Source organism: Streptomyces sp. CB01881, assembly GCF_002953255.1.
In the GTDB taxonomy this organism is placed as follows: domain Bacteria; phylum Actinomycetota; class Actinomycetes; order Streptomycetales; family Streptomycetaceae; genus Kitasatospora.
On record NZ_CP026498.1, the window covers coordinates 5,134,798 to 5,235,940 of the forward strand.

Genomic DNA, 101,143 nt, shown 5'->3' on the forward strand with positions numbered 1-101,143 from the left:
ACACGACTCTCGGACGATGAGTGGACTCGAACCCGTACCGGCCGCCCGAGCGGGCGGGGAAGGAAATCGCGCGTCAGGCACGCGGTGTCGATTCCGACCGACTCGGGCTTGAGGACTGGGTTTGCAGGACGGCAGCAGCGCCGCAGACCAACACAGCATTCTGACATGTTGGGGTATTCCGGAGCTGCTTCCGCTCTGGAGACATCGCTGCTACTCGTCAAGTGTTACGCATGGCCTTCGTGTCGCGGGTCACACCGCTCGGCGCCCGCGACCCGGGGCCGGCTTCCATCATCGCGCACTCGCGCCGAAGTTGGTTGGCATGGGCAGGACATATCGGCGTGGCGTGCGTCCGGAGGGCCGGGCAGGCGGGTGTGCGACCCGGCACGGAAGGGCCCTCCGACCGCGCCGTGGGGTGCAGCCGGAGGGCCATGGGTTCGCCGGGGTCGCTCGGTCGCCAGGTGGGGCGGCTCAGTGCTCCCGGGGGGCCGGGACGGACGGCTCGATCTCCGGGTGGACGGTGAGCAGCGCCCGCATCGCGACCTCGCCGGCCGTGCCGTCGCCGGTGCCGAGCGCGTCGACCAGCCGGGCGTGCAGGCTGACCGAGGCCTCGGAGGGCCGCTCGCAGGAGGTGGCCGGACCGCCGGACACCTGGAGCGCACCGGAGACGATCCCGGAGAGGTGCTCCAGCATCCGGTTGCCGGCCATCTGCAGGACGAGGGCGTGCAGCTCGGCGTCGGCCCGCGAGAAGGTGGACAGGTCGGCCTGGGCGGAGGCGTGGCCCATGATCTCGATCAGCTCGACCAGCCGCTGCTGGACGTCCTCCCGGCCGTGGCCGGCCGCGAGCCGGGCCGCCAGCGGCTCGATCGCCCAGCGGAGCTCGAACAGCTCCCGGCGCTGCTCGTCGCGCTGCGGGCCGAAGGCGCGCCACTCGATGATGTCCGGGTCGAGCAGGTTCCAGTCGCCGACCGGGCGAACCCGGGTGCCGACGTTCGGCCGGGCACTGACCAGGCCCTTGGCCTCCAGCACGCGCAGCGACTCGCGGACCACGGTGCGGGAGACCTCGAACCGCTGGCCGATCTCCTCGGGGACGAGCGGGCGGTCGGCACCGAGGTCACCCGAGACGATCATCTGACCGAGCTGCTGCACCAGCTGGCCGTGCAGACCGCGGCCGCGGCTGCTGGTGGTCTTGCGACCGACCCGGGCCAGGTCCGACTCGGCGCCCTCCCAGCGGGGCGCCGGCGGGATCGGCCGGTCGGCGTACGAGAAGCGGTCCAGGTCGCCGGAGCCGGGGATGGCGCCGTCGGCGGAACGGGCGGGGGTCATGGTGGGGTGCGCAAGGGTACTCACAGGTCCTTTGTCGGCGATCGGCGGGCCCAGCTTGAGGATTCTCGTGAAAAGCACACGAAAGGGTGATCGACCGTGACTGGATAATTGACTTCTTATCAGGAAGAACCGCTCATTACGGTCACAGCTGGTCGATCTTGGCAGACCGTCAGCAACGGCCCCGCCCCGGCGGGGCGGCCGGGGCGGGACGTTCCGGGGGGCTCAGAGCGCGCGGCGACGCGCCTGGACCAGGAGGGCGGCGAGCAGAAGCACCGCCGCGGGCGCCGCCACCGCCGCCAGCAGCGCGGGATCGGTCAGTGCCGACCCGCCCGCCGCAACCCGGCGGTCCCCGCCGTACACCCATCCGTACGCCCACTCGATGCCGGACTGGAACGGCAGCAGCTCCGCCGCACGGGTCGGCCAGGCCGTCCCCGTCTGCCGCAGCAGCAGCGCCACCGCGGACTCCAGCAGCGGCGGCAGCGCGCAGAGCAGCAGGACACCGGCGGCGGCGCTGCGGGTCAGCGAGGCCGTCAGCACGCCCGTCCAGCCCGCCACGACCACCAGTCCGACGAAGGCCAGCAGGGCGGCCGGCACCCCGTGACCGGCCACGAGCGCCGCCGGGGCCAGCGCGCCCGGGAGATCGGCGAACCCGGTCAGGCCCGCCGAGGAGAACGCCGCGGACACCCGGTCCGAGAGCGCCGCCGGGTCCGACCAGGCGGCCACCGCCACCCCCGTCGGCAGGGCGAGGTGCACGGCCACCACGTCGACCAGCAGCGTGGCCAGCGCCAGCAGCCCCGCCACCGGGGCGATCACCGCCAGCTTGGCCAGCAGCAGCCGCACCCGGCGCAGGTACGACACCTGCGAGGCGGGCAGCCCCGGGTGGCGCACCTCGTGCCCGTACGAGAGCGCGCCCAGCACACCGGCGCCGAGTGCCGCGAACGGCAGCGGGATCAGCGGGACGGTCGCCGTGAGCAGCCGGACGCCGGCCGGGCCGGCCAGCGCACTCGCCGGCGCCTGCGCGGCCAGCACGGCGGCCACGACGGCGTCGCAGACCAGCACCGTGGCGAGGAGCAACCAGGTGGAACGGAGGCCGCGCAGCCGGCGCAGCTCGTAGGCCAGGGCACGCACGGTTCACTCGCTCCGGTGGTCGGGGATGGGCGTGGGGGTGGGGGTGGGGGTGGGGGTGGAGGTGGGTTCGGACGTGGGGGTGGGGGTGTGTTCGGACGTGGGTTCGGGCGTGGGGTCGGGCGTGCGCGTGGGGGCGGAGGTGCGGGCGGGGGCGGTTGCCGGGTCCAGGCGGCCGAGGCGGATGGTGTCGGCGGTCAGCAGGTCCCCTGCGGCAGCGGACTCCTCGCACCGGTCGCGGGGATCGGTGCCGGCCTGGCCGCTGCCGCCCGACCGGACCAGCCCGCTGAGGCCGTCTCGGAAGAGACGGTCCACCCCGACGGTCGGGGACGGCTCCAGAAGGTCGGCCAGGTCGCCCAGGTCGTCCTGGCCTGGCGTTTCGGGCCCGGTGAGCGGGGTGGTCCGGGTCGTCCGGGTCGTCCGGTCCACCACCGACAGCGCGGTCGCGGCGGAGGCGCTGTCGGGGCTGCCGGCGGGGGTGGCCGAGCCGGGGGTGGCCGGGCCGGGGGTGGCCGGGCCGGGGGTGGCGGGCAGTGCGAGGGCGGGGAGCGCGAGGCCGGCCGGTGTCTCGGCGCTGGGCTGGGGCACCTGGGCCTGCCCGGCCCGCCGCTCCGGTTCCGGCACCGGCCCGGACTCCGGGTCCACGGTCGCCGGCCGCATCGCCCGGGTGGCCGCCGCCTGACCCGCCGCCTGACCCGCCATCTGCTCGTCGGCCGACCGGCGGGCCTTCACCGGCCGCCTCCTGGCCGGACGGTCGGGCACGGAATCGGCCGGAGGCCGGCCGTCCGCTCCCTGGACGTGGAGGTGACCGGAGCGGCCCGAGGCCACGGGCAGCGTGGCGCGGGGAGCGGGCTGCTCCACCACCCGGTCGGCGAGTTCGTGCAGCAGGATGCCGTGCTGGTAGGCGAGTTCACCGATCTCGGTACGGCCGATCCCCGACACCGCGAGGCCCGCCCCGCCGTCCCGTCTCACCTGCGCGCCCTGGCCGGCCAGGAGATCGGCGAGACGGGCCATCTGCGGCCCGCGCACCGCCACCTCGGGGCTGAGCCGGGTCCGGCGGAACTCCGTCACCGGCTGGTCGGCCACCATCCGGCCCTGGTCGAGTGTGATCACCCGGTCCGCGAGCTGGGCGGCCTCCTGCGGGGTGCGGGTGGTCACCAGGACCGTCCCGCCCGCCACGCCGAACGAGCGCAGGAAGGAGTGGAACCACTCCACGTTGCGCGGCGACAGGCCCTCGGTGGGAGCGTCGAGGAGAAGGGTCCCCGGGTCTCCGAGCAAGGCGGTGGCGAGCGCCAGCCGACGGTGCATGCCGGGCGAGAAGGTGCGCAGCCGCTGCCCGGCGACGGGGGCGAGCCGGGTCTGCTCCAGCAGCTCGTCGGCCCGCCGGGCGGGGGCTCCGACGGCCGCCGCCAGCATCCGCAGGTGGCTGTGCGCCTTTCGGCCTGGGTGCCCCGCGACGGCCCCCTCGGCTCCGCCCGGACCGGGCAGCAGCACGCCGACCTCGCGCTCGGGGCGCCGCAGTCGGCGGTAGGTGCGGCCGCCGAAGAGCGTGACACCCCGGCCGCGTTCGAGTTCGAGCATCAGCCGCAGCGCGGTGGACTTGCCGGCGTCCTCGGGGCCGAGCAACGCCGTCACCACTCCCGGGCGGGCGTCGAAGGTCAGATCGAGCACCGCTGGCGGCCCGCCTCTGCGGTAGACCTTGGTCAGTCCGGTGATCTGGATCATCGCTGGCTGCTCCCATGCCCTCGGCCGACCTGCGTCCCTGCGCGACGCGGGGCCGTGCCCGCGCGACCCCGCGCAGCACATTAGGGGGCCACCATGGCGATTCCGGGCATTACGGGAGCGGCGCGGGCCCGAGGGCCGCACACCTCACCCGATCAGGGGACAATCCGATCCTGCGACGGGCCGTCGGCCGACGGGGGAAAGACCCCCTGAACCGTCTCGCCGCCCCGCTCAGGAGTCCGGGCGCAGCATCGGCGGGTTGAGCACGGTTGCCCCGCCGGCGGTGAACAGCTGGGCCGGGCGGCCACCCTGACGTGTCGTCGTGCCGCCGGAGGGCAGCAGGAAGCCGGGGGTGCCGGTGACCTTGCGATGGAAGTTCCGGGGGTCCAGCACCACGCCCCACACGGCCTCGTAGACGCGGCGCAGCTCGCCGACAGTGAACTCCGGCGAGCAGAAGGCGGTGGCCAGCGAGGAGTACTCGATCTTGGAACGGGCGCGCTCGACGCCGTCGGCAAGGATCAGCCCGTGGTCGAAGGCGAGCGGGACCTCGTCCGCAGGGCTCTTTCCGAGCAGTTCGGTGACGGGGGCCCAGCGGGCGCTGCTGGCGTCGCCGCCGGCGCGCGGGGTCGGCAGGTCCGGGGCCAGGACCAGGTACGCGACGCTGACCACCCGCATCCGGGGGTCACGCTGCGGGTGACCGTAGGTCGCGAGCTGCTCCAGGTGGGCGCCGGCCGTGCCGGGGGTCGCCGCGTCGTGACCGGGGGCGGAGTAGGCACGCAGGCCGGTCTCCTCGGCCAGCTCCCGGGAGGCCGCCTCGGCCAGGCCCTCGTCCGGGCGGACGAAGCCACCGGGCAGCGCCCAGTAGCCCTGGAAGGGGGGCTCGCCCCGTCGGACCAGCAAGGCACACAGCGCGTGGTCCCGCACCGTCAGCACCACCAGGTCAACCGTGACAGCGAACGGGGGGAAGGCCGACGGGTCATAACGCGACATGGCGACGATCATAGTCGTCTCTCTGACGATAAGCACAGGCCCGTGCACGGACCGTGCCGTGACCGCGCGCCGGGTGGACCGGGGCGGGACCAGGCGGGACCGCGGGACCTGCCCCGGGCCGGGGCGGGTCCGGACCTGGCGGGCCCAGCAGCCGGCCGAGGCGGGTCCGGTGGCCGGCCGAGGTGCCTCGGGGGCGGGTCCCGGCCGGGACCCGCCCCCGCCCGCACGGGCCAGGCCGCGGGCCAGGCCGAGACCGGCCTGGCAGCCGCCCGCCACGGGTGCCGCCCGCATGGTGGCGGTGGCGTCAGCGGGCGACCAGTTGCAGCTCCGCGGACGCCTCCTCGACCATCGCCACGCCGATCCGGCTCACCCGGACCGAGAACGGCTCACCCGCGACGCGCAGGCCGGTCAGCTGCAGCTCGCCGAGCGGCGCCGTGCTGGCCGGGCGGACCAGCACCCGCCCGCCCGGGACGTCCGGACGGACCCCGGCGAGTGCGAACACCGCGTGCACCGCGCCGGCCGCCGAGACCGCCGCGGGGCGGCAGGCCGCCGGGTGCGGCACCGGCGGGCAACCGGGCGTTCGCTGCTCCCCCGCGTACATCTCCGGCAGCCGCCCCTCGAAGTGGGCGGCTGCACCGAGCAGGCCCTCCAGCAGCGCCCCGGCCTCGTTCTCGTGGCCGGCCTCGGCCAGCCCGGCGATCGCGAGGGCGGTGTCGTGAACGCGCACCGCTCCGCTGCGGTGGCCGAGCGGGTTGAACCGGGACGACTTGGCGCTGAGGGTGCGCAGGCCCCAGCCGCTGTCCAGCTCGGGCGCGGCCAGGCGCTGGGCGAGCAGCCTGGTCTGCTCGCGCTCCAGCAGGCTCTCGTGCCGCCCGCCCTCGGCGGAGAGCCCCGGGTCGAGCAGGTGGACGAGGGAGGAGGCGACCGCGGGCAGTGGCTGGCCGCCCGGCCCGAGGCTGGCCGCCGGGCGCCCGCCGGAGAGGTCGTCGATCCAGAACCGGTCGCGGAAGCGTCCTCGCAGTGCGGCCGCCCAGCTGTGCCACTCCTCGGCGCCGGGACGGCCGAAGGCCTCCAGGAGGTCGGCGCCGTGCAGGGCGGCCCGGTGCGCCTGGGCCTGGACCTCGGCCCGGGCCGCCACGGGGTGGGCGGCGCGGTCCTCGACCGGGCGGCTCAGGTCGGTGACGAAGCCGTCGACCAGGCCGTCACGGAGGGCGCCGAGCGCGCGCTCGGCGGCCGGGAGCAGCTCGGCGACCTCCTGCCGGGGCATGCCCCAGCGCCAGGCCTCGGCAAGCACGGTGATGAAGAGAAGCGTCGCCTCGGTGGCGGTGCAGACGGGCGGCAGCTCGGGCCCGCCGTGCCGCAGGGCGCCGGGAAGCAGGCCTTCGGGGCGGCGGCCGGGCTGCCCCGGACCGCCATGGCCGCCCGACCCCTGCGCCGCTCCTGCCTGGCCGGTGGCGGGGCCGAGCTGCTGACGGCGGGCCAGCGCCCGGAGGGTGCCGGCGGCCAGCCGGGTGCCGAGCGGGAGGATCATCCGGGCCGTCCACAGCGCGTCGGCCGGGGCGAGCCCGAACCTCCAGGGCGCTCCGGAGGCCGGGTAGAGGTCGGTCGGGCGGTCCGGGTCCGCGAACAGCAGGCCCCCAAGGGCGTCCAGGGATCGCGGTACCAGCAGCTCGACCCGGGGGTCGTCGCTCCGGATCTCCGGTTCCGCCCAGGGCAGCGGGACCCCGGTGCCGCGCCCGCCCGGTGGCCGGGGGCCTGGGGTGGTGCTCTCCAGCTCGGTGCGCAGCTCGACCGACCAACGGGCGCCGGGCTGCACTTCGAGGTCCCAGCGCAGTACGCCGGCGCCGGCCAGGACGGCGTGCGGCGACGGCTTGGCGCTGACGACGGCGCTGTGGGTGGGGCCCGCCCAGCGCAGCCCGGCGGACTGCACCTGGCCCGGCAGGTCCGGCGACCGGTGTCCGGCGGCGATCTCGCCGACCGGGCCGAGGTCCGTGCCGAGCGCGATCTCCAGCGGCAGCCGGGCGGGCCGGCTGCCCGTGTTGCGGACGGTGACGGTCTCGACGCCGTCGGCGTGCCGCAGCCGCTCGACGGTGAGCGCCGGGTCGGGGTCGGGGTCGCCGGGGATCCGGACCGCGCCGAGGAAACGGGCCTGCGCCGCCGTGGTCAGCGTCCCCTGGAGGGGCAGCGGCTCCATGCCGCCGATCCGCAGCTCCATCCGGGCCAGCACCCGGACGCCGGAGCGGTAGAAACCGTGGAGACCGTGGCCGCGCAACTGCCCGTCCGGCCCGGAGGCTGCCATCGCGGGCGCGTTGACGCAGAGCACCGAGTGGTGGACGGCGGCGGGCTGCGGACGCGGTGGCGCCGAGGCCCGGGCCTGGCCGGCGGGCGCGCCCGCAGGGACCTGGTCGGTACGGCCGGCGGGTCTCGGCGCGCCGGCCACGCTCTCGGCCGGCACGGCCTGTGACGGCCTCGCCTGTGGTGGCCTCATGGCGGTCACCGGACTCTCCTCCCCTCGGCGGTCCGGTGGCCGGTCAGGCCGGTGGGCCGCGAGCATGCTCGATCGCGTGCTGTGGTGCCTGGCCGACGGGGTTTCCCGTCGGCGCGTGCCGTGCCTGGCCGTACCCGGCGCCGGGTCGTGCCATGCGGCGCGCGGCACCGCTCCGGTACCGGCCCCGCCTCGCCCCGGGCACCCCGTGGTGCCCGCGCGTCGTCTTGTCCGGCGGCCGGCGGTGCCGGTGACGCCCTGTCCCGCCCGGCGCCCCGGACCGGCTGGTGCCCCGGACCGGCCGGTCCGGGCGACGGGGCACGCCGCTTCCTCCGTATGCCGGCCCGCCCGGGCGGCCGTCGGCGCTTTGACGGACCCGGCTCCGGGCCCGCCGCGGCTCGGTCCGTCTCCGGACCCGGAGGCCTTCCGAGCGAAGTGCTCCCGGGGTGAACGCCACCGACCGGTCTCAGGTAACGCCCGGCGCGCCGGTTCGGCGCTCCCGACCGTGGTTCCGGGTGGTCGTCCCGGTGCTGCCACGGCGTCGTTCGGGCGTCGTTCCGGTCGGACACGACCGCCGGGGTCGCAGTGCACGGCCCGCGGACGGCGCAGCAGGCGGGTGGCCGAGGACGGCAACCACCGAACCGGTGCCCGAACGCCGTCAGGATACGGTGCGGGGGTCGCGGCGCCCGCACCGGCAACACCGTGGACGGCGACACGACCGCTGTGACCTGCACATACCGAGGAGTTGTATGTCCACCGCCAGCCGGCTGCCCGGGATCGTCACGACCGACCACGTCTTCCAGCTGCCCCTCGACCACGCTGCCCCGCAGGGCGAGCAGATCGAGGTGTACGCCCGCGAGGTGGTGGCCCCGGGCCGCGAGAGGGACGACCTGCCCTGGCTGCTGTTCCTCCAGGGCGGGCCCGGCGGCAAGGCCGGACGCCCGCTCGGCCGCGACGGCTGGCTCGAGCGCGCCCTCGACGACTACCGGGTGCTCCTGCTCGACCAGCGCGGCACCGGGCGGTCCACGCCCGCGAACCGGCAGACCCTCGCCCGGCGCGGCGGCGCCCGGCAGCAGGCGGACTACCTGGCGCACTTCCGCGCCGACTCGATCGTGCGGGACGCCGAGCTGATCCGCCGCCGGCTGCTCGGCGACGACCGGCGCTGGAGCGTGCTCGGGCAGAGCTTCGGCGGCTTCTGCACCCTCACCTACCTCTCGATCGCACCCGAAGGCCTGCACGAGGCGTTCGTCACCGGTGGCCTGGCCGGCCTGCACAGCTCGGCCGACGACGTCTACCGGGCCGCGTACCCCCGGGTCGTCGGCAAGAACGAGGGGCACTACGCCCGCTTCCCGCAGGACGTCGAGGCGGTGCGGCGGATCGCCGCGCACCTGGCCGCCTCGCCCGCGACGCTGCCCGGTGGCGGGCTCCTCACCGTCCAGGCGTTCCAGGCCCTCGGGATGATGCTGGGCGGCGGCAGCGGCTCCGGCAGCCTGCACTACCTCCTGGAGGAGGCATGGGTGGAGGGGACGGCCGGGCCCGAGCTGTCCGACACGTTCCTGGCCGGCGTGCAGGCCAAGCTCTCCTTCGCCGAGGGGCCGCTGTACGCCGTGCTGCACGAGTCGATCTACGGGCAGCGGTCGGTCGACCCGGCCGGGACCGCGTGGTCGGCCGAGCGCGTCCGCAAGGAGTTCCCGGAGTTCGACGCCCTGGCTTCGCTGGAGTCCGGGGCGCCGGTGCTGTTCACCGGGGAGATGATCTACCCCTGGATGTTCGACACCGACCCGGCGCTGCGGCCGCTGAAGGAGACCGCCGAGTTGCTCGCCGCCCGCACCGACTGGGCCGACCTGTACGACCCGGCGCGGCTGGCCGCCAACGAGGTGCCGGTGGTCGCGGCGGTCTACCACGACGACATGTACGTCGACACCGCCGACTCGCTGGCGACCGCCCTCGCCGTGCGCGGCCTGCGGACGTGGATCACCAACGAATGGGAGCACGACGGCCTGCGGGTGAGCGGCGGCAAGGTGCTCGACCGCCTGCTCGCGATGGCCCACGGCGAGGCGTAGCCGGCCGGGACGTGACCGGCCCGGTCGTGGCCTGCCGGCACGCCGCGGATCTCCGTGCACCAGCGCGGAGCGGACGGCGGCGCGGAGTCGGCCGGTGGCCTTCTCCGGGCCTCCGCCGGCCGGGCGGGACCGTTGCCCCGCCCGGTCGACAGGCAGGCGCGGCAGGAGGAACCCGCCGCCGACGGTGTCACTCCGCATGCCGCGATCCGATCGCCGGGCCCCGGACGCCCCGGCACCGGCCGCGTCGGCCGATCGGACCGGCCGGTGCGGCGGGCGCCCAGGGCGACGCGCGGCCCAGCCGCAGCTTGCGCGCGGCGCGCGGCTGCGCGGACGGCCGGCACCCGGCAGGGCGGTCCGCCCGCTGTCGCAGCTGTGCGACCGGGCCGTCGGGCGGGCCCTCCGCCTGGTCCACCAACCCGTGCGACGGCACGGTGTCCGAGGCCGCGGAGGCAGCGGACCCGGACGGACCTCGGCGGGCCCGCCGGCGTCGGGACTTCGAGGGGGCGGGATCGCGCGGTTCGTCGGGGCCCCGGCCCGGACCTCGGTCCGAGCCCTCGTCCGGGCCCTGGTCCTGGCCCCGATCCGGCTCGCCCGGCGGGCCGCCCCGGGGCTCGTGCTCCGCACCGCGAGCCGCCCCGGGCACCCGGCGGGCTGCCGCCTCCTCCGCCGCCCCGGTACGGCGACGCCGCTCGGCATCCGCCCTCGCCAGCAGCGAGTCCGGGGAGAGACCGCCGTTCAGCGACTCGTAGAGCAGCTGGGCCAGCAGGTAGGAGGGGTTGAGGCGCAGCGCGTGGGCGAGCACGACCCGGGCCGTCGCGCTGTCCCCCGCGACCCAGGACACCCAGGCCAGCAGGGTGAGCGGGGGCGGGGCGTAGCCCGTGTAGGGCGGCACGCAGCGCCGGGCAAGGAAGCGCCAGAGCCGCTGGGCGGGGGCGAGCTCGGCGGGCCGGGCGTACTCGGCGGCGCGGTCCCGGGTGCGCCGGTCCTGGAGCGCGACGAGCAGCTGTGCCGTCCGGTGTTCGTCGAGCTCGCGGGCGCCGGCCATGAACTCGGCGACGGCCCGGTCGAGCAGCTCGGTGCCCTGTTCCAGGGAGAGCACCGGCCCGAGCCCGGCTCCCCTGCCGTCCGTGGCCCGGGCGAGCGCCAGGCGCTGCGCGTCAGCACCGGGCGGGCCGATCGGCGCCAGCCCGGCGACGATCGCCTTGCGGCTGCCGCGCGGCGCGAGACCGGCGAAGGTGGCCGCCACCGCCGCCGCTCCGGGGCCGGGCGCGTGCCGGATCGGATGACCCGCCGGATCGCAGCACCCCTCGCGGCGGCAGAGGAAGGACCACCAGCGCCCGGCGGAGACGCAGAGCGACTCCTTCACCGGTACTCCCCTGCTCTCGAAGGCCGCCCGCAGCTCCGCGGCGAGCGGTCCGAGCCCGTCGAGCACGGGCGGGCCGTGCTCGCCGACGGGGTCCTGGCAGAGGTAGAGGAGCACCTGGGCCGGGCGGCGGTCCCGCTGCTCGGACAAGCCGACGAGCAGGGCGGCCGTCTCGTCGGCGGCGGCCGCCCACTGCGCCGGCGACTCCGGGATGTCCAGCCGGATCACCCCGCCCTGGTGGAGCTCCGGCCCCTGGAGACCGACGGCGACGATGCTGTCGTCGGGGAAGAAGCCGAGCAGGTAGGGCAGCAGCTCGGCCATGTCGGCCGGGCCCCGCATGGTGACCGGCCGGGATCCCGAGGAATGGCCGAAGGGAAGCGTGATGCGTTCGTTGTTCATGGCCGGAAGATTGCCGCAATTCGCGAACGCCTCCGGATTCTTCTTTTTTCCTGTGGATAAACCCCGCCTGTGGATAAAACGTCCCCCGTTCGGGGCGGCCAGGACCACTCTCCCGAGGGATATTTGACGGCCGTTCAGCGGAAGAGCGGATGAAATGCACCCGGACTCCACCCGCCCGTGCCCGGCCGCCGTTCGCCCTTTGTCGGCACCTCGGGGTTACATGGACGGCATGCAGCAGCCGCAGACCCACACCAGCGCCACCGACGACACCACCACGGCCGGCACCGGCACGGCGGGCACCGCCCCCGGCAGCGCCACGGCCGCCGACCGTGCCGAGGTCCGGGCGCGGGCCGAGGCCGTCCTGCGCGAGCTCGCCGGGCCCGCCGCCACGCTCCGCGACGACCAGTGGACGGCCATCGAGGCCCTGGTCGTCGACCACCGGCGGGCCCTCGTGGTGCAGCGCACCGGCTGGGGCAAGTCCGCGGTCTACTTCATCGCCACCGCCCTGCTGCGCGCCCGCGGCGCCGGGCCGACGGTGATCGTCTCCCCCCTGCTCGCCCTGATGCGCAACCAGGTGGAGTCGGCGGCCAGGGCCGGCATCCACGCCCGCACCATCAACTCGGCCAACACCGACGAGTGGGACGCGATCCAGGCCGAGGTCGCGGCCGGGGCCGTGGACATCCTGCTGGTCAGCCCCGAGCGGCTGAACAACCCCGACTTCCGCGACCAGGTGCTGCCCAAGCTCGCCGCCTCCACCGGCCTCCTGGTGGTCGACGAGGCCCACTGCATCTCCGACTGGGGCCACGACTTCCGCCCCGACTACCGGCGGCTTCGCACCATGCTCGCCGACCTCTCGCCGGGCGTCCCGGTGCTGGCCACCACCGCCACGGCCAACGCCCGGGTCACCGCCGACGTCGCCGAGCAGCTGGGCACCGGCACCACCGACGCGCACGCCCTGGTGCTGCGCGGGCCGCTCGACCGTGAGAGCCTCACCCTCGGCGTGCTCGCCCTGCCCGATCCGGCGCACCGCCTGGCCTGGCTGGCCGACCACCTCGACCGGCTGCCCGGCTCCGGCATCGTCTACACCCTGACGGTCGCCGCCGCCGACGAGGTCACGGCCTTCCTGCGCGAGCGGGGCTTCGCGGTGGCCTCGTACTCGGGCCGCACCGAGGACGCCGAGCGCCGGACCGCCGAGGCGGACCTGCTGGCCAACCGGGTCAAGGCCCTGGTCGCCACCTCCGCGCTCGGCATGGGCTTCGACAAGCCCGACCTCGGCTTCGTGGTCCACCTGGGCTCGCCGAGCTCGCCCATCGCCTACTACCAGCAGGTGGGCCGGGCCGGCCGCGGCGTCGACCGGGCCGAGGTGCTGCTGCTGCCCGGGCGCGAGGACGAGGCGATCTGGCGCTACTTCGCCTCGCTGGCCTTCCCGCCGGAGGAGCAGGTGCGCCGCACCATCAACGCGCTCACCGAGGCCGGGCGGCCGCTCTCCACCGCCGCCCTCGAGCCCCGGGTGGACCTTCGCCGCGCCCGGCTGGAGACCATGCTCAAGGTCCTCGACGTGGACGGCGCGGTGCGGCGGGTCAAGGGCGGCTGGACTGCCACCGGGCAGAGCTGGCAGTACGACACCGCCCGGTACGCCAAGGTCGCGGCCTCCCGCGAGGCCGAGCAGCGGGCCATGCGCGAGTACGCGTCGGGCACCGGATGCCGGATGGAGTTCCTGCGGCGGCAGCTCGACGACGAGCAGGCCGTGCCGTGCGGCCGCTGCGACAACTGCGCCGGGCCGCTGCACACTCCCGAGGTGTCCGCCGAGGCGATGGACGCGGCCCGGGCCGCGCTCGGCCGGCCCGGGGTGAGCTTCGAGCCACGCCGGCTCTGGCCCACCGGCATGGACGCGCTGGGCGTGCCGCTCAAGGGCCGCATCCCGGCGGGCGAGCAGGCCGAGTCCGGCCGGGCCCTCGGCCGGCTGTCCGACATCGGCTGGGGCAACCGGCTGCGCACCCTGCTCGCCGACCAGGCACCCGACGTTCCCGTCCCCGGCGAGGCGGTGGACGCCCTGGTCGCGGTGCTGGCCGACTGGGCACGCGGCCCTGGCGGCTGGGCCGGGCCCGCGACCACCGAGGGCGCCCGGCTGGAGCGGCCGGTCGGTGTGGTGACCATGGCCTCGTCCGGCAGGCCACAACTGGTCGGCAGCCTCAGCGCCCGGATCGCCGAGATCGGTCGGCTGCCGCTGCTCGGGCGGATCGAGTACGCGACCGGACAGCCCCCGCACGGTGCGCGCAGCAACAGCGCCCAGCGGCTGCACTCGCTGGCTGGCGCTCTCGTCCTGCCGCCGGAGGTGGCGGCCGCGGTGGCCGGGGCGGGCGGGCCGGTGCTGTTGGTGGACGACCTGGTCGACTCCGGGTGGACGGTCACCGTCGCCGCCCGGCTGCTGCGCAAGGCCGGGGCGAGCGCGGTCCTGCCCCTCGTACTGGCCGTGCAGGGCTGAGGCACCGGGCCGCAGAGGCGGAGGGCCGACACAACGGGAGGACCGGCTCGGAGCGGGAGGGCCGGTGGAGGACGGCGGGTCGGTTCAGAGCGGAGGACCTGGAAGGCCCGACAGCAGCCATCACTCGAATGGAGTAACGGAGGTGATCGCCGGAACAACCGCGACCGCATGCCGCACCGATCGGGGAAGGAGGGGCGGATGTTGCTCAGGATGCTCCACGGAGGCCTTCGGGCGCCCCGGATCACGATCTGGCGCCGCCTGACTGACGCCCGCACGGCGGTGGAATATATCTGGCAGAACGTTGGCTTTCGGGCGCCGTTCATCATTTCATCGTTGCCGCTCCGCCCCATCTGCCCTGAGAATCGGACCGTACCCGGAAGCCGGTCCGATGGACCAGGCCTTCGGCGTACGCAGGTACCCGCGCGCCCGTGGGTCGGGAAGGAGGATCGTGATCAACGGTATCGGCCGAGGTCAGTATCCCCTCGCCCGGAGTTCGTCGCCCAGACGGGTGCTCGATCTGGAGGCGTGGACGGCCGCGGGGGTCCCGTTGCTGCGCGATCCGCGCGAGTTCGTCCTGGAGCTGCACCAGCGCCACCTGCCCCAGCCGGGCACGGTCGTGGTCGGCGTGGTGGACGCGTCGCACCGGCTGACCGCCTCCGCCTCGTTCGCACCCTGGCCCCACGACACCGACGGCTGGCAGCACCGCAACGCGATCCTTTCGCACCTGCGCCAGGTCACCCCGCACGACCTGCGACAGGCCGCCCCGACCCGGACGGCCGTGCTGCTGCGCTGCCGCGAGGGTGCGGCCGGCTGGACGGAGCAGGACGGCGCCTGGATGTGGGCCCTGCAGGATGCGGCCGTGCTGCACGGGCTGCGCTGCGGTTCGTACATCGCGCTGACCCCGGCGGGCTGGCAGGTCCTCGGCGACGAGCGCGGCGGACGCAACCCGAACGCGGGCTCCTGGGCGGACGGGCCGGTCCACACCGTGACGGAGCTGCCGCCCCGGTCGGCCCGGCTCCCCCCGGCGGAGCGGAGCCAGCGTGGCGACCGGTCGCAGCGCCCCCGGGCGTCCGAGCTCCCGTGGACTCCGGCCCGCGTCACGGCCATCGAGCCGGCCCGGCGCACCGGTACCCGCTGACGCGACCCGCACCGGCGACATGGCACGGAGCACCACCGAACGCGGGACACGGTGCGCCGGGAGCAGGACTCGGACCTCCGGGGATCACCTACTCCCACGCACCACCCCGCGCAACGGCCGACCCTTCACGGCCACCGCGCCGCACACCCCGCGCTCCAGCACCCCGGGCGCCTGTACGCGAACCCTGCACAGGCACCCTGCACGGCCACCCGGCGCGGGCCGCACAACGCGAACCGGGCCCGGCGCCTCGGCGGCATCGGGCCCGGACGGTCCAGGGGTGTCAGGCGGGCAGGCGCCCGCTGGTCGGGCCGGCTGCGGCTGCGGCTGCGGCTGCGGGACCGGCGTCGCCGCAGACCACCAGGAGCGCGGCCGTGTGGCCGAGCGCCTTGGTGTAGGCCTCGGCGGCGCGGCCGGCCGTACCGCCGTTGACGACCAGCACGACCACCTCGCGGCGGGCCGGACGGGTCAGCGCGGCGTCGGCGTAGAACACGTCCCCGCCCTCGGCGAGTTGCGCCCAGTAGCGCTCCTCACCGAAGGAGAGCTCGTGCTGCTGCCAGGGGTGCGCCTCGCCGACCGTCAGCACCAGGATGTCGCCCGGCTTGCGCCCGGCGTCCAGCAGTTGGTCGACCGCCTCGTCCGCGCGGTCCAGGGCCTGTGCCGTGGTGGCGGCGACCAGCTGGACCGCGGGCTGCGGTGCGGCGGGCGCCGGGCGGCGCGGGCCGGGCTTGGGGATCCGGGCCGTACGCGGCGGCCCCGGACGGTCGGCGCGCGCCGGCGCCGGCCGCGGAGGTGCGGAACGCGGGCCCGGCACCGGAACCGGTGCGACGACCGACGGTGCGGTAGTGGCGGCCGACGGTGCGGCAGCGGCGGCCGACGGTGCGGTAGTGGTCGAGCTGCCAACGGCAGGTGTGGGAAGGGCTTGTGCGTCCGACTCACGGGGGAAGGGAACGCCGGGGCCCGGGAGGCTCTTGTGAATCTCCGGCTCCTCGGGGAAGACAGGCATACCCGGATATCTATCAAATGCCGGTCGGGCGCGCACGGGCACCCCACCTATTGGGCACCACGAACCGCCCGCCCCCACCCCGGCAATTCCCGACGGAACGTCAGAAACCGAGCATCAACTGTTCGTCGGCCGATCCGCCCGAACCCGCTCCGCCCGCACCCACGCCGACCCTGTTCCGCTTCAGATGACGCCACTGGGGCAGGCCGTCCATGTACGCCCAGGAGAGCCGGTGCTGTTCGGTCGGACCGAACTCCTCCAGCGCGGCACGGTGGACCGGCGACGGGTAGCCGGCGTTGTCGGCGAAGCCGTACTCCGGGTGCGCCTCGCCGAGTTCGGCCATCATGCCGTCGCGGTGCACCTTGGCGAGCACCGAGGCGGCCGAGACGCAGATGCAGGACTGGTCTCCCTTGATCACCGTGCGCACCCGCCAGGGGCCGCCCAGGTAGTCGTGCTTGCCGTCGAGTATCACCGCGTCCGGCTCCACCGGCAGTGCCTCCAGCGCGCGGACGGCGGCCAGCCGGAGGGCGGCGGTCATCCCGAGCTCGTCGCACTCCAGAGCCGTGGCATGACCGAGCGCGTACGCGGCCACCCAGTCGGCGAGCACCGGGGCGAGCGCCTCACGGCGCAGCTCGGTGAGCAGCTTGGAGTCGGTCAGACCCTCCGGCGGCTTGCGCAGGCCGGTGACGGCGGCACCCACGGTGACCGGGCCGGCCCAGGCGCCGCGCCCGACCTCGTCGAGACCGACGACGATCTTGGCGCCGGCCCGGCGGAGCGAGCGCTCGACGGAGTGCGTCGGCGGAACGATGGGCATCGCGGTGTCCTTCGAGTGGGGCAACCTCCAGCCTAAGCCCCGCCCGGTGCCGCCCCGACCATCCCGTCCCAGCCGTCCCGCCCCGTGCTCCAGGCCCCCGCAGCCCAGGACCCGACGGCGACGCCGCCGCCCAGAGCCTCACACCCCGGCCCCCGCTCCGGGGCACGCGGGATCCCGGGGCACCCAGGCCCCCGGCCCTCAAGCCTCGCGGGCACGCAAGGCCGCCAGGACCCCCTGGGCCCTCAGCCCCCTCGGCCCCCTCGGCCCGTCAGCCCCTCAGACCTCAGACCTCAGGCCCCGGCCCCCGGCTCCCCGCCCCCAGAACCCTCACGCGCGGATCAGCGGCATCATCACCTCGTCAACCAGCTCGGCCGCGAAGTCCGCCCCGATCTCACGCCCGCAGACCTTCACCCGGTACATCAGCATCGCCGGGGCCACGTCGGCCACGAGCGAGGTGGCCGCGCCGGGCCGGACGTCGCCGCGCCCGGCGCCCCGGCGGAGGATGTCCAGAATGGTGCCCTTGGTCGGTTCGATCACCCTCCGCGTGATGAAGTCCTTGAACAGCTCGGCCTGCTCGTGGTCCAGCTCGGACATCAGCGCGTGCATCGCGGCGCCCGCCCGGGAGCCCATCGCCGCGGTGAAACCCTCGATGAGCAGCAGGAGTTCACTACGGGCGGACCCGAGGTCCGGGGTGTCCGAAGGGCGTGGCAGAGTGGAGTCCAGGGCGTCGATGACCAGTTCGACCTTGGATGCCCAACGCCGGTACAGCGCGGCCTTCCCGGTCCGCGCGGCACCGGCGACGCCTTCCATCGTCAGCCGCGCGAATCCGCCGGAGGTGAGCTGATCGAGCGTGGCCTCGAAGATGGCCTGCTCAAGTTCCTTCCCCCGGCGGCGCGCCGGCCGGGAGAGGACCTCGGCGGCCGCCTTGACCGGACAGAGCGCCGCGAGCGCAACCGCCGGGGCGACAGGTGTCGGTTCGGGGGCGACCGGGCGTTCTCCCGAACGCCCCGCAGTCCGCTCCACGGCCCGGCCGGCCGCCGCGCTCACCGCCTGGCGTCGCACCAACTGATCCATCGTCACCAACCTTAGGGAACGCTTGCGTTCACAATCTCGCCCAGGATATCGTCCACATTAGTGAACGATCCCGTTCCTTCATAGCCAGCGGGACGCCGTAGGGCTGTGCCGGACCCAGGGTCCACAGCATACGAAGCAATAGCCAGCAGGGGGCATCAACTTGGCTATCTCCGACACACTCAGCAAGAGCACACCATCGCAAGGTGACCAGGGCCGGCACAAGGGCATCACCCTGGCCGTCATCGCGGCCACGCAGCTCATGGTGGTGCTCGACGCCACGATCGTGAACATCGCGTTGCCGCAGATCCGGGACGCGCTGCACTTCTCCACCACCAACCTGTCGTGGGTGATCAACGCCTACACCCTGACCTTCGGCGGCCTGCTGCTGCTCGGCGGTCGCGCGGGCGACATCCTCGGCCGCCGCCGGGTGTTCATCGCCGGCACACTGCTGTTCGGCCTGGCCTCGCTGCTGGGCGGCTTCGCGCAGGACGGCGGGATGCTGCTCGCCGCCCGCGCCCTGCAGGGCATCGGCGGCGCGATCTGTTCGCCGACGGCCTTCGCCCTGATCGCGACCAACTTCGAGGAGGGGCCGGAACGCAACAGGGCGTTCGGCGTCTTCTCCGCGGTGGCCGGGTCGGGTGCCGCGATCGGCCTGCTGGCCGGCGGCCTGCTCACGGAATACCTGGACTGGCGCTGGGTCTTCTTCGTCAACGTGCCGATCGCGGTCCTGATCGCGTTCGCCGCCCCGCGCTACATCGCCGAGTCGGAGCGCCAGGAGGGCCGCTTCGACCTTCCCGGGGCGCTCACCTCGACGCTGGGCCTGATCGGCCTGGTCTACGGGTTCATCCGGGCCGCCTCGGACGGCTGGACGGACTCCGTGACGCTGGGCTCGTTCGCGGCGGGCGCGCTGCTGCTGTTCGCGTTCATCGTGATCGAGCGCAGGACCGCCCAGCCGATCACCCCGCTGCACCTGTTCCTCGACCGGAACCGCACCGGCGGCCTGGTGATGATGCTCTGCCTGGCCGCGGCCATGTTCGGCATCTTCTTCTACATCACGCTGTTCGTGCAGGGTCCGCTCGGCTACAGTCCGCTGCGGGCCGGCGTCGCCTTCCTGCCGATCAGCGCCTCGATCATCGTGGCGGCGCAGGTCGCCTCGGCGCTCCAGGCGAAGTACGGCCCCAAGCCCTTCATGGTCACCGGCGCCGTCCTGGTCACCGGCGGCCTCAGCTGGCTCACCCGGATGAACGCCGACAGCGGCTACGTCGACAGCATTCTCGGCCCCACGGTGATGTTCGGCTTCGGCATGGGTCTGATCTTCGTCCCGGTCATGCTGCTCGCCGTCGCGGGCGTCTCCACCCGTGACACCGGCGCCGCCTCCGGACTGCTCAACTCGATGCAGCAGATCGGCGGTTCGCTGGGCCTGTCGATCCTGACCACCGTGTTCGCCCGGTCCTTCGACGACAAGAAGGCCGAGCTGATGGCCGCGGCCCCGAAGAACGTCGTGCCGACCAAGGAACAGCTGGCGGAGGCCGGTAACCAGATGCTGGCGTACGGCATCTCGCACGCCTTCATCGTGGGTGCGGCGCTCGCGGGTGTCGCCCTGCTGTCGGCCGTGTTCGTGATCAAGGCCAAGGCTTCCGACCTGCCGTCGGACGCCGCAGGTGTCGCGCTGCACTGAGGCCGGGCACCGCACCGAGGTCAGTCCGTGCACCGAGGCCCCGAGGCCGTGCACCGAGGCCGGGCGCCACGCCGGGGCCAGGCCGGGCGCCAGGCCGGGCAGCGAGTCGGACGCCGTACCGAGGTCGGGCCGTGGAGGCCTCACCGCGAGGGCCGGCCGGGAGCAGCATCGCTCCCGGCCGGCCCGGTCGTTTCCGCGGCGACGGCGAAGTGCCGGCGCCCGACATCAGTACTCGCCGAAGAACCCGCCGGATCAGTACTCGCCGCTGAACCCGCGGAATCAGTACTCGCCGAAGAACCCGCGCTGCAGGCCCACCGCCTTGCAGGCGTCCGAGGCGGCGTTCCCCGGACCGACCGGCGGGTGGTCCAGCAGGATCCCGCGGGAGCGCGACTCGGCGAGGCTGGTGGCGTACCAGGGCGAGGCCTCGTCGGGAAGGTCGAACCACTGCTTCTCCAGGGCGCAGGTCCGGTGCTTCGCGGGCAGCCGGTCGAGGGCCGGGACGGCGTCGAGCGAGAGGTCGCGGACGTTGCGCAGGTCGATCTGCCCGGTGCGCTCGAAGCGGGCCACGTTCTGCTCGGCGACGATGGCGTCCGGCCCCATCAACCCGTAGACGGCGGCGGTCAGCGCGCCGCTGAGCACCACGGCGCGCGGCAGCCAGGCGGCGGAGCGGACCAGCCCGGCCGTGATCAGCAGCACGAACACGACGCCCAGCCAGACCTCGACCACCAGCACCCAGAGCCGCAGCCTGGTCAGCCCGGAGGCGTCGACGTAGAACCACATCCGGCCGAGCGCCGAGGCGACCACGACCAGGGTGAGCAGGCTGAGCGCGCCGAGCAGGATCCGGGCCAGCCGGCGGTCCGACTCCGAGCTGCGCGGCGCCCAGCGCTTGGCGACGGCGACCACGACCAGGGTCAGCACGGTGACGGCCATCAGCTGCCAGAAGCCCTGCCGGGCGTACTCGGAGCGGCTCATCCCGGTGTTCTCCATGATCGAGTCCCGGCCGCCGAGCACCACCACGGCCTGGACCAGCGCGAAGGCGCCGAACATCAGGTTGAGCGCGGCCAGCGGCAGCACCCACTCCAGCCGGCCGCGCTCGCGGCCCGGACGGATCACCGTGCGGTCCCAGCGGCGCGGGCCGGCCGCGATGTGGGCGAAGCCGAGCGCGGTGACCAGACCGAGGACGAAGAGCAGGAAGCGCAGCGGGAGTTCACCGAGGTCGAGGCTGGGGCTGAGGTTCCCCAGGACATCCGCCATGGCCGCGTCGGCGCTGGCGAACAGCCAGCCGAAGACGGTCAGCAGCACGACGGCCACCACGACGGCGCGCAGCACCGGAACCACCTTGCCGCGGCCGGGCAGGGCGAGGCCGCGCAGGCCGTCCCGGGCCCAGCGAAGGCCGGGCACGAGCTGCCAGAGGATGCCGGGCAGAGCCAGCAGCACGCCCGCCCAGCGGCGGCCGCCGTGCAGGGCGAGCGAGGCCAGGGCCAGCGCGCAGACCGTGGAGAGCACCGTCGGCCAGCCCGCGTCGAAGAGTGCGGGCACCACGAGCAGGGCCAGGGCGAGCACGCTCCACGCCACCGTCCAGGGGCGTATTCGCCGACCGGCCGACCAGGCGGAGAGGCCTGCGCCGGCGGCGGCGACCGTGCCGCAGACCAGCAGGTTGACGCCGAGGCCGCTGCCCATCAGCCAGGCTGTCAGCAGGCCGGTCAGCACCGCGGCGAGCAGTGCCCGCGGCGGGGCCGGGGCCTTGGCGCCCGGGTCGCTGGGACGCAGCCACCCGTTGGGCTGCGGCGCCGCGCCGGCGGCCGGCGCGCGGTACGGGTTGGCGGGACCGGCCGGTCCGCGGTACGCGTCGAAGGCCGCCTGGCCGCCGCCCGGAGCGCCGGGCGCACCGGGCCCGAACGGGCCGGGAACGGCTCCGGCCCCGCCGGAACCAGGCCCGTCAGAACCGGAGACACCCGCCCCGTACGCACCAGCACCAGCACCGGCGCCAGCACCGGACGCACCAGCACCGGACGCACCCGCACGCGCACTCGCACTCGCGTCGGAGGCACCCGCACCGGAGGCGCCGGGACCAGAGGCACCCGCACCGGACGCGCCGGGATCGGACGGCCCGTCCCCCGGTGCGGGCGTGGAAAGACCTGACACGCGTTCCCCCTCAGAGGTCGGTGGGCATGCGGAAGCCGCCCTGGGGGCAGTCCGCGGCAGGCGCCCGGAGCGCCGCTACTGCAGCAGACTGTAGACCATTCTGAACAGGTTCAAAAACGCTGGGGGCACCTCTGTCACGGGGCTGTGACAAAGGCGCCCCCAGGCCCTGCACCGAACATGAGGCCAGGTCAGCGGCTCAGTAGGAGCCGTACAGCGAGTACGCCAGCGAGCCCTTCACCGCCGGCCCGAAGTCCGCCGGCCAGCTGCCGAAGGGCACCACCGCGTTGCTGTAGGCGCCCGAGCCCGTCGGGCCGGTCGAGTAGTTCATGTTGTTGACCGCGGCGCCGGCGCGGCGATGATCGCGTCCGAGGCGGAGGAGGCGGCGAAGTCGGTGTGGATGTTGGCGGTCAGCGCCGCGTAGTAGCCCTTGGAGCCGTAGGCGGCGTCGAGCAGCGTGGTGACGGTGCCCGGGTGGGACTGGCCGGACTCGTCGGTCAGCTGGGTGGTGGCCTGGTACTCGTCGATCACGCTGCCGTCGGCGTCCGCGAACCGCATGATCTGGCCGGTGCCGTTGAAGTAGCCGGGCCGGTCCCTGGTGAAGTTGGACGGGTAGAAATAGTAGTCGGTGTCCAGCCGGATGCCGTTGGCCGGCTTGGTCTTCGCCCGGGTGGACCAGTCGTCCCACTCCACGCAGTGCGTGCGGCTGCTCGAAGGCGCCGGAAGCGACGTGTACTTGGCCCGCCAGTTGGACAACTGGTCACTGTAGAAGCCCTGCAGGGCCGCGGTGGTGCCCCACGGACGGCAGTTGGTGGTGACGTGGACGCCCACCTCGAAGCCCTGGTCGGTGTAGGCCCGGGCCTGCGCCGGGGTGAGCGGGTCGTCGGTGTAGATGTACGAGGAGCCGCGCACGCACTCCCAGTTGGCGACGGAGCAGCCGGGCGGGCTCTGGGCGATGTAGCCGTCCCAGCGGCCGGCGGTGCCACCGACCCCGTGGTCGTCGCCGGTCATCACCACCACGGCCTTCACGTCCCGCGGGAAGTACCAGAAGCGGGGCAGCGGCTTGTTGGCGGAGTCGACGAGGGTGATCAGGTTGGCCAGCAGCCGCTGCTGCTCGTCGGCGATCGGGATCAGCGCCTTGTCGAGGTTGTTCCAGTCCGGCTGGCCGCCGGTGCCGAAAAACATCTCGGCGGCCTCGTAGCCGTCGGTGCCGTCGCGCTGCTGGCCGGCCCAGGCGATGTTGCCCTGCCGGGTCTGCACCACGGACCTGGCGAGGTCGTAGCTGAACGCGGCGACCCGGCCGCTGCCGGCCGTGCGGAGGGTGACGGCCGGGTTGGCGGTGGCGGTGGTGGCGTCGCTGTAGAGGGTGGCGACGGCGGTGGCGCCGTTGAGGGTGTAGAGGTCGGCGGGGCCGTGGTAGCCCATCGTGTCACCGGTGATCCCGGTGCCGGGGGCAGCGCCGGTGTCCACCTTGAGGTAGGCGTCCGCGCGGGTGCCGGCGGCCGGGGTGAGGCCGAACAGCGGCGCGAGCTGCCGGTCCGGGCGCATCGCGACCAGCCGGCCGCCCCCGTTGGTCCAGGTGGTGAGCGTCGCGGCCTGGGCGGCGGTGAGCGGCATCTCGCCGAGCAGCACCACGTCGTAGGAGGCGAGCAGGGATCCGGTCACGGTCGAGATGTCCACCGCGCGGTAGGAGTTGAGGCCCTCGGCCTTGAGGATCTCGGCGAGGTAGCGGGTGTACGGGTTGGCCTGGCTGGTGACCAGCAGGATCGGGCCCTCACCGCCCGGGCCGGCGCCGGCCGCGGGGGGGCGTCGGGGTGTCCTCCGCGGTGTACGTCGCGTAGATCGAGAAGCTCAGGCCGCCGGCGGTGGACGCGCCGGTGACGTACCGGGAGGCGTTCAGGTGGTTGGAGTCGTCCGAGTCGGTGGACGGGCCGACCGCCGTGGAGCCCAGGGTCGCCGTGGCGGCCTGTGCCGGAGCGGCCCCCGGGCCGGCGGCCAGCGCCGCCGCCGTGCTCAGGACCGCCGGCAGGCCCGCGATCCTCCTCCGCCACCGGGCGCCCGGGCCCCTGCCCGCACCCGCCCGGAGGCCCGGACGTGCACCCGGACGTGTGCCCGCGGGCCTGCCTGCACCTGCCATGACCGCCCCCTGTGCCAGTTTCGGCCAACTGCCCCCACCGGTGTACCGGTTGCGCGGCAAGCGTGTCCGCGGAACCGCCACAGTCGCCGGCCGGGCCGGGTCACCCCTTGACGGATCCGGCCAGCAGACCGCGGACGAAGTACCGCTGGAGGCTGAAGAAGACCACCAGGGGGATCACGATCGACAGGAACGCCCCGGCCGTGAGGAGCTCCCAGCGGCCGCCGAAGGAGCCGGAGAGCTGCGCCAGCCGGACCGTCATCGGCGCCACCTCGGGGGTCCCGCCGGCGAAGGTCAGTGCCACCAGCAGGTCGTTCCAGACCCAGAGGAACTGGAAGATCGCGAACGAGGCCAGCGCCGGCGCGCAGAGCGGCAGCACGATCGACCGGAAGATCTTGAAGTGCGAGGCGCCGTCCACCACCGCCGCCTCCATCAGGTCGCGCGGCAGCTGGGCGATGAAGTTGTGCAGCAGGAAGATCGCCAAGCGCGAACATGGTGTGCGCCAGCCAGACGGGCGCGTACGTGCCCTTGAGGTCCACCGCCGGGATCAGTGTCAGCGGGCCCAGGTGCGCGCCGCCGGAGAACAGCCGCAGCAGCGGGATCAGCGCCATCTGGATCGGCACCACCTGGAGCGCGAAGACCACGAAGAACACCGTGTCGCTGCCCCGGAACCGCACCCAGGCCAGCCCGTACGCGGCCATCGCCGCCAGCACCAGCGGGAAGAGCGTCGCCGGGATGCTGATCGCCAGCGAGTTCACCAGGAACGGCATCAGACCGGTGGAGACGCCGGAGCCGCCCTCGAACAGCACCGTGTGGTAGTTGGAGAGGCCGAGGTCCGGGTGGAGGAACGCGTTCCACCAGCCGTTCGCGGTGACGTCCTGCTTGGGGCGCAGCGACGTGACCAGCAGGCCGAGGGTGGGGATGGTCCAGAGCACCGTCACCGCGATCACGAAGACCGAGGCGAGCGGGGAGCCGAAGGCCTGGCGGACCGGGCCGCGGCGCCCGGCCAGCGGCCGGCCGGCTCCCGTCCCGCGACGCCCGCCCGACGGGCCGCGCCCGCGCACCGGATCGAGCACGCTCATCGGACCCCACGCTCCTTCCGCAGCTGGACGATGTTGTAGGCCACCAGCGGCAGCACCGCGAGGAAGAGGATCACCGCGAGGGCGCTGCCCCGCCCGGTGTTGAACTGCACGAAGGACTGCGAGTACATCTCGTTGGCCAGCACCTGGGTGCCGAAGTTGCCGCCGGTCATGGTGCGGACGATGTCGAAGGCCTTCAGCGTGGTGATCATGACGGTGGTGAGCACCACCACCACCGTGGTGCGGATCATCGGCACCGTCACGTACCAGAACAGCCGCACCCCGCCCGCGCCGTCCAGCCGGGCGGCCTCGGTGACCTCGTCCGGGATCGCCTTGATGGCGGCCGAGAGGACCACCATCGCGAAGCCCGTCTGGACCCAGACCATCACCGCCATCAGCAGGAAGGTGTTCAGCGGCTGGGAGAGCATCCAGTTCGGCGGGTGCTCCCAGCCCAGCGCGATGGCGACCTGGCTGAGCAGGCCGATCTGCTGCTGCGAGGCGTCCCGGGACTCGTAGACGAACTTGAAGATGATCGAGGCGCCGACCAGCGAGATCGCCATCGGCATGAAGATCAGCGACTTGTAGACCGCCTGGCCGCGCATCCGGTCCACCAGCAGCGCCAGCACCAGGCCCAGGCCGGTCGCGGCCAGCGGCGCGACCACCAGCCAGAGCAGGGTGGTGACCAGGATCTTCTGCACCGAGTCGGTGGTGAACGCCCAGCCGAAGTTCTCACCGCCGACGAACCGGCTGCTGTCGTCGTTGTACAGGCTCAGGTAGACGGTGCGGACCAGCGGGGCGACCAGGCCGACCAGCAGCAGCACGACCGCCGGGCCGAGGAAGACCGCGACGGCCAGCGGCCGGGCGATCCGGCCGGAGGCCCGGCCGGCGACCAGGAAGACCAGCAGCAGGATGCCGAGGAAACCCGCGATCGCACCGAAGCTGTTGCCGAACTTGACGGCCGCGTCGCCCCAGGAGCCGTCGGCCAGCGCGGCGGACGGCCGGGGGCCGGCGAGTACGGACATGGCTGCACGTCCTTTCCCTGCCCCGGGCAGAGCGGAGGGGCGGGCGGTGCGGGTGGGTGGCCCCGCACCGCCCTCGACGGATGGACCCTGGCGGCGGCCGCTACTGCGGCCAGGCCGCGTCGATGTCGGCGGCGGTCTTCTGGATCGACTGGCCCTCGGCGAACCAGGCGGTCAGCGACTTCCACTCCTGCCCGGCCCCGACCGCGGCCGGCATCAGGTCCGAGCCGTCGAAGCGGAAGGTGGCCGCCGGGTCGGTGAGCGCGTCGGCGGAGAGCCGGTCGATCGGGTCGGTGTACAGGCTCTTGTCCACGCCCTGGTTGGCCGAGACCCAGCCGGTGGCGGTCTTCACCCGGCTGCTCGCCCACTCCGGGCTGGACAGGTAGTTCTGCACCGCCTGCACCTCGGGCCGGCTCGCGAACGCGGTCAGGAACTCGCCGCCGCCCTCGACCGGGTTGGCGACCTGCGGGTTCACCGCCGGCAGGTGGAAGGCGAAGATGTCGCCGTCCGGCCCGACGTCGGTGCCCTTCGGCCACTGCGCCTTGTAGAACGACGCCTGCTGGAGCATGAAGCACTTGCCGGTGAGGACCGGTGCACCCGCGTCCTGGAAGGTCGTGGTGGCGATCGACTTCACGTCGCCGTAGCCGCCGTTGACCCACGCCGGGTTCTGCATCCAGTCCGCGACGGTCTTCATCGCCGTGGTGATCTTCTCGTCGGAGAACTTCACCTTGTGGGTCACCCACTGGTCGTACACGTCACCGCCGTACGAACCCAGCACCACCTCCTCCAGCCAGTCGGTGGCCGGCCAGCCGGTGGCCGTCCCGGAGGCGATGCCGCCGCACCACGGCTTGCCGCCGCCGGCCTTGGCGATCCGGTCGCTGAGCGCCATCAGGTCGGCCCAGGTCTTCGGCACCTCGTAGCCGGCCTGCTTGAAGGCCTTCGGCGAGTACCAGACCAGGGACTTCATGTTGGCACTCATCGGCGCCGCGTAGAAGGTGCCGTTCACCGAGCCGTAGGCCTTCCAGACCGGGCTCCACTTCTCCTGGTTGGCGACGGTCTGCGCGGGCGGCTTCACCACCTTGCCGCTCTTCACCATCTGCGCCAGCAGACCGGGCTGCGGGATGATCGCGAAGTCCGGCGCGTTGCCACCGGTCACCCGCACCGGCAGCTGGGACTCGAAGTCGTTGGAACCCTCGTAGCTGATCTTGATACCGGTACACGAGCTGAACTCGGACCAGGACTTCTCCAGGTTGTCCGACTCCGGGCTGAGGATCGACGCGAAGACCGTCACCGTGGCGCCCGAATGCCCCGCGTACTGCTGGAACTTGGCGCAGTCACCGGCCAGGGTCTGACCGCCGCCGCCCGACCCGCCCCCGGAGCTGCTCGAACTGTTCGAGCAGGCCGCGGTCAGCGCCAGCGCCGCCAGCAGAGCGGGCACGGCCACCAGACGGCGGGAACGGGCGGAGGGTGAACTCGTGGACGGCACGGTCGGGGTGGGGGTCAATGCGGTCCTCCTCGCCAGGGCGCGCAGCGCCGGCAGTACGACAGAACGACATTGCGCTGTACCGGAGATCGACATGGACGCGGCGGCGGCCGGTTTGACGACGTTAACGCAGCAGCCACCCCTCGCCAAGGTCCGCGTTCGACCTTCACCCGCACGTGGCCCAAGTTGTGACCCGTGGCCACCCCCGCAGGGAACCGGTCCGGACGCCGCACCCGGCCCGTACGCCGCGGCCCGGCAGGACCCCGGCCCGTACGCGGCGCCCCGGTCGGACGGCACCCCACCGCCGGGGTGCCGGGCGTGCCCGGGAACGCCGACGGCCCCGCCCGGGCCGGGCGGGGCCGCACCACGGCCGGCCGTCAGAACAGCCGGACCGGCAGCTCCCGCAGCGAGTTGACCACCAGCGACGGACTCGGGCGCAGCTCCTCGTCCGGCACCGCCACCGCGAGGTCCGGGAACCGCTCGAACAGCGCCGGCAGAGCGACCCCCGCCTCCAGCCGGGCCAGCGGGGACCCGGGGCAGACGTGCGGCCCGTGACCGAACGACAGGTGGCGGATCGGGTCCCGCGTGATGTCGAACAGCTCGGCGGTCACCCCGTGCTGGGCCGGGTCACGGCCGATCGCGTTGTACGAGATCAGCACCGGCTCACCCTTGGGGATCACCACCTCGCCGACCTCGACGTCCCCGGTGGTGAACCTGAACAGGAAGTTGCTGGTCGGCGGCGTCCAGCGGAGCGACTCCTCGACCACCGCGTCCCAGCCGACCTTGCCCGAGCGCACCAGCTCCAGCTGCTCCGGATGGGCCAGCAGCGCCCGCACCGCGTTGCCGATCAGGTTGACCGTGGTCTCGTGACCCGCCGCGATGATCACCCGCAGGGTGGCCGCCGCCTCGGCGTCGCTCAGCGCGCCGCCCTCGGTGTCCGCCGCCAGCAGCACACTGGCGAGGTCGTCCCCGGGTGCCGAACGGCGCTGCGCCACCAGGTCGTTGACGAAGGCGTTCAGTCCGGCGATGGTCGCCTGGATGCCCTCGGGGTTGGGCCGGATACCGAAGAACCGCTCGTAGAGGTCCCGCAGATGGCCGTGGTCGGACTCGGGCACGCCCAGCAGCGAGCAGATCACCGTCATCGGCAGCGGGAAGGCGAACGCGGTCTTGAGGTCCACCTCCCGCTCCCCCGCCGCCAGCGCGTCCAGCAGCCCGTGGGTGATCTCCTCCACCCGCGGGCGCATCAGCTCGACCCGGCGCGGCGTGAACGCCTGCGCCACCAACGCCCGCAGCCGCCGGTGCTCGGCACCGTCGGTGGTCACCATGCTGGGACCGGGCACCGCCAGGCCGATCAGCGGCCAGGTCTTCGGCACGTCGCCACGCTGGTACGCCGCCCAGTGCGCGGCGTCCTTCACCAGCCGGGCGTCGGTCAGCAGGTCCCGGGCGGCCGCGTGCTGCGTCACCGCCCAGGCGGCGACGCCACCGGGCAGCTCCACCGCCACCGCCGGGCCCGCCGCACGCAGCAGCGCACCCTCGGCGGCGTTGTCGCGCGCCATCGGATCGAGGGCTATCGGAGCGGTCATCGGCACAACTCTCCTTGAGGTACTGGATCGTGAACAGCCCTGAACGGCCTGCCCGGCTCAGGCGTGGTAGCCCGCGGTGAACGACACCGGCAGCGCCATCAGCCCGCGCACCCACGCCGACGGGCGCCAGACCAGCGCGTGCTCGGCCACCGCCAGCCGCAGGTCCGGCAACCGGTCCAGCAGCACCTCGATCGCGGTGGTGGCGATCACCTCGGCCGCCTCCTGCGCCGGGAACGGGCAGCCGTGCTCACCGTACGAGTAGCTCATGTGCGCCCGGTTGCCCTCGGCCGGGCTGCCGTCCGGCTGGCGCACCGACGGGTCCGCGTTGGCGCCCGCGAAGCCGAGCAGCACCATGTCCCCGGCGGCGATCCGCTGTCCGGCGAGCCGGGTGTCCCTGGTCGCCCAGCGGCCGGCGAAGATCTGCGTCGGGGTGTCCTCCCAGAGCGCCTCGTTCAGCGCCTGGCTGATGCTGCGCCGGCCTCCGGAGAGCGAGGCGGCGAACCGCTCGTCGGTGAGCATCAGCCGCAGCGCGTTGGAGATCCAGTACGAGCTGGGCTGGTGGCCGGCGATCAGGATCACCCGCAGGTCGCGCATGATCTCGTCGTGCGACAGACCCGCCTCGTGCTGGAGCATCGCGGTGGCGATGTCGTTGCCCGGGTGCTCGGCCTTCTCCTGGACCAGCTCCAACATCACGCCGAGCAGCCGCTGCGCGCCCGCGGGCGCGTCCGGGCCGCCGTCCAGCATGGTCAGCAGGCCGTCGATCAGGACCGGCGCCTGCTCCTCGCTCAGCCCGAACAGCCGGCAGATGACCAGCAGCGGCATCCGGTGCGCGTACTCGGCGACCAGGTCGGCCTCACCGCGCCCGGCGAACTCGTCGATCAGCCGGTCGGCGATCTCCTCGGCGTGCTTGCGCAGCTCGTACGGGTCGACGGCGGCCAGCGCGTCGGTGACCGCCCGGGAGCGGCGGACGTGCTCCTCGCCCTCGGCGTACAGGATCGACGGCACCGGGGCCATCATCGGCTTGAGCGGCCAGTCCTCGGGGATGGTCTCCCAGGCGTTCCAGCGGGTGGAGTCGCGGCCGAACAGCTGAGGCTGGCCGGTCACCATCTGGAGCTCGCGGTAGCCGATCACCAGCCAGGCCGGGACACCCCCGGCCAGCTCGACCGGGGCGACCGGGCCGTGGGTGGCCCGCAGCTCGCGGTAGAGCTGCCCCGGGTCGGTCTGGAAGCGCGGCCCGTACAGCGGGGTGGCGCCGGCGTGCGCAGGGCAGCCCGGCGGCGGGGTGACGGCGGGCTCGGTCACGGGGTGCACTCCTCGTAGCGGGACGGGTCGGTGATGCCTTCTGTTGCGGCCAGGGCGGCCCCGGTCCGGGCGGCCTCCTCGACCCGGGCGGCCAGGTGGCGGACCAGCTCGATCAGCACCTGCTTGCTCGACTCCCGGTCGCGCGCGTCGCAGTCCACCAGCGGGACGTCGGCGGGCAGGTCGAGCGCCTCCCGGACCTGCTCCAGCGTGTGGGTCGGCCCGCCGAAGTTGTTCCGGGCCACGATGAACGGCGTGCCGTGGTGCTCCAGCCGGTCGATGGCGTACCAGGACTCCTCCAGCCGCCGGGTGTCCACCAGCACGACCGCGCCGAGGGCACCGCTGAACAGGCGGTCCCAGAGGAACCAGAAACGCTCCTGGCCGGGCGCGCCGAACAGGTAGAGCACCTGGCTGGCGGAGAGCGTGATCCGGCCGAAGTCGAAGGCCACCGTGGTGGACCGCTTGCCCCAGGCACCCGAGGGGTCGTCGATCCCCTCGCCCGCCTTGGTCATGGTCTCCTCGGTGTTCAGCGGACGGATCTCGCTGACCGCGCCGACCAGCGTGGTCTTGCCCACGCCGAAGCCGCCGACCACGACGATCTTCAGCGCGTTGTCGGCGGTGCCGCGCAGCGGGGTGCGCCGGGCCGCCGGTGCCTCAGAGCCGTTGGAGTCCATGCAGCACCTGCTTCAGCGTGTCGAGATCGGGCAGCCGGGCCTTGTTGGGCGCGAACCGCGGGTGGCGGGCGGTGATCGCCCCGGTCTCCAGCAGGTCGCCGAGCAGGATCTTCACCACCGACACCGGCAGCGACAGTTCCGCGGCGACCTCGACGACGGCGGTCGGGGCCTCGCACATCCGCAGGATGCGGGCGTGCTCCGACTGCATGCCCGAGGCCGGCTCCCGCTCGGCGACGATCAGGGTGACCAGGTCGAAGGCGTTCTCCGGGGACCGGCTGCGGCCCCGGGTGATGGTGTAGAGACGGTCCGGGTCGTCGTCACGGCCCGGCATGACCGGCCGCCCGGTCATGCCCGGGCACTCTCGCGGTCCGCGGGCGCCGGGCCGGCCACGTCCTCACGGGCCGGGGCGCTCAGGTGCACGCCGATCTGCTCGATCAGACCGTGCATGTTGTGGCCGACCACGCCCACGTCCGCGTCGTCGTCGGTCACCACGGCGAGGTGGGCGCCCTCGCCGGCCGCCACGATGCAGAGGATGCCGCCGTGGAACTCGGTCATCGACTGCCGTACGCCGCCGCTGCCGTCGCCGAACTCGATCGAGGCGCCGTGCGCCAGGCTCTGCATGCCGGAGGCTATCGCCGCCAGCTGGTCCGCCTGGTCGGCGTCGAGGCCCGCGGTGTGGCAGAGCTTCAGGCCGTCGGCGGAGAGCACCAGGGCGTGCCGGGTGCCGGGGGTGGCCGTCAGCAGGTTTTCCAACAGCCAGTCGAGGTCACGGTCGGTGGCGCTGCTCATGAGGAGTCCTTCTCGGTGACGACGGGGGAAGCGTCGGGTGTGGTGGTGGGTGCACCGCCCTTGGCCTGCTGGGCGGCGCGACGGAAGGCGCCGAACCGGGCGGCGGCGCTCGCCGCGTCGGCACGGGCGGGCTTGGCGGCGGGGGCCGCCGGGGCGGTGGTGGCGAGCGTCTGCCCGCGGCGGCGCTGCGGCAGGCCGCTGTCGGTGACCGGCACGTGCGTCTCGGCCCGGTCGGCCGGGGCGGGAGCGGCCGGCACGGCGGGGGCCGGCACGGCGGGTGCTGCGGGCAGGGAGCGTGCGGGAGCGAGGGCGGGCGTGAGGGCCGGGGTGAGCGCGGGGCGCGCGGGAACCGGCACGGCCGGCCGGTCCGGTACGGGCTCCGGGGCGGGCTCCGGTGCGGGGTGCGTCACCAGCTGCTGCGGGATCAGCATCACCACCCCGGTACCGCCGCGTGCCGACGGCCGGAACGAGATCTGCAACCCGTGCTTGCGGGCCAGCGCACCGACCACCGCGAGGCCGAGCCTGGTACCCGCCGAGAGCGTGGTGAGGTCCAGCGGCTCGGCGGAGACGGCCCGCTCGGCCCGGCGCAGCCAACTGTCGCTCAGGCCGAGTCCGCTGTCCTCCACGGTGACCGCCAGCCCGGCCGGCACCTCCTCGACGTAGACGTGCACCTCGGCCGGCGGGGCGGAGAAGTTGGTGGCGTTGTCGAGCAGTTCGGCGAGCGCGTGCATCACGCCCTCGGCGGCGAACCCGGCCACGGCGGCGGCGCTGGCGTTGTGCAGCCGGACCCGCTGGTAGGCGCCGATCCGGCCGAGCGCGCCGCGCAGCACCGACTCCACCGCGATCGGCTTGGCCCAGCGCCGGCCCGATCGGGCGCCGGTGAGCACCGCGATGCTGTCGGCCATCCGGCCCGCCTGCGCGGTGGAGTGGTCCAGCCGCAGCAGGTCGCCGAGGACCTCCTCGTCGTGCCGGTGCTGCATCTCGCGCAGCTCGGCGTGCATGCTCGTGGCCAGCGCCTGGACCCGCCCGGCCGCGGTCGCGCAGACCGCGAGGGCAGCGGCCCGCAGGCGCTCGCCGCGGCCGACCTCCTCGGCGACGGCGCGCAGCAGCGCGTACTGGGGGTGCTTGCGGTGTGCGGCCAGCGCACTGTCGACGGACGCGCCGCCGCGGAGCCTCTTCACCACCTCGGGCAGCACCTCGTCGGCCAGCCGCTCCAGCTGGGCTCGCTCGGCCCGCTCCGCCTCGGCCTCCTCCCGCACCCGGGCCAGCTCGGCCTGCGCGGCGGTGAGGTCGGCCCGGGCCTGCGCGAGCTCGGACCGGGCGGTGTCGCGCTCGGCCTTCGCCGCGGCGGCCCGCTCCCGGGCGGCCGTCTCGGCCTGCCTGGCCGTACCGGCCACGACCAGCGCCGCCATGGCCTCGTCGTCCTTCGCGGCGAGCCCGGCGGCCAGCCGGCGGGCGCGCTCAGTGGCGGAGGCCGCCAGCCCGACGGCGATCAGCCAGAGCGCGGCGACCGCGCCGACCGCGGCCGCGGTCAGCGGCTGGTGGGCCGCCGAGGCCCGGCTGATCCCGATCGGGGCGACGACCAGCGCCAACAGGACCGCCCCCGCCGTGAGGGCCGCGGTGCGCGCGGCGGGCCGACGGCCCGGCCCGCCTTCGGGGCTGGTGCGTTCTGTCATCGATGCGGTCCTCGGCAGCAGCGGCGGGCGTCGACGGGCTGACGCCGACAGCGGGGCTAGGCGAATGCGCGACCGCCCGGCCGACGTGATGAAACGTCTCCGGGCGGCTGATCGGTTCACGCAGTCGGCCGATCATATCCATTCAGCTGTCGGCCTCAACTGGAGAGTTGACGCACAGTATCGTTCGTTCACGCTTCGTGCACCGATCCGCGACCATCCCGCCGCACCTCCGTCAGCCCAGCGTCGCCTCCACCGCCCGGCGGACGGCCTGGGCGTCCAGCCCGTGGCCGGCGATCACCTTGGCCCCCAGACCCTCGCCCTCCCGGAGCACCCCGAGCAGCAGGTGGCCCACCGCGATGTGACCGGACTTCAGCCGCAGCGACTCGCGCAGCGACAGCTCCAGCACCTTCCTCGCCCGGGCCGTGAACGGGCTGCGCCGCTCCTTCGCACCCGACCGGAGCCAGCCGCGCCGACGCGACTCCGCCCCTTCCGGCGCCGCGTCCAACGCCCCCTCCCCGAACACCGACTCCACCGCCTCCCGGACGGCCTCCAGATCCACCCCGATCGCCGCGAGTGCCTGCGCGTCGCCCCCCTCCCCCAGCAGCCGCCGCACCGCCCGCCGGGCGGTCTCGTGGTCCAGGCCCGCGTCGACCAGCACCGCGGCCGCCGGGTCGTCCGGCTCGGCCAGGATCGCCAGCAGCAGGTGCTCCGTCCCCACGTACCCGTGCCGCAGCTCCGCCGCCTCCTGCCCCGCCCGGCCCACCACTCGTCGCGCACTCTCGGTGAAACGCTCGAACATCGCTCAGTCTCCGTCCCTGTCGGCTCCGACCCCACGCCGGGCGTACTTCTTGTGCACCGCCTGCCGGCTCACCCCGAGGCAGACCGCGATGTCCTGCCAGGACCACCCCTGCCCCCGGGCGTTCCCCACCTGCAGTCCCTCCAGCCGGTCCGCCAACTCGCGCAACGCACGGACCGCCCGGAGCCCCACCGCCGGATCACGACTGCTCGCCGCGGCCGCAAGCTCTCCGTTCTCGCTCATACCGTCAACCTAGGTTGACACCCGCCATCTGTCAACCCTGGTTGACAGTCCGGCCGGGCGGGCACGACGCAACAGGGCCGGTACGGGCGGAAAAGACGAAGAGGCGGGGCGAGGACACGAAGTCCTCGCCCCGCCTCAGCGGTGGATCACCGCTCGCGGGTCAGCGGTCAGCTGCAGCCGCTGGTGGAGCCGCAGCCCTCGCAGAGGTAGCAGCTGCCGGCGCGGCGCATCTTGGTGCCGCAGGAGAAGCAGAGCGGCGCGTCGGCGTTGAGGCCGAGCTGGATCTCCATCAGCTCCGTCGAGTTGTGGGCCTGGGCCGGGGTGGCCTTGGGGGCCTCAACCGCCGGGGCGGGCTTGACCACCGGGACCACCGGGGCCGCCGGGGCGACCGGGGCGGACTGGGCCAGCGTCTCGGTGTCCAGCTCCTCGGCCTCCAGCGGCTCGTAGGAACCGGTCTCCAGGTGGCGCTGGCGCTCCTCGACGGAGTGGATGCCGAGCGCGGAGCGGGTCTCGAAGGGCAGGAAGTCCAGCGCCAGGCGGCGGAAGATGTAGTCGACGATCGACTGCGCCATCCGCACGTCCGGGTCGTCGGTCAGACCGGCCGGCTCGAAGCGCATGTTGGTGAACTTCGAGACGTAGGTCTCCAGCGGCACGCCGTACTGGAGGCCGACCGAGACGGCGATGGAGAAGGCGTCCATCATGCCCGCGAGGGTCGAGCCCTGCTTGGACATCTTCAGGAAGACCTCGCCGAGGCCGTCGTCCGGGTAGGAGTTGGCGGTCATGTAGCCCTCTGCGCCACCGACCGTGAAGGAGGTGGTGATGCCCGGGCGGCCCTTGGGCAGGCGCTTTCGGACGGGGCGGTACTCGACGACCTTCTCGACCACGACCGGGGCGGCCTCGGCCTTGGCGGCCTTCGCCTCGTCGTCCTTCTTCTTGGCCGAGAGCGGCTGGCCGACCTTCGAGTTCTCGCGGTAGATGGCGAGCGCCTTGACGCCCATCTTCCACGCCTCGAAGTAGATCTCCTCGACGTCCTCGACGGTCGCGGAGGCCGGCATGTTCACGGTCTTGGAGATGGCGCCGGAGATCCAGGGCTGGATCGCCGCCATCATCCGCACGTGGCCCATCGGCGAGATGGTGCGCTCGCCCATCGCGCAGTCGAAGACCTCGTAGTGCGCGGTCTTCAGCCCGGGCGCGTCCACCACATTGCCGTGCTCGGCGATGTGGGCGACGACCGCCTCGATCTGCTCGTCCTGGTAGCCGAGGCGCTTGAGGGCGCGCGGCACGGTGCCGTTGACGATCTGCATCGAGCCGCCGCCGACCAGCTTCTTGAACTTGACCAGGGCGAGGTCGGGCTCGACGCCGGTGGTGTCGCAGTCCATCATCAGGCCGATGGTGCCGGTCGGGGCGAGCACCGAGGCCTGGGCGTTGCGGAAACCGTTCTGCGCGCCGATGCGCACGACGTCCTGCCAGGTCCTGTTGGCCTCCAGCCAGACCGGGGAGTCCAACTCGTCGACCGGGACGGCGTCGAGCGAGGCGTCCGTGTGCTGCTTCATGACCTGCTGGTGCGCGGTCGCGTTGCGGGCGTAGCCGTCGTACGGGCCGACCACACCGGCGAGTTCGGCGCCGCGGCGGTAGGCGGTGCCGGTCATCAGGGAGGTGATGGCGCCGGCCAGGGCGCGGCCGCCCTCGCTGTCGTAGGCGTGGCCGGTGGCCATCAGCAGGGCGCCGAGGTTGGCGTAGCCGATGCCGAGCTGGCGGTAGGCGCGGGTGGTCTCGCCGATCTTCTCGGTGGGGAAGTCCGCGAAGCAGATGGAGATGTCCATCGCGGTGATGACCAGCTCGACGACCTTGGCGAAGCGCTCGGCGTCGAACGAGTCGTCGTCGCGCAGGAACTTCATCAGGTTGAGCGAGGCGAGGTTGCAGCTGGAGTTGTCCAGGTGCATGTACTCGGAGCAGGGGTTGGACGCGTTGATGCGGCCGGACTCCGGGCAGGTGTGCCAGTGGTTGATGGTGGAGTCGTACTGGATGCCCGGGTCGGCACAGGCCCAGGCGGCCTCGGCCATCTTGCGGAAGAGCTTCTTCGCGTCGACGGTCTCGATGACCTCGCCGGTCATCCGTGCGCGGAGGCCGAATCCGGTGCCGTTCTCGACGGCGGTCATGAATTCGTCGTTGACGCGGACCGAGTTGTTGGCGTTCTGGTACTGGACGGAGGTGATGTCGTCCCCGCCGAGGTCCATGTCGAAGCCCGCGTCGCGCAGGGCGCGGATCTTCTCCTCCTCCTTCACCTTGGTCTCGATGAAGGCCTCGACGTCGGGGTGGTCGACGTCCAGGACGACCATCTTGGCCGCGCGGCGGGTGGCGCCGCCGGACTTGATGGTGCCGGCGGAGGCGTCGGCGCCGCGCATGAAGGAGACCGGGCCGGAGGCGTTGCCGCCGGAGGAGAGCAGCTCCTTGGAGGAGCGGATCCGGGAGAGGTTGAGGCCGGCGCCGGAGCCGCCCTTGAAGATCATGCCCTCTTCCTTGTACCAGTCGAGGATCGACTCCATGGAGTCGTCGACGGCCAGGATGAAGCAGGCGCTGACCTGCTGGGGCTGCTTGGTGCCGACGTTGAACCAGACCGGCGAGTTGAAGCTGAACACCTGGTGGAGGAGGGCGTGGGTCAGCTCGTGCTCGAAGACCTCGGCGTCGCCGGGGGTGGCGAAGTAGCCGTTCTTCTCGCCGGCGGCGCGGTAGGTGAGCACCACGCGGTCGATGATCTGCTTGAGGCTCCACTCGCGCTGCGGGGTGCCGACGGCGCCGCGGAAGTACTTGGAGGTGACGATGTTGACCGCGTTGACCGACCAGAAGTCGGGGAACTCGACGCCGCGCTGCTCGAAGTTGATCGAGCCGTCGCGCCAGTTGGTCATGACGACGTCCCGCCGCTCCCAGCGGACCTCGTCGTAGGGGTGGACGCCAGGGGTGGTGTAGATGCGCTCGATCCGCAGGCCGCCCTTGGGGGCCTTGCCGGCACCCTTCGTCGTGGCCTTGTCGGACTTCGACCCGCGTGCGGAACCGCTCGTGGTGTCTGTCACTTCTCGCTCCTCCTCCTGGGCAAACGCCCAAAGTGCCCTGAAAAGTCCGGGCACCGCTGGTTCGCTCTTCCGGTGTGCGGGCAGGCGGCGACTGCCTGTTTCCGCACGGTTTGTGGTGTTCTGTGCGCCGTTTTCGGGCGCGCGTCGACCCCGAAGGGCCGGTGTGACGGCCGGCCCCTGGGGGCCGGTGTGCTGAGCCGGGCCTCCTAGGGCGCGGCAGCGGGGACGGGCACGCAGGTGCCGTCCGCCTCGGGGACGGGCCGTTCGGCGCGGATCTCCGCGATGGCGGCCTCGAAGTCTTCCAGTCCGTCGTACGCCTGGTAGACGCTGGCGAAGCGCAGGTAGGCGACGACGTCGAGCTGCTTGAGCGGTCCGAGTATGGCCAGGCCCACGTCGTGGGTGGTGAGCTCGGACTTGCCGGTGCCCCGCACGCACTCCTCGACCTTCTGGCCGAGCTGGGCGAGGGCGTCCTCGGTGACCGGGCGGCCCTGACAGGCCTTGCGGACTCCGGAGATGACCTTCTCCCGGGAGAACGGCTCCGTGACGCCGCTGCGCTTGATGACCATCAGCGCGGCCGTCTCCACCGTGGTGAAGCGGCGGCTGCAGTCCGGGCACTGCCGGCGGCGGCGGATGGAGCTGCCGTCTTCGGTGGTCCGGCTGTCGACGACGCGGCTGTCGGAGTGCCGGCAGAAGGGGCAGTGCACCTGAGGATCCCTCCCGGGCAGGACGTGCGGACTTGGTCGAGTCTATGCGAAGACGCCCCGGCCCCGCCAAGCCGATCATGCGACGTGACCACTACCACTGGGCACGGTGAGGACTGTAGCCACTACATGTAGGTCTTCGGGGGAGGCGACACCCCTGGCGTGTCGGTGCGGATTAGACTGCCGGAACCGACTTTGAGTCGAACATTTAATCGATGTACAACAAAGCCTTGATCGAGTCAGCCAACTCCCGAATAATTCACTCGAACGTGTGTTTGGCGCAACCTTTCGATAGGAGGTGCCGTTGGGCTGGAAAAGGGAGAGGACAGCCGTCGAGAGGGGCCGCCGTGAACACGATCGAAAGCAACACCATCCCGGTGCAGGAACACTCCCAGCTCAAGGTGGGGCAGCGCACCACGAATCAGCAGAGTGTGGACGTCAGCATGGACCGTAGCGAAGAACACCGACTCTCGGGCGCGGCCATTTCCCACCCGGGCCGCGTTCCCGACCAGCCGATCGAACACTCCCCCGCGCTGGACGACTCCCACCCCGCCCCCGCGCGCTCGATGCCGGGGCGCCCCCCCGGCATCCGCACCGACGAGGCCGGGCTGACGGAACGCCAGCGCCGCGTGATCGAGGTCATCCGGGACTCCGTCCAGCGCCGCGGCTACCCGCCGTCCATGCGCGAGATCGGCCAGGCCGTCGGCCTGTCCAGCACCTCCTCGGTCGCCCACCAGCTGATGGCCCTGGAGCGCAAGGGGTTCCTCCGCCGCGATCCGCACCGCCCGCGCGCCTACGAGGTCCGCGGCGTCGAGGTGGCCCGCCCCAACACCGCCGAGACGGCCGGGCGCCCGTCCACCTCGTACGTGCCGCTCGTCGGCCGGATCGCCGCGGGCGGTCCGATCCTGGCCGAGCAGACGGTCGAGGACGTCTTCCCGCTGCCGCGCCAGCTGGTCGGCGAGGGCGAGCTCTTCGCGCTCACCGTGCGCGGCGACTCGATGATCGAGGCAGCCATCTGCGACGGCGACTGGGTCACCGTCCGCCGCCAGCCGGTCGCCGAGAACGGCGACATCGTGGCCGCGATGATCGACGGCGAGGCCACCGTCAAGCGCCTCAAGCGCGAGGACGGCCGGATCTGGCTGATGCCGCACAACCCCGCCTACGAGCCGATCAACGGCGACAACGCGACCATCCTGGGCAAGGTCGTCGCCGTCCTGCGCCGCCTCTGAGCGTCCACCACGGCACGCACCGGGAAGGGGCTCCACCGCGGAGTGCGGGGAGCCCCTCCGGCGTCTGCCGGGGGCGCGCGGCCCGTCGAGGCGCTCAGCCCGTCCGGGGCGCTCAGCCCTCCTGCCGGAGCACGCCGCCCCTCTTCCGGTCCGCTCAGCCCTTCTTGACCACCGGCCGGACCGGCGCCGCGGAGGCGTCGATCGCCGCCAGCGACCGCCGCACCTGGTTGCGGTCCGTGGTGTACCAGAACTCCGGCATCGAGGACCGGAAGAAGCCGCCGTACCGCTTGGTCTCGACCCGCGGGTCCAGCACCGCCACCACGCCCCGGTCGTCCGCCGCGCGCACCAGGCGGCCCGCCCCCTGCGCCATCAGCAGCGCCGCATGGGTGGCCGCCACCGCCATGAAGCCGTTGCCGCCGCGCTGTTCGACGTCCTTCTGCCGGGCGCTCATCAGCGGGTCGTCCGGCCGCGGGAACGGGATCCGGTCCATCACCACCAGCTGGCAGGCCGATCCGGGCACGTCCACGCCCTGCCAGAGCGAGAGCGTGCCGAACAGGCAGGTGGTGGCGTCCGAGGCGAACTCCCGGATCAGCTCGCCCAGGGTGTCCTCGCCCTGGAGCAGGATCCGGTTGTCCAGCCGCCCGCGCATCGCCTCGGCGGCCGCCTGGGCGCCGCGCATCGAGGAGAACAGCCCGAGCGTCCGCCCGCCGGCCGCGCCGATCAGCTCCGCCAGCTCGTCGAGCATGTCGGGGCGCTCCGGGTCCCGGCCCGGGTCGGCCAGGTGCCTGGCGACGTAGAGGATGCCCTGCTTGGGGTACTTGAACGGCGAGCCGACGTCGATGCCCCGCCAGTGCGGCACCGGCTCGTCGCCGAAGTCCGCACCGGCCGCCGGGGTGTCCCCCGGCCCGCGCACGTCCGGCAGCCGGGCCTCCGAGGGCAGGCCGACCGAGGCGGCCACGCCGTTGAAGTCCCCGCCGAGCTTGAGGGTGGCCGAGGTGAGCACCACCGACCGCTCCTTGTACAGGCCCTCGCGCAGCAGCCCGGAGACGCTCAGCGGGGCGACCCGCAGCGAGGCGGTGCCCAGCCCGTACCGGTCGCTGCGCTCGATCCAGACCACGTCGTACTCGGAGTCGGCGAGCAGCCGCTCGGCCGTCTCGTGCAGCGCCTCCGCCGAGGCCATCGCCTGCTTGCGCACCGCGTCCTCGTCGCTGAGCGCCTTGTCCCTGGTCTCGCCGAGCGAGGTGATCACCTGCCGGCTGGCGTCACGGATCGCGGTGACCGCGTACGCCAGGTACTCGGGCAGTTCCTCGACCCGGCCGGGCTGCGCGGTCTCCATCAGGCCGTGGTAGTTCTCCGCCGCACCCTGGAGGGCGTCCACGGCCTTCTCGTTGGCGAGCCGGGCGGCCCGCTTCACGGCCCGGTTGACCGCGCCGACGGTCAGCTCGGCGGTGGCCGCGCCGGTGACCCGGTTGACCAGCTCGTGCGCCTCGTCGACGATCAGCAGCCCGTGCTCCGGCAGCACCGGCGCACCCTCGATGGCGTCGATCGCCAGCATCGCGTGGTTGGTGACCACGACGTCCGCCAGCTTGGCCCGTTCGCGCGCCTTCTCGGCGAAGCACTCCTGACCGTACGCGCAGCGGGTGGCCCCCAGGCACTCCTTGGAGGTCACCGAGAGCTGGGCCCAGGCCTTGTCCGAGACGCCGGGGCTGAGGTCGTCCCGGTCACCGGTCTCGGTCTCGTCGGCCCAGTCGCGCAGCCGCAGCACGTCCTTCCCGAGCTTGCCGGTGGGGCCGCCGAGCGCGTCCACCGGGTCGAACAGGCCCTCGCCCTCCTCGCTCGGGGTGCCCTCGTTGGCCCGGTGCAGGCAGAGGTAGTTGGAGCGGCCCTTGAGCATCGCGAACAGCGGGCGGCGGCGCAGCACCGGGTGCAGTGCCTCCACCGTGCGCGGCAAGTCCCGCTCGACCAGCTGGCGCTGGAGCGCCAGGGTGGCGGTGGCGACCACCACGCGGTCCCCGTGGGCGAGGGCCGGCACCAGGTAGGCCAGGGACTTTCCGGTGCCGGTGCCGGCCTGCACCAGGAGGTGCTCGCCGTGGTCGACGGCGTCGGCGACGGCCTCGGCCATCCGGACCTGGCCGGGGCGCTCGACACCGCCGACGGCCGCCACCGCGGCGTGCAGCAGCTCGGGGAGTCGGACCCGCGGGACGGCTGCCTCGGCGGCGTCGGCGGCGGCCGAATCGTCGGCGGCTTCCTCGGCGGCGTCGGCGGGGAGCTGGGATTCGGAGTCGTTCGTCATGACCCTCCCACCCTACGGGGCGGGGGTGACAATCCGGTCGCGTTGCCCGGGGAGCCCGGCTGTCCCCTCCGGGGTGAGGGCGTTCGGGACGGTGCCGTGCCGGGCCGCGTGCGGGCGGTTCGGGCGGTCGCGGTAGCCGTCGAGGAGCAGCCGGTTGCGGTTGAGGCAAAGCCGGTCGATCCGGGGGCGGAACAGGTCGAAGACCGCGAACCGCTCCTTCAGCCCGGGGAAGCGCTCCTGGTAGCGGAGGACCTCGGCCCGCAGCAGCGCCCAGAACTCGGCCTCGGGCAGGCCGGTCTGCGCCTCCAGCAGCGGGGCGAGGTAGCGGAAGACGCCGATGAAGAGGCCGGAGTGGAGGAACTGGCAGAGGCCCTGCGGGTCCTCCCGCAGCAGTACCCCGGCCACGTCGGCGGGCAGCCCGCGCAGCTCGGGCAGGTCCTGGTCGCTGAGGTTGACGTCGTCGACGAAGTCCTTGACCGCCAGCCGGGCGGGGGCCTCGGAGGAGTCGAAGACCAGGATGGCGTTCTCGCCGTGCGGGGAGAAGACCAGGCCGTAGCGGTAGAGGAAGTGGAGCAGCGGCGGCAGCATGGCGGCGAACAGCCGGGCCGTCCAGGCGGTGGGGGTGAGGCCGGAGCGGGTGATCAGTTCGGCGGCCAGCGACCGGCCGTCGGCGCCGGTCTGCAGCAGGGCGGCCAGGGTGCGTCCGCGTTCGCCGGCGTCCAGGGCGGGGCCGAGCGGTTCGCGCCAGATCGCGCCCAGGAGCTCCTTGTACTGGTAGGGGGCCTCGGGCAGCTCGCGGTAGAGCGGGTGGTCGACGGTGACGGAGGCGATCTCGCCGAGCAGCACCACCCGGCACTCGTCGCGCAGGAACGGGTCGGCGTCCCGGAGGCCGTGGATCCAGGCGGTGACGGCGGGGGCGGCGAGCGTGCGCTCGGTCGGGAGGCCGCGCCAGACCAGGGTGTTGAGGATGGCGAGCGGCAGTTTGACCGTGCAGCGGTCGGGGCGGCTCTGGTTGAAGAAGGAGCGGATGGACTGCTGGGGCAGCCGCAGGTCGCCGTCGGAGGGCAGCGGGACGATCTCGCCGGACGCGATCCACGGCGCGAACAGCGGGACGACGGTCTCGTCCCACTGCCAGGGGTGGACGGGCAGCAGCAGGTAGTCGTCGGTGTCCGGGCCGAGGGCGGCGCGCAGGGCCGCCGGGTCGTCGAGCTCGCGGGCGTACAGCTGCCCGGGCTCGGCGAGGCCGGGGACGCCGCGGTACTGGGCGAGCCGGCGGTGGACGGCGATCCAGGGCAGCGGCAGCGGGGTGCGCGCCTCCGGGGTCCAGCGGGCGGCGTCGGAGGCGGAGAAGCCGATCCGGCCCTTGTTGGGGACGATCCACGGGTGGCCGCCCTGCCGCCCCTCCAGTTCGGTGTGGCCGAGGTCGGCCAGTTCGGCGGCGGTGAGCGCGGTGGCGAGCTGGTGGGCGTCCGAGAGCAGGGTGGCGGTCAGCTCGCGCACCAGGTGGCCGGTGGTCTCGCCGCGCAGGCCGAGGGTGTGCCGGGCGTAGGGGAGGAAGCGCAGCGGGTCGAGGCCGTCCGGCCGGGAGCAGTGCACGGAGTCCTCGTCGACCTGCCAGCTGCCGTAGGCGCCGCGGCGGGCGGTGAAGCGGTACTCGGCCTCGGGCAGCAGGAGCAGGTACTCGCCGTCGGCGGCGCCGGCGACCGGGGCGATCAGCTCCTCGTAGGCGAACTCGCCGAGCATCTTGGCCAGCAGCGCGCGGCCGGCCCGCTGCCAGTGCCCGGCGGTGAGCTGCGGGGGCAGGTAGAGCGACGGTTCAGCGGCCGGCGGTTGCGGCACGGGAGAGCTCCTGGGGGCGAGGGACGGTGGTGGCGGCGGGGCCGGTGGGCGGGGTGGTGGCGGCGGCCGGCTCCGGCGGGGCGAATCCGGTCCAGGCGGTGCGGGCGGGCAGTCGGTGGACGGTCCGGCCGGTGACGGCGTTGAGGATCACGGCGGCCCGGTGGGCGCCGAGGCCCAGGTCGGGGGTGCCGACGCCGTGGGTGTGGAGTTCGGCGTTCTGCACGTACAGCCCGCCGGTGAGCTCGGGCCTGGTCGCGACGCGGTGGTCGAGGTCGACCCGGTAGCGCCCGGCGCCGTCCCAGTCGATCAGCCCGGCGAGCGGCTCCAGGGCGACCGGGCGGGCGGCCCGGTAGCCGGTGGCGAGCACCACGGCGTCGGTGCGCAGCACGTGCCCGGCCCCGGAGTCGGTGTGCCGGCAGCGGAGTTCGAGCCCGCCGCAGGGGCCGGGCCGGGCGTCGGTGACGGCGGTGCCGGGGGTGATCTCGACCGGGTCGGCGTCGATCGGGCGGCCGATGGTCCGCTCGTACAGGTGGTCGTGGATCTCGGCGAGGGTCTCGGCGCTGGCGGCCTTGTGCAGCTGCCACTGGGCCTCGACGAGGTGGTCGCGGACCGGCTCGGGGAGGCTGTGGAAGTAGCGGGTGTAGTCGGGGGTGAAGTGCTCCAGGCCGAGCTTGGAGTACTCCATGGGGGCGAGGGCCCTGCTCCGGGTGAGCCAGCGCAGCCGGACGCCGTCGTCGGCGTGGCGCCGCAGCAGGTCGAGGAAGACCTCGGCGCCGGACTGCCCGCTGCCGACGACGGTGATGTCGCGGGCGCCGTTCAGGGCGCAGCGGCGGTCCAGGTAGTCGGCGGAGTGGAAGGCCCGCGGGTGGCCGGCCAGGCCGGCGAAGACCTCGGGGAGGACGGGCCGGGTGCCGACGCCGAGCGCGACGTTGCGGGCGCGGACCTCCTCGCGCCGCCCGGTGACGGCGTCCAGCAGTTCGGCCCGGTAGAACCCGCCCTCCCAGTGCCCGCCGGTGCCGTGCCCGCCCGTGCCGTGCCCGCCCTCCCAGTGCAGGGCGGTGACCACGGTGGCAAACCGGCAGTTGGTGAGCCGCTCCGCCGCCCAGCGGCAGTAGTGGTCGTACTCCCGGCGGGGCAGTTGGAAGCGCTCGGCGAAGTAGAACGGGAAGAGCCGGTCCTGTTCGCGCAGGTAGTTGAGGAAGGACCAGCGGTTGGTCGGGTCGACCAGCGAGACCAGGTCGGCGAGGAAGGGCACCTGCATCCGGGCCCCGTCGACCAGCATCCCGGGGTGCCAGCGGAACTCCGGGCGCTGGTCGCAGAAGAGCGTGCGCAGGCCCGGGACGGGCTCGGCGAGCGCGGCGAGCGAGAGGTTGAACGGGCCGATGCCGACCCCGAGCAGGTCGTACGGCGCGGGCTGGGGTGCTGGGGTGTCCATGGGGTGGGCGGTGTCCTAGGCGGGGTCGGAGGGGGCGGGCACGGCGGGGTTCGCGGCGGGGCGGGGCGGTACGCGGTCGCGGACCATCAGGGCGGCCCGTTTGTCCGGCAGGTCGATTTCGGCCGTCGCCCGGAACCCGGCCCGTTCGAAGGCCCGGACGGAGCGCCGGTTCCGGACGTCGGGCTCGGCCACCACCCGCTCGCAGCGCGGCCGTTCCCGCAGGATGCGTTCGGCGAGCGCGGCGAGCAGGGTGGCGCCGAGGCCCCGTCCGCGGCGGTCGGCGGGGCCGAGCAGCAGGTGGACGCCGGTGTCGTCGGGCCGGGCGGGGTAGTGCCCGGCGAGCGGGTCGAGGTCGGCGCGGTAGATCTCCCAGTAGCTCATCGGGGTGCCGTCGAGCAGTCCGAGGCAGGGCGCGCTGCGGCCGTCGCCGTCGAGTTGGGCCCGGACGTGCCTCCCGGTGGTGGCGGGAGGGCCGGCGAGGTCCCAGAAGGCGGCGACGTCCGGGTCGTTCATCCACCCGGCGAGCAGGTCCAGGTCGGCCGGCAGCCGGACCGGGCGCAGCCGGAACTCCCCGGCTGCGGTGGGCATGGCGCCCCAGCCGGGGACGGAGCCGGCCAGGCTCACGGCGGGGGTCACGCGCCTGCCACCGGGTTGGGGATGTCGACGTAGACGGACTGGTTGGCGACCGGCCCGACCAGTTCGTCCATGCCGTTGATCCGGGTGAGCAGGTTGGCCTTGCAGGGCAGGGTGGTGGCGTCCAGCAGCAGGGCGGGCAGCGTGGAGCCGGTGGCCGCGACCCGGGGGCCGGCGAGGAAGCCGCGCAGCGCGGCCAGCAGCACCGCCTCGTCGGCCAGCCGCTGGGAGCCGAGGGCGCCGATCAGGCCGAGGACGTGGTTGATGCCGAGGTAGTAGGCGAAGTGGTGGTCGATCACGTCGTCGGCGAGGAAGGTGTCGCTCTGCGCGCCGAGTCCGGGCAACCGGCCGGTGAGCCGTTCGGCGGCGCTCTGCCGGTAGTAGAAGCCCTGGTTGTCGCGGTAGCGCCCGCCGACCGGCCAGCCCTCGGCGTCGAGCAGGACGAGGCTGTTCTGCTGGTGCGCCTCCAGCGCGATGCCGGCCTGCCCGTCGAGCCAGAGGACGGGTAGGACGACGGCGTCCAGGTAGCGCAGGAACCATTCGGCGGCCACGGTGGTGAGCGGGCGGCCGCAGCGGAGGGCGAGGGCGCGCAGCGTGTCGCCGAGCCGGGACGGCACGGTGTCGCCGGTGCCGAGCGGCTGTTCGGCGACCAGCCCGGCCACGCAGAGCGCGCGCTCGCCGGGGGCGAAGGGCTGGGCGCGGAGCACGGTGTCCAGGCCGCCCGGGTCACCGAGGGCGGGGTGGTCGACGCCGATCCACGCGGGGTCGCGGACGATGTCGAAGCCGGCGTGGGCGGCCCGCCACTCGGCGGCCAGTCCGCTCTCCAGCAGCCGGTGCATCTCCAGGCCGCGGTGCAGCTCCTTGCGGAGGTTCTCCCGGCGGGAGTTGGTGATCCGCAGGCCGAGCGAGAGCTTCAGCATCCAGGGTGTGCCGGGCCGGTAGACGGTGCGCACCGAGGAGGTGGGGTACCAGGGCGCGCCGGCCGGGCCGAGGTCGTGCAGCAGGCCGTCGGCGAGCAGGGCGGCGACGGCCGGGCGCAGCGCCAGCTCGCGGGCCTGCCAGGGGTGCAGCGGCAGGGCGGCGGTGCCGGGCGGCAGCGGGGCGCGGTCGCCGAGGAGTTGGGCGGTGATCCGGTCCGCGCTCTCGGTCAGCGCGGAGCCGGCGGCGAGGAGTTCGCGGTCGACGGCGTACCAGTGCAGCTGGAACGAGCCGTGCAGCTCCGGGGAGTAGGCGGCGCTCTGCGCGGGACCGAGGCCGTCGCGGCTCTTGGGGGTGGGGTGCAGCGGGTGGCCGAGGAGCAGGGACTGCTCGGTGGCGAGGAAGTGGGAGCCCTCCGGCCCGCCGGGGGCGGCGGCGATCCGGCGGTGGGCGAGGATGTCCGCGGTGCGGACGACGGAGTCGGCGACCCGGGCCGCGAGGTCGGCGACCTGGCCGGGGTCGGGGCGGGCGGCGGCCGCGGCGGCGAGCAGCGCGGCGGCGGTGACGGCGTCCACCGGGGCGTCGCAGGGGTCCCCCGGTGCGGCGGCCCCGCCGGCCGAGAGGGTGGCCGGGCCGAAGCGGTGCCAGCCGGCGGGCGACCAGTAGCGGACCGGGGCGCAGAGCCGGGCGGCGCCGCCGAGGACGGCGATCCGCAGCCGGCCGTCGGGGCCGGGCGTGGCGCCGGTCTCCCTGGCCCAGCACCGGAGCAGGGCTTCCAGGGCGGCCTGTTCGGCGGCGACGGCCGGGTCCGGGTGCAGCAGCGGGTCGGGCTGCCCCGCACCGGCCGCGGCGGGACGGGCCGGGGCCGGGCGGCGCGCCGGGCTGTGGGGCGGGGCTCCGGTGAGGGCGGTGCTCAAGGCTGCTCCTTGGGGCGCGTGGGGTGCGGACGCGCGCGGGTGGTGGAGAGGGTCTGGCGGGCGCTCGCACCGTCGCGTCAGGTAAGGGTTACCTATCCCTGACGGGTGATCACAAGGACGGCTCACTCGTCCGGGTGAACAGCGGGGATTGTTCACCCCTGAGGTGGGAGGCCCTGCTGTGGCAACGAGCCGACCGGGGGTTCGTCACAGATCGGTGACCTCGGGTCAGTTCCGGAACCCGGGGGTCGGCCGGTGCCGTCCTGGTCGCCAGTGGCAGACTCCAGGGCGGCGAGCCGCCGCAACAGACCATCCAGGGGGAAGCGAACACCATGCCATCGATCCACCGGTCAGCCGTGGCCGCGGCCCTTGCCGCCGGAACCCTGTTCGCCGTGAGCGCCTGCGGCCCGGACGGCCCCGCCGGCGACGGGGGCACCGCCGCACCACCGCCGTCCCCGGCCGCCGCCACCGCCTCCGCCGCGGGGGGCGGCGGCGTGATCGGCGGCCTCACCCTGCCGACCGGCATCCCGACCAGTCTGCTGGAGGGCCTGCCGAAGAGCTGGGACGACCTGAAGAAGTGGAAGTTCGAGGACTGGGACAACTGGGCGTCCAAGCACGTCTTCAACAACCCCGTCGTCAAGGACTTCTGGAACCCGGACAAGATGGGCGACTCCAAGCCCGCCGATCCGGCGCCGCCCACCGCCAAGCCCGCCGGCGACGCCGGGGTCACCGACCCCGAGCCGCCGGTGGTCAAGGCGACGCCGGTGGCCCGCCCGTACACCAAGCAGCCCTCCGGGAAGGTCTTCTTCTCCGCTGACGGCGGCCGCGGCAACTGCTCGGCCACCGTGATCGCCGACCCGGCGCACCCCGGCAAGAGCAACCTGGTCTGGACGGCCGGGCACTGCGTGCACCCGGGCAAGGGCGGCAACTTCTACAAGGACCTCGTCTTCGTCCCCGCCTACAACAACTCCGGTGCCTCCAGCGGCGGCAAGAAGGCCCCGCTGGCGGAGCTGGCGCCGCTCGGCACCTGGTGGGCCAAGGACGTCGTGACCTCGCCGCAGTGGACGGTCGAGGGCGGCGGCACCGGTGACGCCGCCAGCCAGTACGACTTCGCGGTCATGCGGGTGCAGAACCAGAACGACACCGGCAAGTCGCTGGAGGAGACGGTCGGCGCGGCCGTCCCGGTCTGGTTCGACGCCCCGCGCGACCAGCTGAAGGTCTCGGCCGTCGGCTACCCGCTCTACAAGCCCTTCGACGGGCAGGAGCTGTACAAGTGCGACGGGGGCAAGCCGGTCCGGCTCTCCTTCGACCCCAAGCGCCCGTCGATGCACACCATCGGCTGCACCATGACGCAGGGCTCCAGCGGCGGCGGCTGGTTCGCCCCGATGCCGGACGGCAAGCTCGCCCTGGTCAGCAATACCTCCATCGGCACCCAGGACCACACCTCGCTGAGCGGCCCGTATCTGGAGACGGTCGCCAAGCAGGCCCTGGACTACATCTCCCGCAAGCCGAAGTAGCCGGCCGCGCAGGAACCGACCGACGGGGGACAGTTCACCATGCCACGCATCACCGCGGCCGGGCCCGGCCGCCGGGCCGCGACGGCCGGAGCCGCCGTGCTGGCCGCGCTCGTCCTCACCGCGACCGCCTGCGGGCCGGACAACGCGGGCAGCGCCGACGCCGCGGCCACCACGGCCACGACCGCCGCGGCCGCCACCACCGCGCCCGGCAAGCCGGGCGTCACCCTGCCCGGCAGCCTCCAGGACCTGGCCAACTGGAAGCTCGACGACTGGGCGAGGTTCCTCGGCGACAACGCCTTCGTCAACGAGGTCGCCCAGGGCTTCTGGTCGATCGCCAAGATGGAGAACGCCAAGGGCCGGGCCACCCCGGAGTATTCGCACAAGACGGCCGGCAGCACGGTCGAGCGGGACGCCCCGCCGGCCGCCATCGCGGCCAAGCCGCAGCCGCACCCGTACAGCCCGGCGACGGCCGTGGTCGGCAAGATCTTCATGACCACGCCCGAGGGCGACTCGATGTGCTCCGGCACGGTGGTCTCCGACCCGGCCAACCCGGGACGGAGCAACCTCGTCTACACCGCCGCACACTGCCTGCACGACGGCAAGGGCGGCTCCTGGCTGAAGGACATCACCTTCGTCCCCGGCTACAACCGGGACGGCCAGGCCGGCCGGGGCAAGCCGTACAGCGAGCAGCAGGTCTCCCCGTACGGGCGGTGGACGGCGGTGCGCGCGCTGGTCTCGCCGACCTGGGTGAAGGAGGACGGCGTCGGCGCCAACGCCCAGTTCGACTACGGGATCATCCGGGTCCGCAACGAGAACGGCTCCGGCAAATCGCTGGAGGAGACGGTCGGCAGCTCGGTCCCGGTCTGGTTCAACGCCCCGCGCGACCAGATCACCTCGGCCTTCTCCTACGGCTACCCCGCCGAGCGGCCGTTCGACGGCATGGAGCTCAACCACTGCGACTCGGCGATCCGGCCGGCCAGGCTCTCCTTCGACCCGGCCCGCCCGCCGATGTACGTCATCGGCTGCACCATGACCGGCGGCTCCAGCGGCGGCGGCTGGTTCATCACCAAGGACGGCAAGCCGAACCTGATCAGCGTCAACTCGATCGGGAACCGCAACCCGTCCGAGTACATGGCCGGGCCCTCGCTCCAGGACCAGGCGCGGCAGGCCTTCGAGTACTTCTCCAAGAACGCGAAGTAGCGCCCGCGGCAACGCCGACGGCCCCGGTCTCCTGCACGGAGACCGGGGCCGTCGGCGTTGCCGCGGGCGTCGGTGTGATCGCCGGACCTGCGGGGCCTCAGCCCCGCGAGGTCAGCGCGACCGAGAAGGCCTCCAGCTCGGCGGCCAGCTCGGCCTTCACCTTGGCGCGCAGCAGCGTGCCCTCCGCGGTGTGCTCGGTGGAGATCAGTTCACCCTCGGCGTGCACCCGGGAGACCAGGGCGCCCTGGGTGTACGGCACCAGAACCTGGACCTCGATCGCGGGCCGCGGCAGCTCGTCGTCGATGAGCTGCAGCAGCTCCTTCATGCCGAGCCCGGTGCGGGCCGACACCACGATGGCGTGCGGCTCGCGGCGCAGCAGGCGCTGGAGCACGTGCGGGTCGGCCGCGTCGGCCTTGTTGATCACGACGATCTCGGGCACGTTCTGCGCCTCGACCGAGACGATGACCTCGCGGACGGCGGCCAGCTGCGTCTCCGGCTCGGGGTGCGAACCGTCCACCACGTGCAGGATGAGGTCGGCGTCGGCGACCTCCTCCATGGTGGAGCGGAAGGCCTCGACCAGGTGGTGCGGCAGGTGCCGGACGAAGCCGACGGTGTCGGCCAGCGTGTAGAGCCGGCCACTCGGGGTCTGCGCCCGGCGCACGGTCGGGTCCAGGGTGGCGAACAGCGCGTTCTCCACCAGGACGCCCGCACCGGTGAGCCGGTTGAGCAGCGAGGACTTGCCGGCGTTGGTGTAGCCGGCGATGGCCACGGACGGCACCTGGTGGCGCTTGCGCTCCTGGCGCTTGGTGTCGCGGCCCTTCTTCATCTCGGCGATCTCCTTGCGGAGCTTCGCCATCTTCTCGCGGATGCGGCGCCGGTCGGTCTCGATCTTGGTCTCACCGGGGCCACGGGTGGCCATACCGCCGCCGGACGAGCCGGAGCCACCACCACCCATCTGCCGGGAGAGCGACTGACCCCAGCCTCGCAGCCGCGGCAGCATGTACTGCATCTGCGCGAGCGAGACCTGCGCCTTGCCCTCACGGGACTTGGCGTGCTGGGCGAAGATGTCCAGGATCAGGGCCGTCCGGTCGACGACCTTGACCTTGACCACGTCCTCCAGGTGGATCAGCTGGCCCGGGGTGAGCTCACCGTCGCAGACCACGGTGTCGGCGCCGGTGGCCGCGACGATGTCGCGCAGCTCCTTCGCCTTGCCGGAGCCGATGTAGGTGGCGGCGTCGGGCTTGTCACGGCGCTGGATGACGCCGTCCAGCACCTGGGAGCCGGCCGTCTCGGCGAGCGCGGCGAGCTCCGCCATCGAGTTCTCCGCCTCCTCCAGCGTGCCGTCGGTCCAGACGCCGACGAGCACCACGCGCTCCAGGCGGAGCTGGCGGTACTCGACCTCGGTGACGTCTTCGAGTTCGGTGGAGAGGCCGGCGACGCGGCGCAGGGCTGCACGCTCGCTGCGGTCGTACTGGTCGCCGTCGTAGTGGTGGCCGAGGTCCTCGTCGATGGCCGCGAGGTCCTCGTCCATGAGGGCTTCCGCCCGCAGACCGTCGAGGCGGCGCGGGGCGTCGGCGTGGTCGCGGGTGTCGAACGTGGAGGTCATTCTGTCCTTTGGCTCGCTGGTATGGGGCCTGTGGTGCGACCGTACCGACGGTCACACCCGGAGTGTGCCCAGCTGCCGCCCCGTCTACCGCTCGGGCGAGATGCGAGCCACCCCTCGGGACCGCGGCCCCACTCAGGCAATTCTCTCAGTGCCCGGTGAACGCCGCAGACCGGCCGTGAATTCCCCATGATGGTCGCACGCCCGGTGCGGACGGGTCATCCCCATTTACCGCGCCGGACACGGGGCCGCCCCGCGGTTCCGCCTCCCCCATCGGTTCGCCCTCCCCCGCCGGGGGGCGGGTGGTGCCGCCGCCCTCCGGGGCGTGCGGACGGCTCACGTCGTACACCCCGGAGACCCGCAGCATCGCCCGCATCACCGCGGTCAGCGCGCCCGGCTCGGGCAGCTCGACGGTGTAGGTGTGCCGCACCCGCAGCTCCTGCGGCGGCTCGACCTCGGCCGAGACGATCCCGACGCCCTCCCCCGAGATCGCCGCGGTGAGGTCGGCCAGCAGCCGGGGCCGGTTGAGCGCCTCGGCCCGCAGCGTGGCCCGGTAGCCGGACGGCGGCGCGCCGTCCGGCTGCCAGTGGATCTCCAGCACGCCGCGGCCGTCCGCCCGCATCCGCTCCCCCGCCGGGCAGCCGGTGCGGTGCACCGCGACCGCGCCGCCGCGGATCGCGAAGCCGCTGACCTCGTCCGGCGGCACCGGGGTGCAGCAGCGGGCCAGCCGGACCGGCGCACCGGGCCGGCCGGTCACCGCCACCGGGGCGGCACCGCGCTCGGTGGTCCGGTGCGCGGGCGGCGCCGGCTGGCCGGCCGAGGGGCCGGTGCGGACAACCGGTACCCGCGCCGGGTGGTCGGCCAGCCACCGCTCGATGGCCAGCCGGGCGCCCGGGGTCCGGGCGTGCGCCAGCCACTCCGGGGCCGGGCCGGAGGGGCGGGCCGCCGGATCGCCCTGCTCGGTGAGGATCGCCACCTGGTCGCCGTCCCGGAGGACGGTGGAGAGCGCGGCGAGCCGGCCGTTGACCCGGGCGCCGATACATCGGTGGCCGGTCTCCTCGCCGAGCAGGTAGGCGGCGTCCACGCAGCTGGCGCCGGCCCGCAGCTGAAGCGTTTCGCCGCTCTCGGTGACGACGGTGATCTCCCGGTCCCCGGCCAGGTCGGCGGTGAGCGCGGACCAGAAGGCGTCCGGATCGGGTGTCTCCTGCTGCCACTCCAGCAGCCGGCTGAGCCAGCCGGGCCGGGCCGGGTCGGTGCGGTCGAGCTCGTCCCCGCCCTGGTCGGCGCCGCTCGCCCAGGGCTGACGGGGGTCGCCCAGGGCGACCACGCCGGTCTCCGCGACCTCGTGCATCCGCCGGGTGCGGACCAGCACCTCGACCACGGCGCCGCCCTCCAACGCCACCGCGGTGTGCAGCGACTGGTACAGGTTGAACTTGGGGGCGGCCACGAAGTCCTTGAACTCGCCGGGCAGCGGGGTCCAGCAGGTGTGCAGCTCGCCGAGGACGGCGTAGCAGTCCGCGTTCTCCTCGACCACCACCAGCAGCCGCCCGAAGTCGGCGGGCTGCGGCCCCTGCGGCCGCCCGTCCGGGCCCGGTGCGGCGGCCCGCTTGAGCAGCACCCGGTGCAGCGAGACGCAGTGCCGGGGGCGGACGGCGACCTCGGCGGCGACCCCGGCCTCGGTGAGCTGGCGGGCCAGCGTCCGGGCGAAGGGTTCGAGCAGGGCGTCCGGTTCGGCCTCGTGGCCGGCCTGCAGGGCGCGGGTGCGGGCGTACTCCTCCGGGTGGAGGGTGGCGAAGACGATGTCCTCCAGCTCCGCCTTGAGCACCTGGATGCCGAGCCGCTCGGCCAGCGGGATCAGCACGTCCCGGGTGACCTTGGCGATCCGGACCTGGCTGGCGGGCCGCATGTGCCGGATGGTGCGCATGTTGTGCAGCCGGTCGGCGAGCTTGATCACCATGACCCGGACGTCGTCCCCGGTCGCGACCAGCATCTTGCGGAAGGTCTCGGCCTCGGCGGCGGCGCCGAAGTCCACCTTCTCCAGCTTCGTCACCCCGTCGACCAGGTAGGCGACTTCGGGCCCGAACTCCTCGCCGACCTGGGCCAGCGTCAACTCGGTGTCCTCGACGGTGTCGTGGAGCAGCGAGGCGACCAAGGTGGTCGTCCCGGCGCCGAGTTGGGCCAGGATCACGGTGACGGCCAGCGGGTGGGTGATGTACGGCTCGCCGCTCTTGCGCTTCTGCCCGCGGTGGCTGGCCTCGGCGAGCCGGTAGGCCCGGCCGAGCAGGCCGAGGTCGGCCTGCGGGTGGTGCCGGCGGTGGGCCTGGACGAGCGGTTCGAGGGCGTCGGGCACCGGCGTGCGGCCGGTGGCCAGCAGGGCGGCGCGCCCGGCCCGGCCGAGTGCGGCCCGGCCGAGCCCCCCGAGGGGCCGCCTGGGCCCGGCCTGCCGTGCGGACGTCGGCTGCCCCGCGAGGGGCGGCCCGGCTTCGATGGTCATCGGCACCTCCGGCAGCGGTCACCGGTGGCGAGCCCTCGTTGCCATCCCGCCGAGGGGCGATCGACCCGGTGGTCCATGCTACCGAGCAGAGCACGTTCCGCGACGCCCTGCTTCCCGTCCGTGAGCCGGATCACTCGAACGGGGGGATTCGCCACTGCACGAAATGGGCAAACCGCCCGCGCCGGTCGGCACAGGGCGGTCTCCGGCCCCTCGACCCAGGACGGTCGCCCGCCCCAGGACGGTCACTCAGCCCACGACGGCCGCCCACCCCAGGACGGTCACTCAGCCCACGACGGCCGCCCACCTCACGACGGTCACCCGGCCCAGGACGGTCACTCAGCCCAGGACGGCCGCCAGCCACTGCGGGTCGAGCTCGCCGCGGGCCACGATCACCGCCGGCCCGGTCTTCTCCACCCGGCCGTCCGGGTGCTCGGTGATCAGCAGCCGGCCACCCGGCACGTCCACGGTGTAGCTGACGGCCTCGCCGGTGACGGCCGGGTCGGCACCGTCCCGGCGGGCGGCGGCGACGGCCACGGCGCAGGCGCCGGTGCCGCAGGAGCGGGTCTCGCCGGAGCCTCGCTCGTGCACCCGCATCGCGACGTGCCGCGGCCCGCGGTCGACCACGAACTCGACGTTGACGCCCTCCGGGTAGACGCCCTCGGGGCTGGTGAGCGGCGCCCGCAGCAGGTCGCCGGCGTGGTCCAGGCTCTCGACGAAGGCGACCGCGTGCGGGTTGCCCATGTTCACGTTGCGGGCCGGCCAGCGCCGCTCGCCGACCGCCACCTCGATCCCGTCCGGCCCCGGCAGCACCGCGTGGCCCATGTCGACGGTGACCTCGCCGGGCGTGCCGTCCTCGGCGTCCTCGGCGACCCGGACCGTCCGGAGACCGGCGCGGGTGGCGATCGGGAGGTCGCCCGGCTTGGCCAGCCCCTCCTCGACCAGGTAGCGGGCGAAGACCCGGATGCCGTTGCCGCACATCTCGCCGATCGAGCCGTCGGAGTTGCGGTAGTCCATGAACCACTCGGCCCGGTCGGCCAGGGCGGCCGCGGCCGGGTCGGCGGCCGAGCGCACCACGCGCAGCACCCCGTCGCCGCCGATGCCGGCCCGGCGGTCGCAGAGCGCGGCGACGGCCTCGGGGCCGATCACCAGCCTGCCATCGGGGTCGGGCACGATGACGAAGTCGTTCTCGGTGCCGTGCCCCTTGAGGAAGGGCAGGCCGGCGGGCTGCGGGGAAGATTCGCTCACCCTCCCGATGGTACTGAGCCGCCGCCCGGGAAGGCCCGGCGGACCGCCTGGTGGGACCGGGCCTCAGTGCAGGTGGACGACGCGCCACAGGGCGAGCGCACAGGCCGCCAGCGCGATCAGGGTGTAGATCACGATCGCCTTCCACCCGGCCCGCTGACCGGAGCCACGGCGCGGCAGGCCCGGCCACTTGTACCCGGCGTGCCGGGCGGCCATCGCGCCCCAGCCGACCGAGGCGGCGGTGAGCAGCAGCCCGAGCATCCCGATCATCGCCGAGCCGGCCCCGGCCGAGCCGAAGGCCAGCGGGAAGGCGAACATCAGCGAGCCGGCGGTGGCCAGCAGCGCGATCGGCAGCGTCTGCCACCAGCGCAGCCGGCGACGCGGACGGATCTCCCGCTCGTGCACCGCACCGGCCGGCGCGCGGGTGTCCAGCGCGGGCAGCGCGAGCGCGTACGAGGTGGGCGCGTCGAGGCCGGCCAGCACGGGCAGGTCGGGCAGGGTCGACGCATCGAGGTCGTCGGCCTGTGCGGTGGCGCCGCCACTCATCGGCCTGGCGCTCTGGCCGGTTTCGGGGCCGGTACCCGTGGACACGCGGCCTCCCCTGACAGATCGACACGAGTGCGGACTCGCGGCCGGGCGTGGCCGGCCCGCGCGGACCGACCCTTATGACCTCGATGATGGCATGTCCAGGGGGGCGTTTCCGGGCCGGACCGGGGTCATCGGGTGATCCGTGGCCATCACGTGATCCGGCCGTAACCGCGGGTTCGTCCTGCACGCCCACCTGCGCGCGCAGGTGCACCGCCGCGATGGCCGGATACCGCCTACGGCGCGGCCTGTTCCTGACGGCCGATCAGCTCCAGCGAGCGGGCGAGGAGCTCGGCGGGGTCCGCGCCGGCCGGGCGGGAGAGCCAGTGGATCCGGCCGTCGCGGCGGAACCAGGACTCCTGACGGCGGGCGAACCGCTTGGTGGCGCGGACGGTTTCGGCCCGAGCCTCGTCCTCGGTGCACTCGCCGGCGAAGTGGTCGAGCACCTGCTGGTAACCGAGCGCCCGGGAGGCCGTCCGCCCCTCGCGCAGGCCGAGCTTCTCCAGCTCCCGCACCTCGTCCAGGAGCCCGGCCTCCCACATCCGGTCGACCCGCAGGGTGATCCGCTCGTCCAGTTCGGGCCGGGGTACGGCGACGCCGATCTGCACCGCGTCGTAGACGGCGGTGTTGCCCGGCAGGTTGGCGGTGAACGGCTGCCCGGTGATCTCGATGACCTCCAGCGCCCGGACGATCCGCCGGCCGTTGCTGGTCAGGATCGCCGCGGCGGCGGCCGGGTCCAGCTCCGCCAGCCGCCGGTGCAGCGCGAACGGGCCGTCCTGGTCGAGTTCGGCCTCCAGCCGGGCCCGTACCGCCGGGTCGGTGCCGGGGAACTCCATCTCGTCGATCGCCGCCCGGACGTACAGCCCCGAGCCGCCGACCAGGACGGGGGTGCGGCCGGCCGCGAGCAGCCGGTCGATCTCCCCCCGGGCGAGCCGCTGGTACTCGGCGACGCTGGCGGCCTCGGTGACGTCCCAGACGTCCATCAGGTGGTGCGGGACGCCGCCGCGCTCGTCGGGCGTGAGCTTCGCGGTGCCGATGTCCATGCCCCGGTAGAGCTGCATCGAGTCGGTGTTGATCACCTCGCCGCCGAGGCTGCGGGCGATCGCGACGGCCAGGTCAGACTTGCCGGCGGCGGTCGCGCCCACCACGGAGACGACCCGGGCACGGCCGGCGCGGGGCTGGACGGGACCGAGCTGGACGGGACCGGGCTGGGCGGTACTGGAGCTGCTCACCGGTCCAGTCTCGCAAAACCACCGCCGCGCCGGAGACCTCCCCGCCCGGCCGGTCCCATTGCGCGACCATATGACCGTTTCAGGCAGTATCCCCAGTTGAGAACGGTTCGACCGCGGGAGACGTTGAGCAGGAGACAGAGAAAAGGGTGAGAACGCCATGGGCCTGATGGACAACCTCAAGGGCAAGGCCGGGGAGCTCAAGGAGAAGGCGAGCGAGCTGGCCGGCAAGCACAGCGACCAGATCGAGCATGCGGTCGACAAGGCCGGCGGAGCCATCGACAAGGCCACCAAGGGCAAGTACAGCGAGAAGATCGAGCACGGCGCCAGCAAGGCCAAGGACGCGGTGGACGACTTCGCCCACAAGCCCAAGGAGCCGGGCGACGGCACCGCTCCGGGCGCCCCCTCCGGCGGTCAGGGCCCTTCGGCCTGAGCCCGTCCGTCCGGGCGCCGGCCCCGGCGGCACCCCCGCACCGGCCCCCGGGCGGTCGACTCCGGGACGGTCGACTCCGGGACGGTCAGCTCCCGGACGGTCGACTCCAGGACGGTCAGCTCCAGGACGCCACGACGTACCCGACCCCGTACGGCGCGTCCTGGTATCCCAGCCGCGCGGTGAGGCCGGCGCCCTGCGCGGCGCCGGCCAGCACCTGCCAGGGGGCGCGGCCCTCGGCCTTCAGCTCGGCGGCCAGGCCCGCGTCCAGGGCCGCCAGCGCGTCCAGGTCCGCCGAGCCCAGCGCGTCGGCGAGCGCCGCGTCGAAGCCCTCGGCCCGCTCGTCCAGGTAGCCCGGCGCCTTCACCGAGCGGCAGGCGCTGCCGTCGCCCATCACCAGCAGCCCGACCCGGCCGGCCAGCTGGGCCAGGCCCTGGCCCAGGCCCAGCATCCGGTCGGCGGGCGCGTCGGCGGGCACCGAGCAGGCGTGCGCCGGCAGGGTCGCCCCGGCCCGCTCCAGCAGCCAGGCGCCGACGGTCAGCGAGGGCGCCAGCTCGGGGCCCTCGACCCGGCCGGCCGGCAGCTTCACGACCAGCGGCACGCCGTAGCGGTGGAAGGAGCCGGCCCCGCCCTCGGTCCACACCTCGGCGTCGGGCCCGGTGCCGACGACCACGACCAGCTCCGGCCCGGCCGCGAGCAGCGCGGCCAGCGCCTCGTCACAGGCCGCGCGCAGCGGCTCCAGCTCGGCGGCGGCCCCGGCGGCGACCTCCGGGACGAGCAGCGGCGGGCAGGGGCAGACGGCGGCGGCAACCAGCATGCGGATCACTCTAACGAAGAACGAAAGCGGCCCGGCGGGATCGGGGATCCCGCCGGGCCGCCGTGCGCAGAGCGGTCAGTCGCCGCAGCAGCCGCCTGCCGGGGCCGCCAGGGGCAGCGCCGCCGGGACGCCCACGGTCGGCAGGCCGAGCATCACGCCCGTCGGGGCGGGGGCGGCGGGCTTGGCCTGGCGCTTCTCCCAGGCGTCACCGGCCCGGGTGCGGCGCACGGCGAGCGTCGGGCCCTCGGCCAGCAGGTGGTGCGGGGCGGCGTAGGTGATCTCCACCGTGACCATGTCGCCGGGGCGGACCGGCTCCGACGGACGTGTGAAGTGGACCAGCCGGTTGTCGGGGGCGCGGCCGGAGAGCCGGTCGGTCTTGTCGTCCTTCTTGCCCTCGCCCTCCGCGACCAGGATCTCCAGGGTGCGGCCGACCTGCTTCTTGTTCTCCTCCCAGGAGATCTCCTCCTGGAGCGCGATCAGCCGGTCGTAGCGGGCCTGCACGACCGCCTTCGGCACCTGGTCCTCCATCTCGGCGGCCGGGGTGCCCGGGCGCTTGGAGTACTGGAAGGTGAAGGCGTTGGTGAAGCGGGCCTCGCGGACCGTGTGCATGGTCTGCTCGAAGTCCTCCTCGGTCTCGCCGGGGAAGCCCACGATGATGTCGGTGGAGATGGCCGCGTCCGGCATGGCCTCGCGCACCTTCCGGATGATGCCGAGGAAGCGCTCCTGCCGGTACGAGCGGCGCATCGCCTTGAGCACGGTGTCCGAGCCGGACTGCAGCGGCATGTGCAGCTGGTGCATCACGTTCGGGGTCTCGGCCATCGCGGCGATCACGTCGTCGGTGAAGTCGCGCGGGTGCGGCGAGGTGAAGCGGATCCGCTCCAGGCCCTCGATCTGCCCGGCGGCGCGCAGCAGCTTGGAGAAGGCCTCGCGGTCGCCCAGGTCGGAGCCGTAGGCGTTGACGTTCTGGCCGAGCAGGGTGACCTCGATGACGCCCTCGTCGACCAGCGCCTCGATCTCGGCGAGGACGTCGCCGGGGCGGCGGTCCTCCTCCTTGCCGCGCAGCGCGGGGACGATGCAGAAGGTGCAGGTGTTGTTGCAGCCGACCGAGATGGCCACCCACGCGGCGTACGCGGACTCGCGGCGGGTGGGCAGGGTGGAGGGGAAGGTCTCCAGCGACTCCAGGATCTCGACCTGGGCCTTGCGCTCGACCGCGGCGCGCTCCAGCAGCGCGGGCAGGTGCCCGATGTTGTGCGTGCCGAACACCACGTCGACCCACGGGGCCTTGGTGACGATGGTGTCGCGGTCCTTCTGGGCCAGGCAGCCGCCGACGGCGATCTGCATGCCCTTGTGGCGGCTCTTGACCGGCGCGAGCTGCCCGAGGTTGCCGTACAGCTTGTTGTCGGCGTTCTCACGCACCGCGCAGGTGTTGAACACGACCAGGTCCGGGTCGCCGTCCTGCCCGGCCTTCACGTATCCGGCGTCCTCCAGCAGGCCCGACAGCCGCTCGGAGTCGTGGACGTTCATCTGACAGCCGTAGGTAACGACCTTGTAGCTCTTCAATCCGCTCTCACCGCTCACCAGACCAGGGTACGGGCAGCCGCGAAGCGCTTTTCCCCCACCGGTCCCCACCCGTCCCGGCCGCCGCCGCCCGTCGGCCACTCCCGTTCGGTGCGCGCGCCTGGCACTATCCCTCCATGGCCCCCAGTTCCGCGCCCCGACCCGGCGCCGCCCTCCGCGCGGCGCTGTGCAGCCCGCTCTGGCGGGCTGTGCTGGCCCTGGTGCTGGTGGCGGCGGCCCTCGGCGGCTGGTGGCTCTCGGCCGGCCGTTCCCCGGACTACCCGCGAGGGCCGGTGGGCTTCGCGACCGGCGTCCGGGGCGGGGTGTACGACCGGTACGGGCAGCTGTTGGAGACCCATGTCGCCAAGGCGATGCCCGGGGTGCAGCTGAAACTGGACAACTCGGAGGGCTCGATCGACAACCTGGCCCGGGTGACCGGCGGCCAGGACGACTTCGCGATCGCCACCGCCGACGCCGTCGCCCAGTACTCCGGGCCCGGCAAGGACCGGCTGCGGGCGATCGCCCGGCTCTACGACGACTACCTCCAGCTGATCGTGCCCGCCTCCTCCCCGGTGCACCGGACGGCCGACCTGAAGGGCCTGCGGGTCGGCGTCGGCCAGCAGCTGTCCGGGGTGAACCTGGTGACCCGGCGGCTGCTCGCCTCGGCCGGGCTCGACCCCGACCACGACATCCGGCCGGCCATGCTCGGCGTCGGCGACGCCGCCGAGAAGCTGCGCGAGGGCGGGCTGGACGCCTTCTTCTGGTCCGGCGGGCTGCCGACCGGCGCGCTCACCAGCCTCTCCGAACGCTTCCCCATCAGGATCGTGCCGCTCGGCGACCTCGCCGAGGCCGTCCACCGGGTCGAGGGCGGCGGCACCGACGCCTACCGGGCGGCCATCATGCCCAAGGGCACCTACCCGAACGCGCAGCCCGAGGACGCCGTCGCCACGGTGGCCGTGCCCAACCTGCTGATCACCCGGGACGACGTGGACATCGACCTGGTCCAGGGCATGACCCGGGCGGTGATAGACAGCCGCGACCAGATCGGTTCCGAGGTGCACGCCGCCCAGCTGGTCGACCTGCGCACCGCCGTCTACACCACCCCGCTCCCGCTGCACGAGGGCGCGGCACGCTACTACCGCTCGGTGAAGCCCTGAATCCCTGAAGCCCCCCGCGCATCCCTGAAGCCCCCCGCGCCGATGGGGCCCCGGCGCCGCCGTACCCCCGCACCGCCGTACCCCGGCGCCGCCGGGCAGGCGGGAGGCCGGGGACAGGGGCTAGTCGCGGCCCTTCTTCTCCGCCCGCGGCACCGCCAGGGTCACCGCGAGCCCGGTCGGCTGCACCGGGGCGAAGGCGAGCGAGCCGCCGCCGGCCTGGAGCAGGGTGCGGGCGATGGAGAGCCCGAGGCCGGAGCCGTCCACGTTCTGGTGCCGCGTGCTGCGCCAGAACCGGTCGCCGGCCCGGACCAGCTCCTCCTCGGTGAGGCCGGGCCCGGCGTCGGAGACGGTCACCGCGACCTCGCTGCGCCGCACGGCGACCAGCACCCGCACCCGGCTGCCGGCCGGGCCGAACTTGAGCGCGTTGTCGATCACCGCGTCCAGCGCGCTGCCGAAGCCGATCGGGTCGGCCATGCCGAGCGCCAGCGCCGGGCCCTCCCAGCCGAGCTCGATCCCGCGCTGACCGGCCACCGGCCGCCAGGCGTCCGCCCGGGCCAGGGTGAGCGCGGCCAGGTCGGTCGGCTCGGTCTCCGGGCGGGCGTGTTCGGCGGTGGCCAGCCCGAGCAGGTCGTCCAGCACCCGGGCGAGCCGGACGCCCTCCTCGCGGACCCCGCCGAGCTCCTCGTCGTGGCCCTCGGGCAGCTCCAGACCCAGCACCTCGACCCGCAGCATCAGCGCCGCCAGCGGGTTGCGCAGCTGGTGCGAGGCGTCCGCGACGAAGGCCTTCTGCTGGTCCAGGGCGAGCACCACGTGGTCCGCCATCTCGTTGAACGAGTGGGCCAGGCGCTGGAGTTCGGGCGGGCCGCCGCCGGGTGCCACCCGGGCGTTCATCCGGCCGGTGGCGATGTCGTGGGTGGCCCGGTCGAGCGTCCTGACCGGGCGCAGCACCCATTCGGTGAGCCGGGCGGCGAGCAGCACCGCGACGATCATGGCGGCCGCCTCGCCGGCTCCGATCACCAGCCAGCGGTGCAGCATCCGGGTGCGCAGCGCGCCGGTCGGGGACTCGCTGAGCACCACCGCCACCACGTCGCCGTCCCGGACCACCGGCGTGGCGATGGTCAGCGTCCGGTCGGAGGTCCACGGCCAGACCTGCGGCGGATTGTGGCTGCGCCGCCCGTCCAGCGCCTCCTGGAAGGCCTGCGCTCCCCAGCCGCCGACCGGCACCCGCCAGTCGGCCGGGGCGGTGGCGATCGGGACGCCGTCGCGCTGGAAGATGCCGAGCCGGACGCCGTACAGGTCGTGGTAGCGGGCCACCTCGGCGTCCAGTGCGCGGCGCCGGCTGAGGTCGCCGGGTGCCGGCTCGAGGTCCCCCTTGAGGGCGGAGTCCAGGGCGGAGACGCCCGAGGTGGGCAGGTCCTGGGCGAACCGGGCCGCGTCGTCGAGCCGGTCGACCACCACCCGGCTCTGCTCGGCGGCCGCGACCGCCGCGGCGAGCGGCAGCCCGAGGGCGGCCAGGACGCAGAGCATCAGCGCGAGCAGGATGCCGAGGAGGCGGGTACGCACGTTACGGTCAGCGCTCCGCGCGGGCCTGGGGGGCGTCCGCGGCGGCGGCCGGGCACTCGGGGATCAGGCGGTAGCCGACGCCCCGGACGGCCTCGACCAGGCCGGGCAGGGCGAGCTTGGTGCGCAGCGAGCCGATGTGCACCTCCAGGGTGCGGCCGTTGCCCTCCCAGCCGCTGCGCCAGACCTCGCTGAAGATCTGCTCGCGGCGGTAGACCACGCCGGGGCTCTGCGCAAGCAGCGCCAGCAGGTCGAACTCCTTGCGGGTGAGCGGGACGTCCCGGCCGTCGACGCTGACGCGCCGGCGTTCGCGGTCGATCGTGATGCCGCGCGACTCCAGCGGCCCCCGCTGCTGCGGCACGGTGTCGGGCGTGGGCACCGCGACGGCGGCGGGCGCGGCGCCGCGCCGGGCCACGGCGTGGATCCGGGCGAGCAGTTCGCCCATGTCGTAGGGCTTGGTGACGTAGTCGTCGGCGCCGAGGTTGAGCCCGTGGATCCGGGAGCGGATGTCGGCGCGCGCGGTCACCATGATCACCGGTACGCCGCTGCCGGCCCGGATCCGGCTGCAGACCTCGAAGCCGTCGCGGTCGGGCAGTCCGAGGTCGAGCAGGACCACCCGGTACGGCTCGTTGCCGTCCGGCACCAGCGCGTCGAGCGCCTCGTGCCCGCTACGGGCGTGCCTGACCTGGAAGCCGTGGCGTCCCAGCACCGCGACCAGCGCGGCGGCCACGCGTTCGTCGTCCTCGACGAGCAGTAGTCGCATCGTTCCTCCTCTCCCCGACGTTCCCCGGGGTGTTGCGTGATGTTCGCGGGCCCCGCCGGGCAGGTCCCGGTTCTGCGCAGTATGGGCCAGCCGGGCGCCGGACGCCAGGCTCGGCCACGCCCCGGAACCCCGCGGGACGCCGCGCGGCGGGGCGGATGCCCGCTGTGACCGTGCCCTCGGCGGGGCCTCGTGAACACGCCGCGCGCGGCGTGTGGCCGGATCGTGATCCTCAAGTTCCGCTCAGATCGGCTGACGTGGCATCGTCAGCGCTCCTATGGTCACCCCACCGGGGGCCGCGGCTCCGCCGGCCTCGGCCCCCGGCTCATCTATCACCATTGCCGCCCAAGGGAGTTCAGCTCTCGGGCTGATTTCCAGGAAGCAGGCCGCGATGACCGAGAGCCTCGTCAAGGACTCCAGCGCCGCAGCCGCCCCCCTGGTGGTGATGCGCGGGGTGAACAAGCACTTCGGTGCCCTGCACGTGCTCCAGGACATCGACCTGGAGATCGCCCAGGGCGAGGTGGTGGTCCTGATCGGCCCGTCCGGGTCGGGCAAGTCCACGCTCTGCCGGACGATCAACCGGCTGGAGACCGTCGACTCCGGCACGATCACCATCGACGGCCGCCCGCTGCCCGCCGAGGGCCGCGAGCTGGCCCGGCTGCGCGCCGAGGTCGGCATGGTGTTCCAGAGCTTCAACCTCTTCGCGCACAAGACGGTGCTGGAGAACGTGGTGCTCGGCCAGGTCAAGGTCCGCGGGATCGCCCGCGACAAGGCCGTGGCGACCGCCAGGGAACTGCTGGAGCGCGTCGGCGTCGGCGCACAGGCCGCGAAGTTCCCGGCCCAGCTCTCCGGCGGTCAGCAGCAGCGCGTCGCGATCGCCCGGGCACTGGCGATGAACCCGAAGGTGATGCTCTTCGACGAGCCCACCTCGGCGCTCGACCCGGAGATGATCAACGAGGTGCTGGAGGTCATGCGCCAGCTGGCCGCCGACGGCATGACGATGGTCGTCGTCACCCACGAGATGGGCTTCGCCCGCTCCGCCGCCAACCGCGTGCTCTTCATGGCGGACGGCCGGATCGTCGAGCAGAACACCCCCGAGGCCTTCTTCACCGCGCCGCGCAGCGACCGCGCGAAGGACTTCCTCTCCAAGATCCTGCACCACTGACCGTCCCGGGCCCTCCCGGCCCTCCTGGACGTCCCGGAGCCTCCGGGTCTTCCCGACCCACCGGGCCGGCACCCGGTGGGCGGCGGCAAGGGCGCCGCCGCCGACCCCGCCGACCCGGCCAACTTCCTGCCGCCAGAGCCCGGTTGCCCGTGGCCCAGCCCGAGGAGAGCTACCCCTCATGAAGACCCGTCGCACCCTCGCCGTCGCGCTCTGCGCCGTCGCGCTGACCGCCACCGCCGCCTGCGGCAAGGACGGCACGCCCGGCGCCGCCCCGACCGCCAGCAACGCCCCGCAGCTGCCCACGTACACGGTCAAGAGCGACGCCAAGGTCGACTCGACGGTGTTCACCGAGGCCAAGAAGCGCGGCCAGCTGATCATCGGCGCCAAGGCCGACCAGCCCTTCCTCGGCTTCGAGGACGTCGCCAGCGGCGACCGCAGCGGCTTCGACATCGAGATCGCCAAGATGATCGCCGCCGACCTCGGCTTCACCCCGCAGCAGATCAAGTGGGTGACCCTGGTCTCCTCGCAGCGCGAGCCGGCCATCTCCAAGGGCCAGATCGACTTCTACGTCGGCACCTACAGCATCAACGACGAGCGCAAGAAGTCGGTCTCCTTCGCCGGCCCGTACTACATCGCCGGCCAGGACCTGCTGGTGAAGTCGGACAACACCGCCATCACCGGCCCGGAGTCGGTCAACGGCAAGAACGTCTGCACCGCCACCGGCTCCACCTCGATCAAGAACATCCAGCAGTACTCGCCGAAGATCACCCAGTTCGACACCTACTCGGCCTGCGTCGAGAAGCTGATGTCCGGCGAGGTCGACGCCGTCACCACCGACGACGCCATCCTCAAGGGCTACGCCTCCAAGTTCGCGCCCAAGCTCAAGGTGGTCGGCAAGCCGTTCACCAAGGAGAACTACGGCATCGGCCTGAACAAGGACGACGCGGCGCTGCGGACCGCGATCAGCGACTCGATCAAGGCCCACCAGGACAACGGCGACTGGAAGAAGGCGTACGACGCCACCCTCGGCCTCTCCGGCTCGGCCGCGCCCACGCCGCCGGCCCTGGAGCGGTACTGACCGCCGCCTGACCATCATTCCTGACCACTCCTGAGAGGAGGGCCGCCGGATGGGTTTCCTGTTCGAGGACGGCAACTTCGCGCTGTTCCGCGACGGCTTCCTGCAGACGATCGAGCTGAGCGCGCTCAGCGCACTGCTCGCCCTGCTGCTGGGCACCCTGCTGGCGGCCTTCCGGGTCTCCCCCGTCCCGGTGCTGCGCGGCTTCGGCACCGCCTGGGTGACGCTCTTCCGCAACACCCCGCTGACCGTGCTGTTCTTCGCCGTCGTCTTCGGACTGCCTCCGCTCGGCGTGCACCTCAGCTACCTCACCTACGCAACGTTGGCGCTCGGCAGCTACACCGCGTCGTTCGTCTGCGAGGTGCTGCGCTCGGGCATCAACACCGTGCCGCTGGGCCAGGCCGAGGCGGCCCGCAGCCTCGGCATGACCTTCGGCCAGACGCTCACCCAGATAGTCCTGCCGCAGGCCGCCCGGACGGTGCTGGCGCCGATGAGCAGCGTCTTCATCGCCCTGCCGAGGAACTCGGCGATCGCCGGCGCGTTCAGCGTCACCGAGCTGTACAGCTTTCAGCAGACCATGTCCGAGCGCGGCTACTCGATCTTCGCGATCTTCTTCTGGGTGGCCTGCGCCTACCTGGTGATCAGCGCCACCGTCGCGCTGCTGTTCCGCTTCCTGGAAGACCGACTGGCGGTGGCCCGATGAACAGCCTCTTCACCCGGCCCTCCACGGCCAGCGTCCTGTACGACGCCCCTGGCCCGCGGGCCCGCTCGCGGAACCGGCTGTTCGGGGTGCTGTCGCTCGTCGGCGTCGCCGGACTGATCTGGTACGTCTTCGCCACGCTCGCCGACAACGGCCAGTTCGACGCCCAGCTCTGGGACGTCTTCCAGTACAACACCGTCCAGCAGCGCATCGTCGACGGTCTGCTCTCCACCCTGGAGGCCTTCGGGCTGGCGGCGCTCTTTTCGCTCGCCCTGGGCGCCCTGCTCGCCGCCGGACAGCTCTCCGACCACAAGCCGGTGCGGTGGGCGGCCGTCTCCTTCGTCCAGTTCTTCCGGGCGATGCCGCTGCTGATCCTGATCGTCGCGCTCTACTACGCGTTCTTCGCCAAGGAGCCGATGTGGGCCCTGGTGCTCGGGCTCACCCTCTACAACGGGTCCGTCCAGGCGGAGATCATCCGCAGCGGGGTCAACGCCGTCCCGCGCGGCCAGGGCGAGGCGGCGTACGCACTCGGCCTGCGCAAGACCCAGGTGATGACCACCATCCTGGTGCCGCAGGCGGTCCGCTCGATGCTGCCCTCGATGATCGGCCAGCTGGTCGTCACCCTGAAGGACACCTCGCTCGGCTTCATCATCACCTACCACGAGCTGCTGTTCATCGGTAAGGCCATCGCGACCCAGCCGATCAACGCGGCGGGCTTCCCCTACATCCCCGTCGTGCTGGTGATCGGGCCCATCTACATCGCGCTGTGCCTGCTCCTCACGGCGCTCGCCCGGTGGATCGAAGCACGCGGCCGTCGCGGCGCGAACCGGCGCACATCGGCTGCTGCTTGACGGACACGCAGGTGAACTGTTGCATTGCTCTTCGTGACACCATCCGGGACCATCCTCGCGGCATATGACGCCACCCCGTCGGCCCGCCCATGCCCGGAGGTCCCCGACGGCTCCGCAGCGGTCCGCGACCACCGCGCGCCGGCCCGTCCGCGACCGGAGGTCCCGGCATGGACCCGGTGATCGTGGTCGGGGCCGGGCCGGTCGGCCTGGCGCTGGCCCTCGCACTCGCCCGGCACGAGGTGCCGACGATAGTCCTGGACGAGGGATCCGGACTCTGCCCCGAGGGCCCGCGCAGCGTCGTCCTCGGGGCGGACACCGCCGCCTTCCTGACCCGGATCGGCTATCCGCGGGCCGTCTCGGACGCCGCCCGGTGGGACGCGTTCACCATCTGGCGCCGCCGCCAGGAGGTGCTCCGGATCGACCTCGCCGACACCCCCGTCCTGCACCTGCCCCAGCACCGGCTCCAGCGCGGCCTGCGCGACGCGCTCACCGGCACCCCGCTGGTCCGGCTGGTCCCGCTGAACCGGGTCACCGAGCTCGAACAGGACCGCGACGGCGTCAGCGTCCGCACCCGCAACCCGCAGGACGGCACCGAGACCTGGTGGCGCGGCAGCCACCTGGTCGGCTGCGACGGCGCCCGCTCCACCGTCCGCAAGCTGCTGAAGATCCGCTTCCCCGGGCGGCCGGCCGTCGACCGCAACGCGATCGCCACCGTCCGCGTCGACCTGCCCTTCACCGAGGCCCGGCTGCACCGCGAGCCGCCGTGGCGCGGCGACCGGGAGGCCTCCGCCCGCCCGCTCCCGGACGGCGTCTGGCGCCTCGACTGGCGGCTGCCCCCGGGCAGACCCGCGGCCACCGAGCCGGTCGACCCGCACGCCACCTGGCCCGGCATCGTCACCGGCGACACCCTGCTCACCCGGGTCACCTCCACCCTCACCGGCTGGTGCGGCGAGCTCCCCCGCTACGAGCTGCTCGCCGCCGCCGACCACACCGCCCAGCAGCGCCTCGCGGCCCGGTTCCGCAGCGGCCGCTGCTTCCTCGCCGGCGACGCCGCCCACCTGCACGGCGCCCTCGGCATGCAGAACCTCGCCGACGGGCTGCGCGACGCCGACAACCTCGCCTGGCGGCTGGCCCTCGCCTGGCACCTTCACTCCGGCGGCCCCCAGCCCGGCGGCTCCCTGCTCGACGGGTACGAGGCCGAACGGCGCGGCGCGGTCGGCGCCCGGCTGCGCGCCGTCGACCAGGCCATGCCACTGCTGCGCCCGCTGCGCGGCTGGCAGGCCACCCGCCGCTCGCTGATCAGCGGCTCGTTCCGCAAGCACGCGCCGCTGCTATCCGACGGCCAGCTCGGCACCGGCCGCTTCGGCGGCGCCCCCGCCTACCCGGCCACCCCCTCCGGCGTCCCCGGGCGGGTGCCCGTCCAGCGCGGTGCGCGCGGCACCACCTCGCTCAGCGAGCTGCTGCCCGCCACCGCCCCCGGCGTCCTCGTCCCGGACCTGCCGGTGCTCGCCACCGACGGCACACCGGACCAGCTGCACGCCCGGCTCGGCGCGACCTTCCTCCTGCTGCTGGTCGCCCCCGGCACCGCGGTCTGGTCCGCCGAGCACTGGCTGGGCGCCGGGCTGATGCCCCGGCTCGCCGAGGTCGCCGCGGCGCTGCCGGTGCCGGCCGAGGTGCTGGTCACCGAGGACTACCCGGACGCCGGGCCGCACACCGTGCTGCTGATCCGGCCCGACGGCCACCTGGTCGGCGTCACCCAGGGCGCGGCCGCCGAGGACCTCCAGGCGCTGGCCGACGGTGCCCGGGGCGGGCCGCAGCCGCTGACCGGCGCCGCGGAGCCCGGGCCGGCGCCCTCCGCGGAGCCCGCCGTCCGGCCGGTGGACTCGCCTAGCGGGCCACCTCGGTGACCCGGCTCTCCCGGACCACCGTGACCCGGATCTGCCCCGGGTAGGTCAGCTCCTGCGCCACCTGCTTGGCGACCTCGCGGGCGATCACCTGCGCCCCGAGGTCGTCCACCTCCTCCGGCCGCACCATCACCCGCACCTCGCGGCCGGCCTGCATCGCGTACACCTTGGCCACCCCGTCGTGCGCCCGGGCGATCTCCTCCAGCCGCTCCAGCCGCCGGACGTACACCTCCAGCGACTCCTTGCGCGCGCCCGGCCGGCCGGCCGAGCAGGCGTCGGCCGCCTGGGTCAGCACCGCCTCGACCGTCCGCGGCTCCACCTCGCCGTGGTGCGCCGCGATCGCGTGCACCACGTCCGCCGGCTCGCCGTGCCGCCGCGCGAACTCCGCCCCCACCGCCGCGTGGCTGCCTTCGGCCTCGTGCGTCATCGCCTTGCCGATGTCGTGCAGCAGCGCCGCACGGCGCACCGGCTCCGGGTCCACCCCGAGCTCGGCGGCCATCATGCCGCCCAGGTGCGCCGACTCCACCAGGTGCCCGAGCACGTTCTGCCCGTACGAGGCCCGGTAGCGCAGGGTGCCGAGGGTGCGGACCAGTTCCGGGTGCATCGCGCCGACCTTCACCGCCAGCAGCGCGTCCTCGCCGGCCCGGACGCAGCGCAGCGCGACCTCCTCGCGGCTGCGCTCGTAGATGTGCTCGATCCGCAGCGGGTGGATCCGGCCGTCCTCGACCAGCTGTTCCAGGGTCAGCCGGGCGGTCTCCCGGCGGACCGGGTCGAAGCACGAGAGCTGCACCGCGGCCGGGGTGTCGTCGATGATCAGATTGACGCCGGTGACCGCCTCGAAGGCGCGGATGTTGCGGCCCTCGCGGCCGATGATCCGGCCCTTCATCTCCTCGTTCGGCAGCCGGAACACCGACACCGCCGTCTCGGCGGTCTGCTCGGCCGCCAGCCGCTGGACGGCCCCGGCGACGATTCCCCGGGCCCGCTCCTCGCCCTCCTCCTTGGCCGCCCGCTCGATCTCCCGGACGGTGACGGCGGCCTCGCGCCGGGCCTGCGCCTCGGCCTCCCGGACGAGTTGGGCCCTGGCCTGGTCGGCCGAGAGCCCGGCGGCCTGCTCCAGCGCCGTCGAACGGCGGCGCACCAGCTCGGCCGCATCGCGCCCGGCCTGCTCCAACGCGGCCGCCCGCTCGGCGAGTTCGCCCTCCCGCGCGGCGAGCCGGCGCAGCTCCTCGGTCAACCGCTGCTCGCGCCGGTCGAGTTCGGCCCGCAGCTGCCCGGCCTGCTCCTCGGCCCAGCGCCGGGCCCGCTCGGTCTCGGCCGCGGCGCGCCGCTGCGCGCCCTGGAGGCGTCTGGCCATCAGCCAGGACGACACGACGACGGCGACCAGCACCACCGCCGAGAGCAGGGAGGCGACCGTTGCGGTGCTCAGCGCGATCCTCATCCTGGCCACTCCCCGTCCCTGCACGGCACGCCGTCCGGGACCAACCGCGACCGGGCGCGGGCATGCCTGCCCGCGGCGCGACCGGGGCGTGATCGACGCGCTCCCGCACTGAGTGCGAGGCTAAGCGCAGGTTACGAAACGGTCAAGACTGGCCTGGGGCTTGGCGAACTCCCCCACCGCGCGGCCCTCACTCCCAGCCGTCGGCGGATGCTCCGTCCACGTCCTCTTCCTCCGGGCCCGCCACGGAGGCCTCGTCGTCCAGCGCCTCCCGGACCACCCGGAAGGCGAGGCCCTCGGAGTAGCCGCGCCGGGCCAGCACGCCGACCAGCCGGCGCATCCGGGCCTGCCGCTCCAGCCCGCGGGTCGCCCGGAGCTTGCGCTCGACCAGCGCCCGGGCCGCCTCGGTCTCGTCGTCGTGGTCGAGCTGCGCCACGGCCTGCTCGACCAGCTCGCCGGCCACGCCCTTGGTCCGCAGCTCCTGGGCCAGCGCCCGCCGGGAGAGGCCCCGGACGGCGTGCCGGGACTCCACCCAGGCCCGGGCGAAGGCCGCGTCGTCGATCAGCCCGACCTCCTCCAGCCGGGTCAGCACCTGTTCGGCGACCTCGTCCGGGATCTCCCGCTTGCGCAGGGCGTCGGCGAGCTGCTTGCGGCTCTTGGCCGCCCCGGTGAGCAGCCGCAGGCAGATGTCCCGCGCACGGGCCTCGGGGTCGGCCGGTTCCTCGGCCCTGGTCGCACGCGCCGCCCGGCGCGGCTTCTCCGCCGTGCCGTCGCCGACCGGCTCCCCCGACGCCGCCGCGTCCGTCCGGGCCCGCGTCCGGGCGCGACGGCTGCGCGGCCCGGCAGCGGAGGAGGCGGGGGCGGCCACACCCCCGTGACCGGCCGCCCCTTCCCCGGCCCGGTGGCCGGGGGACTCCTCCTCCGCCAGCGCCGAGCGCCGCCGGCGCCGCCCGGCGGGCAGCTCGGACGCGGACACCAGACCGAGCCCGTCGACCGGCTCCCCCGGACCCGCCGACCGCTCGGGCCGCTCCCGCCGCGCGGGGCGCTCCGACCGCTCGGGCCGCGCCGACCACGAGGCCGGCTCCGGCTCCGGATCCGCCACTGCGGCGAACCAGTCCGGCGGGCCGTAGTCGTCGTCCTCCGGGCCCGCCGGGCCGCCGCTCACCATGTCGTCCTGCATCAACGGCTCAGGCCTTGGCGGCCGCCGCCGTCTTCTTCGCCGCGGCCGTCTTGGCGGCGGTCGCGGTGATCGGCTTGGCGGCGCCCTCCGCGGCCGGTGCCTCGCCCTCGGCGGCCGGCTCCTCCGTCTTCGGGCCGATGCCCAGCTTGCCCTTGATCTTCCGCTCGATCTCGTCGGCCAGCTGCGGGTTGTCCCGCAGGAAGTTGCGGGCGTTCTCCTTGCCCTGGCCGAGCTGGTCGCCCTCGTAGGTGTACCAGGCGCCCGACTTGCGGATGAACCCGTGCTCGACGCCCATGTCGATCAGGCCGCCCTCGCGGCTGATGCCCACGCCGTAGAGGATGTCGAACTCGGCCTGCTTGAACGGCGCCGCGACCTTGTTCTTGACGACCTTGACGCGGGTGCGGTTGCCGACCGCCTCGGTGCCGTCCTTCAGGGTCTCGATCCGGCGGATGTCCAGGCGGACGGAGGCGTAGAACTTCAGCGCCCGGCCACCGGTCGTGGTCTCCGGCGAACCGAACATGACGCCGATCTTCTCGCGGAGCTGGTTGATGAACACCGCGGTGGTGTTCGACTGGTTCAGCGCACCGGCGATCTTGCGCAGCGCCTGGCTCATCAGCCGGGCCTGCAGACCGACGTGCGAGTCGCCCATCTCGCCCTCGATCTCCGCACGCGGGACCAGCGCCGCCACGGAGTCGATGATCACCAGGTCGATCGCGCCGGAGCGGATCAGCATGTCGGTGATCTCCAGGGCCTGCTCACCGGTGTCCGGCTGGCTGACCAGCAGGGCGTCGGTGTCCACGCCGAGCTTCTTGGCGTACTCGGGGTCGAGCGCGTGCTCCGCGTCGACGAAGGCGACCGTGCCGCCGGCCCGCTGGGCGTTGGCCGCCAGGTGCAGGGTCAGCGTGGTCTTGCCGGAGGACTCGGGGCCGTAGATCTCGACCACCCGGCCACGCGGGATGCCGCCGACCCCGAGGGCGACGTCCAGTGCGGTGGATCCGGTGGAGATCACGTCGATCGGCTCGTTGGCCTTCTCGCCCAGGCGCATCACCGAGCCCTTGCCGAACTGCCGCTCGATCTGAGCGAGTGCGGTCTCAAGGGCCTTCTCGCGGTCCGTACCTGCCATGGCTTCCACCCTCGGGTTCTGTGCTGTGCGCTTCATCGTCCTCGACGCTAGCGCGTCCCACTGACAAACGGCCCTGACCGGGCTCGGCCTGTGGAAAACTCCTCGCCGGAGAGTACAAAGAACACCTGTTCGATTCAAGCCTAGCCCGTTCGGACTACCGCGCCCCGGCCCCGCCCTCCGGCCCCCGGTCGGCGCCCGGCCGCTGGCCGGAGGCCTGATCCGGCTCCTGGCCCGGGTCCCGAACCGCTCCCCGGATCGGGTCCCGCGCGGAGCCCTCACCGGCACGCCGGCCGTCGCCGAGGCCGTCCCCCCGGCGGTCGTCCGGGCCCGCCCCGGCCCCGACCATCCGCCGCAGCCGGCGCGCCGCCTCCCGGCGCAGCTCCCGCCGCACGCGCCGCTGCGCCCCCCGGTCGATCCGCAGGTCGGTGGCCACCTCGTACCGGCGCACGTACGTCCCGACGAACCCCTGCAGGGTGGCCGCCGCCGGGATGGCGATCAGCGCCCCCACCGCTCCGAGCAGCGCCGCCCCGGCGATCACCGCGCCGAACGCCACCGCCGGGTGCACGTCCACCGTCCTGGCGGTGATCCGCGGGTGCAGCAGGTAGTTCTCGACCTGCTGGTAGACGACCACGAACACCAGCACCCAGAGCGCGTCCACCGGCTCCACCGTGAGCGCGACCAGCACCGGCAGCGCGCCCGCCAGGTACGTCCCGATGGTGGGCACGAACTGCGACATGACGCCGACCCAGACCGCCAGCGCCACCGAGTAGGGCAGGTCCAGCGCGGCGAACATCACCCAGTGCGCGAGCGCCGACGCCACCGCGAGCAGCGCCCGGGAGTAGAGGTAGCCGCCGGTCTTGGCCAGCGCGATCTCCCAGGCCCGCAGCACCTCGCCCTGCTTGGCGGGCGGCAGCAGCGAGCAGACCGTGCGGCGCACCCGGGGGCCCTCGGCGGTGAAGTAGAAGGTGAAGAGGCCGACCGTGAAGGCCTGGAAGAGCCCGCCGATCAGGGTGGAGGAGACGCCCCAGACGTTGTCGGCCGCCTGCTGGGCGTAGGTCTCGATGGCACCGGAGTCCTTGAGCAGCTTCTTCTGCAGCTCGTCCAGCGAGAGGTCCTGCTGGAAGGTCCGGTTGACCCACTTGATCAGGCTGTCGAGCAGGTGCGGGAGGTCCACCGCGATCTTCGCCACCTGGTCGACCAGCAGGGTGCCGAGCGCGGCCAGGAAGCCCGCCACCGCGACCGCCAGCGCGACGAAGACCAGGAAGGTGCCGACGCCCCTGCGCACCCCGCGGGCCGCCATCCGGTCCACGGCCGGCTCCAGCGCCAGCGAGAGGAAGAAGGCGACCAGCAGCATCACGAAGAGGTCGATCAGCTGGTGGAAGGCCCAGTCGGCGAGCTGGAACAGTCCGACCAGGAGCAGCGCCAGCACCATCGCGCGGGGCAGCCAGCGCGGCATCCCGGTGCCCCAGAGCCCGTCGGCCACTCCCCGGGCCGGCTCCGCCGCGGGTGTGGTGCCGGTGGCGGGCGGCGGGCCCGCGGCCTCGTCGACGGCACGCGCCGACCTGTCCGAATTCTGTGCTTCTGGGCTGCTTGTCACCCGGACAGTCTGTCCCATGCCCGATGCCCGTCCGAGCACCGGGCGCCGGGCACCCGTTCAGCGCAGCAGCGCCGACACCCCCTGGGTGTCACAGACCACCCGCCAGACGTCCTTGGCCTCCCAGCCCGCCTCCAGCGCCTGACGCACCGTCCGCCCGCCCAGCTCGGTCATCATGTGATCGGCGGCGAAGGACTCCGCGTACACCTCACCGAAGTGCTCGTACATCCGTCGCCAGAACTCCGTCAGCCTCATGCCCACCAGTATCCCGGACCGGGCTCCGCAGGCTCAGGCCTTCCAGTCGGCCGCCTCCAGCGCGTACTCGACCTCGCCGTGCTCGCTTCCGGGGATCCGCTCGGGGTAGTCCTCGTGGAACGTCCGGACGTAGCGCAGACCGCTCTTCTCCATCACCCGCCGCGAGCCGCTGTTGACCGCCATCGTGTACGCCACCACCCGTCGCACGCCGAGTTCGGTGAAGCCGTGGCGGACCAGCGCCCGCGCCCCCTCGGTGGCGTACCCGTGCCCCCAGGCCGGCCGGCGCAGCCGGTAGCCGAGCTCGACCTCGCTCCGGCCCGTCGGGTCCTGGGGATCCGTCGGGCGGAACTCGAACCAGCCCAGGAAGGCCCCGCCGTCGCGCTCCTCGGCCGCCCACCAGCTGAGGTCGCCGTACCGCTCGTAGTGCGCGAGGTAGAGCGGCAGCACCGTGTCCTCGACCACCTCGCGCGGGGTGGCCCGGCCGCCGGTGAGGTAGCGCATCACCTCGGGGTCGCCGTCGAGCTCCACGAGGCGGTCGGCGTCGGCGGAGGTGAAGCGGCGCAGGACCAGCCGCTCGGTGGCGAGGTATACGGTCATCCCCCGATCGTCACCCGTCGTGCCCCGCCCGTCACCTGGTTTTCGCCGGCCTGCCGCACCCGCGCTCAGTGGGGCAGGGCGAGCGTGCCCGCGCCGTAGTACTCGCGGTCGCCGCAGCCGAGCGGCCCGGGCGGGCAGGCGGCCGCCGCGGTGGCCGCCAGCAGGGCCGCGAGCCGGTCCGAGCCCCAGTCCGGGTGGAGCGCGGCGGCCACCGCGACCGCGCCGGTGACGTGCGCCGCGGACATCGAGGTGCCCGCCAGCGCCGCGTACTGCCCGCCGGGCCAGTCCGAGACGACCGCGCCGTGCGCCCCGGCGTCCGGGTCCCCGCCGGGGGCGGCCAGGGAGACCCTGCCGCGCCCGTAGTTGGAGTACGCCGACGGGCCGCCGTCGCGGTCGACGGCGGTCACCGTGACCACCCCGGGCAGCTCGCCGGGCAGCCGGATGCACTCGGTGCCGAGGTACCGGGACTGCGCCGGGCCGGAGACGCGGTCGTTGGGGCTGCGGTCGTCGGCGCGGGGGGCGCCGAGGTCCTGTCCGTCGTTGCCGGCCGAGGCCACCACGACCGCGCCCTGCCGCCGGGCGTAGCCGACCGCCCGGTCGACCGCCGCGGTCAGCGCGGCCTGGTCGGGGTCCTGCGGGCAGTTGTACTTCCACGGGTCGGCGAAGTAGCTGTTGTTGATCGCCCTGGCGCCGTGGTCGGCGGCCCAGAGCATGCCGCAGACGATGTTCTCCGCGTAGTACTGGCCGAGCGGGCCGAGCAGCCGGACGGCGGCGATCCGGACACCGGGGGCCACGCCGCTGACGCCGTGGCCGTCCCGGGCGGCGCCGACGATCCCGGCGACGTGGGTGCCGTGGCCGCTCTCGCCGACGCCGGGGTCGGGCCGCCAGGCGCCGGTCCGGGCGTCGGGGCGGCCGTCGGCGCAGGAGGCGGAGCTCTTCGGGTCGACGGCGGCGCGCAGGTCCGGGTGGCTGTCGTCGACGCCGGAGTCGAGCACCGCCACCAGCACCTTGCGCAGCGCGTCCGCGGAGGGCTCCCCCGGGCCCGGGGAGGGGGTGCGCAGCAGGGTGGGCGAGGTGTCGCCGGCCGGGCCGCCGGGCGCGCCGAGCATGGCGAGGTTCCAGGCGTCGCGCTCGCCCGGGTCGGCCACGGTGGCGGTGGCGTCGTCCCCGAGGTCGGCGCTGCGGCTCCCGCCCGTTCCGGGGCCGCCGTCGGCGCTGCGGCCGCGGTCGGCCCGGTCGGCGCCGGTCCCCGCGCCGAAGTCCCCCGTGCCGTCCAGCGGCCGGGGCGGGCTCGGCACCGGCGCGGTCCGGGTGGCACCGGCCGCGGCCACCCCGGGCCGGGCCCGGACCTTGTCGGCGAAGCCGCCGGGGGCGTACGCGAGCACGGCCCCGATCTGCGGGTACTCCTGGACGACCTGTCCGCCGGCGGCCCGCGCCTCGGCCCCCGCCCTGGCGGCGCCGGCGGCGTCCTCCTGCTCGGCCAGCACCAGGTAGCTGAGGTAGGACCGGCCGGGCCCGGCCACGTACGGGACGGCGCCGCCGGCCACCAGCGCGGTGAGCAGCATGGCGAGCAGTGCCCGCAGGGGGCCGCGGGCCCGGTGCGGTCCGGCCTGAACGGGACCGCTGCCGGACGGGTGCGCCTGCGCCATGGCACGGTCTCCGCTCGTCGGTCCCGGTCGGTCACGGGAGGCCCGGTGGTCACGGGGGTGTGGCTGTCCTGGAAGAGCCCTGTGTCTGAATCATCACCATATGAGCTGATAGTCTTCTTTGCCTTTTTTAACTCCACCGGACGGCGCGCGGACGACGCCCCGGCCGCCCACCGCCCGCCGGCCCGCCCGTTGTCAGTGCCACCCGGCACCATGGGGGCATGGCGCCGCAGACCCACCCCCAGCCGCCCGCCGACCCCCTGGCCGGTTTCGCCCCGGCCACCCGGGCCTGGTTCACGGGGGCCTTCCACGCGCCCACCACCGCCCAGGCCGAGGCCTGGCACGCCATCGGGCAGGGGACGGACGTCCTGGTGGTCGCCCCCACCGGCTCCGGAAAGACGCTCGCCGCCTTCCTCTCCGCCCTGGACCGCCTCAGCAGCACCCCGGCGCCCGCCGAACCGAAGCGCCGCTGCCGCGTCCTCTACATCTCGCCGCTCAAGGCCCTCGCCGTCGACGTCGAGCGCAACCTCCGCGCCCCGCTGGCCGGCCTGCGCCAGGCCTCCGTCCGGCTCGGCCTGCCCGAGCCCGACGTCCAGGTCGGCATCCGTTCCGGCGACACCCCGGCCGCCGACCGCCGCCGCTTCGCCATCCACCCGCCGGACATCCTGATCACCACCCCCGAGTCGCTCTTCCTGCTGCTCACCTCCGCGTCCCGCGAGGCCCTGCGCGGCATCGACACCGTGATCCTGGACGAGGTGCACGCCGTCGCCGGTACCAAGCGCGGCGCCCACCTCGCGCTCTCGCTGGAGCGGCTGGACGAGCTGCTGGAGCGCCCGGCCCGCCGGATCGGCCTCTCCGCCACCGTCCGCCCGGTCGAGGAGGTGGCCCGCTTCCTCAGCCCGCAGCGCGGCGCCACCGTCGTCCAGCCCGCCGCCGCCAAGGAGTTCGACCTCTCGGTGGTCGTCCCCGTCCCCGACCTGGACGACCTCCCGGCCGCCCCCGGCATCGGCGGCGCCCCCGACGGCGACCCGGCCCGGCCTGGGGTACCTCCCGGCCGCCAGGCCGGGGGCGCCTCGATCTGGCCGCACGTCGAGGAGCGGATCGTCGACCTGGTCCAGGCCCACCGCTCGACCATCGTCTTCGCCAACTCCCGCCGCCTCGCCGAGCGGCTCTGCAACCGCCTCAACGAGATCGCCGTCGAACGGGCCACCGGCACCGCCCCCGCCGAGGCGCACGCGCCCGCCCAGCTGATGGGCGGCTCCGGCGCGGCCAGGGGCGCCCCGCCGGTGATCGCCCGCGCCCACCACGGCTCGGTCTCCAAGGAGCAGCGCACCCTGGTCGAGGAGGAGCTCAAGGCGGGCCGGCTGCCCGCCGTGGTCGCCACCTCCAGCCTGGAGCTGGGCATCGACATGGGCGCCGTCGAGCTGGTCGTCCAGGTCGAGTCCCCGCCCTCGGTCGCCTCCGGCCTCCAGCGGGTCGGCCGGGCCGGCCACCAGGTCGGCGCGGTCTCCACCGGCGTCTTCTTCCCCAAGTACCGGGGCGACCTCGTCCAGTCCGCCGTGGTCACCGAGCGGATGCGGGCCGGCCGGATCGAGGCGCTGCGCATCCCGCGCAACCCGCTGGACGTGCTGGCCCAGCAGCTGGTCGCGATGACGGCGCTGGACACCTGGCCGGTGGACGACCTGCTCGCCGTGGTCCGCCGGGCCGCGCCGTTCGCCGGCCTGCCGCAGTCCGCCTTCGACGCCGTGCTCGACATGCTGGCCGGCCGCTACCCCTCGGACGCCTTCGCCGAGCTGCGCCCCCGCCTGGTCTGGGACCGCGTGGCCGGCACCGTCACCGGCCGCCCCGGCGCCCAGCGGCTCGCCGTCACCTCCGGCGGCACCATCCCCGACCGCGGCCTGTTCGGCGTCTTCATCGCCGGCTCGACCGCGGCCGACTCGACAACGGGGCGCAAGGGCGGCGGAAGGGTCGGGGAGCTCGACGAGGAGATGGTCTACGAGTCCCGGGTCGGCGACGTCTTCACCCTCGGCACCACCTCCTGGCGGATCGAGGAGATCACCCACGACAAGGTGCTGGTCACCCCGGCCCCCGGCGTCCCGGGCCGGCTCCCGTTCTGGAAGGGCGACACCCTCGGCCGCCCCCTCGAACTCGGCCGCGCCCTCGGCGCGTTCACCCGCGAGCTGGGCTCCATGGAGCCCGCGGCCGCCACCGCCCGGCTCCGGCAGGCCGGCCTGGACGACTGGGCGGCCGGCAACCTGCTCGACTACCTCACCGAGCAGCGCACGGCCTGCGGCCACCTCCCGGACGACCGCACCATCGTGGTCGAGCGCTTCCGGGACGAGCTGGGCGACTGGCGGATCGTCATCCACTCCCCCTTCGGCGCCCAGGTGCACGCCCCCTGGGCCCTTGCCCTCGCCGCCCGGCTGCGCGAGAAGCACGGCCTCGACCCGCAGGTCATGCACGCCGACGACGGCATCGTGCTCCGCCTGCCCGACGCCGACCTGCTGGCCCCCGACTTCGACTTCGGGAGCCCGGGCGGCGGGGCGGGTTCCGACGACGCCCCGGTCGGCGCCGACGCCGCCCTGTTCGACCCGGGCGAGATCGAACGGCTCGTCACCGACCAGGTCGGCGGCTCGGCCCTGTTCGCCTCCCGCTTCCGCGAGTGCGCCGGCCGGGCCCTGCTGCTCCCCCGCCGCAGCCCCGGCCGCCGCACCCCGCTCTGGCAGCAGCGCCAGCGCGCCGCCCAACTCCTGGAGGTCGCCTCCGAGTACGGCTCCTTCCCGATCGTGCTGGAGGCCGTCCGCGAGTGCCTCCAGGACGTCTTCGACGTGCCCGGACTGGTCGAGCTGATGGGGGACCTCGAATCCCGCGCCGTCCGCCTGGTCGAGGTCACCACCCCCGAGCCGTCCCCGTTCGCCCGCTCACTGCTCTTCGGCTACGTCGCCCAGTTCCTCTACGAGGGCGACTCCCCGCTCGCCGAGCGCCGCGCCGCCGCCCTCTCGCTCGACTCCCGGCTGCTCTCCGAACTGCTCGGCCAGGCCGAGCTGCGCGAACTGCTCGACCCGCAGGTCCTCGCCGAGCTGGAGGCCGAGCTCCAGCGCCTCACCCCCGAGCGCCGGACCAGGGACGCCGAGGGCGTCGCCGACGCGCTGCGCCTGCTCGGCCCGCTCACCGAGGCCGAGCTCACCGTCCGCGGCGCCGAGCCGCTCTGGGCCCTGGAGCTGGAGGCCGCCCGCCGGGTGATCGCGGTCCGGATCGCCGGCGAGCAGCGCTGGGCGGCCGTCGAGGACGCCGGCCGGCTGCGCGACGCCCTCGGCACCCCGCTACCGGTCGGCGTGCCCGAGGCCTTCACCGAACCGGTCAAGGACCCGCTGGGCGACCTCCTCGCCCGGCACGCCCGCACGCACGGCCCGTTCACCGCCGCCGAGGCCGCCACCCGCTTCGGGCTCGGGACCGCCGTGGTCGTCGGCACCCTGCACCGGCTCACCGCCGCCGGCCGCCTCGTCCAGGGCGAGTTCAGGCCGGTGGAGGGCCACACCGCCACCGTCGAGTGGTGCGACGCCGAGGTGCTCCGCCGGCTGCGACGCCGTTCGCTCGCCGCCCTGCGCCAAGAGGTCGAGGCCGTACCGCCGCGTGCGCTGGCCGCCTTCCTCCCGCAGTGGCAGCACCTGGCCGGCCACCGGCTGCGCGGCCCCGACGGCCTGCTCCGGGTGGTCGAGCAGCTCCAGGGCACCGCCCTGCCCGCCTCCGCACTGGAGAAGCTGATCCTCCCGGCCCGGCTCGCCGACTACTCCCCGAACCTGCTGGACGAGCTGATGGCGGCCGGCGAGATCGGCTGGTCCGGCGCCGGCGCGCTGCCCGGCAAGGACGGCTGGATCAGCCTGCACCTCACCGAGACCGCCCACCTGCTGCGCCCCGAGCCCGTCCCGCCGGCCGTCACCCCCGTGCACACCGCGCTGATGGAGGCACTGGCGGGCGGCTACGGGCTCTTCTTCCGCCAGCTCGTCGCGCACCTGCCGGACACCCCCGAGCCCGAGCTCGTCGAGGCGCTCTGGGACCTGCTCTGGGCCGGGTACGTCAGCAACGACACCCTGGCCCCGCTGCGCGCCCTGCTCGGCTCCGGCCGGACGGCCGGCGCGACGGCGCACCGGGCGCCCAGGGCCACCCCGCGCGGCCGCTACGGCGGCGCCGGCCGCCCGTTCGGCCGGATCGGCGGCGCCCTGCGCAGCGGCCCGCCGACGGTGGCCGGGCGCTGGTCGGTGCTGCCCGCCTTCGAGGCCGACCCGACGGTCCGCGCCACCGCCCGGGCGCAGAACCTGCTGGACCGGCACGGCCTGCTCACCCGGGGCACGGTGGTGGCCGAACGGGTCCCGGGCGGGTTCGCCGGGGTGTACCGGGTGCTGGCCGCGATGGAGGAGCGCGGCCGGGCCCGCCGTGGCTACTTCGTGGAGGGGCTGGGCGGCGCCCAGTTCGCCATGGAGGGCGCCGCGGACCGGCTGCGGTCGGTCAACGGTCGGCTGGAGCGTGCCCGGGCCACCGAATGGTCGGCCGGCCCGGCGGCCGAGCCGCCGCAGGTGCTGGTGCTGGCCGCCGCCGACCCGGCCAACGCCTACGGCGCCGCACTGCCCTGGCCCGAGCCGCCCGGGGCACCGGACGGGCAGGGTGGGGCCGCGGGGGCCGCGGAGGGGGCCAAGGGGAGCAGGGCGGCCAAGGCGCACCGGCCCGGCCGCAAAGCGGGTGCCCTGGTGGTCCTGGTCGACGGCGAGCTGGCCCTCTACATCGAACGCGGCGGCAAGTCGCTGCTGGCCTGGCCGGAGGAGGAGGCCACCCGCGCGCTGGCCGCCTCGGCCCTCGCCTCGGCCGTCCGGGGAGGCGCGCTCGGCAGCGTCACCGTCGAACGGGCCAACGGCGAGCCCGCGCTCGGGTCGGCGCTCGGCGCCGCCCTGGAGGAGGCCGGCTTCCACGCCACCCCGCGCGGCCTGCGGCTGAGGCCCTGACGGACGGCCCTGACGGACGGCCGCCGGCGGACGGCCCCGGCGGAACGCCCGGCGGACGTCCCGGACGGACGGCCCCGGACACGGCGAAGGCCGCGGGGCGGGTTTCCCGCTCCGCGGCCTTCGGCCCGCAACACTCACGTACTCGTTCCACCGCAACGCCGGAGGGCTCCCCGGGAGATCACCCGGGCACGTCACCCGGTCGGAGGTTCCGCCTCCACCCGGGCCGCCGGATCACCCGTCCGGCGCGGCGACGGTCCGGTGGCCCGCCGGTCGGCGTGGACCGGGATCAGCCCGAGGCCCCAGCCACCAGCTGCGAGCAGCCCCAGCGCGGCACCGTCGGCCGGTTGTCCCCGGACCACCAGCACCCAGCAGCCGAGCCCGCCGGCGAGGACCACCAGGCCCGCACGCAAGGGCCGGGGCATCAGGCGCCCCGGCCGTATTCGGCCTTCGGCGTACGCCGTCGCGGTTCTCCGCACGACCGCCCTCCTTCGCTCGCCCCGGGCACCAGGCGCCCGGGCGTCGAGGCCAGGTCAGGCGGCGACCACGTCCATCGCGGCGGCCTTGGGCGAGAGGTTCGCCCGGTCGGTGCCGGGGGCGGGCAGCGGTACCGGTTCGAGCACCGGCCTCAGCAGTTCACCTTCGGAGAGGGTGGCCATCGCCGCAAGTTCGGCGAGCGAGAGTTCGTCGCTGACCTCGCGCATGACCTCGGACATGCGGACGTCGAGTGCGTCGCAGATCGCGGAGAGCAGCTCCGAGGAGGCCTCCTTCTGTCCCCGCTCGACCTCGGAGAGGTAACCGAGCGAAACCCTGGCGGCTGCCGACACCTCGCGGAGTGTGCGGCCCTGGCGCTGGCGCTGCCGACGCAGTACATCGCCCAGTAGGCGACGGAGCAGGATCATCGGTGCCTCCCTCCTCGGACTGCGGATCGAGATGTCACGCCCCCACCGTACCGCCTTGCCCGCTTCGCGTGCGGGGACCATGGTCGTGTTCACTCTGGGCTGCAAGGCTGTCCCCTCCCCTGTTTCGGTGTCGTACCCGGGTCGGCGGGCACCTCTTCGCACCCTCCGCGCGGCGCCCGGCCACCGCCAAGCCACTCGTTCGCCACCTGGTTTCTGCCCAACCAGGCCCTCCGATGTAACACGATCCTCCAGCCGGCCCATACCCGTACGCCAGTTCGGCAGATCTCGCTTCGGTGGAGATCTTGCACGGGCGGGGCCTGCGCGACGCCTCTGCGGTGGGCGGGCGACGGCTCAGTGCGTGGACGCACCGGACGGGAGCCGCCCGACGAGCAGCTCCAGAGCGGCGGTCACCGCTCTGCGACGGATTGTGGCACGCTCGCCCGACAACCGGGGCGAAGTGACCAGACTTCCCCCCGGACCGGCGACCGCGAGGTGTACGGTGCCCACCGGCTGTCCGTCCTGCGGCTCCGGCCCGGCCACGCCGGTCGTCGCCACCCCATAGGTGGCGCCCAGCAGCCGGCGCACGCCCTCGGCCATCTGCCGCGCCACCACCGGGTGTACCGGTCCGTGCACGGCCAGCAGGCCCTCGTCGACGCCGAGCACCGAGGCCTTCAGCTCGGTCGCGTACGCGGTGACCGAGCCGCGGAAGGTCGCGGACGCCCCCGGGACGTCCACCAGAGCCGCCGCCAGCAGCCCGCCGGTGAGCGACTCCGCCACCGCCACGGTGCTGCCCTCGCCGCGCAGCGCGGCGTGTGCCCGCTCCGCCAGCGCGTAGTCCGCAGGGGCCTGCGCCCCGTGCCCTGCCCCGGCGTCCACCGCGCGATCCACCCCGTCCTCCCCCGTCACCGGCCCGCGCGCTCCGCGGCCAGCCCCTCGCGGCGCAAACGCAGCGCCTGCCCGATGTAGTCCAGCGCGGTGCCGACGGTCAGCAGCACCGCCAGCCCCATCAGCACGGCCCGCGCGGTGGCGAGCCAGCCGGTCAGCTCCAGGACGTACATGCCGACCGCGATGCCCTGGGTGAGCGTCTTCAGCTTGCCGCCCCGGCTGGCCGGGATGACCCCGTACCGGATCACCCAGAACCGCATCAGGGTGATGCCGAGCTCGCGGGCCAGGATGACCGCCGTGACCCACCACGGCAGGTCGCCCAGCACCGAGAGGCCGATCAGTGCCGAGCCCATGATCGCCTTGTCGGCGATCGGGTCGGCGATCTTGCCGAAGTCGGTGACCAGGCCCTTGCGCCGGGCCAGCTCGCCGTCGAACAGATCGGTGATCATCGCGACCGCGAACGACGCCCAGGCCACCGCCCGCCACTTGGGGTCGTGGCCGCCGTCGGCGAAGAGCAGCGCCACGAAGACCGGCACCAGCAGCAGCCGGAGCATCGTGAGCATGTTGGCGATGTTCCAGATCCCCGGCGCCGGCGGCGCCGCGGCCGCCGGTCTGCCCGGGTGGGCCGCGGCCGGGGCGCCGGGCCCCTTGGTCATTCCCCGGCTCCCGGGGCCTGGCCGACCCGCACCTGCTCCAGCGCCTCGGCCACCAGGTCGACGCCCTCGCTGGCGACCACCCGGGCCCGGTAGAACCGGCCGACCTGCGGGTCCTCCACGCCGGTGAGCGTGGTGAGGCCGTCCGTCTCGGGCGCCTGGTGGGCGGCGCGGCCCTCGACCAGGTCGCCCTCCACGGACTCGACCAGCACCTCGACCTCGGTGCCGATCCGCTGCTCGGCCCGCTGGGCGGTCATCTCCTCGGCGAGCCGGGTGAGCCGGTCGAGCCGGTCCGCCACCACGTCCTCGGGCAGCTTGCCGTCGTAGGTCGCGGCCTCGGTGCCGTCCTCGTCGGAGTAGCCGAAGACGCCGATCGCGTCCAGTCCGGCGTGGGTGACGAAGCGCTCCAGCTCGGCGAAGTCCTCCTCGGTCTCGCCGGGGAAGCCGACGATGAAGTTGGAGCGGGCGCCGGCCTGCGGGGCCTTGCCGCGGATCGTCCCGAGCAGCTCCAGGAACTGGTCGGTGGAGCCGAAGCGGCGCATCCGGCGCAGCACCGCGGGCGCCGAGTGCTGGAAGGAGAGGTCGAAGTAGGGCACCACGTCGGCGGTGCCGGTCATCGCGTCGATCAGGCCCGGCCGCATCTCGGCCGGCTGGAGGTAGGAGACCCGGACCCGCTCGACGCCCTCGATCGCGGCGATCTCGCCGAGCAGCGTCTCCAGCAGCCGGATGTCGCCGAGGTCCTTGCCGTACGAGGTGTTGTTCTCGCTGACCAGCACCACCTCGCGGACGCCCTGCGAGGCCAGCCAGCGGGCCTCCTGGAGCACGTCCGAGGGGCGGCGCGAGATGAACGAGCCGCGGAAGGCCGGGATGGCGCAGAAGGAACATCGCCGGTCGCAGCCGGAGGCGAGCTTCACGGAGGCCACCGGGCTGTCGTCCAGCCGCTTGCGCAGGGTGCGCGGCCCGGAGGCGGGCGCCAGGCCCTCGGGGAGGTCCTCCGGCGCGCTCTCAGCGCCGCCGTGGCCCGGGAGGGCGACCTCGGCGGCGGCGGCCTGGCGCTCGACCGGGCTCAGCGGCAGCAGCTTGCGGCGGTCGCGCGGGATGTGCGGGGCGTGGTGGCCGCCCGAGAGGATGGTCTGGAGGCGGTCGGAGATGTCCGAGTAGTCGTCGAAGCCGAGCACGCCGTCCGCCTCGGGCAGCGCGTCGGCCAGCTCCTTGCCGTACCGCTCGGCCATGCAGCCGACCGCGACGACGGCCTGGGTGCGACCGTGCCCCTTGAGGTCGTTGGCCTCCAGCAGGGCGTCGACCGAGTCCTTCTTGGCGGCCTCGACGAAGCCGCAGGTGTTGACGACGGCGACGTCGGCTTCGGCGGCGTCGTCGACCAGCAACCAGCCGTCGGCCTCCAGTCGCCCGGCGAGTTCCTCGGAGTCCACCTCGTTGCGGGCGCATCCGAGCGTGACAAGGGCGACAGTACGGCGTTCAGGCATAGGGCCAAGATTAACGCGCGGCCGCCGGGGCCGTTCGCCCCGGAGGCCGCGCGCCCCGGATTACCGGATCTTCACCGGACCTTCGCCCGGTCGCAGACCGCCCGTGGTCAGCCAGCCTGCGGGTCGCCGGGGGTGTACGTGACATGCACCACCTGGCCGTTCTTGCCCGCCGGACCGAGGTCCTTGCCGTTGACGTACACGTGCACGGCTCCGGCGTTGCCGATCACCAGCTTGATCTGCTTGGGGTCGGTGAAGGTCTGGTCCTGACCCTCCTCGATGTTGTTCTGGAACAGCGACTTGCCGTTGCCGTCCAGCGCCGAGACCCAGCTGGTGTCCTTCTCGGCGACCAGCTTCACGGTGACCTTGTCGGCCGGCGCGGCCGCGATCGCCGCGACGCTGGGCGCCGGGGCGGGCGGCTGCACGCTCGGCGAGGGCGCCGCGGCGACCGAGCCGGTGCCGGAGCCGCTGGGCAGCGGTGCGCTGGCCGAGCCGGTGGTCGAGCCGGTGGTCTTGCCGCTGACCAGGTTGAAGCCGATCAGTGCGACCACCGCGAAGATCGCGGCGACCATCGCGGCAGTCCAGTTCGGCCGGCTGCGGCCGGGGACCTTGATCGGCCCGCTCTCGATCAGCTGGGTCGGCCGCTTGGTGGCGGGGGCGCCGCCGTGCGCGGCGTCGTACTGGGCCACCAGTGCCTCGCCGTCCACGCCGACCGCGCGGGCGATCGAGCGGATGTGGCCGCGGGCGTAGAAGTCGCCGCCGCAGCAGCCGTAGTCGTCCTCCTCGATGGCATGCACGATCGGCACCCGCACGCGGGTGGCGCTACTGACCTGGTCCACCGTGAGTCCGGCGTCGATCCGGGCAGCGGACAGCACCCGGCCGATGCTCACGGCATCGGCCGCCTGCTCCGCGCCGCCGGAAGGCTGGGCGGACGACGGGGCGTTCTCGCGGTCGCGGGACTTGCCGATGGTCACGGGGCACGCCTTTCGAGCGGATGGCCACCTGCTGGGGAACAGTCTAGGGGCGCGGGCGGATCGTTTCTCAAGCGGAACAGGACCGAATGCGCACACCTACCCGGTCCCGCCCCCGAACGGCCGCTGACCGGCCGTCAGGGCGTCGGCCGCCGTTCACCGCAGCCGCCGCTTTCGCCGTGTGACGCGGTGCACGTCCGATCGGTTCCGTACACCGCGCCTACCCCCCTCCGAACGGGTGAACACCCCGGAACGGGACGCTCCGTCAGCCGCGGATGCCGACGATCACGCCGTCCAGCTCGTCCGGCTTCACCAGGACGTCGCGGGCCTTGGAGCCCTCGCTCGGGCCGACGATCCCGCGCGACTCCATCAGGTCCATCAGCCGGCCGGCCTTGGCGAAGCCGACCCGCAGCTTGCGCTGGAGCATCGAGGTGGAGCCGAACTGGGTGGAGACGACCAGCTCCGCGGCCTGGATCAGCAGGTCCAGGTCGTCGCCGATCTCCTCGTCGATCTCCTTCTTCGGCCCGCCGCCGACGGTGACGTCGTCCCGGTAGACGGCGGTCAGCTGGTCCTTGCAGTGCTGGACGACCGCGGCGATCTCCGCTTCGGTGACGAACGCGCCCTGCATGCGGACCGCCTTGCTCGCGCCCATCGGCAGGAAGAGCGCGTCGCCCTTGCCGATCAGCTTCTCGGCGCCCGGCTGGTCCAGGATGACCCGCGAGTCGGCCATCGCCGAGGTCGCGAACGCCAGCCGGGACGGCACGTTGGCCTTGATCAGACCGGTGACCACGTCCACCGAGGGCCGCTGGGTCGCCAGCACCAGGTGGATGCCGGCGGCCCGGGCGAGCTGGGTGATCCGGACCACCGAGTCCTCGACGTCGCGCGGGGCGACCATCATCAGGTCGGCCAGCTCGTCGACGATCACCAGCAGGTACGGGTACGGCTTCAGCTCGCGCTCGCTGCCCAGCGGCGGGGTCACCTTCCCGGCCTTCACCGCCGCGTTGAAGTCGTCCACGTGCCGGAACCCGAACGCCGCGAGGTCGTCGTAGCGCAGGTCCATCTCGCGCACCACCCACTGGAGGGCCTCGGCGGCCTTCTTGGGGTTGGTGATGATCGGCGTGATCAGGTGCGGGATGCCCTCGTACGCGGTCAGCTCGACCCGCTTCGGGTCGACCAGGACCATCCGGACCTCGTCCGGGGTGGCCCGGGCCAGCACCGAGGTGATCAGGCAGTTGATGCAGGACGACTTGCCCGCGCCGGTCGCTCCGGCCACCAGGATGTGCGGCATCTTGGCGAGGTTGGCCATCACGGTGTGGCCCTCGACGTCCTTGCCCATGCCGACGACCATCGGGTGGGTGTCCTCGGCTGCCGTGCGCGAGCGCAGCAGGTCGCCGAGGTTGACCATCTCCCGGTCCCGGTTGGGGATCTCGATGCCGACCGCGGACTTCCCCGGGATCGGGCTGATGATCCGCACGTCCGGGCTGGCCACCGCGTACGCGATGTTCTTGGCGAGCGCGGTGATCCGCTCCACCTTCACGGCCGGGCCCAGCTCGACCTCGTACCGGGTGACCGTCGGGCCCCGGGTGAAGCCGGTGACCCTGGCGTCCACCTTGAACTCGCCGAAGGTGCTGGTGAGCTGCGCCACCACCTCGTCGTTGAGGGCGCTGCGGGCCTTGGCCGGGCCGCCGCGCTCCAGCAGGTCGAGCGAGGGCAGCGCGTAGGTGATGCCCTCGGAGAGCTGGAGCTGCTCCATCCGCACCGGCGCCGGGCCGTGCTCCTCCGGTGCGCCGGGGCCGGCCCCGGCGCTGCGGGCGGCCGGGACGGCGGGCTCCTCCGGCGGGGCGGTGCGGTCCTGCACCTGGTGCATCATGTTCGCCACCGCCGAGGAGGCGGGCACGCCGTAGACCAGCGCGCCGTCGAGGTCGGCGGCGGCGCCGGCGGCGAGGTCCCGGGTGGCGTACGGGTCGTCCAGGTCCTTGACGAACGGGTCCCTGCCCGGCGCGTCCGCGGCGGCGGCGTCCTGCTCCGGGTCGTCCGGCTGCTTGCGCCGGCGGCGGCGCCGACGGGCGGCCACCTCGTCCTGCGGGGAGTCGCCGTCGACGTCCACCGTGAACGGCAGCGCCGACGGGTCGGCGTCCTCCGGCGGCTCGGTGGAGAACTCGCGCTCCGGCGTGCGCCCCCCGGTCTGCTCATCCGGACCGGGCTCGACCACGCCCAGGCGCACCCCGGCCGCGCGCAGCCGCTCGGGGATCCGGTTGACGGGGGTGGCGGTGGTGACCAGCAGGCCGAAGAAGGCCAGCAGCAGCAGGAGCGGCACCGCGAGCGGCGGTCCGGCGGCGGCCATCATCGGGGTCGAGACGGCCCAGCCGACGATGCCTCCGGCCGCCCTTATCCGGGACGCACCGCTGCCCATCATGGGCGCACCGCAGCCGATGTGGACCAGGCCGAGCACGCCGACCACCAGCGCGCTGAGGCCGATCATGATCCGCCCGTTGGCCTCGGGCAGCTCCGGGTGGCGCATCAGCCGGATCGCGACGGCCGCCAGCAGGAACGGCACCAGCACGTCCAGCCGGCCGAACAGCCCGGAGACCACATTGGTGGCCGCCTCGCCCAGCCAGCCCTGGGGGCTGAACCAGGTGCCCGCGGCCGTGACCAGCGCCAGCGCGAACAGGAGCAGGCCGACGCCGTCCTTGCGGTGCGCCGGGTCCAGGTTCTTGGCGCCGTCGCCGAAGCCGCGGAAGACCGCGCCGACCGCGTGTGCCAGGCCGAGCCAGACGGCCCGGACGGCGCGGTAGAGCACCGGCGGGGGCGGGGGCGGCGCTGCCGGGGCGGGCTTGGCCGGGGCCTTCTTCGCCGGGGCTGCCTTCTTGGCGGCCGCCTTCTTCGCGGGCGGCTTGGCCGGAGCCTTCGCCGCGGCCTTCTTGGACGGTCCCGGACTCGAACTGCGTGCCGCGCTTCCGGGCGTACGTGTGGCCATGGCTCAGCAGCCTACCGGGGCCGACCACCGGTGCCCATGCGCCTGGTGCGGGGTGCCCGGACGTGTCGCAGACACACCGTCACGCTGATCCGGTTTCACCCGGACGGGGCAAGCGGGGGGCCGCCGTCTAGTCCGTACCGGGGCGCAGCGCGTCCAGCGCCCTGCGCAGGCCCGCCAGCTTCCGCTCCAGGTGCACCGCGGTGGCGGCGACCCCGCCGTCCTCGGTGCCGTCCAGCTGCTTGACCAGCGCCTCGGCCTGCTCCTCCACCGAGGCCAGCCGCGCCGACAGCTCGCCCAGCAGCGCGCCGCCGATGGCCGGCTGCCCGCCGCCCTCCTCCAGTTGCAGTCGCAACAGCGAGGCCTGCTCCCTGAGCTGGCAGTTCTTCATGTAGAGGTCGACGAAGACCGACACCTTGGCGCGCAGCACCCAGGGGTCGAAGGGCTTGGAGATGTAGTCCACCGCGCCGGCCGCGTAGCCGCGGAAGGTGTGGTGCGGCCCGTGGTTGATCGCCGTCAGGAAGATGATCGGGATGTCCCGGGTGCGCTCGCGCCGCTTGATGTGCGCGGCCGTCTCGAAGCCGTCCATGCCCGGCATCTGGACGTCGAGCAGGATCACCGCGAAGTCGTCGGTGAGCAGCGCCTTGAGCGCCTCCTCACCGGAGGCCGCGCGCACCAGCGTCTGGTCCAGCGCGGAGAGGATCGCCTCCAGCGCCAGCAGGTTCTCCGGCCGGTCGTCGACCAGGAGGATCTTCGCCTTCTGCATTCCGGCCCGCCCTCCTGTCGTCTGCCTGCCTGGGGAAGGCACCCGCGTACTGCCCACCACTACCCCGGTCATGCTAGCCGCACCCCCTCGCCCGGCACACCGCTCCGTCAGGACTTGATCCGGAACGACACGCAACCGGTGCTCCGGCGCACGCTCAGCAGCGAGTCGCCGTCCGGTCACTGTTCGCAACGATCGGTGACCCTACCCGGTTCCCGCCCCCGACCGCCAGCAAACGGCCCGCCCCCGGGGCGTGAACCCCGGAGCGGGCCGGGTACCGCACGCCCCCGCCGGTCCTCCCGGTCCGGCGGGGGGTCGCGGCGGCTATCCCTTCCGGGCCGTCAGCCATTCGTGCATCACCGTCAGCAGGTGGTCGGTCTCGACCGGCTTGGTGATGTGGTCGGTGGCGCCGGCCTCCAGGGACTTCTCCCGGTCGCCCTTCATCGCCTTGGCGGTCAGCGCGATGATCGGCAGACCGGCGAACTGGGGCATCCGGCGGATCGCCTCGGTGGTCGCGTAGCCGTCCATCTCCGGCATCATGATGTCCATCAGGACCAGCGCGACGTTCTCGTGCTGCTCCAGCATCTCGATGCCCTCGCGGCCGTTCTCGGCGTAGAGAACGGTCAGGCCGTGCTGCTCCAGGACGCTGGTGAGCGCGAAGACGTTGCGGACGTCGTCGTCCACGATCAGCACCTGCTGGCCGTCGAAGCGGGCGTCCACCCGCCGGCCCGGCCGGACGGCGGGGCCGACGGCCTGGGCGCGGCCCTCGGCGGAGGCGTCCAGGGCGGCGGCACGGCGCCGCTCGACGGCACCCCGGCGGCGCTCCTCGGCCAGCTCCCGGACCTCCTGGGCCCAGTGGTCGGCCGGGTTCTCGCCGACCGGGACGGGCGTGCCGGCCGGGGTCACGGCGACCGTGGCCCGGACCACGGGGCTGCTCGCGGCCGGCGTCTGCACGCCCCCGGGAACGCCCGCGGCCTCGGTGCGCAGCGGCAGGTAGAGGGTGAAGGTGGAGCCCTTGCCGAACTCGCTCTCGGCGTGGATCTCACCGCCGAGCAGCCGGGCGATCTCCCGGCTGATCGAGAGCCCGAGGCCGGTGCCGCCGTACTTGCGGCTGGTGGTGCCGTCGGCCTGCTTGAACGCCTCGAAGATCTCCCGCAGCTTGTTGCCGGGGATGCCGATGCCCGTGTCGGAGACCGAGAAGGCGATCAGCTCGTCGTCCGGGCCCTGGATCGCGCCCGCCTCCAGCAGCTGCTCCCGGACGTGCTGCGGGACCTCGGAGCCGGCCGGGCTGATCGAGAAGTCGACCGCGCCGGCGTCGGTGAACTTGACCGCGTTGGAGATCAGGTTGCGCAGCACCTGCTGGAGCCGCTGCTCGTCGGTGTGCAGGGTGACCGGCAGCGCGGGCGAGACCCGGACCGCGAAGTCGAGGCTCTTGTCCAGGGCGACCGGCTGGAAGGTGGCCTCCACGTAGTCGACCAGCTGGACCAGGGCGATCCGGGCCGGGCGGACGTCCATCTTCCCGGCCTCGACCTTGGAGAGGTCGAGGATGTCGTTGATCAGCTGGAGCAGGTCGGAGCCGGCGCCGTGGATGGTGTCGGCGAACTCGACCTGCTTGGGCGAGAGGTTGCCCTCGTTGTTGTCGGAGAGCAGCTTGGCCAGGATCAGCAGCGAGTTGAGCGGGGTGCGCAGCTCGTGCGACATGTTGGCGAGGAACTCGCTCTTGTACCGGGAGGCCAGGGCGAGCTGCTCGGCGCGCTCCTCCAGGACCTGCCGGGCCTCCTCGATCTCGCCGTTCTTGATCTCGATGTCACGGTTCTGCTGGGCGAGTTGCGAGGCCTTCTCCTGCAACTCCTCGTTGGTGCGCTCCAGCTCCTCCTGGCGCGCCTCCAACTCGGCGGAGCGCATCGAGAGTTCCGCGGTCAGCCGCTGGGACTCCAGCAGCAGGCCCTCGGTCTTGGTGTTGACGCTGATGGTGTTGACGGTGACGCCGATCAGGTCGGCGATCTGGTTGAGGAAGTCCAGTGCCACGGTGGTGAAGGAGCTGAACGTGGCCAGCTCGATCACGCCCAGCAGCCGGCCCTCGAACAGTACCGGCAGCACCACGATGTGGGCCGGTGAGGCCTCCCCGAGGCCCGAGGCGATCTTGAGGTACCCGGGCGGCGCCTCCTTGAGGATGATCGCCCGCTTCTCCACCGCGGCCTGGCCGATCAGCGACTCGCCGGGCCGGAAGATGGTCGGCATCGCCCGCCGCTGGTAGCCGTAGCTGCCGATCAGCCGCAGGACGGTGTCGTTCTCGTCGTCGTCCTCGGTGATCAGCTCGGCGGTGCGGCCGGCCGGCTGGGCGAGGAAGAACGCGCCGTGCTGGGCGGAGACCACCGGCGTCAGCTCGGTCATGATCAGCGACGCGACCGCCTCCAGGTCCCGGCGGCCCTGCAGCAGGCCGGAGATCCGGGCCAGGTTGGTCTTGAGCCAGTCCTGTTCCTGGTTGGTGCGGGTGGTCTCGCGCAGGTTGGCAATCATCTGGTTGATGTTGTCCTTGAGCTCGTCGAGCTCGCCGGCGGCGTCCACGTCGATCCGCAGGCTCAGGTCGCCCCTGGTCACGGCGGTGGCGACCTGGGCGATCGCGCGCACCTGCCGGGTCAGGTTGTTGGCCAGCTCGTTCACCGACTCGGTGAGGTCCTGCCAGGTGCCGTCCACGCCGGGGACCCTGGCCTGGCCGCCGAGACGGCCGTCGGTGCCCACCTCGCGGGCCACCCGGGTCACCTCGTCCGCGAACGACCCCAGCTGGTCGACCATGGTGTTGATGCTGGTCTTGAGCTCCAGGATCTCGCCGCGCGCGTCCACGTCGATCTTCTGCGAGAGGTCGCCGCGGGCCACCGCGGTGATCACCAGCGCGATGTTGCGGACCTGGCCGGTGAGGTTGTTGGCCATCAGGTTGACGTTGTCGGTCAGGTCCTTCCAGATGCCGGCCACGCCCGGCACGCTCGCCTGGCCGCCCAGGGTGCCGTCGGTGCCGACCTCGCGGGCCACCCGGGTCACCTCCACGGCGAAGGAGGAGAGCTGGTCGACCATGGTGTTCAGGGTGCCGGCGAGCGCCGCGACCTCGCCCTGCGCGTCGATGGCGATCTTCTTGGAGAGGTCGCCGCGGGCCACCGCGCCGGCCACCTCGGCGATGTTGCGGACCTGGCCGGTGAGGTTGTTGGCCATCAGGTTGACGTTGTCGGTCAGGTCCTTCCAGATGCCCGACACCCCGCGCACCCGGGCCTGGCCGCCGAGGATGCCCTCGGTGCCCACCTCGCGGGCCACCCGGGTCACCTCGTCGGCGAACGCCGACAGCTGGTCGACCATCGTGTTGACGGTCGTCACCAGCTCCAGGATCTCGCCCCGGGCGTCGACGGTGATCTTCTTCGACACGTCGCCGCGGGCCACCGCAGTGGTCACCTCGGCGATGTTGCGGACCTGGCTGGTCAGGTTGTTGGCCATCAGGTTGACGCTGTTGGTCAGGTCCTTCCAGGTACCGGAGACCCCCGGCACACTCGCCTGGCCGCCGAGGATGCCCTCGGTGCCGACGTCCCGGGCGACCCTGGTCACCTCGTCCGCGAAGGCGCCCAGCTGGTCCACCATCGTGTTGATGGTGTTCTTGAGTTCGAGGATCTCGCCCCGCGCGTCCACCTGGATCTTCTGCGACAGGTCGCCCTTGGCGACCGCCGTGGTCACCTGGGCGATGTTGCGCACCTGGTCGGTGAGGTTGTTCGCCATGAAGTTGACGTTGTCGGTGAGGTCCCGCCAGACGCCGGCCGCGCCCGGCACCTGCGCCTGACCGCCCAGCCGCCCCTCGGTGCCCACCTGACGGGCCACCCGGGTCACCTGCTCGGCGAAGCCGGAGAGCTGGTCGACCATCGTGTTGATGGTGTTCTTCAGCTCCAGCATCTCGCCGCGCGCATCCACCTCGATCTTCTGCGAGAGGTCCCCGCGCGCCACCGCCGTCGTCACCTGGGCGATGTTGCGCACCTGGCCGGTCAGGTTGTCGGCCATGAAGTTGACCGAGTCGGTGAGGTCCCGCCAGACGCCGGCGACACCGGGCACCTGCGCCTGACCGCCGAGACGGCCCTCGGTCCCCACGTCCCGGGCCACCCTGGTCACCTGCGCGGCGAAGCCGTTGAGCTGGTCCACCATCGTGTTGACGGTGTTCTTCAACTCCAGCATCTCGCCGGCCACCTCGACCGTGACCTTGCGCGACAGGTCGCCCTTGGCCACCGCGGTCGTCACCTGGGCGATGTTGCGCACCTGCGCGGTCAGCCGGCCGGCCATGGTGTTGACCGAGTCCGCCAGGTCCTTCCAACTGCCCGAGACGCTGCGCACCTTGGCCTGGCCGCCGAGCTTGCCCTCGGTGCCGACCTCGATCGCGACCCTGGTCACCTCGTCCGTGAACTCGGAGAGCTGGTCCACCAGGCCGTTGACCGTCCGGCCGATCTTCAGGTACTCGCCGCGCAACGGGTGGCTCACCCCGTTGCCGTGCAGCGAGCGCAGCTCCATCTTCTGGTCCAGGTCGCCCTCGGCGATCGAGGCCAGCACCCGGCCCACGTCGGCCATCGGCCGGGCCAGGTCGTCGATCAGCGCGTTGCAGTTGTCGACGGCGGCCATCCAGGCGCCCTCGCCGGCGCCGGTCTCCAGCCGCTCGTTCAGCCGGCCCTCGCGGCCCACCGCCCGCCGCACCCGGGCCAGCTCGCCGGTCAGGTGCTGGTTGCGCTCGGCGACCTCGTTGAACACCGCGGCGATCTCGGCCAGCGGCCCGTCGCCCGGCACGGTCAGCCGGCGGCGGAAGTTGCCGTCCCGCATGGCGGTCAGCGCGGCCAGCAGCTTGCGCAGCTCGGCCGGCTCGGCTCCCCGGTTGTGGTTCGCTCGCCGGCCGGCCGCGCTCCGCGGCGCGGCCCCGGACCGCGCACCACGCTGAGCGGGCGGCGTCGTACCGGTTGCGTCCTTGGTGGCCGAACTCAACGGGCCCCTCCCAGATCGTGAACTGTCCGGTGACCGGCCGCGCCCCTTCCGGGGCCCGCAACCGGACACCGGCCCGGCGCAACTGCGTCCCCGCGGACCTCGCGGCCCACCGGAACCCACACGACCGTACTGCTCCGACCGGCCGTCGCGGACCCCCCAGTCTGGCAGCACAGGCGCCGGGTATACGGCCGGTTGCGCTCGGTTGGTACCGCCCCGGCCGAAACAGGTGGGCAGAATCACCCTCAGGTGCCTGTTTCGGCGCCCCGCCCCCACGGGGAACCAACCGGAAAGTAGGGTGGAGCGCTGCACCGGGCCACGACCCCGCCCAGCGCCGCCGCTCACCCCGCCGGCGCGTACCGGGGGAGTCGGCGCCGCACCCGGACAGCCAGGGCCAGAGCAGAGGAGAAGTGGCAACGTGGTCACCGCGCGCGCAGCCGCCACCTTCGAACCCGTCGGCCGGTCGGCCGGAGCCGCCCGCTCGTTCGTCCGGGACGCCCTGCTGGGCTGGGGCCTGCCCGAGGTCGTCGACGACGCCGTCGTGCTGGTCAGCGAACTCGTCACCAACGCCGTCGTGCACGCCGGCACCGCCGCCGAGGTCTGCTGCCTGCGCGAGGACGGGACCGTCCGGATCGAGGTCACCGACCACCACCCCGAACGCGGACTGCCGTCCTTCGCCGACGTCCCCGTCACCGCCTCCGACCGCTACGCCGACCCCGACGGCGAGGGCGGCCGCGGCCTGCTGATGTGCTCCGCCCTCGCCGAGCGCTGGGGCGTCGAGTACTCGGCCGGCCGCAAGACCGTCTGGTTCCGCCTCGCCCTGCCCGCCCACGTCGCCGGCACCCGCTACGCCGTCCCCGCCACCCCGGGCGGCGAACTGCCCAGCAGCAGCGGCCCGGTGCACGTCGCCGTGGTCCAACTCGACGACGACGGCCGCGTACTCGCCTGGAACGCCGACGCCGAGGCCCTCTTCCGACACCCCGCCGACGCCGTCCTCGGCAGCCCCTGGGCCGACCTCGCCGTCTGGCCGCAGGGCCCCGGCACCGGCCTCGGCCTGGCCGCGACGCTCCGGCTGGCCCGCTGGGAGGGCAGCTACGGCCTGCGCCACGCCGACGGCCGCACCGTCGACGTGTACGGCCTCCAGGTCCGGATCCGCGACACCGACGGCACCCCGTCCACCCTCTGTCTGCTCGTGCTCGAATCCGACCGGGCGGTGCTCCGCTCCCCCGCCCGCGCCCTGCCCGGCGACAGGTCCGACCAGGCCGCCGGCCGGCTCGACCTGCTCGCCGGCCCCACCGCCTCCGACGACCTCGACACCCTGCTCCAGCGCACCGTCGAACGCGCCCGCGACCTGCTCGACGCCGACGCCGCCTACGTCCTGCTCACCACCGAGGACGAGACCGAGTTCGAGGTCCGCGCCACCACCGGCCTCACCACCGGCCACCGCCGGCACAGCCGCTTCCCGGTCGAGACCGGCAACCGCTACGACTCCGCCCGGCTGCCCTCCGTCCACGAGGACCTCGCCACCCGCCCGAACGGCCCCGCGCTGCTCACCGGCAGCGGCCTGCGCTCCCTGCTCACCGTCCCGCTCAAGGTCGAGGGCCGGCTGATCGGCTCCCTCGGCATCGCCGCCGCCGCCCCCGGCCGGTACGACAACGAGGACGCGCTGCGCCTCCAGTTCGCCGCCGACCGCGTCGCGCTCGCCATCGAGAGCACCCGGCTCACCGAACTCGACCGGCTGCGCCGCGGCTCGCTGTCCTTCCTCGTCGAGGCCTCCGACCTGCTGGCCGGCACCCTGGAACACGAACAGACGCTCGCCCTGATGGCCCAGATGGCCGTCCCCACCCTCGCCTCCTGGTGCGCCGTCTACACCAACGGCGACCACGGCGCCCCGGCCTCGCTCGCCTTCGTCCTCCACGAGGACGAGGACCGCATCGACCCGCTGCGCGCCCTGCTCGACAAGACCCCGGCTCCGGAGTCCGGCCCCACCCACGGCGTCCGCTTCTGGACCGCCCCGGTCGACACCGCCCGGGCCGGCGGACTGACCGACAGCCCCGAACTCTCCGGCCTGCTCGGCGAGACCGTCGTCCTGCCGCTCACCGCCCGCAACCGCGTCATCGGCCTGCTCGTCCTCGGCGTCCCGGCCGGCGTCCGGTTCCGCCAGGAGATCCTGGAGCTCGCCGAGGACCTCTCCCGCCGGGCGGCCCTCGCACTGGACAACTCCCGCCTCTACTCCGAGCGCACCGCCACCAGCCAGGCCCTCCAGCGCAGCCTGCTGCCGCCGGACCTGCCCGAGATCCCCGGCGTCGAGGTCGACGTCTACTACCAGGCGGCCGGCGAGGGCAACGAGGTCGGCGGCGACTTCTACGACCTGTTCACCATCCGCGAGGGCACCTACGGCTTCGCCATCGGCGACGTCTGCGGCACCGGCCCCGAGGCGGCGTCCGTCACCGGCCTCGCCCGGCACTCGCTGCGCCTGCTCGCCCGCGAGGGCCTGGACGCCCCGCAGGTCCTCAGCCGGCTCAACGCCGCCATCCTCGACGAGGGTTCGCGCAGCCGCTTCCTCACCCTGTTGTACGGCGAGCTGACGCCGCGCCCGGACGGCAGCACCGAGCTGTCGCTGGTCTGCGCCGGCCACCCGCTGCCGCTGCGGCTGCGCACCGACGGCCAGGTGGACCGGGCCGCCACCCCGCAGCCGCTGCTCGGGGTGATGGACGAACTCGACCTCACCGCGGAGCACTTGGTGCTCGCCCCCGGCGAGGTGCTGCTCTGCGTCACCGACGGCGTCACCGAACGCCGGGAGGGGCTGCGGATGCTGGGCGACGACGGCCTCGCCGAGGTGCTGACCGGCTGCACCGGGCTGACCGCGGGTGCGGTGGCCCTGCGGGTGCAGCGGGCCGTCGAGCGGTTCGCCCCGGAACCCCCGTCCGACGACATGGCCATCCTGACCCTGCGGGTGCCCGCCCAGCGCGTGGGCTGACCGGTGCCGGCTGCGGGCCGGGCCCTGCCGCCCGCGGGTTGAGCACTGCCGCCCCTGGGTTGAGCACTACTGCCCGAAGGATGAGCACTGCTGCCCGTACCGGGGCGACCCGGAGGTCAACCGTGAGCGTTCGACAGCTGACGACGGCACAAATTGTGCGATTCACAAGGGTACAAGCTCTGCCGACCGGGTACACCGATCTCACCGGGGAATCCCCCGGCGGGGACACGACCAGCGGCTCCTTCGCTGGGCCGTCATTCTGACCGCAGCCGTCGCACGCTCCAGCCGTGCGCCCTCGGCGCGGTCGCGCGCATCCACCTCATCGAACATCCCACCTGCGGTCGACCGCGCCCTGCGCGCGCCCAAACCGAAAGGAGCCTCCGGTGAGCAACGAAGCTTCCGGGGCACAGAACGCCCGTTCCACCGGTGCCGACGCCGTCAACCTCGGCTACCTCGCCCTCGGCCTGACACTCCTCGCCTACGGTCTCCTCTCCACCGGGATCCTCAGCGGCACCGGGGTCGGGGACTCGGCACATCTCGCCCACCTTCTCGGCGGAGTCACCCTCTTCATCGCCGGTCTCTGGCAGCTCCGCGGCGGCGAGGGCTTCACCGGCACGGCCTTCACCAGCCTCGGCGCCTTCTGGGCCACCTGGTCGGCGGCCGGCGGGGCCGGAAAGAACGCGGCGGGCCTGTTCCTGCTGCTGTGGGCCCTGCTCGCCCTCACCCTCACCGCCGCCAGCTGGAACGCGGGCCTGTTCAGCCGCCTCGTCTACGGTCTGCTGACCGTCTCGCTGGTGCTCTCCGCCTTCGCCACCTTCAACACCTCCGGCGGCCTCGCCAAGTTCGCCGGCTGGGTCGCCGCGGCCTCCGGGCTCGTCGCCTGGTACTGGGCCACCTCGTCGCTGACCAACAGCGCCTGGGGCCGGGCCGTACTCCCGGTCAAGTAAGGGGCCCGGCCAAGGGTCCGACGGCAGGCACGCACAGGGGCCGGCCTCCCCCGCTGGGGAGGCCGGCCCGGCGGCGCGTCCGTCCGGCTAGCGCCGGCTGCCCGCCCGTTCCGCGGCCGGCGCGTCGACCGCCGCCGACACGGCGCGGGAGGCCCGGCGGGCCCGCCAACGGGCGAAGGCCGCCTGGGCGGCGTACGCGAAGAGCAGGATCGCCACCGCGACCAGGCCGTCCGCCCAGAAGTGGTTCGCCGTGACCACAACGACCGCGACGGTCAGCACCGGGTGCAGCACCGTCAGCCAGCGCAGCGAACTCGTCGACACCCGGATCACCGCCACCGCCGCCAGCACGCACCAGGCCACGTGCACCGACGGCATGGCCGAGAGCTGTGCGGCGACCACCACCCCGCCGACCGCGCCCCCGTACACCGACTGGCCGTACTCCGCGGCCACGTCGACGAACCCGCTCTGCGGCAGCATCCGGGGCGGCGCCACCGGGATGAACTGGACGGCGAGGCAGATCGCCGTCGTGATCACCACCGTGTTCCGCACCCAGGCGTACCGCTCGCGGTGCCGCACGAAGACCCAGACCAGGACGGCGATCATCACCGCGAAGTGCATCACGGCGTAGTAGTAGTTCGCGGCCTTCACCGCCACCGGGTACGGCGTGACCGCCGCCTGCCAGGACGCCTCGTCCGGCAACCCGACCGCCAGCTCCGTCCGGTGGATCCAACGCGCCCGGTCCAGCGCGTGCTCGCTGCTCATCAGGGAGAGGTGTCCGACCAACTGCCAGAGCGCGAACAGCGCCAGCAGCGTGCCGGCCTCCCGCAGCAGCGACGACAGCGGGGCACGCCGCCACCTGGACGCCGCGTACGAACCGCCGTAGAGAGCGACCGCGGTGCCCCCGGCGGACTGCCAGGTAAGGGTCAGGTTCTGCAACGGTTCGTGCCTTCCGCCGGCCGGGGTGTGCTGGCAGAGACGTTAACGCAAAAAGACCCCCTTCCGTCCGGAAGGGGGTCTTTTTGGAATGATTGTTCGGCGGCGTCCTACTCTCCCACAGGGTCCCCCCTGCAGTACCATCGGCGCTGTGAGGCTTAGCTTCCGGGTTCGGAATGTAACCGGGCGTTTCCCTCACGCTATGACCACCGAAACACTATGAAACTGTCGGCCGCACCATGACAGGCCATGTCACGGGGTCGTTGTTTCAGAACAACACAGTGGACGCGAGCAACTGAGGACAAGCCCTCGGCCTATTAGTACCGGTCAACTCCACCCCTCACGGGGCTTCCATATCCGGCCTATCAACCCAGTCGTCT

Annotated in this window: 75 protein-coding genes and 1 rRNA gene; 18 read left to right on the plus strand and 58 right to left on the minus strand. The window is 73.8% G+C overall.

The features are described 5' to 3' along the window. Positions 1 to 468: 468 nt before the first annotated feature. From C2142_RS12330 to C2142_RS12350, 5 genes are all read right to left on the minus strand, one after another. Positions 469 to 1,401, minus strand: a complete 933-nt coding sequence (locus C2142_RS12330) for a FadR/GntR family transcriptional regulator (RefSeq protein ID WP_148642687.1) — start codon at positions 1,399 to 1,401, stop codon at positions 469 to 471. Between the two features lie 144 nt (positions 1,402 to 1,545). Continuing rightward, the gene (locus tag C2142_RS12335) at positions 1,546 to 2,451 is read right to left on the minus strand and encodes a hypothetical protein (protein ID WP_148642688.1); all 906 of its coding nucleotides are present in this window, start codon (positions 2,449 to 2,451) and stop codon (positions 1,546 to 1,548) included. Positions 2,452 to 2,454: 3 nt separating this feature from the next. Continuing rightward, positions 2,455 to 4,173 (minus strand): ATP-binding cassette domain-containing protein, encoded by a 1,719-nt coding sequence (locus C2142_RS12340; protein ID WP_162002459.1) that lies wholly within the window; start codon positions 4,171 to 4,173, stop codon positions 2,455 to 2,457. A gap of 228 nt (positions 4,174 to 4,401) precedes the next feature. After that, positions 4,402 to 5,160: an NUDIX domain-containing protein gene (locus C2142_RS12345; RefSeq protein ID WP_148642690.1), complete on the minus strand. Its 759-nt coding sequence runs from the start codon at positions 5,158 to 5,160 to the stop codon at positions 4,402 to 4,404. A 304-nt stretch (positions 5,161 to 5,464) separates the two neighbouring features. Continuing rightward, entirely contained in the window at positions 5,465 to 7,648 is a 2,184-nt protein-coding gene (locus C2142_RS12350) for a glycogen debranching N-terminal domain-containing protein (protein WP_148644733.1), read from the minus strand. A gap of 746 nt (positions 7,649 to 8,394) precedes the next feature. Here C2142_RS12350 and C2142_RS12355 point away from each other — a divergent pair. Beyond that, positions 8,395 to 9,708, plus strand: coding sequence for an alpha/beta fold hydrolase (locus tag C2142_RS12355; RefSeq protein WP_148642691.1), 1,314 nt, complete (start codon positions 8,395 to 8,397; stop codon positions 9,706 to 9,708). A gap of 187 nt (positions 9,709 to 9,895) precedes the next feature. Here C2142_RS12355 and C2142_RS12360 read toward each other — a convergent pair whose 3' ends face one another. Beyond that, a complete protein-coding gene (locus C2142_RS12360; protein ID WP_148642692.1) occupies positions 9,896 to 11,470 on the minus strand; it encodes a DUF4192 domain-containing protein in 1,575 nt (524 codons plus the stop codon). A gap of 229 nt (positions 11,471 to 11,699) precedes the next feature. On the opposite strand from C2142_RS12360, the gene C2142_RS12365 reads away from it, so the two are divergent. Together C2142_RS12365 and C2142_RS12370 are read left to right on the plus strand one after the other, a co-directional pair. Then, positions 11,700 to 13,955 carry a RecQ family ATP-dependent DNA helicase gene (locus C2142_RS12365; RefSeq protein WP_148642693.1) on the plus strand — a complete coding sequence of 752 codons (2,256 nt, stop codon included), beginning with the start codon at positions 11,700 to 11,702 and terminating at the stop codon, positions 13,953 to 13,955. 445 nt (positions 13,956 to 14,400) lie between these two features. Beyond that, positions 14,401 to 15,093 carry a hypothetical protein gene (locus C2142_RS12370; RefSeq protein ID WP_241003174.1) on the plus strand — a complete coding sequence of 231 codons (693 nt, stop codon included), beginning with the start codon at positions 14,401 to 14,403 and terminating at the stop codon, positions 15,091 to 15,093. A gap of 280 nt (positions 15,094 to 15,373) precedes the next feature. Here the strand turns inward: C2142_RS12370 and C2142_RS12375 are convergent, their stop codons facing one another. The 3 genes from C2142_RS12375 to C2142_RS12385 form a co-directional block, all read right to left on the minus strand. Beyond that, entirely contained in the window at positions 15,374 to 15,904 is a 531-nt protein-coding gene (locus C2142_RS12375) for a hypothetical protein (RefSeq protein WP_346766375.1), read from the minus strand. A 292-nt stretch (positions 15,905 to 16,196) separates the two neighbouring features. Further along, positions 16,197 to 16,907, minus strand: coding sequence for a ribonuclease HII (locus C2142_RS12380; RefSeq protein WP_148642694.1), 711 nt, complete (start codon positions 16,905 to 16,907; stop codon positions 16,197 to 16,199). A gap of 327 nt (positions 16,908 to 17,234) precedes the next feature. Next, positions 17,235 to 17,981, minus strand: coding sequence for a TetR/AcrR family transcriptional regulator (locus tag C2142_RS12385; RefSeq protein ID WP_148642695.1), 747 nt, complete (start codon positions 17,979 to 17,981; stop codon positions 17,235 to 17,237). A 166-nt stretch (positions 17,982 to 18,147) separates the two neighbouring features. Between C2142_RS12385 and C2142_RS12390 the strand changes: the two genes are divergently transcribed. Next, on the plus strand, positions 18,148 to 19,659 hold the full coding sequence (locus C2142_RS12390) for an MFS transporter (RefSeq protein WP_241003175.1): 1,512 nt from the start codon (positions 18,148 to 18,150) through the stop codon (positions 19,657 to 19,659). Positions 19,660 to 19,938: 279 nt separating this feature from the next. On the opposite strand, the gene C2142_RS12395 is transcribed toward C2142_RS12390, so the two are convergent. From C2142_RS12395 to C2142_RS39660, 5 genes are all read right to left on the minus strand, one after another. After that, positions 19,939 to 21,369 carry a DUF4173 domain-containing protein gene (locus C2142_RS12395; RefSeq protein ID WP_241002537.1) on the minus strand — a complete coding sequence of 477 codons (1,431 nt, stop codon included), beginning with the start codon at positions 21,367 to 21,369 and terminating at the stop codon, positions 19,939 to 19,941. Between the two features lie 631 nt (positions 21,370 to 22,000). Beyond that, the gene (locus C2142_RS41530; RefSeq protein WP_277347252.1) at positions 22,001 to 22,132 is read right to left on the minus strand and encodes a hypothetical protein; all 132 of its coding nucleotides are present in this window, start codon (positions 22,130 to 22,132) and stop codon (positions 22,001 to 22,003) included. Continuing rightward, on the minus strand, positions 22,129 to 23,466 hold the full coding sequence (locus C2142_RS12400; protein WP_162002460.1) for a hypothetical protein: 1,338 nt from the start codon (positions 23,464 to 23,466) through the stop codon (positions 22,129 to 22,131). Before C2142_RS12400 ends, C2142_RS41530 begins: the two co-directional genes overlap by 4 nt. A 109-nt stretch (positions 23,467 to 23,575) precedes the next feature. Beyond that, positions 23,576 to 23,938 (minus strand): hypothetical protein, encoded by a 363-nt coding sequence (locus C2142_RS12405; protein WP_148642697.1) that lies wholly within the window; start codon positions 23,936 to 23,938, stop codon positions 23,576 to 23,578. 100 nt (positions 23,939 to 24,038) lie between these two features. After that, positions 24,039 to 24,419: a carbohydrate ABC transporter permease gene (locus C2142_RS39660; protein WP_241002538.1), complete on the minus strand. Its 381-nt coding sequence runs from the start codon at positions 24,417 to 24,419 to the stop codon at positions 24,039 to 24,041. Between the two features lie 8 nt (positions 24,420 to 24,427). Between C2142_RS39660 and C2142_RS39665 the strand changes: the two genes are divergently transcribed. Further along, positions 24,428 to 24,754, plus strand: coding sequence for a hypothetical protein (locus C2142_RS39665; protein WP_241002539.1), 327 nt, complete (start codon positions 24,428 to 24,430; stop codon positions 24,752 to 24,754). A gap of 259 nt (positions 24,755 to 25,013) precedes the next feature. Here C2142_RS39665 and C2142_RS12415 read toward each other — a convergent pair whose 3' ends face one another. The 12 genes from C2142_RS12415 to nrdR form a co-directional block, all read right to left on the minus strand. After that, entirely contained in the window at positions 25,014 to 26,036 is a 1,023-nt protein-coding gene (locus C2142_RS12415; protein ID WP_148642698.1) for a sugar ABC transporter permease, read from the minus strand. Between the two features lie 100 nt (positions 26,037 to 26,136). Then, complete coding sequence (locus C2142_RS12420; RefSeq protein ID WP_241002540.1) at positions 26,137 to 27,537, minus strand: ABC transporter substrate-binding protein; 1,401 nt, start codon at positions 27,535 to 27,537, stop codon at positions 26,137 to 26,139. Positions 27,538 to 27,893: 356 nt separating this feature from the next. Then, a complete protein-coding gene (locus C2142_RS12425) occupies positions 27,894 to 29,099 on the minus strand; it encodes a cytochrome P450 (RefSeq protein ID WP_148642700.1) in 1,206 nt (401 codons plus the stop codon). 57 nt (positions 29,100 to 29,156) lie between these two features. Beyond that, complete coding sequence (locus C2142_RS12430; protein WP_148642701.1) at positions 29,157 to 30,401, minus strand: cytochrome P450; 1,245 nt, start codon at positions 30,399 to 30,401, stop codon at positions 29,157 to 29,159. Beyond that, entirely contained in the window at positions 30,398 to 31,072 is a 675-nt protein-coding gene (locus tag C2142_RS12435; RefSeq protein ID WP_148642702.1) for an ATP/GTP-binding protein, read from the minus strand. Before C2142_RS12435 ends, C2142_RS12430 begins: the two co-directional genes overlap by 4 nt. Beyond that, a complete protein-coding gene (locus tag C2142_RS12440) occupies positions 31,053 to 31,421 on the minus strand; it encodes a DUF742 domain-containing protein (protein WP_148642703.1) in 369 nt (122 codons plus the stop codon). The genes C2142_RS12435 and C2142_RS12440 overlap by 20 nt, the downstream gene beginning before the upstream one ends. Further along, positions 31,418 to 31,861, minus strand: coding sequence for a roadblock/LC7 domain-containing protein (locus C2142_RS12445; RefSeq protein ID WP_148642704.1), 444 nt, complete (start codon positions 31,859 to 31,861; stop codon positions 31,418 to 31,420). The genes C2142_RS12440 and C2142_RS12445 overlap by 4 nt, the downstream gene beginning before the upstream one ends. Beyond that, positions 31,858 to 33,537 (minus strand): ATP-binding protein, encoded by a 1,680-nt coding sequence (locus C2142_RS12450; protein WP_148642705.1) that lies wholly within the window; start codon positions 33,535 to 33,537, stop codon positions 31,858 to 31,860. The genes C2142_RS12445 and C2142_RS12450 overlap by 4 nt, the downstream gene beginning before the upstream one ends. Before the next feature lie 232 nt (positions 33,538 to 33,769). Next, on the minus strand, positions 33,770 to 34,336 hold the full coding sequence (locus C2142_RS41535; protein ID WP_148642706.1) for a Clp protease N-terminal domain-containing protein: 567 nt from the start codon (positions 34,334 to 34,336) through the stop codon (positions 33,770 to 33,772). 3 nt (positions 34,337 to 34,339) lie between these two features. Continuing rightward, positions 34,340 to 34,576 (minus strand): RNA polymerase subunit sigma-70, encoded by a 237-nt coding sequence (locus C2142_RS12460; RefSeq protein ID WP_148642707.1) that lies wholly within the window; start codon positions 34,574 to 34,576, stop codon positions 34,340 to 34,342. 167 nt (positions 34,577 to 34,743) lie between these two features. Next, on the minus strand, positions 34,744 to 37,647 hold the full coding sequence (locus C2142_RS12465) for a vitamin B12-dependent ribonucleotide reductase (protein WP_148642708.1): 2,904 nt from the start codon (positions 37,645 to 37,647) through the stop codon (positions 34,744 to 34,746). Positions 37,648 to 37,853: 206 nt separating this feature from the next. Next, positions 37,854 to 38,351 carry a transcriptional regulator NrdR gene (gene nrdR, locus C2142_RS12470; protein ID WP_148642709.1) on the minus strand — a complete coding sequence of 166 codons (498 nt, stop codon included), beginning with the start codon at positions 38,349 to 38,351 and terminating at the stop codon, positions 37,854 to 37,856. Positions 38,352 to 38,791: 440 nt separating this feature from the next. Between nrdR and lexA the strand changes: the two genes are divergently transcribed. Beyond that, positions 38,792 to 39,577, plus strand: coding sequence for a transcriptional repressor LexA (gene lexA, locus C2142_RS12475; RefSeq protein ID WP_148644736.1), 786 nt, complete (start codon positions 38,792 to 38,794; stop codon positions 39,575 to 39,577). Between the two features lie 154 nt (positions 39,578 to 39,731). On the opposite strand, the gene C2142_RS12480 is transcribed toward lexA, so the two are convergent. The 5 genes from C2142_RS12480 to C2142_RS39690 are packed head-to-tail and all read right to left on the minus strand — an operon-like array spanning position 39,732 to position 47,612. After that, positions 39,732 to 41,870, minus strand: a complete 2,139-nt coding sequence (locus C2142_RS12480) for an ATP-dependent DNA helicase (protein WP_148642710.1) — start codon at positions 41,868 to 41,870, stop codon at positions 39,732 to 39,734. A 12-nt stretch (positions 41,871 to 41,882) separates the two neighbouring features. Continuing rightward, positions 41,883 to 43,709 (minus strand): IucA/IucC family siderophore biosynthesis protein, encoded by a 1,827-nt coding sequence (locus C2142_RS12485; RefSeq protein ID WP_241002541.1) that lies wholly within the window; start codon positions 43,707 to 43,709, stop codon positions 41,883 to 41,885. Next, on the minus strand, positions 43,687 to 45,144 hold the full coding sequence (locus tag C2142_RS12490; RefSeq protein WP_148642711.1) for a SidA/IucD/PvdA family monooxygenase: 1,458 nt from the start codon (positions 45,142 to 45,144) through the stop codon (positions 43,687 to 43,689). The genes C2142_RS12485 and C2142_RS12490 overlap by 23 nt, the downstream gene beginning before the upstream one ends. Positions 45,145 to 45,159: 15 nt before the next feature. After that, positions 45,160 to 45,768 carry a GNAT family N-acetyltransferase gene (locus tag C2142_RS39685; protein ID WP_241003177.1) on the minus strand — a complete coding sequence of 203 codons (609 nt, stop codon included), beginning with the start codon at positions 45,766 to 45,768 and terminating at the stop codon, positions 45,160 to 45,162. A gap of 8 nt (positions 45,769 to 45,776) precedes the next feature. Further along, positions 45,777 to 47,612, minus strand: coding sequence for an IucA/IucC family protein (locus tag C2142_RS39690; RefSeq protein ID WP_162002461.1), 1,836 nt, complete (start codon positions 47,610 to 47,612; stop codon positions 45,777 to 45,779). A 329-nt stretch (positions 47,613 to 47,941) separates the two neighbouring features. Here C2142_RS39690 and C2142_RS12500 point away from each other — a divergent pair, with 329 nt between their 5' ends. Next, complete coding sequence (locus C2142_RS12500) at positions 47,942 to 49,126, plus strand: hypothetical protein (protein ID WP_153882776.1); 1,185 nt, start codon at positions 47,942 to 47,944, stop codon at positions 49,124 to 49,126. 39 nt (positions 49,127 to 49,165) lie between these two features. Next, on the plus strand, positions 49,166 to 50,326 hold the full coding sequence (locus tag C2142_RS12505) for a hypothetical protein (RefSeq protein ID WP_148642713.1): 1,161 nt from the start codon (positions 49,166 to 49,168) through the stop codon (positions 50,324 to 50,326). 97 nt (positions 50,327 to 50,423) lie between these two features. On the opposite strand, the gene hflX is transcribed toward C2142_RS12505, so the two are convergent. From hflX to miaA, 5 genes are all read right to left on the minus strand, one after another. After that, positions 50,424 to 51,932, minus strand: a complete 1,509-nt coding sequence (hflX, locus tag C2142_RS12510) for a GTPase HflX (protein WP_148642714.1) — start codon at positions 51,930 to 51,932, stop codon at positions 50,424 to 50,426. A gap of 145 nt (positions 51,933 to 52,077) precedes the next feature. Next, a complete protein-coding gene (locus tag C2142_RS12515; protein WP_148642715.1) occupies positions 52,078 to 54,423 on the minus strand; it encodes an HD domain-containing protein in 2,346 nt (781 codons plus the stop codon). A 336-nt stretch (positions 54,424 to 54,759) separates the two neighbouring features. After that, positions 54,760 to 55,668: a diaminopimelate epimerase gene (dapF, locus tag C2142_RS12520; RefSeq protein ID WP_148642716.1), complete on the minus strand. Its 909-nt coding sequence runs from the start codon at positions 55,666 to 55,668 to the stop codon at positions 54,760 to 54,762. Between the two features lie 63 nt (positions 55,669 to 55,731). Then, positions 55,732 to 56,256 carry a hypothetical protein gene (locus tag C2142_RS12525; protein WP_148642717.1) on the minus strand — a complete coding sequence of 175 codons (525 nt, stop codon included), beginning with the start codon at positions 56,254 to 56,256 and terminating at the stop codon, positions 55,732 to 55,734. Positions 56,257 to 56,486: 230 nt separating this feature from the next. Then, positions 56,487 to 57,398, minus strand: coding sequence for a tRNA (adenosine(37)-N6)-dimethylallyltransferase MiaA (gene miaA / locus C2142_RS12530; RefSeq protein WP_241003178.1), 912 nt, complete (start codon positions 57,396 to 57,398; stop codon positions 56,487 to 56,489). Between the two features lie 241 nt (positions 57,399 to 57,639). Between miaA and C2142_RS12535 the strand changes: the two genes are divergently transcribed. Next, entirely contained in the window at positions 57,640 to 57,912 is a 273-nt protein-coding gene (locus tag C2142_RS12535) for an antitoxin (protein WP_148642719.1), read from the plus strand. Between the two features lie 115 nt (positions 57,913 to 58,027). Here the strand turns inward: C2142_RS12535 and C2142_RS12540 are convergent, their stop codons facing one another. Together C2142_RS12540 and miaB are read right to left on the minus strand one after the other, a co-directional pair. Beyond that, positions 58,028 to 58,726: a class III extradiol dioxygenase subunit B-like domain-containing protein gene (locus C2142_RS12540; protein WP_148642720.1), complete on the minus strand. Its 699-nt coding sequence runs from the start codon at positions 58,724 to 58,726 to the stop codon at positions 58,028 to 58,030. A 75-nt stretch (positions 58,727 to 58,801) separates the two neighbouring features. Beyond that, entirely contained in the window at positions 58,802 to 60,304 is a 1,503-nt protein-coding gene (gene miaB / locus C2142_RS12545) for a tRNA (N6-isopentenyl adenosine(37)-C2)-methylthiotransferase MiaB (protein ID WP_277347253.1), read from the minus strand. 116 nt (positions 60,305 to 60,420) lie between these two features. Here miaB and C2142_RS12550 point away from each other — a divergent pair, with 116 nt between their 5' ends. Next, on the plus strand, positions 60,421 to 61,440 hold the full coding sequence (locus C2142_RS12550; protein WP_148642721.1) for a TAXI family TRAP transporter solute-binding subunit: 1,020 nt from the start codon (positions 60,421 to 60,423) through the stop codon (positions 61,438 to 61,440). Positions 61,441 to 61,560: 120 nt separating this feature from the next. On the opposite strand, the gene C2142_RS12555 is transcribed toward C2142_RS12550, so the two are convergent. Together C2142_RS12555 and C2142_RS12560 are read right to left on the minus strand one after the other, a co-directional pair. Further along, positions 61,561 to 63,003, minus strand: a complete 1,443-nt coding sequence (locus C2142_RS12555) for a HAMP domain-containing sensor histidine kinase (protein ID WP_148642722.1) — start codon at positions 63,001 to 63,003, stop codon at positions 61,561 to 61,563. Positions 63,004 to 63,010: 7 nt separating this feature from the next. Then, positions 63,011 to 63,763 carry a response regulator transcription factor gene (locus C2142_RS12560; RefSeq protein ID WP_148642723.1) on the minus strand — a complete coding sequence of 251 codons (753 nt, stop codon included), beginning with the start codon at positions 63,761 to 63,763 and terminating at the stop codon, positions 63,011 to 63,013. Between the two features lie 388 nt (positions 63,764 to 64,151). On the opposite strand from C2142_RS12560, the gene C2142_RS12565 reads away from it, so the two are divergent. From C2142_RS12565 to C2142_RS41540, 5 genes are all read left to right on the plus strand, one after another. Further along, a complete protein-coding gene (locus C2142_RS12565) occupies positions 64,152 to 64,925 on the plus strand; it encodes an amino acid ABC transporter ATP-binding protein (RefSeq protein ID WP_148642724.1) in 774 nt (257 codons plus the stop codon). 178 nt (positions 64,926 to 65,103) lie between these two features. After that, positions 65,104 to 66,003 (plus strand): glutamate ABC transporter substrate-binding protein, encoded by a 900-nt coding sequence (locus C2142_RS12570; RefSeq protein ID WP_148642725.1) that lies wholly within the window; start codon positions 65,104 to 65,106, stop codon positions 66,001 to 66,003. Between the two features lie 49 nt (positions 66,004 to 66,052). Further along, entirely contained in the window at positions 66,053 to 66,703 is a 651-nt protein-coding gene (locus C2142_RS12575) for an amino acid ABC transporter permease (protein ID WP_148642726.1), read from the plus strand. Continuing rightward, positions 66,700 to 67,551 carry an ABC transporter permease subunit gene (locus C2142_RS12580; protein ID WP_148642727.1) on the plus strand — a complete coding sequence of 284 codons (852 nt, stop codon included), beginning with the start codon at positions 66,700 to 66,702 and terminating at the stop codon, positions 67,549 to 67,551. Before C2142_RS12575 ends, C2142_RS12580 begins: the two co-directional genes overlap by 4 nt. A gap of 167 nt (positions 67,552 to 67,718) precedes the next feature. Further along, positions 67,719 to 69,458 (plus strand): FAD-dependent monooxygenase, encoded by a 1,740-nt coding sequence (locus tag C2142_RS41540; protein WP_148642728.1) that lies wholly within the window; start codon positions 67,719 to 67,721, stop codon positions 69,456 to 69,458. Here C2142_RS41540 and rny read toward each other — a convergent pair. From rny to C2142_RS12620, 7 genes are all read right to left on the minus strand, one after another. Next, the gene (gene rny / locus C2142_RS12590; RefSeq protein ID WP_148642729.1) at positions 69,439 to 70,893 is read right to left on the minus strand and encodes a ribonuclease Y; all 1,455 of its coding nucleotides are present in this window, start codon (positions 70,891 to 70,893) and stop codon (positions 69,439 to 69,441) included. The two genes, C2142_RS41540 and rny, sit on opposite strands and share 20 nt — an antisense overlap. Positions 70,894 to 71,080: 187 nt before the next feature. Then, a complete protein-coding gene (locus C2142_RS12595; protein ID WP_241003179.1) occupies positions 71,081 to 71,758 on the minus strand; it encodes a regulatory protein RecX in 678 nt (225 codons plus the stop codon). A 319-nt stretch (positions 71,759 to 72,077) separates the two neighbouring features. Further along, complete coding sequence (gene recA, locus C2142_RS12600) at positions 72,078 to 73,193, minus strand: recombinase RecA (protein ID WP_148642730.1); 1,116 nt, start codon at positions 73,191 to 73,193, stop codon at positions 72,078 to 72,080. A 154-nt stretch (positions 73,194 to 73,347) separates the two neighbouring features. Next, on the minus strand, positions 73,348 to 74,649 hold the full coding sequence (locus C2142_RS12605) for an AI-2E family transporter (protein WP_241003180.1): 1,302 nt from the start codon (positions 74,647 to 74,649) through the stop codon (positions 73,348 to 73,350). A gap of 198 nt (positions 74,650 to 74,847) precedes the next feature. Then, the gene (locus tag C2142_RS12610; RefSeq protein WP_148642731.1) at positions 74,848 to 75,042 is read right to left on the minus strand and encodes a DUF3046 domain-containing protein; all 195 of its coding nucleotides are present in this window, start codon (positions 75,040 to 75,042) and stop codon (positions 74,848 to 74,850) included. Positions 75,043 to 75,075: 33 nt separating this feature from the next. Beyond that, complete coding sequence (locus C2142_RS12615; protein WP_148642732.1) at positions 75,076 to 75,639, minus strand: GNAT family N-acetyltransferase; 564 nt, start codon at positions 75,637 to 75,639, stop codon at positions 75,076 to 75,078. A 65-nt stretch (positions 75,640 to 75,704) separates the two neighbouring features. Further along, complete coding sequence (locus tag C2142_RS12620) at positions 75,705 to 77,288, minus strand: S8 family serine peptidase (protein ID WP_148642733.1); 1,584 nt, start codon at positions 77,286 to 77,288, stop codon at positions 75,705 to 75,707. Positions 77,289 to 77,506: 218 nt separating this feature from the next. Between C2142_RS12620 and C2142_RS12625 the strand changes: the two genes are divergently transcribed. Further along, positions 77,507 to 82,282, plus strand: coding sequence for an ATP-dependent helicase (locus tag C2142_RS12625; RefSeq protein ID WP_148642734.1), 4,776 nt, complete (start codon positions 77,507 to 77,509; stop codon positions 82,280 to 82,282). 191 nt (positions 82,283 to 82,473) lie between these two features. Here C2142_RS12625 and C2142_RS12630 read toward each other — a convergent pair whose 3' ends face one another. The 9 genes from C2142_RS12630 to C2142_RS12670 all read right to left on the minus strand — a co-directional run bounded on the left by C2142_RS12630 (position 82,474) and on the right by C2142_RS12670 (position 95,777). Continuing rightward, positions 82,474 to 82,758, minus strand: coding sequence for a hypothetical protein (locus tag C2142_RS12630; protein ID WP_148642735.1), 285 nt, complete (start codon positions 82,756 to 82,758; stop codon positions 82,474 to 82,476). 54 nt (positions 82,759 to 82,812) lie between these two features. Beyond that, entirely contained in the window at positions 82,813 to 83,181 is a 369-nt protein-coding gene (locus tag C2142_RS12635) for a helix-turn-helix transcriptional regulator (protein WP_148642736.1), read from the minus strand. 351 nt (positions 83,182 to 83,532) lie between these two features. Beyond that, positions 83,533 to 84,009 carry a CinA family protein gene (locus C2142_RS12640; RefSeq protein ID WP_148644741.1) on the minus strand — a complete coding sequence of 159 codons (477 nt, stop codon included), beginning with the start codon at positions 84,007 to 84,009 and terminating at the stop codon, positions 83,533 to 83,535. A gap of 74 nt (positions 84,010 to 84,083) precedes the next feature. Next, positions 84,084 to 84,722, minus strand: a complete 639-nt coding sequence (gene pgsA / locus C2142_RS12645; RefSeq protein ID WP_148642737.1) for a CDP-diacylglycerol--glycerol-3-phosphate 3-phosphatidyltransferase — start codon at positions 84,720 to 84,722, stop codon at positions 84,084 to 84,086. Next, on the minus strand, positions 84,719 to 86,203 hold the full coding sequence (rimO, locus tag C2142_RS12650; RefSeq protein WP_148642738.1) for a 30S ribosomal protein S12 methylthiotransferase RimO: 1,485 nt from the start codon (positions 86,201 to 86,203) through the stop codon (positions 84,719 to 84,721). Before rimO ends, pgsA begins: the two co-directional genes overlap by 4 nt. Before the next feature lie 107 nt (positions 86,204 to 86,310). After that, positions 86,311 to 87,174 (minus strand): RodZ domain-containing protein, encoded by an 864-nt coding sequence (locus C2142_RS12655; protein WP_148642739.1) that lies wholly within the window; start codon positions 87,172 to 87,174, stop codon positions 86,311 to 86,313. 262 nt (positions 87,175 to 87,436) lie between these two features. After that, positions 87,437 to 90,148: a DNA translocase FtsK gene (locus tag C2142_RS12660; RefSeq protein WP_148642740.1), complete on the minus strand. Its 2,712-nt coding sequence runs from the start codon at positions 90,146 to 90,148 to the stop codon at positions 87,437 to 87,439. 127 nt (positions 90,149 to 90,275) lie between these two features. Then, positions 90,276 to 90,911, minus strand: coding sequence for a response regulator (locus C2142_RS12665; protein WP_148642741.1), 636 nt, complete (start codon positions 90,909 to 90,911; stop codon positions 90,276 to 90,278). Between the two features lie 321 nt (positions 90,912 to 91,232). After that, positions 91,233 to 95,777, minus strand: coding sequence for a HAMP domain-containing protein (locus C2142_RS12670; RefSeq protein ID WP_277347334.1), 4,545 nt, complete (start codon positions 95,775 to 95,777; stop codon positions 91,233 to 91,235). 544 nt (positions 95,778 to 96,321) lie between these two features. On the opposite strand from C2142_RS12670, the gene C2142_RS12675 reads away from it, so the two are divergent. Further along, entirely contained in the window at positions 96,322 to 98,883 is a 2,562-nt protein-coding gene (locus tag C2142_RS12675; protein WP_148642742.1) for a SpoIIE family protein phosphatase, read from the plus strand. Positions 98,884 to 99,266: 383 nt separating this feature from the next. After that, the gene (locus tag C2142_RS12680; RefSeq protein WP_148642743.1) at positions 99,267 to 99,830 is read left to right on the plus strand and encodes a GPR1/FUN34/YaaH family transporter; all 564 of its coding nucleotides are present in this window, start codon (positions 99,267 to 99,269) and stop codon (positions 99,828 to 99,830) included. Positions 99,831 to 99,917: 87 nt separating this feature from the next. Here C2142_RS12680 and C2142_RS12685 read toward each other — a convergent pair whose 3' ends face one another. Then, positions 99,918 to 100,766, minus strand: a complete 849-nt coding sequence (locus C2142_RS12685; protein WP_148642744.1) for a phosphatase PAP2 family protein — start codon at positions 100,764 to 100,766, stop codon at positions 99,918 to 99,920. Between the two features lie 94 nt (positions 100,767 to 100,860). Continuing rightward, positions 100,861 to 100,977 (minus strand): 5S ribosomal RNA (gene rrf / locus C2142_RS12690). Positions 100,978 to 101,143 lie beyond the last annotated feature (166 nt).

Excerpts from the sequence above, each read along its gene's own strand:
- C2142_RS12340 (WP_162002459.1), bottom strand. The coding sequence starts at position 4,173 with ATGATCCAGATCACCGGACTGACCAAGGTCTACCGCAGAGGCGGGCCG.
- C2142_RS12345 (WP_148642690.1), bottom strand. The coding sequence starts at position 5,160 with ATGTCGCGTTATGACCCGTCGGCCTTCCCCCCGTTCGCTGTCACGGTT.
- C2142_RS12350 (WP_148644733.1), bottom strand. The coding sequence starts at position 7,648 with ATGAGGCCACCACAGGCGAGGCCGTCACAGGCCGTGCCGGCCGAGAGC.
- C2142_RS12355 (WP_148642691.1), top strand. The coding sequence starts at position 8,395 with ATGTCCACCGCCAGCCGGCTGCCCGGGATCGTCACGACCGACCACGTC.
- C2142_RS12360 (WP_148642692.1), bottom strand. The coding sequence starts at position 11,470 with ATGAACAACGAACGCATCACGCTTCCCTTCGGCCATTCCTCGGGATCC.
- C2142_RS12365 (WP_148642693.1), top strand. The coding sequence starts at position 11,700 with ATGCAGCAGCCGCAGACCCACACCAGCGCCACCGACGACACCACCACG.
- C2142_RS12380 (WP_148642694.1), bottom strand. The coding sequence starts at position 16,907 with ATGCCCATCGTTCCGCCGACGCACTCCGTCGAGCGCTCGCTCCGCCGG.
- C2142_RS12385 (WP_148642695.1), bottom strand. The coding sequence starts at position 17,981 with ATGGATCAGTTGGTGCGACGCCAGGCGGTGAGCGCGGCGGCCGGCCGG.
- C2142_RS41530 (WP_277347252.1), bottom strand. The coding sequence starts at position 22,132 with ATGAACTACTCGACCGGCCCGACGGGCTCGGGCGCCTACAGCAACGCG.
- C2142_RS12405 (WP_148642697.1), bottom strand. The coding sequence starts at position 23,938 with ATGGCAGGTGCAGGCAGGCCCGCGGGCACACGTCCGGGTGCACGTCCG.
- C2142_RS39665 (WP_241002539.1), top strand. The coding sequence starts at position 24,428 with ATGGTGTGCGCCAGCCAGACGGGCGCGTACGTGCCCTTGAGGTCCACC.
- C2142_RS12415 (WP_148642698.1), bottom strand. The coding sequence starts at position 26,036 with ATGTCCGTACTCGCCGGCCCCCGGCCGTCCGCCGCGCTGGCCGACGGC.
- C2142_RS12425 (WP_148642700.1), bottom strand. The coding sequence starts at position 29,099 with ATGACCGCTCCGATAGCCCTCGATCCGATGGCGCGCGACAACGCCGCC.
- C2142_RS12435 (WP_148642702.1), bottom strand. The coding sequence starts at position 31,072 with ATGGACTCCAACGGCTCTGAGGCACCGGCGGCCCGGCGCACCCCGCTG.
- C2142_RS12440 (WP_148642703.1), bottom strand. The coding sequence starts at position 31,421 with ATGACCGGGCGGCCGGTCATGCCGGGCCGTGACGACGACCCGGACCGT.
- C2142_RS12445 (WP_148642704.1), bottom strand. The coding sequence starts at position 31,861 with ATGAGCAGCGCCACCGACCGTGACCTCGACTGGCTGTTGGAAAACCTG.
- C2142_RS12450 (WP_148642705.1), bottom strand. The coding sequence starts at position 33,537 with ATGACAGAACGCACCAGCCCCGAAGGCGGGCCGGGCCGTCGGCCCGCC.
- C2142_RS41535 (WP_148642706.1), bottom strand. The coding sequence starts at position 34,336 with ATGTTCGAGCGTTTCACCGAGAGTGCGCGACGAGTGGTGGGCCGGGCG.
- C2142_RS12460 (WP_148642707.1), bottom strand. The coding sequence starts at position 34,576 with ATGAGCGAGAACGGAGAGCTTGCGGCCGCGGCGAGCAGTCGTGATCCG.
- lexA (WP_148644736.1), top strand. The coding sequence starts at position 38,792 with ATGGACCGTAGCGAAGAACACCGACTCTCGGGCGCGGCCATTTCCCAC.
- C2142_RS12480 (WP_148642710.1), bottom strand. The coding sequence starts at position 41,870 with ATGACGAACGACTCCGAATCCCAGCTCCCCGCCGACGCCGCCGAGGAA.
- C2142_RS12490 (WP_148642711.1), bottom strand. The coding sequence starts at position 45,144 with ATGGACACCCCAGCACCCCAGCCCGCGCCGTACGACCTGCTCGGGGTC.
- C2142_RS12500 (WP_153882776.1), top strand. The coding sequence starts at position 47,942 with ATGCCATCGATCCACCGGTCAGCCGTGGCCGCGGCCCTTGCCGCCGGA.
- C2142_RS12505 (WP_148642713.1), top strand. The coding sequence starts at position 49,166 with ATGCCACGCATCACCGCGGCCGGGCCCGGCCGCCGGGCCGCGACGGCC.
- hflX (WP_148642714.1), bottom strand. The coding sequence starts at position 51,932 with ATGACCTCCACGTTCGACACCCGCGACCACGCCGACGCCCCGCGCCGC.
- C2142_RS12515 (WP_148642715.1), bottom strand. The coding sequence starts at position 54,423 with ATGACCATCGAAGCCGGGCCGCCCCTCGCGGGGCAGCCGACGTCCGCA.
- C2142_RS12535 (WP_148642719.1), top strand. The coding sequence starts at position 57,640 with ATGGGCCTGATGGACAACCTCAAGGGCAAGGCCGGGGAGCTCAAGGAG.
- C2142_RS12540 (WP_148642720.1), bottom strand. The coding sequence starts at position 58,726 with ATGCTGGTTGCCGCCGCCGTCTGCCCCTGCCCGCCGCTGCTCGTCCCG.
- C2142_RS12550 (WP_148642721.1), top strand. The coding sequence starts at position 60,421 with ATGGCCCCCAGTTCCGCGCCCCGACCCGGCGCCGCCCTCCGCGCGGCG.
- C2142_RS12560 (WP_148642723.1), bottom strand. The coding sequence starts at position 63,763 with ATGCGACTACTGCTCGTCGAGGACGACGAACGCGTGGCCGCCGCGCTG.
- C2142_RS12565 (WP_148642724.1), top strand. The coding sequence starts at position 64,152 with ATGACCGAGAGCCTCGTCAAGGACTCCAGCGCCGCAGCCGCCCCCCTG.
- C2142_RS12570 (WP_148642725.1), top strand. The coding sequence starts at position 65,104 with ATGAAGACCCGTCGCACCCTCGCCGTCGCGCTCTGCGCCGTCGCGCTG.
- C2142_RS12575 (WP_148642726.1), top strand. The coding sequence starts at position 66,053 with ATGGGTTTCCTGTTCGAGGACGGCAACTTCGCGCTGTTCCGCGACGGC.
- C2142_RS12580 (WP_148642727.1), top strand. The coding sequence starts at position 66,700 with ATGAACAGCCTCTTCACCCGGCCCTCCACGGCCAGCGTCCTGTACGAC.
- C2142_RS41540 (WP_148642728.1), top strand. The coding sequence starts at position 67,719 with ATGGACCCGGTGATCGTGGTCGGGGCCGGGCCGGTCGGCCTGGCGCTG.
- rny (WP_148642729.1), bottom strand. The coding sequence starts at position 70,893 with ATGAGGATCGCGCTGAGCACCGCAACGGTCGCCTCCCTGCTCTCGGCG.
- recA (WP_148642730.1), bottom strand. The coding sequence starts at position 73,193 with ATGGCAGGTACGGACCGCGAGAAGGCCCTTGAGACCGCACTCGCTCAG.
- C2142_RS12605 (WP_241003180.1), bottom strand. The coding sequence starts at position 74,649 with ATGCCGCGCTGGCTGCCCCGCGCGATGGTGCTGGCGCTGCTCCTGGTC.
- C2142_RS12610 (WP_148642731.1), bottom strand. The coding sequence starts at position 75,042 with ATGAGGCTGACGGAGTTCTGGCGACGGATGTACGAGCACTTCGGTGAG.
- C2142_RS12615 (WP_148642732.1), bottom strand. The coding sequence starts at position 75,639 with ATGACCGTATACCTCGCCACCGAGCGGCTGGTCCTGCGCCGCTTCACC.
- C2142_RS12620 (WP_148642733.1), bottom strand. The coding sequence starts at position 77,288 with ATGGCGCAGGCGCACCCGTCCGGCAGCGGTCCCGTTCAGGCCGGACCG.
- C2142_RS12625 (WP_148642734.1), top strand. The coding sequence starts at position 77,507 with ATGGCGCCGCAGACCCACCCCCAGCCGCCCGCCGACCCCCTGGCCGGT.
- C2142_RS12635 (WP_148642736.1), bottom strand. The coding sequence starts at position 83,181 with ATGATCCTGCTCCGTCGCCTACTGGGCGATGTACTGCGTCGGCAGCGC.
- pgsA (WP_148642737.1), bottom strand. The coding sequence starts at position 84,722 with ATGACCAAGGGGCCCGGCGCCCCGGCCGCGGCCCACCCGGGCAGACCG.
- rimO (WP_148642738.1), bottom strand. The coding sequence starts at position 86,203 with ATGCCTGAACGCCGTACTGTCGCCCTTGTCACGCTCGGATGCGCCCGC.
- C2142_RS12660 (WP_148642740.1), bottom strand. The coding sequence starts at position 90,148 with ATGGCCACACGTACGCCCGGAAGCGCGGCACGCAGTTCGAGTCCGGGA.
- C2142_RS12665 (WP_148642741.1), bottom strand. The coding sequence starts at position 90,911 with ATGCAGAAGGCGAAGATCCTCCTGGTCGACGACCGGCCGGAGAACCTG.